Annotated in this window: 78 protein-coding genes and 8 pseudogenes (2 of these 86 cut by a window edge); 51 read left to right on the top strand and 35 right to left on the bottom strand. The window is 71.5% G+C overall.

What is annotated here, in order from left to right; genetic code table 11:
- Window positions 1-403, top strand: a pseudogene (locus QF034_RS36785) (MSCRAMM family protein) (its annotated part extends 28 nt beyond the left edge of the window); the annotation flags it as partial.
- A 109-nt stretch (window positions 404-512) separates the two neighbouring features.
- Here QF034_RS36785 and QF034_RS36780 read toward each other — a convergent pair.
- Together QF034_RS36780 and QF034_RS36775 are read right to left on the bottom strand one after the other, a co-directional pair.
- Complete coding sequence (locus QF034_RS36780; RefSeq protein ID WP_307178981.1) at window positions 513-818, bottom strand: hypothetical protein; 306 nt, start codon at window positions 816-818, stop codon at window positions 513-515.
- 18 nt (window positions 819-836) lie between these two features.
- A complete protein-coding gene (locus tag QF034_RS36775; RefSeq protein ID WP_307178980.1) occupies window positions 837-1,850 on the bottom strand; it encodes a LacI family DNA-binding transcriptional regulator in 1,014 nt (337 codons plus the stop codon).
- Between the two features lie 245 nt (window positions 1,851-2,095).
- Here QF034_RS36775 and QF034_RS36770 point away from each other — a divergent pair, with 245 nt between their 5' ends.
- The 5 genes from QF034_RS36770 (at window position 2,096) to QF034_RS36750 (ending at window position 6,934) form a co-directional block, all read left to right on the top strand.
- Window positions 2,096-3,061 (top strand): glycoside hydrolase family 6 protein, encoded by a 966-nt coding sequence (locus QF034_RS36770; RefSeq protein WP_307178979.1) that lies wholly within the window; start codon window positions 2,096-2,098, stop codon window positions 3,059-3,061.
- A 138-nt stretch (window positions 3,062-3,199) separates the two neighbouring features.
- Window positions 3,200-4,222 carry a DNA-directed RNA polymerase subunit alpha gene (locus QF034_RS36765; RefSeq protein ID WP_307178978.1) on the top strand — a complete coding sequence of 341 codons (1,023 nt, stop codon included), beginning with the start codon at window positions 3,200-3,202 and terminating at the stop codon, window positions 4,220-4,222.
- Between the two features lie 59 nt (window positions 4,223-4,281).
- Window positions 4,282-5,043: a ZIP family metal transporter gene (locus QF034_RS36760; protein WP_307178977.1), complete on the top strand. Its 762-nt coding sequence runs from the start codon at window positions 4,282-4,284 to the stop codon at window positions 5,041-5,043.
- 95 nt (window positions 5,044-5,138) lie between these two features.
- Window positions 5,139-6,146, top strand: coding sequence for an ATP-binding cassette domain-containing protein (locus tag QF034_RS36755; protein ID WP_307178976.1), 1,008 nt, complete (start codon window positions 5,139-5,141; stop codon window positions 6,144-6,146).
- The gene (locus tag QF034_RS36750) at window positions 6,143-6,934 is read left to right on the top strand and encodes an ABC transporter permease (protein WP_307178975.1); all 792 of its coding nucleotides are present in this window, start codon (window positions 6,143-6,145) and stop codon (window positions 6,932-6,934) included. The genes QF034_RS36755 and QF034_RS36750 overlap by 4 nt, the downstream gene beginning before the upstream one ends.
- Here the strand turns inward: QF034_RS36750 and QF034_RS36745 are convergent.
- Window positions 6,915-10,049, bottom strand: coding sequence for an ATP-binding protein (locus QF034_RS36745; RefSeq protein ID WP_307178974.1), 3,135 nt, complete (start codon window positions 10,047-10,049; stop codon window positions 6,915-6,917). The two genes, QF034_RS36750 and QF034_RS36745, sit on opposite strands and share 20 nt — an antisense overlap.
- Before the next feature lie 223 nt (window positions 10,050-10,272).
- On the opposite strand from QF034_RS36745, the pseudogene QF034_RS36740 reads away from it, so the two are divergent.
- Window positions 10,273-10,374 (top strand): annotated as a pseudogene (locus QF034_RS36740) (zinc-dependent alcohol dehydrogenase); the annotation flags it as partial.
- Window positions 10,375-10,501: 127 nt separating this feature from the next.
- Here the strand turns inward: QF034_RS36740 and QF034_RS36735 are convergent.
- Together QF034_RS36735 and QF034_RS36730 are read right to left on the bottom strand one after the other, a co-directional pair.
- Window positions 10,502-11,224 carry a dienelactone hydrolase family protein gene (locus QF034_RS36735; RefSeq protein WP_307178973.1) on the bottom strand — a complete coding sequence of 241 codons (723 nt, stop codon included), beginning with the start codon at window positions 11,222-11,224 and terminating at the stop codon, window positions 10,502-10,504.
- A 256-nt stretch (window positions 11,225-11,480) separates the two neighbouring features.
- Window positions 11,481-12,653 (bottom strand): epoxide hydrolase family protein, encoded by a 1,173-nt coding sequence (locus QF034_RS36730; protein ID WP_307178972.1) that lies wholly within the window; start codon window positions 12,651-12,653, stop codon window positions 11,481-11,483.
- Between the two features lie 103 nt (window positions 12,654-12,756).
- Between QF034_RS36730 and QF034_RS36725 the strand changes: the two genes are divergently transcribed.
- Window positions 12,757-13,332: a CGNR zinc finger domain-containing protein gene (locus QF034_RS36725; RefSeq protein ID WP_307178971.1), complete on the top strand. Its 576-nt coding sequence runs from the start codon at window positions 12,757-12,759 to the stop codon at window positions 13,330-13,332.
- 157 nt (window positions 13,333-13,489) lie between these two features.
- Here the strand turns inward: QF034_RS36725 and QF034_RS36720 are convergent, their stop codons facing one another.
- On the bottom strand, window positions 13,490-14,881 hold the full coding sequence (locus QF034_RS36720) for a glycoside hydrolase family 43 protein (RefSeq protein ID WP_307178970.1): 1,392 nt from the start codon (window positions 14,879-14,881) through the stop codon (window positions 13,490-13,492).
- Between the two features lie 240 nt (window positions 14,882-15,121).
- On the opposite strand from QF034_RS36720, the gene QF034_RS36715 reads away from it, so the two are divergent.
- Both QF034_RS36715 and QF034_RS36710 read left to right on the top strand, forming a co-directional pair.
- Complete coding sequence (locus QF034_RS36715; protein WP_307178969.1) at window positions 15,122-16,546, top strand: amidase; 1,425 nt, start codon at window positions 15,122-15,124, stop codon at window positions 16,544-16,546.
- A gap of 72 nt (window positions 16,547-16,618) precedes the next feature.
- Window positions 16,619-17,065, top strand: a complete 447-nt coding sequence (locus QF034_RS36710) for a type II toxin-antitoxin system PemK/MazF family toxin (RefSeq protein WP_307178968.1) — start codon at window positions 16,619-16,621, stop codon at window positions 17,063-17,065.
- Here QF034_RS36710 and QF034_RS36705 read toward each other — a convergent pair.
- Window positions 17,019-17,870 (bottom strand): TIGR02452 family protein, encoded by an 852-nt coding sequence (locus QF034_RS36705; RefSeq protein WP_307178967.1) that lies wholly within the window; start codon window positions 17,868-17,870, stop codon window positions 17,019-17,021. The genes QF034_RS36710 and QF034_RS36705 overlap by 47 nt on opposite strands.
- Before the next feature lie 291 nt (window positions 17,871-18,161).
- Here QF034_RS36705 and egtA point away from each other — a divergent pair, with 291 nt between their 5' ends.
- The 5 genes from egtA (at window position 18,162) to QF034_RS36680 (ending at window position 22,898) form a co-directional block, all read left to right on the top strand.
- The gene (gene egtA / locus QF034_RS36700; RefSeq protein WP_307178966.1) at window positions 18,162-19,475 is read left to right on the top strand and encodes an ergothioneine biosynthesis glutamate--cysteine ligase EgtA; all 1,314 of its coding nucleotides are present in this window, start codon (window positions 18,162-18,164) and stop codon (window positions 19,473-19,475) included.
- Window positions 19,472-20,809 (top strand): ergothioneine biosynthesis protein EgtB, encoded by a 1,338-nt coding sequence (egtB, locus tag QF034_RS36695; protein WP_307178965.1) that lies wholly within the window; start codon window positions 19,472-19,474, stop codon window positions 20,807-20,809. Before egtA ends, egtB begins: the two co-directional genes overlap by 4 nt.
- Entirely contained in the window at window positions 20,809-21,600 is a 792-nt protein-coding gene (gene egtC / locus QF034_RS36690) for an ergothioneine biosynthesis protein EgtC (RefSeq protein ID WP_307178964.1), read from the top strand. The genes egtB and egtC overlap by 1 nt, the downstream gene beginning before the upstream one ends.
- Window positions 21,597-22,559 carry an L-histidine N(alpha)-methyltransferase gene (egtD, locus tag QF034_RS36685; protein WP_307178963.1) on the top strand — a complete coding sequence of 321 codons (963 nt, stop codon included), beginning with the start codon at window positions 21,597-21,599 and terminating at the stop codon, window positions 22,557-22,559. The genes egtC and egtD overlap by 4 nt, the downstream gene beginning before the upstream one ends.
- Before the next feature lie 123 nt (window positions 22,560-22,682).
- A complete protein-coding gene (locus tag QF034_RS36680; RefSeq protein ID WP_307178962.1) occupies window positions 22,683-22,898 on the top strand; it encodes a dodecin in 216 nt (71 codons plus the stop codon).
- 24 nt (window positions 22,899-22,922) lie between these two features.
- Here QF034_RS36680 and QF034_RS36675 read toward each other — a convergent pair whose 3' ends face one another.
- Both QF034_RS36675 and QF034_RS36670 read right to left on the bottom strand, forming a co-directional pair.
- Window positions 22,923-23,168, bottom strand: coding sequence for a hypothetical protein (locus QF034_RS36675; RefSeq protein WP_307178961.1), 246 nt, complete (start codon window positions 23,166-23,168; stop codon window positions 22,923-22,925).
- Between the two features lie 76 nt (window positions 23,169-23,244).
- The gene (locus QF034_RS36670; RefSeq protein ID WP_307178960.1) at window positions 23,245-23,739 is read right to left on the bottom strand and encodes a phosphatase domain-containing protein; all 495 of its coding nucleotides are present in this window, start codon (window positions 23,737-23,739) and stop codon (window positions 23,245-23,247) included.
- A 783-nt stretch (window positions 23,740-24,522) separates the two neighbouring features.
- On the opposite strand from QF034_RS36670, the gene QF034_RS36665 reads away from it, so the two are divergent.
- From QF034_RS36665 to QF034_RS36645, 5 genes are all read left to right on the top strand, one after another.
- Window positions 24,523-25,731 (top strand): right-handed parallel beta-helix repeat-containing protein, encoded by a 1,209-nt coding sequence (locus QF034_RS36665; RefSeq protein WP_307178959.1) that lies wholly within the window; start codon window positions 24,523-24,525, stop codon window positions 25,729-25,731.
- 373 nt (window positions 25,732-26,104) lie between these two features.
- Complete coding sequence (locus QF034_RS36660) at window positions 26,105-26,551, top strand: DUF485 domain-containing protein (RefSeq protein ID WP_307178958.1); 447 nt, start codon at window positions 26,105-26,107, stop codon at window positions 26,549-26,551.
- Window positions 26,545-28,140 (top strand): sodium/solute symporter, encoded by a 1,596-nt coding sequence (locus QF034_RS36655; protein ID WP_307178957.1) that lies wholly within the window; start codon window positions 26,545-26,547, stop codon window positions 28,138-28,140. The genes QF034_RS36660 and QF034_RS36655 overlap by 7 nt, the downstream gene beginning before the upstream one ends.
- A gap of 112 nt (window positions 28,141-28,252) precedes the next feature.
- Complete coding sequence (gene rpmF, locus QF034_RS36650) at window positions 28,253-28,423, top strand: 50S ribosomal protein L32 (protein ID WP_010043581.1); 171 nt, start codon at window positions 28,253-28,255, stop codon at window positions 28,421-28,423.
- Window positions 28,424-28,427: 4 nt separating this feature from the next.
- Window positions 28,428-29,600 carry a GTP-binding protein gene (locus QF034_RS36645; protein ID WP_307178956.1) on the top strand — a complete coding sequence of 391 codons (1,173 nt, stop codon included), beginning with the start codon at window positions 28,428-28,430 and terminating at the stop codon, window positions 29,598-29,600.
- On the opposite strand, the gene QF034_RS36640 is transcribed toward QF034_RS36645, so the two are convergent.
- Entirely contained in the window at window positions 29,543-30,274 is a 732-nt protein-coding gene (locus tag QF034_RS36640; protein ID WP_307178955.1) for a nucleotidyltransferase domain-containing protein, read from the bottom strand. The genes QF034_RS36645 and QF034_RS36640 overlap by 58 nt on opposite strands.
- Window positions 30,275-30,418: 144 nt before the next feature.
- On the opposite strand from QF034_RS36640, the gene QF034_RS36635 reads away from it, so the two are divergent.
- Together QF034_RS36635 and QF034_RS36630 are read left to right on the top strand one after the other, a co-directional pair.
- Window positions 30,419-31,417: an LLM class flavin-dependent oxidoreductase gene (locus QF034_RS36635; RefSeq protein ID WP_307178954.1), complete on the top strand. Its 999-nt coding sequence runs from the start codon at window positions 30,419-30,421 to the stop codon at window positions 31,415-31,417.
- 11 nt (window positions 31,418-31,428) lie between these two features.
- Window positions 31,429-33,777: an ATP-binding cassette domain-containing protein gene (locus QF034_RS36630; RefSeq protein ID WP_307178953.1), complete on the top strand. Its 2,349-nt coding sequence runs from the start codon at window positions 31,429-31,431 to the stop codon at window positions 33,775-33,777.
- 14 nt (window positions 33,778-33,791) lie between these two features.
- Here the strand turns inward: QF034_RS36630 and QF034_RS36625 are convergent, their stop codons facing one another.
- The 5 genes from QF034_RS36625 to QF034_RS36605 all read right to left on the bottom strand — a co-directional run bounded on the left by QF034_RS36625 (window position 33,792) and on the right by QF034_RS36605 (window position 38,947).
- Window positions 33,792-34,607, bottom strand: coding sequence for a lysophospholipid acyltransferase family protein (locus QF034_RS36625; protein ID WP_307178952.1), 816 nt, complete (start codon window positions 34,605-34,607; stop codon window positions 33,792-33,794).
- The gene (locus QF034_RS36620) at window positions 34,607-35,374 is read right to left on the bottom strand and encodes a GNAT family N-acetyltransferase (RefSeq protein WP_307178951.1); all 768 of its coding nucleotides are present in this window, start codon (window positions 35,372-35,374) and stop codon (window positions 34,607-34,609) included. Before QF034_RS36620 ends, QF034_RS36625 begins: the two co-directional genes overlap by 1 nt.
- 207 nt (window positions 35,375-35,581) lie before the next feature.
- Window positions 35,582-36,331 carry a succinate dehydrogenase/fumarate reductase iron-sulfur subunit gene (locus QF034_RS36615; protein WP_307178950.1) on the bottom strand — a complete coding sequence of 250 codons (750 nt, stop codon included), beginning with the start codon at window positions 36,329-36,331 and terminating at the stop codon, window positions 35,582-35,584.
- Window positions 36,328-38,274, bottom strand: a complete 1,947-nt coding sequence (locus tag QF034_RS36610) for a fumarate reductase/succinate dehydrogenase flavoprotein subunit (protein ID WP_307178949.1) — start codon at window positions 38,272-38,274, stop codon at window positions 36,328-36,330. The genes QF034_RS36615 and QF034_RS36610 overlap by 4 nt, the downstream gene beginning before the upstream one ends.
- 1 nt (window position 38,275) lies before the next feature.
- Window positions 38,276-38,947, bottom strand: coding sequence for a succinate dehydrogenase (locus QF034_RS36605; RefSeq protein WP_307178948.1), 672 nt, complete (start codon window positions 38,945-38,947; stop codon window positions 38,276-38,278).
- A 119-nt stretch (window positions 38,948-39,066) separates the two neighbouring features.
- Between QF034_RS36605 and QF034_RS36600 the strand changes: the two genes are divergently transcribed.
- Together QF034_RS36600 and QF034_RS36595 are read left to right on the top strand one after the other, a co-directional pair.
- Window positions 39,067-39,951, top strand: coding sequence for a LysR family transcriptional regulator (locus QF034_RS36600; RefSeq protein WP_086558838.1), 885 nt, complete (start codon window positions 39,067-39,069; stop codon window positions 39,949-39,951).
- 60 nt (window positions 39,952-40,011) lie between these two features.
- Complete coding sequence (locus QF034_RS36595; protein WP_307178947.1) at window positions 40,012-40,332, top strand: hypothetical protein; 321 nt, start codon at window positions 40,012-40,014, stop codon at window positions 40,330-40,332.
- Between the two features lie 219 nt (window positions 40,333-40,551).
- Here QF034_RS36595 and QF034_RS36590 read toward each other — a convergent pair whose 3' ends face one another.
- The 3 genes from QF034_RS36590 to QF034_RS36580 all read right to left on the bottom strand — a co-directional run bounded on the left by QF034_RS36590 (window position 40,552) and on the right by QF034_RS36580 (window position 44,757).
- A complete protein-coding gene (locus QF034_RS36590; RefSeq protein ID WP_307178946.1) occupies window positions 40,552-42,696 on the bottom strand; it encodes a putative bifunctional diguanylate cyclase/phosphodiesterase in 2,145 nt (714 codons plus the stop codon).
- Window positions 42,693-43,505 (bottom strand): SAM-dependent methyltransferase, encoded by an 813-nt coding sequence (locus QF034_RS36585; protein WP_307178945.1) that lies wholly within the window; start codon window positions 43,503-43,505, stop codon window positions 42,693-42,695. Before QF034_RS36585 ends, QF034_RS36590 begins: the two co-directional genes overlap by 4 nt.
- A 277-nt stretch (window positions 43,506-43,782) precedes the next feature.
- Entirely contained in the window at window positions 43,783-44,757 is a 975-nt protein-coding gene (locus tag QF034_RS36580) for an SCO0930 family lipoprotein (RefSeq protein WP_307178944.1), read from the bottom strand.
- A gap of 336 nt (window positions 44,758-45,093) precedes the next feature.
- Here QF034_RS36580 and QF034_RS36575 point away from each other — a divergent pair, with 336 nt between their 5' ends.
- The 4 genes from QF034_RS36575 (at window position 45,094) to QF034_RS36560 (ending at window position 47,231) form a co-directional block, all read left to right on the top strand.
- Window positions 45,094-45,354 carry a hypothetical protein gene (locus QF034_RS36575; RefSeq protein WP_307178943.1) on the top strand — a complete coding sequence of 87 codons (261 nt, stop codon included), beginning with the start codon at window positions 45,094-45,096 and terminating at the stop codon, window positions 45,352-45,354.
- 178 nt (window positions 45,355-45,532) lie between these two features.
- Entirely contained in the window at window positions 45,533-45,661 is a 129-nt protein-coding gene (locus QF034_RS36570; protein ID WP_307178942.1) for a hypothetical protein, read from the top strand.
- Window positions 45,662-45,685: 24 nt separating this feature from the next.
- Window positions 45,686-46,450, top strand: coding sequence for a bestrophin-like domain (locus QF034_RS36565; RefSeq protein WP_307178941.1), 765 nt, complete (start codon window positions 45,686-45,688; stop codon window positions 46,448-46,450).
- Window positions 46,451-46,673: 223 nt separating this feature from the next.
- Window positions 46,674-47,231 (top strand): hypothetical protein, encoded by a 558-nt coding sequence (locus tag QF034_RS36560; protein ID WP_307178940.1) that lies wholly within the window; start codon window positions 46,674-46,676, stop codon window positions 47,229-47,231.
- A gap of 116 nt (window positions 47,232-47,347) precedes the next feature.
- Here the strand turns inward: QF034_RS36560 and QF034_RS36555 are convergent, their stop codons facing one another.
- Window positions 47,348-47,833 carry a hypothetical protein gene (locus QF034_RS36555; RefSeq protein WP_307178939.1) on the bottom strand — a complete coding sequence of 162 codons (486 nt, stop codon included), beginning with the start codon at window positions 47,831-47,833 and terminating at the stop codon, window positions 47,348-47,350.
- A 370-nt stretch (window positions 47,834-48,203) separates the two neighbouring features.
- Between QF034_RS36555 and QF034_RS36550 the strand changes: the two genes are divergently transcribed.
- Complete coding sequence (locus QF034_RS36550; RefSeq protein ID WP_307178938.1) at window positions 48,204-48,872, top strand: class F sortase; 669 nt, start codon at window positions 48,204-48,206, stop codon at window positions 48,870-48,872.
- 40 nt (window positions 48,873-48,912) lie between these two features.
- On the opposite strand, the gene QF034_RS36545 is transcribed toward QF034_RS36550, so the two are convergent.
- A complete protein-coding gene (locus tag QF034_RS36545) occupies window positions 48,913-49,746 on the bottom strand; it encodes a polysaccharide deacetylase family protein (RefSeq protein WP_307178937.1) in 834 nt (277 codons plus the stop codon).
- A gap of 438 nt (window positions 49,747-50,184) precedes the next feature.
- Between QF034_RS36545 and QF034_RS36540 the strand changes: the two genes are divergently transcribed.
- The 6 genes and pseudogenes from QF034_RS36540 (at window position 50,185) to QF034_RS36515 (ending at window position 54,787) form a co-directional block, all read left to right on the top strand.
- Entirely contained in the window at window positions 50,185-50,646 is a 462-nt protein-coding gene (locus QF034_RS36540) for a universal stress protein (RefSeq protein WP_307178936.1), read from the top strand.
- A 71-nt stretch (window positions 50,647-50,717) separates the two neighbouring features.
- Window positions 50,718-51,148: pseudogene (locus QF034_RS36535) on the top strand (pyridoxamine 5'-phosphate oxidase family protein).
- A 158-nt stretch (window positions 51,149-51,306) separates the two neighbouring features.
- Window positions 51,307-51,585, top strand: a pseudogene (locus QF034_RS36530) (amino acid permease); the annotation flags it as partial.
- A gap of 181 nt (window positions 51,586-51,766) precedes the next feature.
- Window positions 51,767-52,563, top strand: a protein-coding gene (locus QF034_RS36525) for an IS5 family transposase (RefSeq protein ID WP_370880984.1) whose coding sequence is annotated in 2 segments (ribosomal slippage) — window positions 51,767-52,097 and window positions 52,097-52,563 — 798 coding nt in all. Because the reading frame shifts where the segments join, the coding sequence is not laid out codon by codon here.
- Window positions 52,564-52,695: 132 nt separating this feature from the next.
- On the top strand, window positions 52,696-53,526 hold the full coding sequence (locus QF034_RS36520; protein ID WP_307178934.1) for a nucleotidyltransferase domain-containing protein: 831 nt from the start codon (window positions 52,696-52,698) through the stop codon (window positions 53,524-53,526).
- A gap of 298 nt (window positions 53,527-53,824) precedes the next feature.
- On the top strand, window positions 53,825-54,787 hold the full coding sequence (locus QF034_RS36515) for a pentapeptide repeat-containing protein (RefSeq protein WP_307178933.1): 963 nt from the start codon (window positions 53,825-53,827) through the stop codon (window positions 54,785-54,787).
- Here the strand turns inward: QF034_RS36515 and QF034_RS36510 are convergent.
- From QF034_RS36510 to QF034_RS36500, 3 genes and pseudogenes are all read right to left on the bottom strand, one after another.
- Window positions 54,784-55,786 (bottom strand): annotated as a pseudogene (locus tag QF034_RS36510) (IS481 family transposase). The gene QF034_RS36515 and the pseudogene QF034_RS36510 overlap by 4 nt on opposite strands.
- A gap of 8 nt (window positions 55,787-55,794) precedes the next feature.
- Window positions 55,795-56,811, bottom strand: a complete 1,017-nt coding sequence (locus QF034_RS36505; protein ID WP_307178932.1) for an NADPH:quinone oxidoreductase family protein — start codon at window positions 56,809-56,811, stop codon at window positions 55,795-55,797.
- Between the two features lie 46 nt (window positions 56,812-56,857).
- On the bottom strand, window positions 56,858-57,223 hold the full coding sequence (locus QF034_RS36500) for a MerR family transcriptional regulator (RefSeq protein ID WP_307178931.1): 366 nt from the start codon (window positions 57,221-57,223) through the stop codon (window positions 56,858-56,860).
- Between the two features lie 165 nt (window positions 57,224-57,388).
- Between QF034_RS36500 and QF034_RS36495 the strand changes: the two genes are divergently transcribed.
- A protein-coding gene (locus tag QF034_RS36495; protein WP_307178930.1) for an IS5 family transposase occupies window positions 57,389-58,347 on the top strand; the annotation gives its coding sequence in 2 pieces (ribosomal slippage) (window positions 57,389-57,787 and window positions 57,790-58,347; 957 coding nt in all).
- Here the strand turns inward: QF034_RS36495 and QF034_RS36490 are convergent.
- Window positions 58,344-58,658, bottom strand: coding sequence for a DUF1330 domain-containing protein (locus QF034_RS36490; RefSeq protein ID WP_307178929.1), 315 nt, complete (start codon window positions 58,656-58,658; stop codon window positions 58,344-58,346). The genes QF034_RS36495 and QF034_RS36490 overlap by 4 nt on opposite strands.
- Before the next feature lie 302 nt (window positions 58,659-58,960).
- Here QF034_RS36490 and QF034_RS36485 point away from each other — a divergent pair.
- Window positions 58,961-59,747, top strand: a pseudogene (locus QF034_RS36485) (helix-turn-helix domain-containing protein); the annotation flags it as partial.
- A gap of 8 nt (window positions 59,748-59,755) precedes the next feature.
- On the opposite strand, the gene QF034_RS36480 reads toward QF034_RS36485, so the two are convergent.
- Window positions 59,756-60,545 (bottom strand): IS5 family transposase gene (locus tag QF034_RS36480; protein WP_370880983.1). Its coding sequence is split into 2 segments (ribosomal slippage): window positions 59,756-60,209 and window positions 60,208-60,545, totalling 792 coding nucleotides; the frame shifts between segments, so codons are not numbered across the junction.
- 94 nt (window positions 60,546-60,639) lie between these two features.
- Between QF034_RS36480 and QF034_RS41755 the strand changes: the two are divergent.
- Both QF034_RS41755 and QF034_RS36470 read left to right on the top strand, forming a co-directional pair.
- Window positions 60,640-60,870: pseudogene (locus tag QF034_RS41755) on the top strand (IS630 family transposase); the annotation flags it as partial.
- Between the two features lie 31 nt (window positions 60,871-60,901).
- Window positions 60,902-61,921: a S66 peptidase family protein gene (locus tag QF034_RS36470; RefSeq protein WP_307178928.1), complete on the top strand. Its 1,020-nt coding sequence runs from the start codon at window positions 60,902-60,904 to the stop codon at window positions 61,919-61,921.
- A gap of 255 nt (window positions 61,922-62,176) precedes the next feature.
- Here QF034_RS36470 and QF034_RS36465 read toward each other — a convergent pair whose 3' ends face one another.
- From QF034_RS36465 to QF034_RS41640, 4 genes are all read right to left on the bottom strand, one after another.
- Entirely contained in the window at window positions 62,177-62,932 is a 756-nt protein-coding gene (locus tag QF034_RS36465; RefSeq protein WP_307178927.1) for a transposase family protein, read from the bottom strand.
- A gap of 365 nt (window positions 62,933-63,297) precedes the next feature.
- The gene (locus QF034_RS36460) at window positions 63,298-63,537 is read right to left on the bottom strand and encodes a hypothetical protein (RefSeq protein WP_307178926.1); all 240 of its coding nucleotides are present in this window, start codon (window positions 63,535-63,537) and stop codon (window positions 63,298-63,300) included.
- Window positions 63,538-63,598: 61 nt separating this feature from the next.
- The gene (locus QF034_RS36455) at window positions 63,599-64,231 is read right to left on the bottom strand and encodes an AAA family ATPase (RefSeq protein ID WP_307178925.1); all 633 of its coding nucleotides are present in this window, start codon (window positions 64,229-64,231) and stop codon (window positions 63,599-63,601) included.
- 45 nt (window positions 64,232-64,276) lie between these two features.
- On the bottom strand, window positions 64,277-64,693 hold the full coding sequence (locus tag QF034_RS41640; protein WP_370880910.1) for a CHC2 zinc finger domain-containing protein: 417 nt from the start codon (window positions 64,691-64,693) through the stop codon (window positions 64,277-64,279).
- Window positions 64,694-65,062: 369 nt separating this feature from the next.
- On the opposite strand from QF034_RS41640, the pseudogene QF034_RS36450 reads away from it, so the two are divergent.
- A pseudogene (locus QF034_RS36450) lies at window positions 65,063-65,488 on the top strand (APC family permease); the annotation flags it as partial.
- 19 nt (window positions 65,489-65,507) lie between these two features.
- Here QF034_RS36450 and QF034_RS36445 read toward each other — a convergent pair.
- Window positions 65,508-66,662, bottom strand: coding sequence for a CapA family protein (locus QF034_RS36445; protein WP_307178924.1), 1,155 nt, complete (start codon window positions 66,660-66,662; stop codon window positions 65,508-65,510).
- Window positions 66,663-66,884: 222 nt separating this feature from the next.
- Between QF034_RS36445 and QF034_RS36440 the strand changes: the two genes are divergently transcribed.
- The 11 genes from QF034_RS36440 (at window position 66,885) to QF034_RS36390 (ending at window position 77,997) form a co-directional block, all read left to right on the top strand.
- Window positions 66,885-67,430: a sigma-70 family RNA polymerase sigma factor gene (locus tag QF034_RS36440; RefSeq protein ID WP_306960889.1), complete on the top strand. Its 546-nt coding sequence runs from the start codon at window positions 66,885-66,887 to the stop codon at window positions 67,428-67,430.
- Between the two features lie 151 nt (window positions 67,431-67,581).
- Window positions 67,582-68,094 carry a hypothetical protein gene (locus tag QF034_RS36435; RefSeq protein ID WP_307178923.1) on the top strand — a complete coding sequence of 171 codons (513 nt, stop codon included), beginning with the start codon at window positions 67,582-67,584 and terminating at the stop codon, window positions 68,092-68,094.
- A gap of 151 nt (window positions 68,095-68,245) precedes the next feature.
- Window positions 68,246-68,899 carry a zf-HC2 domain-containing protein gene (locus QF034_RS36430; RefSeq protein ID WP_307178922.1) on the top strand — a complete coding sequence of 218 codons (654 nt, stop codon included), beginning with the start codon at window positions 68,246-68,248 and terminating at the stop codon, window positions 68,897-68,899.
- A gap of 436 nt (window positions 68,900-69,335) precedes the next feature.
- The gene (locus QF034_RS36425; RefSeq protein ID WP_307178921.1) at window positions 69,336-69,503 is read left to right on the top strand and encodes a hypothetical protein; all 168 of its coding nucleotides are present in this window, start codon (window positions 69,336-69,338) and stop codon (window positions 69,501-69,503) included.
- Between the two features lie 416 nt (window positions 69,504-69,919).
- Window positions 69,920-70,135 (top strand): MbtH family protein, encoded by a 216-nt coding sequence (locus tag QF034_RS36420; RefSeq protein ID WP_307178920.1) that lies wholly within the window; start codon window positions 69,920-69,922, stop codon window positions 70,133-70,135.
- 4 nt (window positions 70,136-70,139) lie between these two features.
- The gene (locus QF034_RS36415) at window positions 70,140-71,930 is read left to right on the top strand and encodes a fatty acyl-AMP ligase (RefSeq protein ID WP_307178919.1); all 1,791 of its coding nucleotides are present in this window, start codon (window positions 70,140-70,142) and stop codon (window positions 71,928-71,930) included.
- Window positions 71,927-73,714: an acyl-CoA dehydrogenase family protein gene (locus tag QF034_RS36410; protein WP_307178918.1), complete on the top strand. Its 1,788-nt coding sequence runs from the start codon at window positions 71,927-71,929 to the stop codon at window positions 73,712-73,714. The genes QF034_RS36415 and QF034_RS36410 overlap by 4 nt, the downstream gene beginning before the upstream one ends.
- Window positions 73,714-75,423, top strand: a complete 1,710-nt coding sequence (locus QF034_RS36405; RefSeq protein ID WP_307178917.1) for an acyl-CoA dehydrogenase family protein — start codon at window positions 73,714-73,716, stop codon at window positions 75,421-75,423. The genes QF034_RS36410 and QF034_RS36405 overlap by 1 nt, the downstream gene beginning before the upstream one ends.
- Window positions 75,424-75,522: 99 nt before the next feature.
- Window positions 75,523-76,068 carry a metal transporter gene (locus QF034_RS36400; protein ID WP_307178916.1) on the top strand — a complete coding sequence of 182 codons (546 nt, stop codon included), beginning with the start codon at window positions 75,523-75,525 and terminating at the stop codon, window positions 76,066-76,068.
- Window positions 76,069-76,090: 22 nt separating this feature from the next.
- Window positions 76,091-77,332 carry a sensor histidine kinase gene (locus QF034_RS36395; RefSeq protein WP_307178915.1) on the top strand — a complete coding sequence of 414 codons (1,242 nt, stop codon included), beginning with the start codon at window positions 76,091-76,093 and terminating at the stop codon, window positions 77,330-77,332.
- Window positions 77,329-77,997 carry a response regulator gene (locus QF034_RS36390; protein ID WP_307178914.1) on the top strand — a complete coding sequence of 223 codons (669 nt, stop codon included), beginning with the start codon at window positions 77,329-77,331 and terminating at the stop codon, window positions 77,995-77,997. The genes QF034_RS36395 and QF034_RS36390 overlap by 4 nt, the downstream gene beginning before the upstream one ends.
- A 5-nt stretch (window positions 77,998-78,002) precedes the next feature.
- Here QF034_RS36390 and QF034_RS36385 read toward each other — a convergent pair whose 3' ends face one another.
- The 5 genes in view from QF034_RS36385 to QF034_RS36365 are tightly spaced (at most 23 nt apart) and all read right to left on the bottom strand, a layout consistent with a single transcriptional unit that may run on beyond the window.
- Window positions 78,003-80,576: an amino acid adenylation domain-containing protein gene (locus QF034_RS36385; protein WP_307178913.1), complete on the bottom strand. Its 2,574-nt coding sequence runs from the start codon at window positions 80,574-80,576 to the stop codon at window positions 78,003-78,005.
- Between the two features lie 17 nt (window positions 80,577-80,593).
- Window positions 80,594-81,418: an SDR family oxidoreductase gene (locus QF034_RS36380; RefSeq protein ID WP_307178912.1), complete on the bottom strand. Its 825-nt coding sequence runs from the start codon at window positions 81,416-81,418 to the stop codon at window positions 80,594-80,596.
- 8 nt (window positions 81,419-81,426) lie between these two features.
- Window positions 81,427-82,128: a thioesterase II family protein gene (locus QF034_RS36375; protein ID WP_307178911.1), complete on the bottom strand. Its 702-nt coding sequence runs from the start codon at window positions 82,126-82,128 to the stop codon at window positions 81,427-81,429.
- Between the two features lie 23 nt (window positions 82,129-82,151).
- The gene (locus QF034_RS36370) at window positions 82,152-108,347 is read right to left on the bottom strand and encodes a non-ribosomal peptide synthetase (RefSeq protein ID WP_307178910.1); all 26,196 of its coding nucleotides are present in this window, start codon (window positions 108,345-108,347) and stop codon (window positions 82,152-82,154) included.
- Window positions 108,347-115,343, bottom strand: the end of a protein-coding gene (locus QF034_RS36365; RefSeq protein ID WP_307178909.1) for a non-ribosomal peptide synthase/polyketide synthase. The gene runs 13,820 nt beyond the window's last position; 6,997 of the gene's 20,817 nt are visible here — the last part of the coding sequence; its start codon lies beyond the right edge, outside the window — the gene reads right to left on this strand; the stop codon is at window positions 108,347-108,349. Before QF034_RS36365 ends, QF034_RS36370 begins: the two co-directional genes overlap by 1 nt.

Raw genomic sequence — 115,343 nt, 5'->3', positions numbered from 1 at the left:
CGACCGACACGGACGGCACCTTCGGCTTCACCGAGCTGGTGCCCGGCCGGCTGACCCTCGCGGTGACCGCGTCCGGCCACCGGCCGATCGCGCTGCCCGTCGAGATCGCCGCGCAGGGCGTCACCAGGACCGAGGTCGAACTCTCTCCCGGCCTGCAGGTGCAGGGCGTGGTCCAGGCCGCGGGCGGGCCGCTGAACGACGCGCGGGTCACGCTCGTCGACGCGGCCGGCAACGTGGTGGCCACCGCGACCACCGGCGAGGACGGGGGCTACGCCTTCACCGACCTGGGCGGCGGCGCGTACACGGTCACGGCGGCCGGCTACCCCCGAAGGCCACCCACCTGACGGTGCGCGGCTCGGGTGTGGAGAGCCACGGCATCGAGCTCTCCCACCCGGGCGAGTGACAGTCGCCGGGCCGGACGCGCCAAGAGCGCCGGCCCGGCGGTGAAGAATCCCGGCCCCGGTGGTCGATGGCGGCAGGGCACGGCCTGCCGCCACCGAGCCCCCTGCCGCTCAGCGGGACGCCGAACGCGAGCGGGCCTCGGCGAGCGTGTCCTGGGCGGCTGCCAAGGCGGCGAGAACATCCTGAGCGGCTGCGCGGAACGTGCCCTCGTCCGGTCCGGCGGAGGGCTCCAGGGCTGCTTCGATCGTGCGGCCGAGCAGGTCCGCCCGGTGTTCCGGGGGAACTCCTCGCCGGTCGGCGCCAGGCTCGGCAAGGCCCTGATCGGCCGGCACCTCACGGAACGCCGACATGCAATGACCCGGACGACCGAGACCGCGGTAGTCGGTCAGTCGGCCGAGCCCGTTCCACGCCGTCATGCTCGTCAGTCAGGCCCGTCAGGCGCTCGAACGGATGACCAGGCGCGTGGGCAGGATCAACGGGGTGGGGTCGTGTCCGTTGACGACCGTGACGAGCATGCGCGCCATCTCCCGCCCGAGAGCCGTTATGGGCTGATGGACGGTCGTGAGGGGCGGATCGGCGACCTGGGCGACGGTCAGGTCGTCGAAGCCGACCACAGCGATGTCGGCGGGGACCGCCCGGCCGGCCGAGCGCAAGGTGCGCAGCGCCCCGGCCGCCATGTTGTCGTTGGCGGCGAACACCCCGTCCACGTCGGGATGGTGCGCCAGCAGGACGGCCATGGCGGCGGCTCCGCTGGGCTCGGTGAAGTCCCCCTCCTGCGGTGGCAACGGATCGAGGCCGGCCGCCAGCATGGCGTCCCGGTAGCCGCGGTACCGGGCCCGTCCGGCCTCGGTGTCCAGACGCCCGCAGATCGCGGCCACGCGAGTCCGGCCGCGCGACACCAGGTACTCGGTCGCCTCGCGCGCTCCGCCGACGTTGTCGACGTCCACATACCACCGGGGAGTCGAACCGACCGGGCGCCCTCCGAACACGATGGGCATCTCCGCCTCCTCGGCCATACCGGCCAGCGGATCGTCCTCGCGCAGCGCCATCAGCATGACACCGTCGGCCCCCTTGGACCGGAAGAGCTCCTGCACCCGCTTGCGCCCCCGGTCGGAAGCGGCCAGGCACAGCATCAGATGCAGATCGGCCTCCTCCAGAGCGCTCGACGCCCCCACGATCACCTGGGCGTAGAACGGGTCCGCGAAGATCGACGGATCCTCTCCCGAGACGACCAGGGCGGCCGCTCCCGTCTGACGCGTGGCCAGAGCACGGGCGGTCGGGTTGGGCACGTAACCGAGTTGCCGGACCGCCCGTTCCACCGCCTCCCGTTTGGCACGGCTGACATGCGGAGCGTTGTTCAGGGCACGGGAGGCCACGGAACGGGAGACACCGGCGCGTTCGGCCACCTCGTCGAGCGTCGGCTGCCGACGCGGCGCAACTTCTGCCATGAAGCATGAGCCTTTCCCGGGACCTCGGCGTCCGCAAGTCTGGAACCGCTTCCAGACTTGCGGCCGTGGGGGTGTGTTCTCGCCATACAAATCGCGCTGGGTGTCGGCTCTTGACACCTCAACTACCCCGCAACACCATACCGAACACACCCCGACGATTTTCCCCTCCTGCTGGGAGCGCTTCCAGTGGGAGCGCTCCCAAGATCAGGTCAGACGCATCCCTGCCAGGAAATCGAGGTTCAGTCATGCGCAGCAGACTCCGCGCCTTGGCAGCAGCGCTCTTCGCCCTGCCACTGGCGTTGGCCGCCGCACCGTCCGCCCACGCGGCCGACCCCACCACCATGACCAGTGGGTTCTACGTGGACCCCGACTCCAGCGCGAAGAGGTGGGCCGCCGCCAATCCGGGCGACGGCCGGGCGGCCGCCATCAACGCGAACATCGCCAACACACCGATGGCCCGCTGGTTCGGCTCCTGGAGCGGCACCATCGGCACCGCCACGGGCGGGTTCGCGGGAGCGGCGGACCGCGTCGACAAGCTCCCCCTCCTCGTCGCCTACAACATCTACAACCGCGACTACTGCGGCGGGCACTCCGCGGGCGGCGCCGCCTCGCCGTCCGCCTACGCCGACTGGATCGCCCAGTTCGCCGGCGGGATCGCCAACCGCCCTGCCGTCGTCATCCTCGAACCGGACTCCCTCGGGGACTACGGCTGCATGACCCAGGCCCAGATCGACGAACGTGAGGGCATGCTCTCCGGCGCCCTCGCCCAGTTCAGCCGTCAGGCCCCCAACACCTGGGTCTACATGGACGCCGGCAATCCGCGCTGGGCCGACGCGGCGACCATGGCCCGGCGCCTCCACGAAGCCGGCCTGCGACAGGCTCACGGCTTCTCGCTCAACATCTCCAACTATGTCGCCACCGACGAGAACACCGCCTACGGCAACGCCGTCAACCGTGAACTGAGCGCCCGCTACGGCTACACCAAGCCGTTCGTCGTGGACACCAGCCGCAACGGCAACGGCTCCAACGGCCAGTGGTGCAACCCCTCGGGCCGCCGCATCGGCACCCCCACCCGGCTGGGCGGCGGCGCCGAGATGCTTTTGTGGATCAAGGTTCCGGGCGAGTCCGACGGCAACTGCGGAGTCGGAGGCGGCTCCTCGGCCGGGCAGTTCCTCCCCGAGGTCGCCTACAAGATGATCTACGGCTACTGATCCCGGACTCCCGTGGCCCGGTACGCGCTTCCCCACGACCGGGCCACGGTGCCGTCCACCAGACCCCGGCCGGACCCGTACCCTTCTGGTGTCTACGGCGTCACATAGCGGGCGCCAAACCACTGGAGGCAACACCCCGTGCTGATTGCTCAGCGTCCGTCCCTGACCGAAGAGGTCGTCGACGAGTTCCGCTCCCGGTTCGTGATCGAGCCGCTGGAGCCGGGCTTCGGTTACACCCTCGGCAACTCCCTCCGCCGCACCCTCCTGTCGTCGATCCCCGGCGCGGCTGTGACGTCCATCCGCGTCGACGGTGTCCTGCACGAGTTCACGACCGTGCCGGGCGTCAAGGAGGACGTCACCGACCTGATCCTCAACATCAAGCAGCTGGTCGTGAGCAGTGAGCAGGACGAGCCCGTCGTGATGTACCTGCGCAAGCAGGGCCCGGGTCTGGTCACCGCCGCCGACATCGCGCCGCCGGCCGGTGTCGAGGTGCACAACCCCGACCTCGTCCTCGCCACGCTCAACGGCAAGGGCAAGCTGGAGATGGAGCTGACGGTCGAGCGTGGCCGCGGTTACGTCTCCGCCGTGCAGAACAAGCAGGCCGGCCAGGAGATCGGCCGGATCCCGGTCGACTCGATCTACTCGCCGGTGCTCAAGGTCACGTACAAGGTCGAGGCCACGCGTGTCGAGCAGCGGACCGACTTCGACAAGCTGATCGTCGACGTCGAGACCAAGCAGGCCATGCGTCCGCGTGACGCCATGGCGTCGGCCGGCAAGACCCTGGTCGAGCTGTTCGGTCTCGCCCGCGAGCTCAACTTCGACGCCGAGGGCATCGACATGGGCCCGTCCCCCACGGACGCCGCCCTCGCCGCCGACCTGGTACTGCCCATCGAGGACCTCGACCTCACCGTCCGGTCGTACAACTGCCTCAAGCGCGAGGGCGTCCACTCCGTGGGTGAGCTCATCACCCGCTCCGAGGCGGACCTCCTGGACATCCGCAACTTCGGTGCGAAGTCCATCGACGAGGTCAAGGTAAAGCTCGCCGGCATGGGCCTGGCCCTGAAGGACAGCCCGCCCGGCTTCGACCCGACCGTCGCCGCCGACGCCCTGGGCGCGGACAGTCACGCGGACGGAGCGTTCATGGAGAACGAGCAATACTGAACCCGTCGCTCTGTCCTCTGACCCGTTGATCCACATCCTGAGCGGGTAGACGGGTCGGCATGGCTGAAGTGGTACAGGCTGGACTGTGGGGGCTGGTGGCGGGCTCGGCGCTGCTGCTGGGTGCCGCGCTGGGATACGGGCTGCGGGTGCCGCAGAAGGTGATCGCGATCGTGATGGCCTTCGGGGCCGGAGTGCTGATCTCAGCGGTCTCCTTCGAACTGGTCGGTGAGGCGTACGAGCAGGCGGGGCTCGCCCCCGCGGCCGTCGGCACCCTCGTCGGCGCCTTGGCCTACACCGGGGGCAACGTGTGGCTGGCCCGCCGGGGTGCGCGCCACCGCAAGCGCTCCGGTCGCGATCGGGCGCAGGCGCAGCCGTCGGAGGCCGAGCAGGGCGGGTCCGGGACGGCGCTCGCTCTCGGCGCCCTGCTCGACGGTGTGCCGGAGTCCGCGGTGATCGGCGTCAGCCTGCTCGACGGCGGTGCGGTCAGCCTCGTGACCGTGGCCGCGGTGTTCATCAGCAACGTCCCCGAGGGGCTGTCCAGTTCGGCGGGGATGAAGAAGGCCGGCCGCACCAAGGGGTACGTCTTCGGCGTCTGGGCGACGATCGCCGCGGCCAGCACGGTGTCGGCCGTCCTCGGTTACACGGTGGTCGGTTCCTTCTCCCCCGCCGTGATCGCCGCGGTGACCGCAGTGGCGGCCGGGGCGATCCTCGCCATGATCGCCGACACGATGATCCCTGAGGCGTTCGACGAGGCCCACCTGGCCATCGGGCTTGTCACCGTCAGCGGCTTCCTCGTCTCCTTCGCCCTCTCCCACACCTGACCGCCGCGTTGGTGCCCTGACGGCAACGCCCGGTTTCAGGGCGTTGAAAGCACCCTGAAACCGCGCTGAATGCGCCCTGCCGCACCCTCTGCGGCATGACGACAACGACATCCCGCTCACTCGCCATCGCGGCCGAGGGACTGCGCAAGGCGTACGGGGACAAGACGGTCCTCGACGGCATCGACCTGGCGGTGCCGACCGGCACCGTCTTCTCCCTGCTCGGCCCGAACGGCGCCGGCAAGACCACCGCCGTCAAGATCCTCTCCACCCTCATCACCGCCGACGCCGGCGAGTTGCACGTCGGCGGCCACGACCTGGCCACCGCGCCGCAGGCGGTGCGGGCCGCGATCGGTGTCACCGGGCAGTTCTCCGCCGTGGACGGGCTGATCACCGGGGAGGAGAACATGCTCCTCATGGCGGACCTGCACCACCTCTCCCGCGGCGAGGGCCGCCGCACCGCCGCCGAACTCCTTGAACGCCTGGACCTGGTGGAGGCGGCGAAGAAGCCCGTCTCCACCTACTCGGGCGGCATGAAGCGCCGCCTCGACATCGCCATGACGCTGGTCGGCGATCCGCGGATCATCTTCCTCGACGAGCCGACCACCGGCCTCGACCCGCGCTCCCGGCACAACATGTGGCAGATCATCCGCGAACTGGTCTCCGGCGGCGTCACCGTCTTCCTCACCACCCAGTACCTGGAGGAGGCCGACGAGCTCGCCGACCGCATCGCGGTGCTGAGCGACGGCAAGATCGCCGCCGAGGGAAGCGCCGACGAGCTGAAGCGGCTCGTCCCGGGCGGGCACGTGCGGCTGCGGTTCACCGACCCGGCCGCGTACCGGTCCGCCGCCGTCGCCCTGCGCGAGGCCACCCTCCCCCACTCTCGGCTTCGCTCGAGCGGGGGGACCCCCATCGACGAGGCGCTGTCGCTGCAGATCCCCAGCGACGGCAGCCAGCGGGAGCTGCGCGCCATCCTCGACTGGCTGGACTCGGCCGGCGTCGAGGCGGACGAGCTGACCGTGCACACCCCCGACCTCGACGACGTGTTCTTCGCCCTGACCGGCGGTGTCGGCGTCCCCAACCAGCGCAAGGAGACCGTCCGATGAGCGCTTTCTCCCTCGCCGTACGCGACTCGTCCACGATGCTGCGACGCAACCTGCTGCACGCACGGCGCTACCCGTCCATGACCCTGAACCTGCTGCTCACCCCGATCATGCTGCTGTTGCTCTTCGTCTACGTCTTCGGCGGCGTGATGAGCGCGGGCATCGGTGGCGGCGGCGCCGACCGCTCGGACTACATCGCCTATCTCGTCCCGGGCCTGCTGATCATGACCATCGGCTCCACCGTGATCGGGGCCGCGATCTCCGTCTCCATGGACATGACCGAAGGCCTCATCGCCCGCTTCCGGACGATGGCGGTCTACCGCGGGTCCGTGCTCGTCGGGCACGTCGTCGGCAGCGTGCTGCAGGTGCTCGCCAGTCTGGTCCTGGTCGGTGCCATCGCCGTGGCCATCGGCTTCCGGTCCAGGGACGCCACGGCCCTGGAGTGGCTGGCGGCGTTCGGACTGATCGCGCTGTTCACCCTGGCGCTCACCTGGATCGCGGTCGGTATGGGAATGGCCAGCCCGAACCCCGAGGCGGCGAGCAACATGGCGACGCCGCTGATCCTGCTGCCGCTCATCTCCAGCGCCTTCGTCCCCATCGACGCGATCCCGGGCTGGTTCCAGCCGATCGCCGAGTACCAGCCGTTCACGCCGGCCATCGAGACCCTGCGCGGCCTGCTGCTCGGCACCGAGATCGGCAACAACGGGTGGATCGCGATCGCCTGGTGCCTCGGTCTGACCGCGCTCGGCTACCGCTGGTCGACGGCACTGTTCAACCGCGACCCGAAGTAGCCGACATGACCGCGCGGGCCGCCTCCCGCAACTCGTCCCGCCCCAGGGCGGCGTACTCCGACACCGCGTCGGCGTACGCCGCCCGGTCGGCGTCCTCGGCCGCCTTCCGGGCGCGGTCCGCCGACATCGTCGGCTGGAAGTCGCGCAGCACCCGCAGCCGTTCGGCCAGCGCGATCATCCGTACGGCACCGGCGTCACCGGAGGCGAGCCCCGCCATACCGAGGGCGTGCAGCACCGTCCCGATCACGGGGAGCTCCATCGGGGAGCCGGGCGGACCGGAGAGCAGGATCCGCAGCCCCTGCCGCAGCCGGTCGACCGGCTCCGCTACCAGTTCGAGACGCCCGGCGTGCGCGTGCGCCGTCACCGCCACCGCCAGGACCTGCAGCACCCACCGGTCGAAGAAGGGGTCGCCGCCGTGCAGCGAGTCGGCTGCGGCCAGCGGCTGCACGGCGCTGCGCCACAAGCCGAGCCCGACCTCCGTCAGTCCGCGGGCGAGCGCGATCTCGGCGCGCCCGAGGAGGGCCATGCTGTAGTCCTCCTGCTGCGCGGTGTTGGCGCCCTCGGCCTGCCGCAGCCAGTACTCGGCCTCGTCGGGGTCGCCGCGCTGCAGGCAGGCGAGGACGAGGCCCCAGCGGACGCCGACGAGATCGTGGTCGTCGCCGAGCTGCGGCAGCGCCTGGAGCGCCGCCTTGAGGTGTCCGTACGCGGCCTCGCCCTGCTCCGTCTGCAAGCACAGCTCGCTCAGCCGGGCGTAACCCATGACCTGAAGGAACGGATTCTCGACCGGCGCCAGTACGGCGATCATCCGCCGAGCGGAGGCGAGCGCGCGGTCGATGTCGTGCTCCGACTCCCAGACGTAGGTGGCGACGCCCTCCGCGATGCCGGCGAGCAGCGGCTGCTCGCTCTCGCAGAGCCGGTGCAGCACGTCGTAGTCGGGCGGCAGCATCTCCGGGATCGCGCTCACCACCACCGCGACGGCCCGCAGCAGCGTGTCCGGCGGGGCCGGGGGCAGCCGCCGGAGGGTGACGAGCTGGCGTACGACGTGCGGGCCGAAGCCCATGAACAGGCTCGTCGTGGACAACACAGCAGCGGCGCGGGCGACTTCGACGTGTTCGGGCTCGGGGTGGTAGTGCGACAGCGGCGGGCCGGTGTCCGCGGCGAGGGCGGTGAGGCGGGCGTAATTGGAACCCGTGGACCACAGGGCGGCGAGGACGGCGGTGAGGGCGGCGGTGGTGGGGCCGTCCATACGGGCCAGGGCGTGCCGCAGGGCCAGCACGAGGTTGTCCTGCTCGGCCCTGACCCGCTCCCAGGCGGTCAGCGGTTCGGAGCGGAAGAGCCAGTCGTGGTACGCGACCCCGAAGTCCCGCGCCCAGGCGAGGAACCGGCCGACGGCCTCCGTTTCCTCGCCCGCCTCCGCACGCCGGGCCGCGCTGAACTCCCGTACGGTCTCCAACATCCGGAACCGCACGCCGGCCGGGGTGTCGGCGACGGTGAGCAGCGACTGGTCGGCCAACTCCTCCAGCAGGAACAGCGCGTCCTCGCCCAGCACCTGCTCCGCCGCCTCGCCCGAGAAGCCACCGGGGAAGACGGACAGCATGCGCATCGCCGCCCTGGCGTCCTCGTCGAGCAGGTTCCAGCTCCAGTCCACGACCGCGTGCAGGGTGCGGTGGCGCTCCGGCACGTCCCGTGCCCCGCCGCGCAGCAGCGCGAACCGGTCGCCGAGGCGGCGGGCGATCTCCGGCACCGACAGCACCCGCACCCGCGCCGCGGCCAACTCCACGGCGAGCGGCAGCCCGTCGAGGTGGCGGCACAGCTCGGACACCTCGTCCGGCGGCAGTTCCACGCCGGGCCGGGCGGCCCGGGCCCGCTGCGTGAACAGCTCGACCGAGGTGTCCAGAGGGAGTTCCGGCAACGCGTACACCGCCTCCGACGTGAGACCCAACGGGGCCCGGCTGGTGGCGAGCACCCGCAGGTCCTTCGAGGAGGAGACCAGGGCCCGTACGAGGCCGGCGGCACCCTCGATGACCTGCTCGCAGTTGTCCAGCACCAGCAGAGCGGGTCCGGAGCCGAGCACGCCGAGGATGCCGGACACCGGGTCGGCCGAGGCGTGGCCGCTCACGGCGCCGTGCCGTGCCTCGCCCGCGCCGAGCGCGGAAGCCACCTCCGCGGCCACGTCCGCGTCGGCGGTGACGCCGGCGAGCGGCACGACATACACCACGCGCTGCTCGGCCCGGCGGCTGACGGCGTGCGCGAGCCGGGTCTTGCCGAGGCCGCCGGGGCCGACGACGGTGACGGCACGCGAGGCGCGCAGCAGCCGCCTCACCGCCGCGATGTCGTCGTCCCGGCCGAGCAGCGGGTTCGGCTCGTGCGGCACGCCGTGCCTGGCCACGGGCGCCTCGCCGCTCAGCAGCTCCCGCTGGAGGGCCTTGAGCCCGGCGCCCGGATCCGTGCCGAGCGTCTCGCGCAGCTCACGGCGGTAGGCCTCGTACCGCGCCAGCGCGGCGGACGGGCCGGCCGTCGCCGCCTCGCAGCGCAGTAGCTCGACGAGCACCTCTTCGTCGCGCGGACGATCCGCGGCGGCCACGGCCAGCGGCCCGGCCGCCTCCGCGTGCCGTCCGAGGCGGGCGAGCGCGAGCGCCCGCGCGCGTATGAGAGTGCCACGGACGGGGGCGCGCTCGGCGCGCAGCGCGGCGACCGGGTCGTCGGTGTCGTACGCCTCGTCAGGGGCGCCCTCCCACAGGGCGAGCCCGGCCTCGGCCGCGGCCAGCGAACCCGCGTGGTCCCCGGCCCTGGCCCGGTCCGCGCTCGCGGCGGCGTGCAGCAGCAGGGCGGAGCTGTCGACCTGGTCCTCGGCGAGGGTGAGCCGGTATCCGGTCGGCGTGCCGGCGATGACGTCGGCGCCCAGCTGGGCCCGCGCCCTGGACACCAGGACCTGCACCGCCTTCGCCGGCCGCTCCGGCAACTCGTCCGGCCACAGCCCCGCCACCAGGCGCTCGGTGCTGCAGCCCGTGCGCAAGTCGCCGGCGAGCAGCGCGAGAAGGCCGCGGAGCCGGGGCGCGGTGATCTCCTGTCCGCGATGGGCGACACGCGGCAGGAGGGTGAGGTCGGTGGTCACGCGTGCAGGTTAGCCAAGGTGCCCGCCACCGCCTTCTCTTGAGCGTCCGCCTCCACGTCGGGTATGACGCCCGTTATAGAGCCGCCACGGAGCGGGAGCCGGGCCGAGCGGGTCCGGGCGGCGATCGGCGCCTGAGCCCGGTCCAGCTGTCAGCTCGAAGGACCGAGCGCCCCGGCGATCAGCCCTTCGAGCTGCTGCGCGACCTGGTCGAGCGGTTCCGGGCGTCGCCCGCGACAACGTCCGGGACCACATTCCCGACGCCCTCGACCTCGCCCGCTCCGGCAAGGTCGACCCCGCACGGGTCGTCTCCCGCGTACTCGACTGGGGCCACCGGGCGTGGAGGGGGTGGTTGTGCGTCTGCGGCCGCCGTCATCGAGGGCCGGGCCCTGTCCTCGATGACGGCATCCTGGCCGACCGTGCCTACCGTCTGCTGCCCGCCAGAGGGCCCGGCCTCACTTCAGGTGTCGGTCCAGGAACCGGCACGCGTCCTCCAGCTCGAACCACGGGGTGCCGGTGTGCCCGCCCGGATTGGCGTGCAGCGTCTTCTCCTTGCTGCCGAAGGCCTCGAACAGGTCCAGGGCCCGTTGCCGGGGGTTCCCTTCGTCGTCCCACTGGAGCAGGAACAGCAGCGGAATGGTGACCTGCCGGGCCTCCTCGCGCTGGGCGCGGGGCACGTACCCCCCGGCGAAGAAGCCTGCGGCCGCGATGCGCGGCTCGACCACCGCCAGCCGAATGCCGAGGGCGGTCCACCCCCCGGAGTACCCGACCGGGCCGCCGATCTCGGGCAGTTCAAGGAGGGCGTCCAGAGTGGTCCGCCATTCCGGGACCGCATTTTCGACCAGCGGGCCGATGAAGGACTCCAAGATCTCGTCGACCGGCTCGCCGGCCTGCATCGCCCGCCGGAGGTCGGCACGGGCCTGCTCGTCGGAGGCGGAACGGGGACGGTCACCGCACCCGGCGGCGTCGATGGTGGCCACCGTGTAGCCGCGCGCCGCGGTGTACCGGGCCCGGGCCACCAGCCGGGGTTCCGCCTTGGGCAGGCCGTTGTTGTGGGCCATCAGGACCAGCGGGGCAGGTGCGGATCCAGACGTCCACAGCGTGCCGGGGATCTCGCCGAGGGTGAATTCGCGCTCGAGGACGCCGTCATCGAGGCGCTGTTCGGAAGTGAAGTGCATGGTCGTGCCTTTCGGGAGGGCTCGTGATCGGCGCTCCCGGACGACCTATCGCCCGACCGTGACCCCGGAGGGGAGCACCCATGTCGATACTGCGTTCACGGGTACCACCTCCTCGTTCTCTCGCACGGCCCTCGGGACGTTAGCAGTGGTCGCCGTGGTCCGCCACGGGTTTTCGCGCAGGCTTTGCCGGCAGGGGGTCGGGCAACGCCTTGAGCCGGATCAGGCGGTGATCGAGTGCCCGATCGCCGAGCCGCGTTCACCGATGAGCGGCCAGCACTGCCGCGAGGCCTTCTTGCAGGTCCTTGACGAAATACTCGGGAACCTCCAGCGACGGGAAGTGTCCCCCGGCTTCGGGCGTACTCCATCGGACGATCTGCCGGTACCGCTCCTGCGCCCAGGGGCGCGGACACTTCTCGACGTCGCGGGGATACATGGTGAGTGCTGACGGGACGTCGACCCGAAGTTCGGGGTCCAGCGAGTTGTGGCTTTCGTAGTAGATGCGGGCCGCCGAAGCGCCGGTCCGGGTCAGCCAGTACAGGGTGACGTCGTCAAGAATGCGGTCTCTGGAAATCGTCTCGAACGGGCTGTCTTCGGTGTCTGACCACTCGGCGAACTTGTCGAGGATCCAGGCGAGAAGCCCGACCGGTGAGTCGACGAGCGAGTAGCCGATGGTCTGCGGCCGGGTCGCCTGCTGCTTCGCGTACGCCGCGCGGTGGCGCCAGAAATCGCGGGTTTCCTCGGTCCACTTGCGCTCGACCGCCGTCAGCCCGTCCGTTGTCAGCCCGGGCGGTCCCTCCGCGAACGTCGTGTGGATGCCGAGAACGTGCGCGGGGAACCTGCCGCCGAGGACGGTGGTGATATTGCCTCCCCAGTCGCCGCCGTGGGCTACGAACTTGCTGTAGCCGAGCCTTCCCATCAGTTCCACCCATGCGGCCGCGATCTTCTCGGTTCCCCACCCGGTGGTGGCCGGCTTGTCGCTGTAACCAAAGCCTGGCAGCGACGGCACCACGACGTGGAACGCCGGCGCGTCCGCATCTGCCGGATCCGCCAGCTCGTCCACTACATCGATGAACCGAGCAATGCTGTCCGGCCAGCCGTGCGTCAAGATCACAGGAGTGGCATCCGCGCGCGCGGATCGGCGGTGCAGGAAGTGGATTCCCAGACCATCGATGGTCGTACGGAACTGGCCGATCCGGTTGAGGCGCTCCTCGAACGGCCGCCAGTCGTACCCGGTGCGCCAGTAGTTCACGACATCGACGAGATCGGCGAGAGGAACGCCCTGTTCCCATCGGCGAGGGTCGGGCGCGGCGCGATGGACCGTCTCAGCCTCCGGTAGCCGCGCGGCGGCCAGTCGCGCGCGCAGATCGTCTAGGTCAGCGTCGGTTGCGTGGGCTTCAAAGGCTTGCACATCGCTGGTTGGACGGGACATGAGACCTCCTGGCCGTCGTGAAACCGGCCACGATCTACCGCGAACCGGCTAAGACGGTTCTAGCAGTTCTCCGTGCCACGCTGCAACCGGCTAAGGTGGTTCCATGCGTGCTGCCTTCCCTGACTTCCGCCTCGGCAACGTGCTGGCGACCAGCTTCACGGGGACTCTGTCGGAGCGTCACGGCAACGCTGTGGAGCGCATCCCCACGCCGCAGCGACTCATGGACTGGCTGGCAGTGAACGGCCTCGCCGTGGACTCCTGCACCACCGCCCAGCTCGACCTCGCTCGGGAACTGAGGGAGTCGATTCACGCCGCCGCGACAGCGGCCGCGCTCCAGGACGCTCTCCCGGCGTCTGCTGTCCACGTCATCAATGACCGCAGCGCTCAGGGCCGGTCCGCGGCGATCCTGACGCCCGAGGGTGAGCGGCGATGGCGGCTCAGCTCGGCTTCCCGCGTGGAAGATGCCCTCAGCGTGATCGCCGCCGACGCGATCAGCATCATCGCGGGCGAACGAGACGGGAAATTGGCCTTGTGCGCATCGCCGACCTGCCAAGCCGCCTTCTTCGACACCAGCCAAAGCCGCACCCGCAAATGGTGCGACATGAACACGTGTGGGAATCGCCAGAAGAAAGCACGCTTCAACGCCAACCGGCGCAAAAACCCCAGATCAGCGGAGTGACCGTCACCTCGGCACATCAGGACGACACGCGCGCCCAGCCGCTCACCCTTTGCCCCTGAGGCCGAACCGGGTCACCTTGCCGCCGCCCGAGCGCGGATTCATGACCAGGAACGGGCCTCGGGATGGCGGCGTGTGCCCAGGTCGGCAGCGGTGCAGATCACCCCCAGGCAGCCACCGGCACGAACGAACTGTCCTGCCGGAACTGGTCCGTCCCATCGGTGCGTTCCACGCGGAGCTGGTAGGCGTAGTGGCGCAGGTAGTACCCGGGGTAGTTGTACGACTCGAACCGGACCGAGCCCGATGCCGTGCCGGTCCGCAGGACGAACGTGGCGTCCTTGGCGAACGTGCTCGTGCCGTCGTTCGCGTCGAAGCGGGCGCGGAAGTCCCAGTGGCGCAGGTAGTTGCCGGCCGTGTCGCGGAAGGAGTAGCCGGTCGCGTCGGCCAGGCCGGCGACGACCGTGAAGGTGGCGGCCTGCTTCTCGGCGGTGGTGCTGGAGCCGCTGACCACGGGCAGGTTGAGGAGTGCGGACTGCTGCTGCCAGTAGCGGGTCGGGTAGTTGGCCGAGCGGAAGGAGCGGGTGGTGTTCCGGGCGAGGTTCGGGCCGCCGGAGACCGTCTCCTTGACGGCCGTGAAGTGCCGGGCCGTGCCGGAGATGCCGGGAAGTGCGGCCGGTGCCGTCCAGGTGGCGAAGGTGTCGTAGCTGTCGGAGTAGTAGTAGTTGCCGTCGCCGTAGCCGTCGAAGAAGATGCGCCAGCCGCCGTTGTCGAGCCGCACCAGCGCCGGGCCCTCGCGGTAGCTGCCCCAGCCCGCCCAGTCGCCCGTCCTGCGGATCGTGTACGGGCCGGTGAGGTTCGAGGCGGTGGCGTACTCGATGTACTTCGTCGTCTCGTTCTTCGGGAAGGCGTGGTAGGTGGATCCGGTCTTCACGATGAACGTGTCGATGTGGTTGGCGCCGATTCCCGCCAGTGTCACCGGCGAACTCCACGCCGTCAGGGCGGAGTTCGTGGCCCGCAGCAGATACGGCGTGAAGATCCACTCGTCGTTCGTGGTGGAGCAGGACACGATGACGCTGACGCTGCCGTCGCTGTCGACGAACCACTCGGGCGCCCAGGCGCGGGAGAGGTTCGCGACGGGGACGGTGTAGTCGTACAGGAACGTCCAGTTGACGCGGTCGGAGCTGCGGGCGAAGCCGATGGTCCTGCTGGTGTCCTGCCAGGTGTGCGTGGTGTAGGTGACGTAGTAGTAACCGTCGGTGTGTCTGATGACGCTCGCGTCGCGGATCCGGTTCGCGGGTGGCGTGTACGCGGAAGAGCGCAGCAGCCGGAAGTCGGTGGCGTCGTCCGACTGGTAGACGTTGACCGTGCCGTCGTTGCTGTTCAGGAACGGCACGATCGTGTAGCGCGTGGCCGAGCCGTTCGGGGGCGCTGCGGCCAGGGCGCTGCCGAGCAGTCCGGGCGCCTCGCCCAGCAGCACCGCCGAGGCGGGCAGGGCGGCCAGGGCGCGCAGCAGCGTACGGCGGGACGGGGCGGCGGCGGGGTGTGAGGTCACGGGCGGCTCTCCCTGAGACACAGGGATCGATATACCGAACAAGGTTCGGCAACTCGATCAGACGTGGGGGATCAGAAAGTAAGGGCGAGGCGCAGGGGCGTCAATGGTTTGAACAGGAGCGGATGAGCCCAGTGAGGTAGAGGTGGCCCGTGGGTGAACGTCCACTCCTGTCGTCGGCGTACCACCACCGGCCATCGGACGTTACCGTTCGGTAGAGAGGTTGCTTCCGGAGGTGTCCGTATGACGCTCGACCGTGCTGCAGGCCTGGCGGAGACCGCCCGTGCGCTGGCCGCCGGGGACGTGACGTCCCGGGCGCTGGTCGAGCGGACGCTGGCGCGGATCGAGGCGACGCAGGGCAGCATCAACGCCTTCCGGATCGTCCGGGCCGAGGCGGCCCTCGCCGAGGCCGAGGCCGCCGACCGGGAGCTCGCCGCGGGCGTGCGGGGGCCGCTGCTCGGGGTGCCCGTCGCCGTGAAGGACGACATGGACGTGGCCGGTGAGCCGACCGCCTTCGGCTGCTGCGGGGAGTTCCCGCCGGTCGCCGAGGACGGCGAGGCGGTGCGGCGGCTGCGCGCGGCCGGGGCCGTGATCGTCGGCAAGACCAACACCTGCGAGTTCGGGCAGTGGCCCTTCACCGAGGGGCCGGCCTTCGGGGCCACGCGCAATCCGTGGAGCACGGCCCATACGCCGGGTGGTTCCTCGGGCGGCTCGGCCGCCGCGGTCGCCGCCGGTCTGGTGCCCGCCGCGCTCGGCTCGGACGGCGCCGGCTCGGTGCGGATCCCGGCCGCGTGGACCCATCTGGTCGGCATCAAGCCACAGCGCGGCCGTATCTCCACCTGGCCGCGCGGGGAGTCCTTCCAGGGCATCACCGTCAACGGCACCCTGGCCCGTACGGTCGCCGACGCGGCCCTGCTGCTGGACGCGGCGAGCGGCAACCACCCGCTGGACCCGCACCGGCCCCCGGCCGTCGACGCGTCGGCGGCCGTCGGCCGCGACCCCGGGCGGCTGCGCGTCGCGCTCGCCCTCAAGCCGCCGTTCACGGCCGTTCCCGCCCGGCTCCTGCCTCAGGTACGGACCCGGGTCGTCGAACTCGCCGAGCAGCTGGCGGCGTTGGGGCACACCGTCGAAGAGGCGGACCCGCCGTACGGGCAGATCGGGCTGACCTTCGTGCCGCGCGCGACGGCCGGGATCGCCGAGCGGGTGGCCGAGGCGCCCTTCCCGGCGCTGCTGGACCGGCGCACCCGGGACGCGGCCCGGCTGGGCCGGCTGCTCGGCGGGGCACCGCTGCGGGCGGCCCGGCGTGCGGAAACCGTCCTGCACCGTCGTATCGGCGGGTTCTTCACCTCGTACGACGTAATCCTCGCGCCCACCACCGCCGCTCCCCCGCCCCGTATCGGCGCCCTGCTGGAACTCAGCGGTTTCGCCACCGACCGGGCGATGATCGCCGCCTGCCCGTACGCATGGCCGTGGAACGTGCTGGGCTGGCCGGGCGTCAACGTGCCCGCCGGTTTCACGGCGGACGGTCTGCCCGTCGGGGCCCAGTTGCTCGGCCCGGCGAACAGCGAACCGCTTCTGGTGCAGGTGGCCGCGCAGTTGGAGGCGGAGCTGCGCTGGCACGAGAAGTGGCCTGCGCCGCCGGTCGCGGAACGTTCCGCTGCCGCCTGAGCGACCGTACGCCGTTCGTGTGGCGGACCGGTCGGTGGCCGGGCTCACGGGAGCAGCGTCTAGGGTGCCCGGGTGACCGCGTTTACCGATGAGAACGTCCCGGGCCGCTCCGGCCCCTCCGCCACCACTCAGGCCGATCCGCGCGCGGTGGGCCGGGTGCGCACCGAGTACTCGCCCGCGCACGACGGCGATCCCGACCCCGGCGAGATCGTCTGGACGTGGGTGCCCTTCGAGGAGAACGACGGGCGCGGCAAGGACCGCCCGGTGCTCGTGGTCGCCCGCGAGCCGGCGGGAACGTTCCTCGCCGTGCAGTTGTCCAGCAAGCGGCACGACGGCGACCGGGAGTGGGTGCCGATCGGCAGCGGCCCGTGGGACCGGTCGGGCCGCGAGTCGTGGGTCGATGTCGACCGGGTCCTGCGTCTGCACGAGGACGGCATGCGCCGGGAGGCCTGCGCCCTGGACCGTATGCGGTTCAACCTCGTCCGGCACCGGCTGCGGGAGCGCTACGGCTGGAGCTGAAGGCCTGCTCGAACGCGCCCCGCACCCGGGCGTCCGGCGTCCGGTCCAGCACCCCGAACACCACGTGCTCGAAGGCCCCCGCGAAGCGCCCGCCGGGTTCCAGCAGTGTCCGGAACGCCCCGGCGACCTGCGCCGGGTCGTTGCGGAAGACGCCGCATCCCCACGCGCCCAGCACCAGATGCCGGTATCCGTGGGCGGCGGCCGTCTCCAGGACCCGTTCGGCGCGGACGGCCAGGGCCGTCGGCAGCTCCGGGGCCCGCTCGGGTGCCGTGCGGTGCACCACGCCCGCGTTGGGCGCTGCCGCGGTCAGGAAGCCGGCGGTGTACGGCTCGTTCAGCAGGCGGCCCCGGTCGTCGCGGAAGACGGGCACGGCGGGTGAGTGGATGACACGGTCCGTGTAGAACGGGTCGCGGTGGGCGCGGTGGTGGTCGTAGAACGCGCGGGCCCGGAGCAGGCAGGTGTACAGCGCGGAGGCCCGGCACAGGGCCTCTTCCTGGGCCTGGGCGCCGTTGAGGTAGCCGCCGCCGGGGTTGCGGGCCGAGGCGAAGTTCAGTACGGCCACGTGTCCGCCGAGCCGGCGGGCCGCCTCCAGGCTGCTCTCGCCCGTGACCTCGACCAGCGTCCGAGTCACCCGGATGGAGGGCATCCGCGCCGGCACCGGTTCCGGACCGTACATGCGCGTGCCCTCACGCGCGGCCCGCAGCTCGTCGGCGATCGACACCTCGCGCCCGTCCGGCGCCCGGTAGGCCCCCGCCGCCACGATCTGCTCGGTCTGCTGTGCGACACCGCGCAGGCGCGCGCTCACGGCGCCACCCCCGTGTGCGCCGTGACCGCGCGCCGCGCGGCCGGTCTTGTCGTGCTCACGCAGGCATCGTGGGTGACACCGGACGTGCGGTGCAACGGAGTTTTCGCCACGGGAGAACACCGGGGAAAGCGCCCGGAAACGCCCGGTCGAGCCCGATGAGCGCCCCGGAACGCCCCGGAACGCCCCCTTGTGCCGAGCGACGCGAGGGACTTGGGTGGGACGAGTGATCCCGGCTCGGGCCGCCGAAGTGCCCGAACCGGTGGCATGGTGGAATCTCAGGAGGATCCCGACATGTCCGATGCGCCCACTGCCCCGGCGGGTGGCTGTACCCAGCCGCACCCCGCCCTGTCCGAAGCCGAGGTCGAAGCTCTGGTCCGCGGCATCTGCTTCAAGACCGGCCCGCCGCGCCGCCTCGGCGTCGAGGTGGAATGGCTCGTCCACGAGCTGCGCGCACCGCAGCTCCCCGTCACACCCGAACGACTCGACGCGGCCTACGCCGCACTGCGGCCCCTGTCCCTGAGGTCGGCGCTCACCGTGGAGCCCGGCGGCCAGCTGGAGCTGAGCTCGCCCCCCGCCGCCTCGCTGACGGACGTCATCGCCACCGTCTCCGCCGACCTCGACGCCGTCCGCGCGGTCCTGCGCGAGAACGGCCTCACGCTGGTCGGCCTCGGCCATGATCCCTGGCACGAACCGCGCCGGTTCCTGCGCGAACCGCGCTACGACGCCATGGAGGCGTGCCTCGACCGCACCGGCCCCTTTGGCCGCGCCATGATGTGCGCCTCGGCCTCCGTGCAGGTGTGCGTGGACGCCGGCCACGAGGAGCCCGGGCCCCTCGGCCATGTGCGGCGCTGGTGGCTGGCCCATCACCTGGGCGCGGTCCTGGTGGCCGCCTTCGCCAACTCCCCGCTCGCCGGTCACCGGCCGACCGGCTGGCTGTCCACCCGGCAGCTGACGTGGACCCGGATCGGCCCCGGCCGGGCGGGCGGACCACCCCTGGACGCCGCCCCGCGCGACGCCTGGGCCCGGCACGTGCTGGACTCCCCCGTGATGTGCGTACGGCGCGACGGCGGGCCCTGGGACGTCCCGGAGGGGCTCACCTTCCGCGAGTGGATCCGCACGGGCGCCCCCCGGCCGCCCACGCGGGAGGACCTCGACTACCACGTCACGACGCTGTTCCCGCCGGTCAGGCCGCGCGGCCACCTCGAACTGCGCATGATCGACGCGCAGCCGGGTGACGACGGCTGGATCGTGCCGCTGGCCGTGACGGCGGCGCTGTTCGACGACCCGGAGGCCGCCGAGACCGCCTACCGGGCCGTGAAGCCGCTGGCCGAGCGCACACTGGGGCTGCCCGCGCCGCACAACCCGCTGTGGGTCGACGCGGCCCGGAGCGGGCTCGCCGACGCCGAACTGCGCGAGGTGGCCGTCACGTGCTTCACGGCCGCGCTGAACGCCCTGCCCCGGCTCGGCGCCGCACCCGAGGTCGTCGAGGCCGTCACGGCCCATCTGGACCGCTATGTCGTCCTGGGCCGCTGCCCCGCCGACGACCTGCTCGACCGACAGCGCGGCACGGACGGTCGCGCCCACGGGAAGGACCCGCGCTCATGACCGACACCAGCCCGGCTGTCGAGACCGACACCACCGACCCCGAGGTCCTGCGCGAGCGGGCGGTCGCCTCGCTGGTTCTCGCCCGCGACCGCACCACCCTGCTGACGAGCTGCGTCGAGGACCCCGACCTGACGGCACAGCACTCGCCGCTGATGTCACCGCTCGTGTGGGACCTGGCGCACATCGGAAACCAGGAGGAGCAGTGGCTGCTGCGGGCCGTCGCCGGACACGAGGCGATACGGCCCGAGATCGACGGCCTCTACGACGCGTTCGAGCATCCGCGGGCCGAGCGGCCGAAGCTGCCTCTGCTGTCGCCCGCCGAGGCCCGCACGTACGCGGCCGATGTGCGCGGCCGCGCGCTGGACGTGCTGGAGAAGGCCGCGTTCCACGGGACGCGGCTGACGGAGGCGGGGTTCGCCTTCGGGATGATCGCGCAGCACGAACAGCAGCACGACGAGACCATGCTGATCACCCATCAGCTGCGCCGGGGCCCGCAGGCGCTGACCGCGCCCGACCCGGAGCCGGTGCCGCTGTTCACCGGCCCGTCCGAAGTCCTCGTCCCGGGCGGCCCGTTCACGATGGGCACCTCCGACGAGCCCTGGGCCCTGGACAACGAACGGCCCGCGCACCGGCGCGAGGTGGCGCCCTTCCGGATCGACACCACGCCGGTGACCAACGGCGCGTACCAGGCGTTCATCGAGGACGGCGGCTACGACGACCCGCGCTGGTGGACGGCGGACGGCTGGGCCCACATCCGCCGGAACTCCCTTACGGCCCCGCTGTTCTGGCGGCGCGACGGCAGGCAGTGGCTGCGTCGGCGCTTCGGCGTCACCGAGGTCGTCCCGCCGGACGAGCCGGTGCTGCACGTGTGCTGGTACGAGGCCGACGCCTACGCCCGCTGGGCGGGACGCCGGCTGCCCACGGAGGCCGAGTGGGAGAAGGCGGCCCGCTACGACCCGGCCGGTGACCGTTCCATGCGCTACCCGTGGGGCGACGCCGACCCGGGGCCCGAGCACGCCAACCTCGGCCAGCGGCATCTGCGTCCGGCGCCCGCCGGGAGCTACCCGGCCGGCGAGTCGCCGCTCGGGGTACGGCAGTTGATCGGCGACGTGTGGGAGTGGACGGCGAGCGACTTCCTGCCGTACCCGGGGTTCAGGGCGTTCCCGTACAAGGAGTACTCGGAGGTCTTCTTCGGCTCCGACTACAAGGTGCTGCGCGGCGGTTCGTTCGCCGTGGACGCGGTGGCCTGCCGGGGCACGTTCCGCAACTGGGACCACCCGATCCGGCGGCAGATCTTCTCCGGGTTCCGCACGGCCCGCTCGGAGGACGTCTGATGTGCCGTCATGTGGCGTACGTGGGACCGGCGGAGCCGCTCGGCGGACTCCTCGTGGAGCCCCCTCACGGTCTGTACCGGCAGTCGTGGGCGCCCCGCCGGCAGCGGTACGGGACGGTCAACGCCGACGGTTTCGGCGTCGGCTGGTACGCCGAGGGCGATCCGGTGCCGGCGCGCTACCGCCGGGCGGGGCCGATCTGGGCGGACCTGTCGTTCGCCGATCTCGCCCGGGTCGTACGGTCCACGGCACTGCTCGCCGCGGTGCGGGACGCGACGCTGTCGGGTGCGGACGCGGAGGCCGCGGCGGCGCCGTTCGCTGCGGGGACCTGGCTGTTCAGCCACAACGGGGCGGTCAAGGGCTGGCCCGGCTCGCTCGCGCCGGTGTCCCGCACCCTGCCGCCACAGGACCTGCTGTCGCTGGAGGCCCGCAACGACTCGGCGCTCGTGTGGGCCCTGGTCCTGGCCCGGCTCAGGAGCGGCGACGAACAGGGCCAGGCGCTGGCCGACACGGTCCTGGAGGTCGCCGCCGCCGCGCCCGGTTCCCGGCTCAACCTCCTGCTCACCGACGGCCACACCATCACCGCCACCGCCTGGGGCGACACCCTCTGGTATCTCACCCGGCCCGGCGGCGGCACCGTCGTGGCCTCGGAGCCCTACGACGACGATCCGCACTGGCAGGAGGTGCCCGACCGCACGCTGCTCGCGGCGAGCCGCACGGACGTGCTGCTCACGCCGCTGAAGGAGCCGGCCGACACCTTCGTACCCGCCTCACCCAAGGAGCCCCGTACGTGAGCCCGTTCCACCTCACCCGCACGCTGCCCGAGGACGCCACGGACGCCGCGCTGCGCGCCGACGTCCACCGGGGTCTGACCGGCCGTCCCAAGACGCTGCCGCCGAAGTGGTTCTACGACGCCCACGGCAGCGACCTCTTCGAGAAGATCACCGAACTCCCCGAGTACTACCCGACGCGCGCCGAACGGGAGATCCTCCTCGCGCGGTCCGGTGACATCGCCGCGGCGACGCGGGCCCGCACCCTGGTCGAGCTCGGCTCCGGGTCCTCGGAGAAGACGCGGCATCTGCTCGACGCCCTGTCGGACCTGCACACCTACGTCCCCGTCGACGTCAGCGAGAGCGCCCTCACCCAGGCCGGGCAGGCGCTCGCCGCCGAGCGGCCGGGGCTCGACGTGCACGCGCTGATCGCCGACTTCACCGCGGAGCTGACGCTGCCGGAGACCCCGGGGCCGCGGCTGGTGGCGTTCCTCGGCGGCACGATCGGCAACCTGCTGCCCGTCGAGCGTGCCGCGTTCCTGGCGTCCGTGCGGGCCCTGCTCGCCCCGGGCGACGCGCTGCTGCTGGGCACGGACCTGGTCAAGGACGAGGAGGTGCTGGTCCGGGCGTACGACGACGCGGCCGGGGTGACGGCCGCGTTCAACAAGAACGTGCTCACCGTGATCAACCGTGAGCTCGGCGCCGACTTCGAGTTCGCCGCGTTCGACCATGTGGCGCTGTGGGACGCCGAGCACGAGTGGATCGAGATGCGGCTGCGCTCCCGCACGGCGCAGACCGTGAAGGTGCCGGCGCTCGACCTCGCCGTCGACTTCGCGGCGGGCGAGGAGCTGCGCACCGAGGTGTCGGCGAAGTTCCGGCAGGAGGGAGTGCGCGCCGAACTGTCCGCGGCGGGGCTGGACCTGGCCCACTGGTGGACGGACGAGGCGGGCCGGTTCGCGCTGTCGCTGAGCGTCGTGCGCTGACATCTGTGGCATTTCTGTGCCCCCTGGACGGCGGCGGGGCGGGAGACGACGTCTCGCGCTTCGCCGCCGTTTGGGGCACGGTGGAGTCACGTGTGACACCCGTCACTGAAGAGGAGCAGCGGCATGTCGAACCACACCTACCGGGTCACGGAGATCGTCGGCACCTCCCCCGACGGCGTCGACGAGGCCATCCGCAACGGCATCGACCGGGCCTCGCAGACGCTGCGCAACCTGGACTGGTTCGAGGTGACGCAGGTGCGCGGGCAGCTCGAGGACGGGCAGATCGCCCACTGGCAGGTGGGGCTGAAGGTGGGCTTCCGGCTGGAGGAGTCCGAGTAGCCCGCCGCGCTGCGAACGGCCGGCTCAGTCCGGCAGGGGTGCCGAGGGGGAGCGGCCCGGCTGCCTGCCCTCCGGCGGGTAGTCGCAGTCGATGCTGCTCACCTCGCGGTCGCCGTCCTCGGAGTCGACGATCGCCACGCCCGTGCAGGCCCGGCCGTGTTCGTCCGTCCAGGTGACGATCTCGCTCCGGTCGGGCTTCGCACAGCCGGTGAGCAGAACGGCCCCGACGAGCGCGGCTGCCGCGAGCGTGCCCCTACGACTTCCCTTCATGGCATCCCCCGTATGTCCGCTGTCCCCTGTGCCCGGAGATACCCGGCGGAGGTGAACACTCCGCCAACGCGAACTCTCAGGTGCGCCCTTCCCGCTCCTGCGCCACCTTCAGCTCGGCGGACCTGGCCGCCCAGTCGGCCCGTACGACGGTGAAGCCCGCGCGCCGGGCGTCCTCGCAGACCAGTTCGTCGTCGTCCACGAGGACGCGGATTTCCCGGGTGCGGGCGAGCCGCCGCAGGATCTCCAGCTTGGTGGACCGGGCGGGCCGGCGGTCGGCGTCGCGCCGCATGTACACCCGCCCCTCCGGCAGTTCCTGCGCGGCGAGCCAGTCGAGCGTGTCGCGCCGGCAGCGCTCGGGCCGCCCGGTGAGGTAGACGATCTCGCACTCCCGCGCGCTCTCCTTGACCAGGGCGATGCCCTCCGGGAGCGGCGGGTCCTCGGGCGCCGCCGAGAAGAACCCGTCCCAGTCCCGCGGCCGGCGCTCCAGGAACCGCTGCCGGTGCGCGGTGTCGGCGAGGGTGTTGTCCAGGTCGAACACGGCCAGCGGTGCCGCACGGCGATCGTCACTCACGCCGCCCACCCTAGGCCGTCCGGCGGTTCCAGTCGCCCGCCCAGGGCACGCCGACCGCGCGAACGCCGGGGCGGGCGGCGATGGTCCCCTGCCGGGTCCCGGCAGGCGGGCCCCCGGGCCGCCTCCCTCGGAGCCGGTGCGTGGCCCGGACCGTACCGGCAGTACTCGCCGACGTCCGCCCCGGCCGGGGGGGGAACGGGGCTGCGCCCACGGCCGACCGCCACCCGGGCGGCGGGCCCCTGCCCGGCCCCAGTCCGGCAGAACACGAGACCGCACCCGGAGCCCGTCCCTCGCCCCGCCCCGCCCCGCACCGCGCCCCAGCCCGCAGCCCGCAGCCCGCAGCCCGCAGCCCGCAGCCCGCAGGAACGGGAACCCGGCCACGGCCGAGACGAACACCCTGGCGGCATGCCCGCTGCGTGGCTCCCGTCCACGGGCTGGCGAGAGCCGTGCTGTGCCCACGCTCACACCCGGCCCCCGCGAAGGGCCCCGCCCACGGCCGACCCGACAACCGAGCAGCGAGCCCACTGCCCGGCTTCAGCCGGCGTGCCCGGCAGGCCCTGCGGACCACGGCGTGCCCCGCACCTGCACTCCCGCCGCCAGCCCCGAGGGCGGTGCCGCGCCCGTGCCCGCCCCCTCCCCCACCCCGCCGACCGGGTCCGGCAGCCTCGCCGCGAACTGCCTGCCCGCCCTCCCCGCCCCCGCCGCGTCCCGTGCCCCGGCAACCTTCACCCCCCGGGCGGCCACTGGTCTGCGACACCCATGCAAGTACAGGCAGGAGGACGTATGCGTAACGCAGCGATCTGGTCCGTGGCGACGGCGGGGGCCGCGGTGGCCATGGCGCTGGGCGGGCCGGCGGGGTCGGCAGCCGCGGCGGGGACGACCCTGGTCGTGGCGCCGGGCGGGGACGACTCCGGCCCGGGGACGCTCGACCGGCCGTTGAGGAGCATTCAGCGGGCCGTGGACCTGGCGAAGCCGGGCGACACCATCAGCGTGCGCGGCGGGACGTACGCCCTCACCGACAACATCACCATCACCGGCTCGGGAACCGCCTCCCAGCCCATCACCCTCGCGCCCCACCAGGGCGAGCGCGTGGTCGTCGACGGGGAGAAGCTGCCCGCCGGCCACACCCCGGTCGGCGGCAGCATCCCGCGTGCCGAGCGCGGGGCGATCCACATGGAGGCGTCGCACTGGCGGATCTCGGGCCTGGAGATCGTCAACGGCCCGTACGGCGTGTACTGCGACGGCTGCAACAGCAATGTCTTCGCACGCCTGAGCACGCACGACAACTACGAGTCCGGCTTCCAGCTCCAGGGCGCCTCCAGCAACAATCAAATCCTGAACCTGGACAGTTACGGCAACCGCGACCCCCGCAAGAACGGCGAGAGCGCCGACGGCCTGGCCGTCAAGGAGGGCAGCGGTTCGGGCAACGTGGTGCGCGGCGCCCGGCTGTGGAACAACGTCGACGACGGCTTCGACGCCTGGAAGTTCGACTCCCCGGTCACGATCGAGAACACCGTGGCGTACGGCAACGGCTTCAACCGCTGGAACTTCCCCGACTTCGCGGGCGACGGGAACGGTTTCAAACTCGGCGGCGGCAGCCCGGCCCCGGCCGTGTCCCACATCGTCCGGGGCAGCGTCGCGTTCAAGAACGCCAAGCACGGCTTCACCGACAACGGCAACCCCGGCTCCCTCGCCCTGAGCCGCAACTCCACGTACGCCAACGCCGGTACGGGCTTCGACGCCGACGTCTCGGGCGGAACCGCCAGGCTCACCGGCAACCTCTCCATCGCCGACCAGCGCCCGGCTGCCGTCGGGTCCAAAACCGTCGCCAGCGGCAACACATGGAACATCGGCGGCACTTGGGACGCCGCCTCGGTCCTGAGCGCCGACCCGGCCCCGCTCACCGGCCCCCGGGCGGCGGACGGCTCGCTGCCGAAGGCGCCGGCGTTCCTCGTCCCCCGGTCCGGCACCGCCGTCGGCGCCCGCTTCTGACCAGGCCGTCCGGAGAAATGGTCCGTACTACTCACCGGCGGCCTCCACTATCGCCAATCTTCGACCGTGGCGTGAATGAGCCATGCAGAGCCGTCAATTGACCCACACAGTTGATGGCTCAAGCGTCGCACTGACATACTCCGCATTCAGCCTCGCCACCACCCGTGGGCGGGGCTGGCCGGGGATCTCCACACAGAACCCCGAGGCAGTTCGCGTGAATCCGGACAGCGAGTTTTCCGGTTTCACGAGATCCCCACAGAGCCCGCACCCCCACAGTGCGCCCGGCATCCCTCCACCCTGCTCGAAAGCCGGACGAGACCACTGACTCGAAGGGGTCGAGTGCGGGGCACGAAGCAGCGAAGAAGGTGCGCCTGTGCCCGAATTTCCACCGCGACGGGATGACACTCCCACATTTCCGCTTCCGCACATCGAACACACTCCGCCCTCTCGTATATCCGATCATCCCGAATTCCACTCGCTGCGTCGCGCGCAGCGCCGGTTCGGCACCCGGGCGACGATCCTGTCCGTCGGCGGATTCCTGCTGTATGTGCTGTTGTCGAGTTTTGTGCCCGCGGTGATGAACCAGCCACTGTTCGGCCACCTCACGATCGGACTCACCCTCGGCCTCGGCCAGTTCGTCATCATGGGCGTGACCGCGTGGTGCTACGTCCGGCACATGCGCACCCGCGTCGATCCGCTCGCCCGCGGCCTGAGGTCCCGGCAGCACGAGAACGACAACCGCCGCGCCCGCTCGGCGGCGGCACCCCAAGGGGCCGGGCAGTCCCTCCAGCACGGGACGAGGGGGTTCCGCACGTGGTGACGCTCGCCGCCATCGACGACAGCAGCCTCCAGCTGACGTTCGTCCTGTTCCTGACCGTCGTCGTGATCACCCTGTTCACGGCACTGCTGACGGCGCCTCAGCGCGACGAGATCAGCGAGTTCTACCTCGGCAACCGCGCCATGTCGCCGTTGCGCAACGGCCTCGCCATGTGCGGCGACTACCTCTCCGCCGCCACCCTGCTGGGCAGCACCGGACTGGTCGCCCTGACCGGGTACGACGGGCTGATGTACCTCGGCGGCACGACCGTCGCCTGGATGATGGTGCTGCTGCTCATCGCCGAACCCCTGCACCGCACGGGCAGGTTCACCCTGGGCGACACGGTGGCGCTGCGTCTGCCCCGGCAGCAGCGGCCGGTGCGGGTCGCGCTGGCCGTCTGCATCCTGGCGATCGCGACCCTCTACCTGGTGGCCCAACTCGTGGGCAGCGTCACCCTGTTGACCCAGTTCACCGGCGTCCCGAGCGGCACCACCCGTACCCTGTGCGTGGTCGTGATCGGTACCTTCGTGATCCTCTACGCCTCGCTCGGCGGCATGCCCGGAGCGACGGTCGTCCAGATCATCAAGGCCGTGATGCTGGTCGCGGGCGTGCTGTTCACCGCGGGCTGGGTGCTCTACCGCTTCGACTGGAACCCCAACGCCCTGCTGGAAAGGGCGGCCGACCGCAGCGGAACGGGCCTGACCTTCCTCGAACCCGGGCTGCGCTACGGCGGCACCGTCAGCAACAAGCTGGACTTCCTCAGCCTCGAACTGGCCATCGTCCTCGGTCTCGCCGCCCTTCCGCACGTGCTGATGCGGCTGCTCGCCCCGCGCAGCAGCGGCGTCCTGCGCTCCTCCGTGCTGTGGGCCGTCGGCCTGGTCGGCGCGGTCTGCTTCGGGGCCGGCATCCTCGGCCTCGGTGCCACCGCGCTCCTCGGCCGGGAGGCCATCGAGAGCACGGACCGCACCGGCAACGCCTCCGTCCTGCTGCTCGCGCACGAGCTGGGCGGCAGTGTCCTCACCGCGCTGCTGACCTGCCTGGCGTACCTGACGCTGCTCGCCGTGGCGGTGGGCCTCACCCTGGCCGCGGCCTCGTCCCTGGCGCATGACCTGTACAGCGAGGTGATCCGCAAGGGCCGGGCGAGCGAGACGGAGGAGCTGACCGTCGCCCGGCTGTCCGGGGCCGTCATCGGCATCCTCGGCATCCTGCTCGCCCTCGTCGCCTGGGGGGCGAACACCGCGACGCTCGCGTTCCTCGCCTTCGCGATCGCGGCGTCCGCGATCCTGCCGACGATCATCTACACCCTCTTCTGGCGCCGCTTCACGGCGAAGGGAGCACTGCTCAGCCTCTACGGCGGCCTGCTCTGCTCCGTCCTGCTCGCGGTGTTCTCCCCCGTGGTCTCCTCCGCCCCGGCCTCGTTCTACCCCGAGGCCGACTTCGCCTGGTTCCCGCTCCAGAACCCCGGCATCGTCTCCATCCCCGTGGGCTTCCTGCTGGGCTGGCTCGGCACGGTTCTGGACAAGGACCCGGCCGAGGACGGCAGCGCTCACGAGGAGTTCGAGGTGCGGATGCTCGTGGGCGCCGACGACTGACGCACCGGACCGGGACACCGGACGACGGGCACGGGGCATCGAGGGCGCGAATTGTTAATGGGATCCATTTTCATGTAGCGTCCTCGATGCCTGCCCACCGAGGAGGAGTCCCATGGCTGTCCCGAAGCGGAAGATGTCCCGCAGCAACACCCGTCACCGCCGCGCCCAGTGGAAGGCCGCCACGCCGACGCTGGTCCCGGTCACCGTCGACGGCGTCCGTCACCTCGTACCGCAGAACCTGGTCAAGGCCTACGAGCGCGGCCTGCTGCGCCCCGAGGGCTGACACCGTGTCGTACGCACGACTGCCCGTCACCGTGCTCTCCGGATTCCTCGGGGCGGGCAAGACCACCCTGCTCAACCACGTCCTGGCCAATCGCCAGGGACTGCGCGTCGCCGTCATCGTCAACGACATGAGCGAGGTCAACATCGACGCGGCCCTGGTGCGTGGCGGCGATGCCGCCCTGTCGCGGACCGAGGAACGCCTGGTCGAGATGACCAACGGCTGCATCTGCTGCACGCTCCGCGACGACCTGCTGGACGAGGTGGACCGGCTGGCCCGCGAGGGCCGGTTCGACCATCTCCTCATCGAGAGCTCCGGCATATCGGAGCCGATGCCCGTCGCGGCCACCTTCGCCTTCGCCCGTGACGACGGCGCCACCCTCGACGACGTGGCCCTGCTCGACACCATGGTCACGGTCGTCGACGCGGCCAACTTCCTCGCCGAGCTGGAGAGCGGCGACGACCTCGCCGAGCGGGATCTCGCCCCGTACGAGGACGACGAGCGCACGGTCAGCGATCTGCTCGTCGACCAGGTCGAGTTCGCCGACGTCCTGGTCCTCAACAAGCTCGACCTGGTCGACGAGGAGGCCGCGGCCCGGCTGCGGGCGGCCCTGACCCGGCTGAACCCGCTCGCCCGGCTGGTCCCGGCGACGCACGGCCGGGTGGACCTCCGCCAGGTGCTCGGCACCCGCCTTTTCGACCTGGACCGCGCCCAGCAGGCGCCGGGCTGGGTCCGTGAACTCAACGGCGACCACGTCCCCGAGACGGAGGAGTACGGCATCTCCTCCACCGTCTTCCGCTCCGAACTCCCCTTCCACCCCCAGCGGTTGTGGACCTTCGTCACGGAGGAACCGGACACCGGCGGACACGGGCGGATCCTGCGCTCCAAGGGCTTCTTCACCCTGGCGAGCCGGCCGCACGTGACGGGCCTGTGGTCACAGGCCGGCTCCGTCGCCCGCTTCGAACCGTCCGTGGCCCGCGACGCCGGCGCCCCGCACGCGCAGGAGCTGGTGTTCATCGGGACGGGGCTGGACGCTCCGGCTCTGCACTCCGCCCTGACCGACTGCCTGATGGCACCCGGCGAGCCCGTGCCGGCGGACGACCCGTTCCCCGCCTGGGACACCTACGGCATCGACGAGGCCTGCGAGCACGAGCACGACGGGGCGGTCTCCGCGGTGTAGAAGAGGCCGCGGACCCGGCGCAGCCACGCCTCGACGGCCGCCTCGTCGGGCCGCTCGGGCAGCACGGTGGGCGTCTCGTCGAAGGCGGCCTCGTAGTGCCTGAGCAGGGGCAGCGCGGCCGCCGGGTCGGCGGCGACGCGCTCGCCGAAGGCGTGGTACTCCTCGGGGTCCTCGACGCGGATCTCCAGTCGGCCGGTGGTGTACAGCGACAGGCCCTGGTGACACAGCCGCTTCAGATGCCGGGCGTGCTTCGCGGTGCGCTTTCGGGTGTCCGCCGAGAACGAACCGTCCCCGCGGTTCTCGAGCCGGCGGAACTGCTGGGTGGCGTAGCCGAGATAGGCGTCCCGGACGCGCTTCGCGCACAGGAACGACGCACGTATGCCGATCAGTTCGTCGCCCAGCGGGGTACGCACCTCGTACAGCTCGTCCGGGAGCCACACCAGTTCCATGGCGGTCGGATTGCCGCCGAGGGCGAGTCGGCACCACTTGGCGGCCTCGTGCAGGGTGCGGTCCGGTGCCGTGGTGACGTGGGACTCCTTCGGCGTGTGGAGCCCGTGCAGAGCCTCCGTGGGCGCGGCGAACATGCCGAGGCGGTCTATGTCCGAGCCCTGGTGGGCCAGGCCGTACGCGGTCGAGCCGACGATGCCGGACAGCAGGATGTTCGCGACGGCCATGGCCGGTCCCCCTCTTCACGCGCTGTACCCGGCGGTGCCGGGCCGTGCCGCTCCATTGTCCTGACGTGCGGGGATGCGGTCACCGGGTTTTCGACGAGGCGGCACCGGCGGGAATGCCACGATCCGTCACGCGTTGAACCCGGTGTGAGTTCCTCGATCGCCTCCACCCGTTTCTCCGTCCTCGACCGCTCCCGCACCCGCGAGGGGCACACGCATCCCGAGGCGCTGCGTGACACCGTGCGGCTGGCCGGGGAGCTGGAGGGGCTCGGGTACCACCGGCTGTGGGTCTCGGAGCACCACGGCGTTCCCGGGGTCGCCGGTTCCGCGCCGACCGTGCTGGCGGCGGCCGTCGCCGCCGCGACGCGGACGATCCGGGTCGGTACCGGCGGGGTGATGCTGCCCAACCACCGGCCGCTGGTCGTGGCCGAGCAGTTCGGGGTGCTGGAGTCGCTGTTCCCGGGGCGGATCGACATGGGGCTGGGACGGTCCGTCGGCTTCACGGACGGGGTGCGCAGGGCGCTGGGCCGTGACAAGGAGGACGCCGAGGACTTCGAGGCCCAGCTGCGGGAGCTGCTCGGCTGGTTCCGGGGCACCTCCCCGACCGGGGTGCACGCCCGCCCCGCCGAGGGACTGGCCGTACCGCCGTTCGTCCTGGCCATGGGCGAGGGCGCCGGCATCGCGGCCCGCCTCGGGCTGCCCATGGTGATCGGCGACCTCCGCAACCGGGACAAGATGCGGCGCGGCATCGACCACTACCGCGACGCTTTCCGCCCCTCGGCCTGGGCGAGCGAGCCCTACGTCGTCATCTCCGGCACGATCGCCGTGGCCGACACCCCCGAGGAGGCCCGGCGGCTGCTGATCCCCGAGGCCTGGGCGATGGCGTACTCCCGCACCCACGGCACCTTCCCGCCCCTGCCGCCCGCGCAGCGCGTGGAGGCGCTCACCATGACCGCCAAGGAGCGCGGCTTCTACGAGTCCGGGCTGACCGGCCACATCGCCGGCACCGAGGAGCAGGTCGCACACGAACTGGAGACGGTGCTGAAGGAGTCGGGAGCGCAGGAGGTCCTGGTCACCACCAGCACGTACGACCGCGAGGCGCTGCGGGACTCCTACCGGCGGCTGGCCGCGATCGCCGCCGGTTAGAGTCGTTGCCCATGCACGACCCTCACGGCCCCCACGACCCGTACGTCCGCGTCCGCGGCGCCCGCGAGCACAATCTCAAGGGCGTCGACGTCGACATCCCCCGGGACGTGCTGGCCGTGTTCACCGGCGTGTCCGGCTCGGGCAAGTCGTCGCTGGCGTTCGGCACGATCTACGCGGAGGCGCAGCGGCGTTACTTCGAGTCGGTCGCGCCGTACGCGCGACGGCTGATCCACCAGGTCGGCGCGCCGAAGGTCGGGGAGATCACCGGTCTGCCCCCGGCCGTCTCGCTCCAGCAGCGCCGCGCGGCACCCACCTCGCGCTCCTCGGTCGGCACCGTCACCAACCTCTCGAACTCGCTGCGCATGCTGTTCTCCCGGGCCGGCACCTACCCGCCCGGTGCCGGGCGCCTGGACTCCGACGCCTTCTCGCCCAACACGGCGGCCGGGGCCTGCCCGGAGTGCCACGGGCTCGGCCGGGTGCACCGTACGAGCGAGGAGTTACTGGTCCCCGATCCGTCGCTGTCGATCCGCGAGGGCGCGATCGCCGCGTGGCCGGGCGCCTGGCAGGGCAAGAACCTGCGGGACGTCCTCGACGCGCTCGGGTACGACGTGGACCGGCCGTGGCGGGAGCTGCCCGCCGAGGCGCGTGAGTGGATCCTGTTCACGGACGAGCAGCCGGTGGTCACCGTGCACCCGGTGCGGGACGCGGACCGCATCCAGCGGCCGTACCAGGGCACGTACATGAGCGCCCGGCGGTACGTGATGAAGACGTTCTCGGACTCCAAGAGCCCGGCTCTGCGAGCGAAGGCCGAGCGGTTCCTGACCAGCGCGCCCTGCCCGGCCTGCGGTGGCAGCCGACTGCGGCCGGAGGCCCTGGCGGTGACGTTCGGCGGCCGGACCGTCGCCGAGCTGGCGGCGCTGCCGCTGGTGGAGCTGGCCGCCGCGCTCGACGCGACATCCCATACCGCCCGGGTCCTCACCGACGACCTCACCTCGCGCATCGCGCCGGTCGTCGAACTCGGCCTCGGCTACCTCAGCCTGGACCGGCCCACCCCCACCCTCTCCGCCGGCGAGCTGCAACGCCTGCGCCTGGCCACCCAGCTGCGTTCCGGCCTGTTCGGTGTCGTCTACGTCCTGGACGAGCCGTCGGCCGGGCTGCACCCGGCGGACACCGAGGCGCTGCTGGTCGTGCTGGAGCGGCTGAAGGCGGCCGGGAACTCGGTGTTCGTGGTCGAGCACCACCTCGATGTGGTGCGCGGTGCCGACTGGCTGGTGGACGTGGGTCCGCACGCGGGTGAGCACGGCGGGCGGGTGCTGCACAGCGGCCCGGTCGCCGGGCTGGCGGCCGTCGAGGAGTCGGCGACGGCCCGGTACCTGTTCGACCGCTCCCCCGTCCCGGCGCGCGAGGTCCGCGCACCGAGCGGGTGGCTGAAGACCGGGCCGATCACCCGGCACAACCTGCGCGGTGTGTCCGCCGCGTTCCCGCTCGGCGCGTTCACCGCGGTCACCGGGGTGTCCGGCTCCGGCAAGTCCACGCTCATCGGGGAGATCACGCAGGACACGGCCGGGGTGGGACGGCTGGTCTCGGTCGACCAGAAGCCGATCGGACGCACCCCCCGCTCGAACCTCGCGACGTACACCGGTCTCTTCGACGTCGTGCGCAAGGTGTTCGCGGCCACCGACGGGGCGCTGGAACGGGGCTACGGCGTCGGCCGGTTCTCCTTCAACGTGGCGGGCGGGCGCTGCGAGACCTGCCAGGGCGAAGGGTTCGTCAGCGTGGAGCTGCTGTTCCTGCCGAGCACGTACGCGCCCTGCCCGGCCTGCGGCGGGGCCCGGTACAACCCGGAGACGCTGGAGGTGACGTACCGGGGGCGGAACATCGCCCAGGTGCTGGATCTGACGGTGGAGAGCGCGGCGGAGTTCTTCGCCGACACCCCGGCCGTCGCCCGCAGCCTCGCCACCCTGCTCGACGTGGGCCTTGGCTACCTCCGCCTCGGCCAGCCCGCGACCGAGCTGTCCGGCGGCGAGGCCCAGCGCATCAAACTGGCGAGCGAACTGCAGCGCGGCCGGCGCGGCCACACCCTCTACCTCCTCGACGAGCCCACGACCGGCCTCCACCCGGCCGACGTGGACGTCCTGATGCGCCAGCTGCACGGCCTCGTCGACGCCGGGCACACCGTGATCGTCGTCGAGCACGACATGTCCGTCGTCGCGGGCGCGGACTGGGTCGTCGATCTCGGCCCGGGCGGCGGCGACGCGGGCGGCCGGATCGTGGCGGCGGGACCGCCGGCGGAGGTGGCACGCTCGGAGCAGAGCAGGACAGCGCCGTATCTCGCGCGCGTACTGTCCGGCTCTCGCTGAAACGTCCGCGGCCGCTACGCCACCAGCACCGTGTGCGTCCACGCCGGCATCGCCGTCTCCTGGGACTGTGCGGAGCGGGCGAGAGACCGGCGGTCGGGGCGGCTGCCCGGCGGGATGGCCGGCCGTACCTCGACCTCCGCGACCAGGCCGCGGGTCGTCGCGACCCGCCACAGGGAGGCGAGCAGGGTGTCGTCGCCGACGAACGCGGGAGCGGTGGTGGCGGTTCCGCCGGTGACCCGGTAGCCGATCCGGACCGGCTGGACCGGCACCCCGGCGTCCAGGGCGGCCTGGAAGACGGCACGGCGGAAGGTGCCCTGGGCCCGGCCGCACCAGGTGCTGCCCTCGGGGAAGGCCGCGACGGCGGCGCCCTCGCGCAGGGCCCGGGCGATACGGGCGACGGTGTCCGGGAGGGCCCGCAGCCGGTCCCGGTCGATGAACACGGTGCCGCCTCGGGCGGCCAGCGGGCCGGCGACGGGCCACCTCCGTACCTCGGTCTTGGCCAGCATCCGGGCGGGGCGTACGGCGGCGAGCAGCGGGATGTCCAGCCACGAGATGTGGTTGGCGACCAGCAGCAGCCCGCCGGCGGGGGCGGCGGCGCCGGTGACGCGGACCCGGACCCCCGCGGCCCGTACGATCCACCGGCACCACCGCCGGATCAGGGATGCCGGTATCCGTGCGCCGAGCGGCGACAGGGCGATCCCCGCGAGCAGCAGCAGGGCGACCCCGGTCAGCCGCAGCACGGCACGCGGCACGGCCCGCGCCGGCAGCCCCGCCGGCGCCTCGACGCAGGCCTGCGGTGTGCACGGCGCGGTGGGCAGCCAGGCACTCATCAGGCGGGCACGAGGGACAGGAAGTGCCGCAGGTAGCGCGGGTTGACCCGGCTCATCGGCAGCAGCACGTACAGGTCGGCGACGCCGAAGGCCGGGTCGTGGGCGGGTTCGCCGCACACCCAGGCGCCGAGGCGCAGATAGCCGCGCAGCAGGGCGGGCAGTTCGACGCGGGTGGCGGGCGCGGGGCCCGGGACCCACGGCAGCAGCGGCCGGACGCGGTACTCCTGCGGCGACAGGTGCTTGGCGCTCACCCGGTCCCAGGTGGCGGAGGCGAGGGTGCCGCCGTCGGCGAGCGGGACGGAGCAGCAGCCGGCGAGCCACTCGTGGCCCCGGTCGGTCATGTAGCGGGCGATCCCGGCCCAGATGAGGCTGATGACCGCGCCGTCGCGGTGGTCGGGGTGCACACAGGAGCGGCCGACCTCGACGAGCTCCGGCCGGATTCCGGCGAGGGAGCCCAGGTCGAACTCGCTCTCGGAGTACAGCCGCCCGGCGACCGCCGCGCGCTCCGGCGGCAGCAGCCGGTAGGTGCCGACGACCTGGCCGGTCGTCTCCTCGCGGACGAGCAGGTGGTCGCAGTACGCGTCGAACGGGTCGACGTCCAGGCCCGGTTGCGGGCCGGCCAGCAGGGCGCCGAGCTCCCCGGCGAAGACGTCGTGCCGCAGCCGCTGGGCGGCGCGCACGTCCTCCTCGGTGCGGGCGAGGGTGACGGTGTAGCGGGTGGGGGCCGTGGGCTGCGCGGGGCGGTCGACGGTCAGTACGCCGGTCATGGCTCTCTCCTGGTCACGGGCCGGGGGCGGCGAGCGGTGCCGCCGCCACTGTTGTGCCCGTGCCGCCTGACCTTCGCGTGACCAGTGCCGGGAGCGCGGATGCCGGGATGTTGAATGCCTGGAGCCCGGAAAGGCGAGACGGGGCCGGTGAGCACCAACCGGCCCCGCCCGTCCGCACCAGACGGCGAACGCTCTACCTGCCCGGACCTACCGCTTGCTCACCTTCCGCGTAGCCCGCAGCCACTCCTTGTTCATGCCGGTGATGGACATGAGCGGAATCCCCTTGGGACAGGCCGTGGCGCACTCCCCGGCGAGCGTGCACCCCCCGAACCCCTCCTCGTCCATCTGCGCCACCATGTCCAGCACCCGCGTCTCCCGCTCGGGCGCCCCCTGCGGCAGCACGTTGAGATGGTTGATCTTGGCGGACGTGAACAGCATCGCCGCCCCGTTCGGGCACGCCGCGACACACGCACCGCACCCGATGCACTCGGCGTGTTCGAAGGCGAAGTCGGCGTCCGGCTTCGGCACCGGCGTGGCGTGTGCTTCCGGAGCCGCACCCGTGGGCGCGGTGATGTACCCGCCGGCCTGGATGATCCGGTCGAACGCCGAACGGTCGACGACCAGGTCCTTGATCACCGGGAACGCGGACGCCCTCCACGGCTCGATGTCGATGGTGTCGCCGTCCGAGAACGACCTCATGTGCAGCTGGCACGTGGTCGTCCGCTCGGGCCCGTGCGCATCGCCGTTGATGACGAGCGAACACGCGCCGCAGATGCCCTCGCGGCAGTCGTGGTCGAAGGCGACCGGGTCCTCGCCCTTGAGGATGAGCTCCTCGTTGAGGGTGTCGAGCATCTCCAGGAAGGACATGTCGGGGGAGATCCCGTCCACCTCGTACGTGGACATGGCGCCTTCGGCGTCGGCGTTCTGCTGGCGCCAGACGCGCAGGGTGAGCTTCATGCGTAGCTCCGCTGGGTGGGGTGGACGTACTCGAAGACCAGGTCTTCCTTGTGCAGGGTCGGAGCCTCGCCGGTGCCGTTGAACTCCCAGGCGGCCGCGTACGCGAACTCCTCGTCCTTGCGGGCGGCCTCGCCGTCGGGCGTCTGGGAGTCCTCGCGGAAGTGGCCGCCGCAGGACTCGCCGCGGTGCAGCGCGTCGAGGCACATCAGCTCGGCCAGCTCCAGGTAGTCGACGACGCGGTTGGCCTTCTCCAGCGACTGGTTGAACTCCTCGCCGGTGCCGGGGACCTTGATGCGCCGCCAGAACTCCTCGCGGATCTGCGGGATGCGCTCCAGCGCCTTGCGCAGCCCCGAGTCGGTGCGGGCCATGCCGCAGAACTCCCACATGAGCTCGCCGACCTCGCGGTGGAAGGAGTCGGGCGTGCGGTCGCCGTCGACGGACAGCAGCAGGTGGAGCCGGTCCTCGGTCTCGGCCAGCACCTCCTGGACGACCGGGTGGGCGGCGTCGACCCGGTCCCCCAGCGGGTTGCGGGCGAGGTAGTCGTTGATGGTCGCCGGGAGCACGAAGTAGCCGTCGGCCAGGCCCTGCATCAGCGCGGAGGCGCCGAGCCGGTTGGCCCCGTGGTCGGAGAAGTTGGCCTCGCCGATAGCGAACAGGCCGGGGATGGTGGTCTGGAGGTCGTAGTCGACCCACAGGCCGCCCATCGTGTAGTGCACGGCGGGGTAGATCCGCATGGGGACCCGGTACGGATCCTCGTCGGTGATCCGCTGGTACATGTCGAAGAGGTTGCCGTACTTGGCCTCGACGGCCTTACGGCCCATGCGCTCGATGGCGTCGGCGAAGTCGAGGTAGACGCCCTGCCCACCGGGGCCGACGCCCCGCCCCTCGTCGCAGACGTTCTTCGCGGCGCGGGAGGCGATGTCACGCGGCACCAGGTTGCCGAAGGACGGGTAGATGCGCTCCAGGTAGTAGTCGCGCTCGTCCTCGGGGATCTCGTTCGGCGGGCGGTCGTCGCCCTTGGCCTTCGGCACCCAGATGCGGCCGTCGTTGCGCAGCGACTCGCTCATCAGCGTCAGCTTGGACTGGTGGTCGCCGGTGCGCGGGATGCAGGTGGGGTGGATCTGGGTGAAGCAGGGGTTGGCGAAGTAGGCGCCGCGCCGGTGCGCCCGCCAGATCGCGGTGGCGTTGGAGTTCATGGCGTTCGTCGACAGGTAGAAGACGTTGCCGTAGCCGCCGCTCGCCAGCACCACCGCGTCCGCGAAGTACGTGTCGATCTTGCCGGTGATGAGGTCGCGGGCGACGATCCCGCGCGCCCGCCCGTCGACGACGATCAGGTCGAGCATCTCGGTGCGCGGGTGCATCTCGACGTTCCCCGCGGCGATCTGCCGGCTGAGGGCCTGGTAGGCGCCGAGCAGCAGCTGCTGTCCCGTCTGTCCGCGGGCGTAGAAGGTCCGCGAGACCTGGACGCCGCCGAAGGAACGGGTGTCGAGCAGGCCGCCGTACTCGCGGGCGAACGGCACGCCCTGGGCCACGCACTGGTCGATGATCTCGACGGAGATCTGCGCGAGGCGGTGGACGTTGGACTCGCGGGCCCGGAAGTCGCCGCCCTTGACGGTGTCGTAGAACAGCCGGTGGACGGAGTCGCCGTCGTTGCGGTAGTTCTTCGCGGCGTTGATGCCGCCCTGCGCGGCGATGGAGTGGGCGCGGCGCGGGGAGTCCTGGTAGCAGAACTGGACGACGTGGTAGCCCTGTTCGGCGAGGGTGGCCCCGGCGGACCCGCCGGCGAGGCCGGTGCCGACGACGATGACGGTGTGCTTGCGCCGGTTGGCGGGGTTGACCAGCTTGGCCTCGAAGCGGCGCTTGTCCCAGCGCTCGTGGACGGGGCCCTGCGGGGCCTTGGTGTCGACGACCGGTGCACCGGTCGTGTAGTCGGTGTAGGTCATGTCAGCTCACCACTCCGGTCATGACGCCCACGGGTACGGCGATGAACCCGGCCGTGAGCAGCAGCGCGAGGACGTTGGCGACGATCTTGAGCGCACGGTCGCGGGTGCGGCTGCCGGCGCCGAGGGTCTGGGCGGCACTCCAGAAGCCGTGCCGGATGTGCAGGCCGAGCGCGAGCATCGCGACGATGTAGATGGCGTTGCCGTACCAGGTGGAGAAGGTGTCCACGACGTTCTGGTACGGGTGGCCCTCCTGGAAGCCTCCCGAGTGCACGGTGCCGGTGGTCAGGTCGAGGACGTGCCAGACGATGAACAGGCCGAGGATGATCCCGCCCCAGCGCATGGTGCGCGTCGCGTAACTGGCCCGCGGCCTCTTGTGCACGTACTTGCCGGGGCGCGCCCTGATGTCGCGGCGGCTGAGCTGGTACGCGGAGACGGCGTGCGCGACGACGGCGGCCACCAGCACGACGCGGATCAGCCACAGCGTCCACTCGTAGTGCATGAACGGCTCGCCGACGGTGCGCAGCCAGTGTCCGTACGCGTTGAACTCGCCGGCCCCGAAGTAGATCTTCAGGTTTCCGATCATGTGGGCGACCAGGTACAGCAGCATGATCAGGCCGCTGACCGCCATCACGGTCTTCTTGCCGAGGGTGGAGTCCCACACGGTGCGTGCCATGGACGGCCGTCGTTCCGTCCGCGTTGCCAGAGCCATGCCACAGCACGCTACGGACACGCGGCCGATCGGTCCAAGACATGGTGCGGCTTGATTCCATAGGCCGGGGCTATCGTACGAGTATGCAGTTCCATCAGCTCCAGTACTTCGTGGCCGTCGCCGAGACCCGGCACTTCACTCGGGCCGCCGATCTGGTCCATGTCGCGCAGCCCTCGCTGTCGCAGCAGATCAAGGCGCTGGAGCGGGAGCTGGGCGCGGACCTGTTCCTGCGGGCGCGCGGCAACATCACGCTCACGGACGCCGGTGAGGCCCTGCTCCCCCTGGCCCGGCGCATCCTGGCCGACGCGGACACCGCCCGGCACGAGGTGCTGGAGCTGGTGCAGCTGCGGCAGGGGCGGGTGCGGCTCGGTGCCACGCCCAGCCTGTGCACGGGCCTGCTGCCGGACGTGCTGCGCGCCTTCCACGACCGCTACCCGGGCATCCGGCTGCTGATCGAGGAGGGCGGTTCGCACGACCTGGTGCGGGAGCTGGCCCGCGGCGCGCTGGATCTCGCCCTGGTGGTGCTGCCCCTGCCGACGCCGTCCCCGGCGCTGACCACGGTGGAGCTGCTGCGCGAGGACCTCGTCGTGGTCTCCTCCCCCGAGGCGCCGAGACCCGGCCGGGGCCGGCGCACCGTTCGCGTCGCCGACCTGGAGGGCGAGCGCCTGGTGATGTTCCGGCACGGCTACGACCTGCGCGAACTGACCGTGGCGGCGTGCCGCGCGGAGGGGTTCGAGCCGGACTTCGCGGTGGAGGGCGGGGAGATGGACGCGGTGCTGGGGTTCGTGCGGGCGGGGCTGGGGGTGGCCGTCGTGCCGCGCATGGTGGCCGCGCGGTCCGGGCGCGGCCTGCGGGTCACGCCGCTGGCCCGGCCCGGCCTGCACCGCACGATCGCCCTCGCACACCGCAGCGATGTGGCTCCGCCACGGGCCGCGAGGGAGTTGCAGCGGATGCTGCTGGAGCGGTGAGCCCCCTGCAGGACACGGATATTCGCCGCAACCTGGAGCCTTCGTGCGTACGCTCGACCTGTGTGTGGTGAGCAGGACGCCAGGTATGGGGACGACACGAAGGTGCTGGCGGCGATCGGGACCCACGTCGCGACGCAGACCGACCGGGTCACGGTGCGGCTGCCGAGGGCACTGGCCGAGGCGGCGGTGGCCGCGTGGGAGCGCGAGGAGAACGACGCGCCGGCAGAGGAGACGCCCGAGCGATACGCGCTGCGTGACCGTGCCGCCGAGCTGGCGCTGATCGGTCTCGCGATCACGGAACGCGGCCGCTGGGAGGGCGAGGAGGTCGCCGTCGACCTGGACCTCGCCTCCGCGGGAGCGGCCGTCCGAGCCGCGCAGTGACCGGCCGGCCCCGCTCGGCCGCGTCACCCGGTGGCGGCCGCGGGTTCCCGCCCGGCGTGCGGCCGCTGCGGCCCGTATCCGCTCCGGCGAGGTCCGGGCCTGTTCGCACGACGTGGCCAGGTCGAAGCGGACCGCCTCGCCCGCCATCGAGCCGCCCCGGAAGGGGACCATGCCGGCGAAGGGCGCCTCGAAGGCGGTGTTGCCTGGGCGGGACCCCCGTCAGCCCGTTGCGTCCGCCAGTGCCAGCTCGTGCAACCTGTCCGGCGGGCCGGGGCGGGCGTAGTACCAGCCCTGGGCGGTGTCGCAGCCCAGGATGCGGAGCTGCTCGGCCTGCGCCCCTGTCTCGACGCCTTCCACGGTGACCGCGAGGTCCAGGCTGTGGGCCAGGGAGACGATCCCCTCGACGATCTTCAGGTCGACGGGGTCGGCCGGGAACTGCTGCATGCTCTGGGTGAAGGAGCGGTCCAGTTTCAGGATGCTGACCGGCAGGCGGCGCAGGTTGGCGAGGTTGGAGTAGCCGGTGCCGAAGTCGTCCAGGGCGATGTCGACGCCCATCTCCGCCAGGCGGCGCAACGGTTTCAGCAGGTCGTCGTCCGCGCCGATCAGCGCCGACTCCGTGACCTCCAGGCAGAGCGCGTCCGGTTCGATGCCCGTGCGTTCCAGGATGTCGACGGTGTCCTGGACCAGCCCGGGGTGGGTCAACTGGCAGGGCGAGAGGTTGACGTTGATCCGCAGCGGGCCCACCGCCTCGAGGCCGCCGTGCAGTTCACGCCACTCGCGGGCCTGCCGTACCGACTGTTCCAGGACCCACCGGCCCAGCGGCACGATCAGCCCGGTGTGTTCGGCGAGCGGGATGAACCGGTCCGGGCCGAGTACCCCGTGCTGCGGATGCAGCCAGCGCACCAGGGCCTCCGCACCGCGCACACTGCCGTCGCCGAGATGGACCAGCGGCTGGTACTCGATGAAGAACTCGCCCCGCTCCAGGGCCGTCGGCAGCGCCGTGGTCAGCCCGTGCCGGGTGATGGCGCGGGCGTCCGCCTCCGGGTCGGCTAGTTCGAAGCGGTTGCCGCCCGCCGACTTGGCCCGGTACATGGTGATGTCGGCGCTGCGCAGCACCTCCGCCGGGCTGCGCTCCCCGGCCGGGCCCTCGACGATGCCGATGCTGCCGCGCACGGTCAGTTCCCGGCCGTCGACGCTGATCGGGGCGAGCAGCGCGTTCATGATGCGCGTGGCGAGCTCGTCGACCTCGCGCTGGGTGTCGGGGCCCGTGGTGAGAGCCACGAACTCGTCGCCGCCGAGCCGGGCGACCATCTCTCCGGGCGCGGTGGCGCAGGACTGGAGCCGGTCGGCGACCTCCACCAGCAGCCGGTCGCCGGCCGCGTGGCCGAGGCTGTCGTTGATGGTCTTGAAGCCGTCGAGGTCGAGGTAGCACAGGCCGAACCGCTGGCCCTTCCCGGCGCCCAGTGCCTTCTCCAGGCGCTCGAAGAAGAAGGTGCGGTTCGGCAGCCCGGTCAGCGCGTCGTGCGTGGCCTCGTAGCGCAGCCTCAGGTTGAGCAGCCGGCGCTCGGTGGTGTCCTCCATCAGCGCGAGCTGGTACTGCGGGCTGCCGTCGGCGTCCCGCAGCAGGGAGACCGTCAGGTTGGTCCACAGGACCGTTCCGTCGGGGCGGTAGAACGCCTTCTCCACGTGGTAGTGCTCACGCTCGCCGCGCACGAGTTCGTCGTAGAGCCGCCAGGTCTGCGGCGCGTCGTCCGGGTGGGTCCACTCCCTGACGTTGCGGGTGCGCATCGTCTGCTCGGAGACCCCGAACATGCGCAGCAGCGCGCCGTTGACCTGGAGGATGTTGCCGTCGAGGTCGGCCATGCCGATGCCTATGGCCGCGCCCTCGAAGACCGCGCGGAAGCGGGCCTCGGTCGCGTGCAGGGCCTGCGCCACCACGCCCTGCGCCCGCAGGGCGGCCTGGGCGATGGCCTCCTGCTCGGCCAGCGTCCGTTCGCGCAGCGCCTGCGCGAAGCCGGCGGCCATCGCGTGCTGGAGCCGTGCGGAGCGCGCCCGCAGGTCCTCCTGGTCGCCGTCACCGCCGCAGTACAGGACCAGGTAGGCGTCCACACAGTCCAGCGTGCGGCTGAGCGCCTCCGGGTCGGTGCAGTGCGCGTCCACGAGGGCGGCGCCCACCGCCCTGCCCTCGTCGGCGTCGAAGGCCCGGGCCAGCAGTGCCCGGCTCAGCCTCCGGGCCAGCGGCAGCAGGTGTTCCTCGAACTCGGGCCGGGTCGACGACGTCGAGGTCACCGGGAAGACGGCCCGGCTCCAGATCGTCGCGAACCGGCGCAGTCTGTCCTCCGGCCCGTCCGGTTCCGCGATCACGCCGTACGCCCCACGCCCGCGAAACCGGAGAACGCATACGGATCCTCGTCCTCCGGTGCGGTGTCGGGCCGCCAGCGCGGCATCGCCACCAGTCCGGGTTCCACCATGTCGTACCCCTTGAAGAACCGCGCGATCTCCTCGCGCGAGCGCATGATCAGCGGGTTGCGGATGTCCTGGTACACGTTCACCGCGCCCCCGGCCCGCTCCGGCGGCAGCGGGATGCCCTCGTACGAGGCATGGGTGAGCACGAGCAGGCTGCCGGGCGCGAGTGCCTCGCCCAGCTCGGCCACCGCCCCGTACGGGTCGTCCTCGTCTTCCACGAAGTGCAGTATGGCAACGAGGAGCAGCGCCACTGGCTGATTCAGGTCGATCAGCCGCTCCACTTCGGGGCTGCGCAGGATCTCCTGGGGCTTGAGCAGGTCCGCGGCGACGACGGCCGCGTCGTCGTTGCCCTCCAGGACCACCTGGCTGTGCGCCACGGCCACCGGGTCGTGGTCGACGTACACCACGCGCGCGCCGGGGCGGGCGGCCTGGGCCACCTCGTGCACATTGCCGAAGGTGGGTATGCCGGAGCCGATGTCCAGGAACTGGCTGATGCCCTGGTCGGCCGCGTACCGCACGGCGCGGCGCATGAACGCCCGGTTCGCCTGCATGATCTTGGGGAGTCCCGGCATGAACTCCATGGCCCTGCGGGCCGCTTGCCGGTCGACCTCGAAGTTGTGCGATCCGCCCAGGTAGTAGTCGTACATCCGGGAGACGCTGGGCACCGAGATGTCGATGCTCCGTGGGGCCCAGGCGGGACGCTCCATCTATCTCTCCAAGGCGTAGGCGATCCGGTGTTCGAGCAGAGGCTACTGATCGCCCGCCAATGGAGCGACCCGAAACGGAAATTGACCATCCGTTCCCGGTCACTGCCTGCGGCACGTGCCGAATTGATACCCGTGCGCCCGCCCTTCGAACATGTGGCGAACATTCCATGACTTCCGGCGAAGCACGGCAAAACGGTCCGCCCCTCCGTGGGTACGGAGGGGCGGACCGGGTCGGTTCCGTCGGGTGGACGAGGTGATCAACCCTGGGGAGGTTTCTCTACTTCTCCGACGCGCCGACCAGCTTGCCGTCGGGGCGCACGGCGTACCAGGTGCCGCCGACGCCCTGGCCGTTGGTGTCGCCGGGGGCCTTGTCACCGGCGAAGGTGTAGATCGGCGAGCAGTTGATCGTCTGCTGCTTGCCCTTGCCGTCGGTCCGGTCGAAGACCATGTAGCCCTTCTCCTGGATGCCCTTGGTGTCGGCGTAGTCGACGGGCTCCACGAGCGGCCACTTCTCCAGGCACGCGCCGGTGCAGTTGGAGACGGGCTTGGGCCAGGCCTCGTCCTTCTTGAACCGGTAGACGGTCATGCCGTTCTTGTCGACGACGATCTCGCCGAGCTTGGGGTCGTTGCGGGTGGACAGCCCGGGCTGCGCCTCGGCCCCGGCGCCGCCGGCCCCGCCGCCCTGCGCCTTCTTGCCGTCGGGGGCCAGCGCGTACCACTTGCCGCCCACGCCCTGGCCCTTGACGTCACCGGCGTTGACGTCCTTGGCGTAGCGGTAGGCCGGCCAGCCGGCGACGGTGAGCTGCTTGGTGCCGTCGGCGCGGGTGACCGAGCCGAGCAGCGACTTGTCGATGCCCTCGCCGGCCTCGGCGTCGTCCGCGGGCACCGGCGGCCAGGTCTTGGCGCAGTCGCCGTCGCAGTTCGACTTGGGCGGCTGGTCGGTGTCCTGGTCGAATCGGTACAGGGTGAGGCCCAGGCTGTCGGTCACCACCTTGCCGACCTCCTCGGCGGTGGCGACGGAGAGCTTGCCCGCGGGGCTGGACGGGCTGGAAGGGCTCGGCGCGGCCTGCTGGCCGCCCGCGGTGCCACCCACCGAGTTCCCGGCGCCGATGCTTCCGTAGTCCCCGGGCGCTGCCGAGGCACCCACGTTCTGGCTGGCCGCCGGAGGGCTGTCCTGACCACACGCCGTCGTCAGCGCCAGGACCGCCGCGGCGCTCGCCACGAGTGAGGCGCTCCGCCAGGAGGTCTTCATCGTCAACTCCCCATAATCGCAAGGGTGTTGCAGCGCCCTACTGCGCCGCCGCACGGTCATGAGTACGCATGGCGGGCGTGATTGTGTTCAACGACCGGCCAAATTTCTTTCCGGAACCCGTGACCGCGCCGCCCGCCACCGCACACGGGTACGGGCCGATGGCTCCGCGGGCGACCGCGTGGCAAACCGGCGGCACCCGGATATCCCTCTTTCGGGGCAATCCCCTTGCGCTCCGGCACGTCCCGGCGGCAGAGGGCTCATGATCTTCGTCGTGCATGGACCCCTATCGACTCAATCCGCCCTCGCCGCAAAGGCCTTGGCGGCGGCGACGCTGACGTGGGCGCTCGTCGGCGCACCGTCAGGGGTGGCGGTGGCCGACGCCTGCGCGTACGCCTCGACGGGGCCGGACGGCACGGAGGCGGTGGCGGTCGCCGGAAGCAGGACCTGGCCGCAGCCGCCGTGCCCGCCACCCACACCGACCCCCACGCCCACGCCGACCCCGACCCCGACGCCCCCGCCACCGAAGCCGCCACCGCCGGTGCCGACTCCGAAGCCCCCGCCGCCACCGAAGCCGACTCCGAAGCCGCCGCCCCCTGAGCCCCCGCCCCCGAAACCGGCCCCCCCGGCCAGACCGGAGCCACCGCCTCCGCCTCCGCCGCCCCCGCCACGCCCGGCGCCACCACCCCGGCCGGCCCCCCGGCCGATCCCTCCCCCGCCCCCCGCCCCGGCACCGAAGCCGTCGGCGAAGCCCACTCCGCGTCCGTCCGCGGCACCCGTGCACTACCCGCGGTACCGCGCCGCGCCGCGGCCCCGGCCGGTGCGCCACTCCATGTCGCCGCTCACCTTCGTCCTGCTCGTCACGGTGCCCGCGGTGGTCGCCGTCGCCGCGCTGCGCGCGCGCTGATCCCTGAAGCTCTGGAGGCATCTCTTGCCGGAATGGCTTGTTCTCACCTTCGCGATGCTGGCCGCCGGTGTCGTGGTGGTCGTCGTCACCCTCGTACGCCACCGCACGGCGTCCGACGACGAGGACCCCAGCGAGACCCCGGACGTCATCGAGTACATGACGATGTGGATCGGCGTGGTGTACGCCATCGTCCTGGGTCTGGCGATCGCCGGTGTGTGGGAGGGACGCAGCGCCGCCCAGGACCACGTCCAGGCGGAGGCCACCGCGCTGCACGAGGTCTCGGAGCGGGTCCGGGTCTACCCGGACGACGTGCGCGACCGCATCCGGGGCGACATCCATACGTACGTGAGCCATGTCGTCACCACCGAGTGGGACACCATGGCCGACCGGGGCCAGGTCACCGAACGCGGCGGTGAGCTCTTCGAGCGCGTCCGGCACGACGTCACCGACTACGAACCGAAGACCGACTTCGAGGCGCAGGCCTACCAGCCGCTCGTCGACCAGGTGACCGCCGCCAGCCAGGCCCGGATCGCCCGGTCGGAGTCGACCGGGGAGACCATGCCGGGCGTGGTGTGGTTCGGGCTGATCGCCGGAGCCGTCGTCACCATCGGGATGATCTTCGTCCTCCAGATCCGCAGAACGACGCGTGAACTGATCCTCGCCGGGCTGTTCTCGGCACTGATCGCCTTCCTGCTGTTCCTGATCTGGGACTTCGACTCGCCCTACAGCAGGGGCGTGACCGCGTCGGCGGACCCGTTCCTGAACCTCTTCCCGGGTGCCGGGGACTGACCGCACCCGCACCACGGAACCGGGCCCGGGGGCGAGCGACACACCGTCGCCGCCCCCGGTCGCGTCAACGGGGTTCCCCCTGGCGGCCCACACGTGTGACCCATTCGCGCTACTGCGATCGCGCCGCCGCGTACACGTTCTTAGCGTTTCGGGCATCGAGGTGCATTTCCGGCGCGAGCGGAACAGGTCCGCGGCTGCTCCTCGGGGACCCGGAGGTTTCACCATGCGCGTGATACGCGTCGCTTCGGCCTCGGCCGTACTGCTGGGCGCCGGCGCCCTCACCTCCTGCATGCCGGCCGCCGACGCGGCCGACCGGACCGATTTCGCCTTCGACGTACAGCCCTCCACCGTCGCGGCGGACGGCCTGGTCACGCTGGTGGTGGAGCGCAACCAGGCGTGCGAGGGGGAGGCGGCGGTCTCCTCGCCGGTCTTCGACGTGGTCGCCCTTCCGCCGGAGAAGTCGGCGGCGACGGCCAGGGTCGCCGGGGACGCCAGGCCCGGCGCCGTGTACGACGTGGAGTTCATCTGTGACGGGTCGAGCGGCACCGCCCGCCTGACCATCGCCGGCGGCGATCCGGCGCATCCCCCGACGCACCACCACCGCCACCATCCCCCGACGCACCACCACCGCCACCCGTGGAAGGGCGTGCACGCCGGAGAGGGCGGCACCCTCGGCGGTTTCGACCTCAAGGAGATCGGCCTCGGCGCCGCGCTGATCACCGGCGCGCTGGGCACGGCGTACCACTTCGCCCGTCGCCGCACCGAGGAGGACGCCGGCTGACCGGCCCTTCGCACGCGCAGGTCTTCGCCCCGGATCCGTCGAGGGATCCGGGGCGAAGACCTGCGCGTGCGAGGCGGCTCGTACCGAAGGGGTCCAAAGCGGCGTGGAGCGAGGCGTCAGACGCGCCGCTCGGCGCGACGGCGCATCCAGAACACCCCGCCGCCGACGACCGCGGCGGTCACGAGCCCGCCGCCGATGGCCATGTCGGTCGGGGTCGCACCGGTGGTGCTGCCGCCGATACCACCGCGGACACCGCCGATGACGGTGAAGGCATGCGGCTTGGTCAGGGTCTTGCCGTCGCAGGTGACCGTGATGTCGTACGGCCCCGGGCGGGCGTTGTTCCTGATGGTGGCGGTTCCCCTCGCCGTCTCCCTGGGGCCGTGGATGGGCGAGAGCTTCGCCGGCATCGTGAACGCGTTGGAGGTAGCCGTGCCACCGTGGCGGCAGCCGTCGACCGTGATGGTCAGCTGGCCGCCGCGGGCGATCACGCTGGGCAGGGCGACGATGTTGCTGGGTGTGTCCCACGCGACGGCCGCGGGGGCGGAGAGGCCGAGGGCCGCGACCGCGGCGCCGGCGACCGCCAGGGCACGAGTGTTACGCATGTGAACCTCCGCGGAAGACGCCCCGGGACCCGTCCCCGGTCGATCGGCGAGAAAGCGCCTCCCAGAAAGACAGTCAGTTGCCTTGCGCGGACCCGCATTTCGGGAATGGTCCGTCCTGGTGAGAGAAGGCACCGCGGGAAAACCGCGCAATCGGATATCACCGCAGGTCACGGACCGTCAGAAATTTCCTCGCGGCGGCAACTCGGATGGCGCACCTCACGGCCGCGGGTCGCCCCGGACAGCCCGTGACCACCCCGGACAGCCCTGCGCCACCCGTTCGCTCCAGCCCCGTCGCCGGTTTCGCGCGCGGCACTTAGCGTTCTGATATGCGCGAACGACACGGCACGGCCGCGTCGAGAGGGGATGGCCCATGTCTGCGTCCGAGCTGGCCGAGGCGGAAGAGGAGGCGCGGCGGAAGAAGCGCGCCCCGTGGGGCGTGATCGCGCTGGTTCTGCTGACCGGCCTCGCGCTCATCCGAAATGGTTCGGGGGAATTCGACGAGGGCCCGCCGCAGCCGGCGACCGCGGCCGCGGCGGACAGCCGCCTGCCCGGGGCCACCTTCGCCGGGGCCGTCAAGCCCCTCCCCTACTCCCTCCCGGACCGGGTCCGGATCCCGGCGATCCAGGTCGACGCGCCGATGATTCCCGTGGGCCTGGACGCGGACGGCTGGGTCGGCGCGCCGCCCCCGGAGGACCCGAACCTGGCCGGCTGGTTCACCGGTGCCGTCGCCCCCGGCGAGAAGGGCACCGCGGTCGTCGTCGGCCATGTCGACAACCAGCAGGGCCCCGCCGTGTTCTACGCGCTCGGGGCCCTGAAGAAGGGAAACCGCGTCGAGATCGCCCGGCAGGACGGGAAGACCGCCGTGTTCGAGATCTACGGCATCGAGGTGTTCGCGAAGGACAACTTCCCCGGTGACCGTGTCTACGCCTCCAAGGGCGCGGCGGAACTGCGGGTCATCACCTGCGGCGGCGGCTTCTCCCAGCAGAACGGCTACGAGGGCAACGTCGTCGCCTTCGCCCGCCTGGTCGAGGTGCGCTGAGCGTTCCCCGGCCGGGCGGGCGAGAGCCCGACGGCAGGTCTCAGGCGTAGTCCCGCCGGGGCACCGTGACGTGATAGCCGGAGTCCAGCAGTTCGGGCAGGTAGCGCCGCAGGGCCCGCACGCTCTGCGAACGGTCGCCCCCGGCGTCGTGTGAGAGGACCACGACGCCGGGGGCGGCGCCGTTCTCGACCCGGTCGACGATGGACCGGGTACCGGGGGTGGACCAGTCGAGGGTGTCGACCGTCCAGGCGAGGGGTTCCATGCCGAGTTCGGCGCCCAGTTGGAAGGCGGCGCGGTTCCAGGCGCCGTAGGGGGCGCGGAACCACTCGGGGCGCTCGCCGTAGGCCTCCTCGATGACGTCACAGGTGCGTTCCATCTGGGAGCGGATCTGCCGGCGGGTGAGGCGGGTGAGCAGCGGGTGGGACCAGGTGTGGTTGCCGACGACATGGCCCTCGTCGGCCATCCGGGCCAGCAGCACCTTGTGGTCGGCGGCCATCTCCCCGCACACGAAGAACATGGCGCGCACGTCGTACTCGGCCAGGGTGTCGAGGATGGCCGGGGTGTAGCGGGGGTCGGGACCGTCGTCGAAGGTCAGCACCATGGTCCGGCCGCGTCCGGAGACGCGCAGCAGCGGTTCGCGGCGTACCAGGGTCCGGCGCGGCGCGGCCTGCGGCGGGCCGTATCCGGTCAGGGGCTGCAGACGGTACGCGGAGGCGCTGCGGGGGCGGCGGGGCTGGGCCCCCGCCGCCGGGACGGATCCGGCGGGGCCCTCCCCGGTGACCGCCGTGAGCACACCGGCCGTGGCGGCCGCTCCCACGGCGCCGGTGCCCGCGATCAACAGCCGGCGGCGGGTGAGCAACTGATCCTTCTTCATGACTCATCAGTCGCCCGGCGGAAGGCCGACGCACCTGAGCAACACCGGTGCGGCGGCACGTTTCCACCCGAACGGCCCACGCAGACGGGTCAGCGGCGGCGCGCAGCCGGTCGAGCTTGCGGTGCCGTTGGCGGACCTTGGCCGGGCAGGCCGGAGAGAGGGTCGGCGGGCTCGGTCCCGTCCCCTCCGGCGAGGCCGAGCGCCGCCAGTGACTGCAGCCCCCGCGTGGTGGCGGGCCGCTGTCCGCCCTTCGGGTGCCCTTTTCCCCAGAGCTTGTGCAGGGAACGTACGGCCAGAGGCGGAGCACCGGCCCGGCACGATGCGGGCGCCCTCTTCGAACACGGAGCGGAAGACGACGAAGTTCAGCACCCGCGTCGTCTCGCCCCGCGAAGGCTCCCGCCGCAGGACCGGAGCTGCGGCCTCCGATAACCTCGCGGCGTGACGGAACAGCACTCCCCTCAGTTCGAACGGGGCACGGACGGGCCGAAGGTGATCGTGGCCGGGGTGGACGGCTCCGACTCGTCCCTGCGGGCCGCGGCCTACGCCGCCGGTCTGGCCCGCCGCCAGCACGCGCTGCTCGCCGTGGTGTACGTGCAGCCGGTGCTGGCGGCGGGCGCGGCGCTCGGGGCGCCGGTGGCCGAGACGACCGACGAGATCGCCGAGGACCTGGTGGCGTACATCCGGGACGCGGCCGAGCGGCTCAAGGGGATATTCGAGGTCCGGTGGGAGTTCCACACGTTCCGCGGCGACCCGTACAGCGGCCTGGTGAAGGCGGCGGACGAACTCAAGGCGGACGCGGTGGTCGTGGGCGCGTCGGAGCAGGCGGGCCACCGGATCGTCGGATCGGTGGCGGTGCGTCTGGTGAAGGCCGGGCGGTGGCCGGTGACGGTGGTGCCGTAGGCCTTGACCGGCATACCGGAGACCTAGGTCCCCGGTCGGTGGCCGCGGGGGCACGGGGGCGCGGGGGCCCGATGACGGCGGTGACTTCCAACGCCTTCGACGTGGACGCCTTCCTGCGCCGGCCCCTCACCGCATGCCTCGCCACCAACGGGCCGACGGTCCGCCCCGTCTGGTTCCTGTGGGAGGAGGGCGCCTTCTGGGTGCTGACCGAGCCCTGGGCCCGCCTCTTCGGCCGGGTGCGGGCCGATCCCGAGGTCGCGCTGGTGGTGGACGAGTGCGATCTGGTCCGGCAGGTGATCGCGCGGGGCCGGGCCGAGCTGGTGCCCGTTCGGTGTCGAGCGCGGCAGGCGCAAGCTGGTCCGTTATCTGGGCGCGGACGAGGAGCGGTGGGACGAGCGCTTCATGCGCTGTCTGTACGACGACCCCGCGGGGGACGGTGTGGCTGCGGCTGGAGCCCGTGTCCCTCGTCGCGCACGACCTGAGCTACGCCGTGGCCCCGTGAGGCGGCGGGGCCTTGCGCGATGTCTTCCGTCGCGGGGGCGCCTGGGCCATCATGATCCGCCATCAGCCGCTTGCCGATCGCGAAGAGGTGAGGCGCATGGCCGGGCTCCGGATGGGACAAGGGATTCTCCGTCGCAAACCTATCGAGCAGATCGATGCTACGACGCCATGTCGACGGCGGCCGAGGAGTCCAAGGACGCGCAGCGGCACATGCCGAAGGCGATCGTCTACTCGCTCGTCATCTCGATGGTGCTGTACGTGGCGGCCTGCCTGGTGCTGACGGGCATGCAGGACTACAAGGACATCGACAAGGAGAGCGGCTTCTCGACGGCGTTCAAGTCGGTGGGGCTGAGCGGTCTCGCGGACGTCATCGCGGTCGGGGCGATCATCGGCATCCTCACGGTGATGTTCACGTTCATGCTGGGCGTGACCCGCATGCGGCAGAGTGAACATTGGTCTCCATCAGCAGTTCCGGGATGACCCAGGTCCGACTCCACGATCTCGGGGACCATGATCTGGTTGAAGCGCGGCATGCCGAATCAGTCACCGTCGGCGAGGGCGGTCAAGTGCTTGGCGCCGGTGGCCTGGCGTGATCGTTAGGTTGGGTGCCGTGATGGCGATGGTGGAGCGTCTGGTGCCGGACGCGTTGTGGGAGTTGTTCCAGCAGGTGGTGCCGGCCGCTCCGGTGAGGCCGCAGGGCGGGGGCCGACGTCGGTATGGGGACCGGCAGGTGCTGGCGGCCATAGTGTTCGTGGCCACGACAGGCTGTGCATGGCGGCAGCTGCCGCCGGGCTTCGGCCCGTCCGGGCCGACCGCGCACCGCCGCTTTACCGAGTGGAGCCAGGCCCGTGTGTGGGGCAAACTCCACCGCCTGGTCCTGGACGAGCTCGGCGCCAGAGGCGAACTGGACTGGTCGCGGTGCGCCATCGACTCGGTGAACATGCGCGCGACGAAAGGGGGGACCTGACAGGTCCGAATCCCGTAGATCGCGGCAAGAAAGGTTCAAAGATCCACTTGATCACCGAGCGGACCGGTCTGCCCCTCTCGATCGGTATCTCCGCGGCGAACACGCACGACAGCCAGGGACTTGAACCCCTGGTACGGGGCATACCTCCCATCCGTTCCCGGCGCGGGCCACGCCGACGGCGGCCCGCCAAGCTCCATGGAGACAAGGGCTACGACTACGACCACCTGCGGAAATGGCTCCGCTCGCGAAACATCACCCCGCGCCTCGCCCGCAGAAACATCGAGTCCTCCCAGAAGCTGGGCCGCCACCGGTGGACCGTGGAGCGGACAGTGGCGTGGCTGTCTGGGTGCCGTCGCCTGCACCGCCGCTACGAGCGCAAGGCCGAGCATTTCCTGGCCTTCGCCGGTATCGCGGTCAGCCTGATCTGCTTCCGCCGACTCGGCGGTTGAGCCATTCCCCTATGATCTCGATCATGGGCAACTTCTCCTGAGCGGGCCGCGACGGTCCACAGACATCCGCCCGGCAGGTGCCGGGCCCCGTCAGCGTGCCCGCACGCTCACCTCAGGAGACACGACCACACCATGTCCGTTCACTCTGCCCGTTCCGCCCTGGACGACCGCATCGCACGCCTGCGACAGCTCGCCCACGCCGACGCCCGGCTGGAGGGCGTACTGCTCTACGGCTCGTGGACCGTGGGCGAGGCCGACGCCCATTCCGACATCGAGGCATACCTCTACATCCAGGACGACCACCTTGCCGACTTCGACGGCCCCGGCTTCCTGGCGCAGCTCGCCCCGCTCAAGCTCTCCTACACCAACATGTACGGCATCCTCGCCGTCGTCTTCGACGACCTGATGCGCGGCGAGTTCCACCTCACCCCGGCCGGTCCCGGCATCGACGAAGTCCCCACCTGGCAAGGGATGGTGCACCTACCCCGCCCCGACGACGCCGTCCTGCTCGACCGCACCGGCCGGCTCACCCAGGCCGCCCGACAGCTGGCCACCTTCCAGCCGCCCGAGCCGGTGACCACCGCCCAGCAGCTCACCGACGAGCTGACCAACTGGACGCTCATGCTCGCCCACGTCCTCGCCCGCGGCGAGATCGCCCGCGCCCACGCCCTGTTGCACACCGTCATCGCACCCCAGCAACTCCAGCTCTGCCGCCTGTTGCGCAACAGCACAGCCCACTGGCTCACCCCCAGCCGCGCGCTCGAACAGGACCTGCCCGACACTGACCGCCATCGCTACGCCTCCACCACGGCTACCGCCCGCGACCAGGACGTGCGCACCGCGGCACGCAACAGCTGGCGCTGGAGCCGCGACCTGGCCGCCGAGGCCGCCGACCGCTGGACCATCCACCTGCCGCACGAACTCCACGAACAAATCAGCAACCGCCTGAACAACCCTCGCTGACCCCATCCGGCTGGGGCCACCGGACTCATCCAGTGGCCCCAGCCTGGCGGCCACGGCCGCCGCACAACGCCAATTGAGATCATCTCTTAGGGCGTTTCGTTTGGATCAGCGGGCGGACCTTGGTGGCAGTCCAGTTGGAGCAGTGAGAGTTGCGGACGCTTGGCCTGCAGGATGCGATGTGCAGGTGGCTGGGAAACTGAGCGCCGATGGGCTTCGCCGTATCGCTCGTCGCCGTCACGTCCGCCGGCGTCGACACTACGGCCGATCGACGGCGCCCAGATCTGTGGGACGGGACCGGATGCAATTGGTCACGCTGATCGCGATCAGCCTGCCGGGGCTCGCTGCTCTCGGCGCGTTGCTGTTCACCTGGATGCAGGTCGGACAGGCCAGCAGGGAACTACGGATCTCCGAGCACGGTCAGATCACCAGCCGGTTCAATAACGCGATCAACAATCTCGGATCGCAGTCGCTGGATGTTCGACTGGGTGGCATTTACGCCTTGGGGCGCATCATGCAGGACTCTGCCCGCGACCATCCGACGGTCGTCTCCGTGCTGACCGCCTTCGCGCAACGGCACGCCGGGTCGAGCGTGGACAGTCTGAAAAAACCGGTTGACCCCGAGGCAGTTCCCACCCCGGAGGCGGATGTACGGGCGGCGATCGCCACGCTGGCCCATCGCCGCCCCGACCGCGACAGGGGCACGCTCATCGACCTGAGCAAAACCGACCTGCGCGGCCTCCGCTTCACTGAAAGGGCACCCATCAAGCTCCCCGGGGTGGATCTGTCCGACGCGGACCTCCGCTGGGCCGAGCTGACCGGCGCGGATCTGTATAAGGCGACGTTGTACAAGGCGAACCTGGAATCTGCCGTCCTCGATGGGGCGAATCTGTGGGGTTCGTTTATGAAGGGGGCAAGCCTCCCCAGTGCGCAACTAAAGGGCGCGGATCTTCGACGGGCGGAGCTGACCTGTGCGGAGGAACTGCTCAGCCCGGAGACCGGCGAAGTGGTATTGCGAAACAACTGCGTGGACCTGCACTACGCCTGGCTTCCGGATGCGGATCTTCGAAACGCCAAGGTGAGCGACGTAAATCTCGAATTCGCGACCCTGTCAGGCGCAGATCTTCGGGGTGCAGACCTTGCTCGCTCGAACCTGAGCAACACGGACCTGACCAATGCGGACTTCCGTGGCGCCAAGCTAACCGATGCGAAACTGAACGGCGCCACACGGACCGGCGCGCGGGGGCTCCCGCCGGAGGGCTAGGTGTATGACGCCAGGACGTTGGTTACGCCTGCGCGTAGTCGCCGGGCTGGCGGTTGGCCCCCAGCTGCACCGTGAGGCCGGTGGTAGTTGCAGTGGATGTTCCAGACGTCAAGGGCATCTCGTCGCTGATCCTCCGAGGCCCAGCGACGGGCGTAGAGGAACTCTTCGGCGATGATTCGGTTGTAGCGCTCCACCTTGCCGTTGTGACGAGGCGTGTACGGCGTGATGCGCTGGTGTTGCGCCCCCAGCATGGCCCGGGCGAACGTGCCGGCGCGGTAGCAGGCGCCGTTGTCCGTGACGATGCGTTCGATTCGGACGATGCCGTGGGCTGCGAACCAGGCCCTGGCCCGGTGCAGAAACGCGATGGCGGTGACGGCCTTCTCGTCGGGCAGTGCTTCGGTGTAGGCAAGCCGACTAAATCCGTCGACGGCGGAATGCAGGTAGATGTAGCCGCCGCGTGCGCCCTTGTTCTTGCGCCGCTCGACAGTCTTGGCCTGGCGGCTTCCGCGCCCATGGACCCGCCAGCCACCGCCATCCGGGATCCGGCCGACCTTCTTCACGTCGATGTGGACCATGTGTCCTGGACGGCGAGCGGTGATCTTCCGCGGTTCCCGGTTGAGGTCGCCGCTGGGATCGATGAACCGGCGCCGGTTCAGGCCGAGGGCGAGCAGATGCCGCGACACGGTGCGGCGACTGAGCGAGATCCCTTCGGCCTGGAGCTCGAATGCGATCCGGGAGGCAGACCACTTCTCGGCACGGCGGAGTGCCTCGATCCTGGCGACAACGTCAGAGCTCGTCGCCGTTGGCTGGCGCCGAGGTGTGGAGGAGCGGTCCAGCAGCCCGAGTTCACCGTGCTGACGGTAGCGGTTGACCCATTTCGACGCGCAGGCACGGGAGATCCCCATCTCGGCTGCCACGTGGGCAATTGGGCGGTGCTGACAACGCTGCACGAGCCGAAGTCGGCCCTCGGGGGGACAGCGGAGCATTGTGGTGAAGCACAGGCGTTCCTAGCGCCAGGGATCGAGGGCCAGCTTGCCCCGGGTCTGGCCCGCTTCGAGTTGCTGGAGCACTGCCGGTCCTTCGGACAGGGGATGCACGTGGGGGGTGCCGGGCGGGTAGACGCCTTGGGCGATGAGTGCCTCGATCTCGACGAGCAACGAGTGGTATAGGGATGGGGCTGCGGCCGCCAGCGTGCCAATGTGCAGGCCCTTGATCTGAACCTGGTGGGTGAAGACCAGGTCGTGCGTGGTCAGAGTGGCGTCACCGGAGGCGGCTCCGAACACGACGATGCGTCCGGTAAAGGGCCTGGTAACCGACAGGCTGGCCTCGAACGTGGCCTGGCCCACCGATTCCAGGACCAGGTCGACCCCGCCGGTCAGGCGGGTGACCTCCTCAGCCAGATCGGGGCGTCGACTGTCCAGCACCTCGTCGGCCCCGAGGGCTTTGACGGTGTCGTGCTTCTCCGGCGAGGCCGTCGCGATCACGCGCGCACCGTAGTGGCGGGCGAGACGAACGGCAGCCTGCCCGACCCCGCCGGCCGCGGCGTGAACGAGCACCGCCTCACCCGTCTTGATCTCGCCCAACGGCTTCAGTGCCGCCAACGCGGTGGCCCAGTTCAGCACCAGACCGAGAGCCTGGGCATCGTTCCAGCCGGAAGGCACGGGAAGTACCCCCGCGGCCGGCATCGTCATGTACTGCGCGAAGGCGCCCGGGCCGACTCCGACGACATGGGTGCCGAGCGGCAGCGGCTTCTCAACGTCCGCGCCGACCCCCACGATCTCACCGGCCGCCTCAAAGCCCGCCACGTAGGGTGGCTTCGGGCCTCCTCCGTAGGCGCCATGGGTCTGCATGACATCGGCGAAGTTGACCCCGGCGGCGCCGACGCGGATCAGGTACTCGCCCGGCCCCGGGGCAGGGCGGCGGTGATCCGTCGCAAGAGTCAGGTCCTTCGGCCCACGGTGCGACCGCTGGACCAGTGCTCGAACGGTCTGCTCGGCGGCGTTCTGCTGCTCGTTGATCTCCATGAATCGAACGTAGGAACCTCACACTTGCGTCAAGGTCAAGCGGCCGTCAGAGATCAGTACGGCGGGCCTCTCTCAGGTAGGCGTCCAGTGCCGCCTGCTGATCGCTGAGAACGGCAATGCGAGCAGCGAGCCGATCGCGATAGCCCTGCACCTCGTGCAGGAACTCCGCACACACCACCTCGGTGCCGGCATTGGATCCGTCAGTGAGGCTGGGCAGGACTTCCCTGATCAACCTCACGGGCAACCCGGACTCCAGCAGCGACCGGATGACGAGTACCCGATCGATCGTGGACTGGCAGTAGTCACGGAACCCATTGCTGAAACGCCCAGGGACGATCAAGCCCTCGTCCTCGTAGTGCCGCAACGACCGCGCACTCACACCGCTGACTCTGGAAGCCTCGCTGATCTTCATACCTGCAGCCAACGTCCAGCCGCACCGCAATCTTCCGGCACTCGCTGCGACGAGTTGAAGACCTGATCAGGCGTCAACAACCTCATGTCCCGCAACAGCTAGGCCCCTTCTGATGGCTCTTGCTGGGGTGGGTGGATCAGTGCTCGGGCTGGGCACCTGCGCCTTATGGTGCGGCGACATGAGCTCACGGACGCGCAGTGGCAGAAGCTTGAGGCTTTACTGCCCGTCAACGGCAAGCCCGGCGGGCAGTGGGCCGATCATCGCAAAGTGATCAACGGGGTGCTGTTCCGGGCCCGTACCGGAGCGCCCTGGCCGGACCTGCCCGAACGATACGGCCCTTGGCAGACCGTTTACGAGCGGCACCGCCGCTGGTCAGCGGACGGCACCTGGCAGCAGATCCTGACCGAGTTACAGATCGAGGCTGACACCGCCGATCCGGATGGGGTATTGGCCGAGGCCGTCGAGAAGGAAAGCGTCCGGCAGCGGGAATGGGCGGTGAACATCGACTCCACGTCCTGCCGGGCCCATCAGCACGCAGCCGGTGCCCGCCGCCTGCCGCCGCGTGACTTCCCGCAAAAGGGGGCGGTTCGCGTGAGGAAAGCGATGGGCGTGAGGCGCTGGGACGCTCAAGAGGCAGACTGACCAGCAAAGTCCATCTATTGGCCGACGACCGGGCCCGCCCGCTGACCTGGCAGACCTCTCCAGGCCAGCGGGGCGATAGTCCCATGTTCGTCCCCGTGCTGGAGGGCCTGCGGATCCGGCGGCGCGGGCCGGGCCGACCACGCAGCCGACCGGATCGCGTTCGCGGTGACAAGGCGTACTCCAGCTCAGGCAACCGCGCTTATCTGCGGCGACGGGGGATCATGGCGACCATCGCCCAGCCCGATGACCAGCAGGCGAAGCGCCGGCGAAAGGGCCGGGCCGGCGGACGTCCTCCAGCCTTCGACAAGGCTCAGTACCGCCGCCGCAGTGCTGTCGAGCGGTGCGTCAGCAAGTGGAAGCAGTACCGTGCAGTGGCCAGCAGGTACGACAAACGTGACTACATCTTCAACGGCACCCTGGCCGTTGCAGCGATCGTCATCTGGCTCCGCGACACCGTCCAAGAGCCACCGCGGACAATCTAAACCGGGGGCGAGAAGCCCTCGGGCGCCGTGCCCTCAACGAACAGCATGCCCACACGAACCTTGCCCTCACGTATCGCCCGGGCACGCCGGTACTCCGGGGAGTCGTACCACTCCCGGATCCGGTCCATGTCGGGAAACTCGATGACCACGAACCGGGAGGAATCCCAGGTGCCTTCGGCGGGCTCAGGTGTCGGGCCTGCGACCAGGTAACGGCCGCCGTGGCTGAGGATGGACTCTTGGGCCACGGGTGCGTAGGCCAGGCCAGCCTCCTCGTCGAGCACATCGACGTTGACGATGACGTAAGCGGGCATGAGATCCCCGTCCTTAGGGCACGGCGTGTACTGATGTCAGGGGCGAGACTATTCGGGAGACGCATCAGAGGATCAGTGCTTGCTCGGAGCTCAGCTTTGAAGCCATGGATGGAAAGTGGCTCATCCGAGAGCTTCTGGCTCTTCAACGGCACCCGGGCCGTTTGCCGCGATCGTCATCAGGCTCTGCGGCACCGTCCAAGAGTCATCAGAAACGGCCTAGTGCTCTGAACGGGGTGGTTCGCCGGGTTGGTGGTCGTGGCGGTTGGATGTGCGGTGACGTCCGTCCGATCGTTGGGGGTGTGGTGGCAGAACCTGTCCGTGTGCGTAGGTTGACCGACCAGGAGGGGCAGAAGCTGCAGCAGATCGTGCGCCGCGGCAGCACCAGTTCGGTGCGCTACCGGCGCGCGATGATGCTGCTGGTCTCGGCCGGCGGTAACCGTGTGCCGGTGATCGCGCAGCTGGTCCAGGCCGACGAGGACACCGTCCGGGATGTGATCCACCGGTTCAACGAGATCGGGCTGGCCTGTCTGGACCCTCGTTGGGCGGGAGGCCGTCCCCGCCTTCTCAGCCCTGACGACGAGGACTTCGTCGTCCAGACGGCCACTACCCGCCCTACCAAGCTCGGCGAACCCTTCACCCGCTGGTCCATTCGCAAACTTGCCGCCTACCTGCGGAAAGTACACGGCCGCGTGATCAGGATCGGGCGTGAGGCGTTACGGTCACGTGCTGGAGCATCTCCCGGACCGCGTCTTCGCGTTCGACGAGTTCGGCCCGCTCGGCATCCGTCCCACGGCCGGATCGTGCTGGGCCCCTGCCGGTCACCCCGAGCGCCATCCCGCGACCTACCACCGCACCCACGGCGTCAGGTACTTCCACGGCTGCTATTCGGTCGGCGACGACACCCTGTGGGGTGTCAACCGCCGCAAGAAGGGCGCCGCGAACACCCTGGCCGCGCTGAAGTCGATCCGCGCTGCCCGCCCTGACGGCGCCCCGATCTACGTCATCTTGGACAACCTATCCGCCCACAAGGGCGACACGATCCGGCGCTGGGCGAGGAAGAACCGGGTCGAGCTGTGCTTCACCCCGACTTAGAGGTCCTAACAAAGGCGTTGGACGTGTCGGTGGGTGATCAGGCATGTGGCGAGGCCGAGGAAGGCTTCGTGGATGTCGTCGCGCCGTTCCCAGCGGATGCGTAGGCGGCGGAAGCCGTGTAGCCAGGCGATGGTGCGCTCAACCACCCAGCGGAAGACGCCCAAGCCGGAGCCGTGTTCCTGACCGCGTTCGGCGATCACCGGCGTGATGCCGCGAGCTCGCACAAGGCGCCGGTACTTGTCGTGGTCGTAGCCGCGGTCGGCGAGCAGTGCATCCGGGCGCCGGCGGGGTCGGCCGATGAGCCCGGCAACCGGCGGAACCTTGTCGAGCAGGGGCAGCAACTGCGTGACGTCGTTGCGGTTGCCGCTGGTCAGCGACACCGCGAGCGGGATGCCCTGGCCGTCGGTCAGGACGTGGTGCTTGCTGCCCGGCCGTGCACGATCGACCGGGCTGGGTCCGCTTTTGGGTCGCGCCGGGCCGCCCGGACGTGGGGGAATCGATCACCGCCCGCGACCAGTCCAGCCTCGTGGCCGACCGCAGCTTCCTGAGCAGCACGACGTGCAGCTCCTCCCACACGCCGGCCTCGTTCCAGGCTGCCAGACGCCGCCAGCAGGTCATGCCCGAGCCAAAGCCCAGCTCCTGCGGCAGGTACTCCCACTGGATGCCGGTGTGCAACACGAACAAGATCCCGCACAGTGCCTGCCGGTCCGGCACCCGCGGCCGCCCCTCCTTCAGCTTCGGACCCGGCTGCGGCAGCAACGGCTCGATCAGCGACCACAGTTCATCGGACACGATCCACGGCTGCGACTGACGCTTCCCCACGACCAGACCAACGAGCACACAAGCCGACAGTCACCCCCAACGTCAGTTTCTGTTAGGACCTCTTACGTCCTGGGCCAACCCGATCGAGGCCCATTTCGGGCCACTGCGGCAGTTCACCGTCGCCAACTCCCACCACCGCAACCACACCGTCCAGACTCGCGCTCTGAACGCCTACCTGCGCTGGCGCAACACCAACGCCCGCCATCCAGATGTCCTCGCGGCCCAGCGCCGCGAGCGAGCCCGCATCCGCAGCGAGAAGGGCCTGCGCTGGGGCGGACGACTGGCGAAAATCGCGTGACCCTACCAATGGGACCGGCGACACTGACGCCATGACCGGTTCTGCACTGCCTCAACTGCTTCGACCGCGTGCCCTGAGGCCCGGAGATCTCGTTGTCATCGCATCGCTGTCCGGTCCGCTGCCGGCCGCTTACGAGCCCAACGTCGAGCGGACGGTGGTTGTGCTCGAGCGGATGGGATTCCGCGTGCGTCGGGCTCCGCTACTCGAAGTAGGGCGGCGCCATTGGTGGAGCGCGGCTACGCCGGCGGAGATCGCCGGGGAGCTCAATGGTCTTCTGCGTGATCCTGAGGTGCGCGCGATCATCGCGAGTGACGGTGGCCAGACGGCGCTCGGCTACCTTGACCTGATCGACGTTGAGGCGATCGGGGCCGACCCCAAGCCGATCCTGGGCTACAGCGACATCTCACTGCTGCATCTGGTGCTCTATGCGCGCACGGGTCTGGTCGGGTTCCATGCCGACATGGCCGTCCCTGGCTTCGGCGGGCACTGGCAGTCTGCGCCCGTGGCGCGCCAAGCGGAACTCGAGAAGCTTTACTCCAGGTTGCTGACCGGTACCGCGGCGATCGGTGCGCTGCCTGCGAGCCCGTCGTGGGAGTGCTGGCGTCCTGGTCGTGTCGAAGGTCGGCTGATCGGCGGGGTGATCAATCGCATCGTGCTGGCGCAGGCGACGCGTTTCGCGCTGCCGCTCGAATGGTTCGATGGCGCGGTGCTGTTCTGGGAGGAGATGGGTGGCCTGGCATCGTACGTGTGGGGCTATCTGCAGGTGATGCGACACTGCGGCATCCTCGATCGGATCTCCGGCATGGTCGTTGGCGTTCCGCGCGAGGTCAGTGGACTCGAGCCCGGCGTGTCCCCGACCCTGCCCGAGATAGTCCTCGACGTCCTCGGCGACCGTGACATCCCGGTCCTGGGCAACGTCGAGTTCGGGCACGCTGGCCCGAATCTGCCGATGCCGGTCGGCATCCGCGTCGGTCTCGATGCGCAGCAGCGGACGTTGTCGCTGCTCGAACCGGCGGTAGGGCCGCACGCGATGACGGGACTGGTCGGCTGAGCGCCGCGGATCAGTGAACCGACGGCCCCCGGCAGCACCCCCTGGGGCCGACTCACGCTTTGGTGACCGCCGCCTTGCGTCGCTTGTTCGGCCTGTAGGAAGGGCCATGAACACATGGTGGCTCGTGTTGATCTAGAAGCTCGGCTCCTGACGTCAGGGATCACCGACCCGGTGAACGTATGCGGTCACAGCACTAGCTAACGAGCTCGTGCATAGTTGGCGGTGAGACGTCGAAGGCATCTGTGGGGCTCGGGTTCACATCTGCCGTGCAGATTTCAGGTCCGTGATCTGTTGGTGGGACAGCAGGCCGGCGACGGCTTGGAGAGTGTCGCTCATGTGCTCGCGGCGGCCGAGGTGGCGGGCCAGGGCCCGCCAATTCTTCAGGTGTGCGATGCCGTGCTCGACACGGATACGGCGTGAGGAGTGCGCTTTGCGCTGGCGCTCGTACATCTCCTCGTACCAGTCCGGGGCATTCTTCTTGAACTTGCGATGTGGTGGTGTCACCACGCGTCCGCCAGTCTGAGCGCCCAGACCCTGATAGCCGGCATCGGCAAGGATCTCGACCGCGGGCCCGTCGGCCAGGAGCTTGACCAGACCCAATTGGCGGGCGTGGGTGATGTCCGCGCAACTTCCGGGCTTGGTCGGGCTGCAGAACAGCACTCGGCCGTCCTCGTCCGTGACCACCATGGATTTGACGGCGTTCTGCTTGTTCTTGCCGGAGATGAACTTGTCCCGCTCCTTGCGTCCGGCAGCCGGGCGGCGGACCCGGATCTCGGTGCCGTCGATGATGCCGGTCTTCCCGGTCGCGCCGAGATGCTCCACGACCTCAGCCAGGCTTCGCAGCCGCACGTCGGGGCTGATCGTGCACCCACGCTCCGCGAGCAGGGGCCGCACCTCACCGACAGCCCGGGTGATGGTCGAGCGGTCCACTCCGAACCAGCAGGCCAGCACGTCGTGGGTGGCACCATGACGGAGGTGGACCAGGGTGGCCAGCAACCGGTCGACGAACACCAGCCGGTGCTTCACCGGCGCCCACTGCACGCTTCCGCTGCCTGGAGGAGAGCCGGGCCTGGTGGCGCTCGTGCCACAACGGGCCGATCTCAGCCACGAGTTCAGAGATCACATCGCCCGTCAGGCCCGTGATCCGCCGGTTGCCGATGATCACTGTACGAGTCGCGGTCCCCGCCATCCGACCATGATCAACGATCAAGGGCTCGACGTCTCACCGCCAACTATGCACGAGCTCGTTAGGCAGCAGAGCCGCTGCCGGGGCGGGTCTGAGACCCCTTGAGCTTTCCCCCCCGTCGCTCAAGGGGTCTCTCCATGTCCTGGCCCCACCGCCCGGAGGGCTGAGCCACCTCGGGGCGGCGGGTGGCTCAGTCGCCGTCGAGCGGGATGATTCCGCCGATCATCGACATGAGGACCTTGAGGGCGATCCATCCCTCCTTCGAGGTGACGATCCCCACCTTGTCGCCGAAGTCGGCGACGACCATGGGTATGGGCTGCGCCCCGTCAGGCAGGGCGGCATTCTCCGTCTCCGGGATCGCCTCGCCGTTGGCGAGTGCCTCCAGGGCCGCCACGCCGTGATCGACTTGGGCCTTGCAGTTGCTGCACATGGTTAACCCCCTCTCGGGGTGTAGAGCCCAGGGCCCGGCGGACGCCGGGCCCCGTGTCCGATCAGACGGGCAGCTCTTCGCGGTCGACCATCAGGCCGTCACCGGCGCCGATGCTGACTTCGTCGCCCTCGTCGTCGATGAACTTCACGTTGTCGATGACGTCGGAGACGACCTCGCGAAGGGCCTTGTCCAGGGACGGCGAGGTCTTCTCCTCGTCGGCCGCGTGCATCAGGTCCAGCTGCGGCTTCAGGGAGTTGGCCGCGCCCACGAAGTCCGACGTGGTGAGCATCGTGGGCTTGCCGCCCTCGCGGGCGATGGCGTAACGCTTCGCCCGGCTGATGGCCTCCTTGGCGAATGCGGGCGTGAACTCCTTGAAGGACTCGAAGACCTTGCCGTAGTCCATGACCCGCAGCATGTCCTCCGACACGTGCGCCTTGATCAGCTTCTCCACCCGCACCTGGTCCAGGTGGTTGATGGAGATCACGGTGTCCAGGCGGCCGGGCCTCAGCATGCCCTTGTCGATCTTGTCCTTGCGGTTGGTGGTCAGGATCGCCACCACCTCGGCACCCTTGGCGCCGATGCCGTCGAAGGAGTCGAGGAGCTTCGAGACCCGGGCCGGATCGCCGGCCTCGCCGATGACGTCGATGTCCTCGAAGAACACGACGGCCGGCGAGTAGAGCTGAGCCGTGCGCACGGGATGGCCAGTCGGCCCTGATACTGCTCGTGTCCCGTCAGTGGCCTACGTACGATGCCCAGGCGGAACGTAGCGGCTGCGGCGGGGTTGAGACCTCTCGTCGTCAGGTAGGCCTGGGCGGCGGTATCGGCCGCGAGATCGGCTTGGTACGTCGATACCGCCTGCTCGAAGTATCTCCTCTGCTCGTCGCTCAGCGGCCTCACGTGTCTTCGCCTTCTCGTCCATGAACATGATGAACTGCACCGCAGCACCGCCGCGCTGGCACCCGAAGCAGTGAAAGACCCCCTTCTCAAGATCAATCGAGAGAGAGGGGGTCCTGTCGTCGTGGTCGGGGAGCACGCAGCGGATGGTGCTGTGGCCCCAACGGGCCTCTTTCGGGTCTACGCCGTAGTACGCGAGTACAGGAGCGATCGGGAATTGAGCAGGAGCCTCACGGCGAACTGAAGATCCATACGCACCCATCCCACTGACTCCTCACGGCCGAAGCCGACCACCTGTGCCTGAGGCATGTAGGCGTCCCACTCCTGGACGCTCTTGTACGGCCGCTTGACCACCAACAGGCAGTACTGCGCCCTTGGCGTTCTCCTGCTCCGTCAGGGTCTCCCGATGCCACTTCGTCAGCTCTTGGCGCGTCGCGGCCTTGATCTCCACAACAACACCGGGGACCCCGGCGACGTCGCCCTTGTCCTTGCTGCCGGACAGGGCCCGCCGCTCCGCTGAGGGCCACCAGCTTTGGAGATACCGGACCACGTCCCGCTCCGCGGCGGTGCCCTTCTGTTTGGCGGCAGGCGGCCAGTTCCATCACGAACTTAAAGGTCACTTCGCCATACGCTTGCCGTGACCCGGGTGTGGTTCTCCATGTCCCGTGACGGGCTGCTGCCCAAGTGGTTCGCGAAGACGCACCCGACGCGGCACGTGCCCACGCGTGTCACCTGGATCGTGGGGGTCGCGTCGGCCGCCATCGCCGGTTTCCTGCCGATCGGCGAGGCGGCCGAGCTGACCAACATCGGCATCCTGCTGGCGTTCGTGGTGGTGTGCGCGGCGGTGATCGTGCTGCGCTACCGGCAGCCGGACCTGCCGCGCACGTTCCGTACGCCGTGGATGCCGGTGGTGCCGGCGTTGGGCATCGTCTTCTCGATCTGGCTGATCACCTTCCTCCAGTGGCAGACGTGGGTGCGGTTCGCCGTCTGGTTCGCGATCGGGCTCGTGATCTACTTCGCGTACTCCTACCGGCGCTCGGAGCTGGCGCGGCGCTGACCGGGCGGCTGCGCCGTGCCTACTCCCCCATCACCAGGCCGTCCTCGGCCGCGCCGCGGCTGAGCACGATGTCGCGGATGCGGTCGCGGACGGCCTGGACGCCGGCGCCCTGGGCGATCGCCCGGTTGAGGTTGACGACCCGGCCGGCGTCGACGTCGAACCACTGCGGGACGAACTCGGCCTTCGTCACCTCCCAGCGGCCGCCGGGCCGTGCGGGCGGGGCGAAGGTGAAGCGGCCGAGGGTGGACTGGTTGCCGCGCGGGTCCTTGGCGCCCTGGTGGTTGGTCATCTCGCCGGCGATCTGGTCCCCCATCCCGTAGATCACCCAGGTGCCGTTGACCTTCTCGTAGGCCTGCGGGACGTGGGCGTGGGTGCCGAGGATCAGGTCGATGTCGGGGCGGCCCCCGCTGAGCGCGGCGGTGAGACTGCGGGCCAGGGTCAGCTGCCGTTCGTCGGGGGCGTCCTGCCATTCGGTGCCCCAGTGCAGGGAGACCACGACCACGTCGGCGCCCGCCTCGCGCGCGGCCCGGGCGTCCGCGAGGATCTTGGCCTCGTCGATGAGGTTCACGGCCCAGGGCCGGCCGTCGGGGAGCGGGATGCCGTTGGTGTCGTAGGTGTAGGCGAGGTGGGCGACCTTCGCCGGCCCGGCCTGGAGGACCGTCACCGTGCGGGCCTCCTCCTCGTTACGTGCCGAGCCGGCGTGCCGGACGCCCGCGCGGTCGAGGGCGTCGAGGGTGCGGCCGATGCCGTCGGCGCCGTCGTCGAGGGTGTGGTTGGAGGCGGTGGAGCAGCCGTCGTAGCCGGTGGCGGCGAGGGCCGGGGCCACCTCGGGCGGGGACTTGAAGGCGGGGTAGCCGGTGTACTGGCCGTTCGCGCCGTACACGGTCTCCATGTGGCACAGGGCCACGTCGGCGCGGGAGACGACGGAGCGGATCCCGGAGAGCATCGGCCGGAAGTCGTAGCCGGTGCCTCCGGCGTCGAAGCGGGCCCGGTCGATGATCGAGCTGTGCGGGAGGACGTCGCCGGAGGCGACCAGTGTGAAGCCGCGTGGCGCGGCCACGGACGGTGCCGGGCGTCCGTGCCCGCCCGGTTCGTGACTGCGGGCCTGGCAGGCGGCTCCCGCGGCGAGGGCGGCGGTCAGGGCCAGGGCCACCTGTCGACTGCGTGCGATCATCCATTCACCCCACTGTGGGCGTTGTGGTCGTATTTACACACAAACAGGAAAGAAGGCACACGACGTCCCACGCGGCTCCGACACGCTCATCAGCCCGTCCGGCACCCGCATGGCCGGGCGCCGTGACCGTTCGTCGAACCGTTCGTCGACGCGATCGACCGTCCGCCGCACAAGCCGGTACGTGCCCTGTCCCCCGGCCGCACCCTGCGGTGGCATACGGCCATGACGGCCGGATCCACTCTCACGAACGGGACGACCGCCGAGCACGAGCTCGCCGCACTGCAGCGCGAGCACGGCCGGCCCCTCTTCGCGCTCCTGCTCCGGCTCTGCGACGGCGACCGGCAGCGCGCGGAGGACCTGGTACAGGAGACGCTGGTGCGTGCCTGGCAGCACCCCGAGGCCCTGCGCGCCGACGACTTCGACTCCGTACGGCCCTGGCTCATGACCGTCGGGCGGCGGCTCGCGATCGACGCCCGGCGGGCCCGGCAGGCGCGTCCGGCCGAGGTCGGCGACGCGGTGCTGGAGAACGCGCGGGTCATCTCCGACCACGCCGAGCGGGCCGCGGCGATGCTCGACGTCCGCCAGGCTGTGAAGACACTCACTCCGGAACACCGTGAAGTCCTGGTGCTCGTGTACTTCCAGGGGGCGAGTGTGGCGGAAGCAGCGGCGACCCTCGGCATCCCGCCCGGTACCGTGAAGTCCCGCGCGTACTACGCGCTGCGCGCCCTGCGCCGGGTGCTTCCGGGATACGCCGCCGACCTGCGCTGAAACCAATGGCCGAGTCAAGCCTCCGTAAAGCGCCTTGCTGAGGACCCCGGTTGAGTAATCGGCTGTTCCCATCCGTGTTCCGGATGGGGCATCCAGCGCCCCGGGGCCCGGTGTCGGGCAACGCGCACGTACCGGAGGAAGGCAGGAAGGGATGCTGCACAGAAGCGACGAGGGCACGGACGGCGCCGACGGTGAACTGACCGTCCCCATGGCGTGGTTGTATGCCGAGTACATCGCCGACGAGCTGCTGCGGACCGGCGATCTGATGCCGCCGACGTCCTTCGAGTTCCGCGCGGGGCGGGACGCACTGGCACTGACCATCTTCCTCTCCGACACCGAGGGAGAGCTGTCCGGCATCAGGGTCGTCACGCAGCTGGAGACGTGGCTGTCACTGACGGCCTACGACCAGCCGTGGCAGGAGTGGGTGCGCGAGCGGCTGGCCGAGCTCACCGCCGCGGCCGCGCAGTCGGGCCGGCCCGCGCCGGACCTGGACCTGGCGGACGAGGCCTGGCGCTGGCTCCAGGAGACCGAGCTGCTCGCGCCCGACCTGAACGCGGTGCCGGGCGGCGCTCCGGTGGTCGGGGAGGACGAGGGACCGAAGGTCTGGACGCCCGCCTGGCAGCTCGGGCTGCCACTGGGACACCTCGCCATCCACCTTTTCTAGATTTCTGCGGCCCCGGACCAATCCGCGGGCCGGAGGGCTCCGAATCCTTTGGTTGCGATTGTGTCACCGGCTTGAGTGATTCCGCTGCCTGGTCCGTACCGGTGGGAGCAAGGAGTAACCCCACCCGCACCCAACGGCACGAGGATTCGGCATGAGGTCCCTGGAAAGGCATCGCGACGTCGGCGCCTACGCGCTCGGCGTGCTGGACGAGGCGGAGGCCTTCCGCTTCGAGGACCACCTCATGGAGTGCCCTCGGTGCGCCGCAGAGGTGACGGAATTCGGCCCGACGACACGGCAGTTGATGCTCTACCGGCGGGCGACGCCACGGTTCGTGCACCCGATGGCGCAGCCCGGGCCGCGCATGCTGGACCGGTTGCTGGCCGAGGTGGCGACGCGGCGCCGGGCCGGACGCCGGCGCATGCTGTTCGGCCTGGCCGCGTCGGTGGTGATCGCCGTATCGGTACCCGGCGTCGCGATGATGGCGCGGGGCGGCGCCGAGGAGCCGGTGCGGATCGCGGCGACCGACGCGCGGTCGGGTGTCTGGGCCCAGGTCACGGTGGAGGACAAGGCCTCGGGCAGCCAGGTCGAGCTGAAGGTGAAGGACGCCGCCGGTCCCCGCCCCTGCCACCTGGTCATCATCGGCCGTGACGGCACCGAGGAGACCGCGACCAGCTGGCACGGGCCCGGACACGACGACCGGCCCAGCACGATGATGGCCAGCTCCTCCAAGCATCCCGACGAGACGGCCCGCTACGAGGTCCGCTCGGCGTCCGGAGAGGTCCTGGTCAGACTCCAGCCGCAGTAGCCCGGTCCGCCCAGGGGCTGTCGTCCGTCCGCCCCTGTCGCCGGGCACCCCGTGCACCCCGGTGTGAGACTGCTGGACGACACACCCGGCAGGCCCCGGGTGCCCGCGGTCCCGGCGCCCGCTGCACCGAGGCCCTGGGCCTGAAGCACTCCGTGGTCTCTCTCGCCGACATCCAGCAGCGCCGGCTCGTCCCGCTCGGCGACATCGCCCCGCCCCTGCTCGTCGACGACTCACTCGCGGGCTGGGCCTGCCGCACCCAGTCCCTGCGCGTGGCGGAGTCCGAGTCGGGCGGCATGACGGCCTGGGTCCCCCTCGTGGAGGGCGCGGAACGCCTCGGCGTCCTCGCCGTGCAGGCGCCGTCGCTGACGCCGGCCGTTCTGCGCCGCGGCCGGGCCCTCGCCACGCTGCCCGCCATGATGATCACGTCGGCCCGGGGGTGCCAGGACTCCTCGGCCGGCGCACGCGCACGAACCCGGTGGCCCTGCCGGCCGAGATGCTGCGGGCCTTCCTGCCGCCCCGCACGATCGGCACCGGGCGCGTCGTGTCCACGGCCGTGCTGGAGCCCGCCCACGAGATCGCGGCGACGCCTTCGACCACTCCCTGACGGAGACGACCCTGCTGATCGTCGACGCGATGCGGCGCGAGCCGGAACCGCCGATGGGGCTGCCGTCACTGTTCGCCGGAGGGCAGCGGCAGACGCACGAGATCGCGCTGAAGCCGGGCGATCGAGTGCGCCCGAGACGCTGCGGCGCCTCATCCACTCCATCCTCGACTCGTCCGCCGGCCGGCTGCGGGACGACGCGACCATCCTGATGTTCGAGTGGAACGGTATGTCCCGTCCCCCTCGTCCACCAGGGGCGCCCGGCCGCCGGATCCGTCCAAGTGACGACCGGGGTGCGGTTGGACACCGGGCCCCCCGGGGGCCGGGCCGGCGCATTGATGGTCAGCGAACCGCGGAGGCATAGTGAAGCGCGGTCAAGCCGCCGCGCACCCCTTCGTTCTTCGAGAGAGGGCAACGCTGTGCCGAATCCTTTTGAAGACCCCGACGCCACCTATCTCGTCCTGGTCAACGACGAGGGCCAGCACTCGCTCTGGCCTGTGTTCGCCACCGTTCCCGATGGCTGGAACACCGTTTTCGGGGAGGCCGGACGCCAGGAATGCCTCGACTACATCGAGAAGAACTGGACCGACATGCGGCCCAAGAGCCTCATCGAGGCGATGGAAAACCAGCGCTGACGCCATGACAGTCGACCTCACCGGATTCCGGAGCCTGGGCGATGCCTTCGCCGCGCGTGTCGCCGCTCATCCCGAACGGACCGCACTCACTCTCTATCACGGCTCCACCGGGGCGGACCCCGAAAGCATCACCTACGGGGAACTGGCCCGCCGGTCCCGGGCGCGCGCGCAGGAGCTGAGCAGCAGACTGGCCCCCGGCGAACGGGTGCTCATCGCCCTGCCGACCGGCATCGAGTTCGCGGAGGTCTACCTCGCCTGCCTGTCCGCCGGGCTGGTCGCCGTGCCCTCGCCGATGCCGGGTGGTTCGGCGAGCGCCGGTGAGCGGATCGCCGCGATCGCGGCCGACTGCTCGCCCGGCCTGGCCCTGACCACGCAAGCCGCCCAGGCGCAGGTCACCACGCACCTGCGCGACCACAGCCTGGACCGGCTCGGCGTCGAGGCCGTCCTGCCCACGGACGCGGAACCTGCCTCCGGGGCGAAGGCGGTCGGGCAGGAGACGGTCGGGCGGGTCGTCGCCCGCGACGCGGACGCGATCCTGCAATACAGCTCAGGATCCACCGGCTCGCCGAAGGGGGTGATCCTCACCCATGGCGCGGTCCTGGCCAACATCGAGGCGGTGTGCAGACACGTCGGGCTCGGTCCGCAGCACCGGTTCGGCAGTTGGCTGCCGCTGCACCACGACATGGGCCTGTTCACCCAGCTCACCGCGGCCCTGCTGTGCGGCGCGACCCTCACGCTGATGCAGCCGACCCTGTTCATCCGACGGCCGGTCGAGTGGTTCCGCATGATGGACCGGTTCCGGATCACCTTCACCTGCGCCCCCAACTTCGCGTACGACCTGTGCACCCGCCTCATCACCGACGAGATGGCGGAGGGACTCGATCTGTCGGCTCTCCGTTACGCCGGTAACGGCGCCGAGCCGATCCACGCACCGACCATGGAGGCATTCACCGAACGGTTCGCCCGGATCGGCCTGCGCGCTCTCGCCCACTCCCCCGGCTACGGCCTCGCCGAGTCCACGGCGTACGTGACATGCGTGCCCGAGGACGTCCGGCCGACCGTGCTCACGGTGGATCCGCGGCGTCTGGAATCACGTGGGCGGCCGGAGTTGCACCCGGCGTCCGGCGGCGCGGGCCGGCCGCTGACCGGCCTCGGCCGGCCGCACGCCTTCGACCTGCGGATCGTCGACCCGCAGACCCGCAGTCCGCTGCCCGAGGGCAGGGTCGGTGAGATCTGGTTGCGCGGGGAGAGCGTCGGCCGCGGTTACTGGGGCAAGCCGGAGTTGAGCGCGCGGGTCTTCGACGCTCGTCTGGCCGGCGCCGACCAGGGGCCCGGCTGGCTGCGCACCGGTGATCTGGGGGCGCTGGTGGAGGGCGAGTTGTTCGTCACGGGCCGCCTCAAGGAAATGCTGATCGTCCATGGCCGCAACTTCTTTCCGCAGGACATCGAGCACGAGGCACGGGGTGCGCACGAAGCGCTCAGCGGCCAGGTCGGGGCCGCGTTCGGGATCGGCTCGCCGGACGAGCGCGTCGTCCTCGTGCACGAGGTGCACCCGAAGACCCCGAAGGCCGAACTGCCGGAGGTCGTCACCGCGGTCAGCCGCCGGCTCAGCCGGTCGTTCGGCCTCCCCATGCGCAACATCGTGCTGGTGCGACGCGGCACCGTACGCCGCACGACCAGCGGCAAGATCCGGCGCACCGCCATGCGGGACCGGTTCCTCGCGGGCGACATGACCGTGCTGCACGCCGAGTTGGAGCCCGCGCTGCGGGCGACACCGACGGGGCCGGGGCGGTGACACCGGTCCGCGCCGGCGCGGGCACGGAGCTGGAGACGGCGCTCGACGCGGCCCTGGCCGAGGTCGCGCCCCGTGGTCCCGCGGGCCTCGGCCCGGACGGGGCCGGGTTCGGGACGGGCCGCCTGAGCGCCGAGCTGGACGCCGCCGAGGTGTTCCCCGCTCCGCTCGTCGAACGGCTCGACTCGTTCGGCCTGCCCGCGTACTACGTGCCGGCCGAGTGGGGTGGCGCCGACAGCGACCATGAACTGCTGCTGCGCCTGTGGCGTACGGTGGCCCGGCACGACCTGAGCGCCGCGATCGCGCACGGCAAGACCTATCTCGGCGCCGCGTCGGTCTGGTGCGCCGGCCACGCCGAACAGGCCACCACGGTGGCGGCGGCGATCCTGGCCGGCGAACCCGTCGCCTGGGCACTGTCCGAACCGCACCACGGCGCCGACCTGCTCAACGGGGACCTGACCGCGACCGTGCACGGCGGCGGATACCGGCTGGACGGTGTGAAGTGGCCCGTCAACAACGCCACCCGGGCCAGGTACCTGACCGTCCTGGCCCGCACCGGAACGCCCGGCACCGGGCGGGGCCAGAGCCTCTTCCTCGTGGACAAGACCGCGCTCGCTCCCGGCACCTGGCGTGCCCTGCCCAAGGAACCCACGCACGGCATCCGGGGCATCGACATCTCCGGCATCGCGTTCGAGGGGGCGAGCGTGCACCCCGGTGCCCTGCTCGGCCGCGAGGGCACGGGGGTCGAGACCGTGCTGCGGGCGCTTCAGCTCACCCGGACCATGTGCGCGGCTCTGTCGCTCGGTGCCGGCGAGCACGCGCTGCGGATCGCCGCGACGTTCGTCGCCGAGCGGATCGTCCAGCGGCGCCCGCTGCTGGACCGCGCCCACCCGCGGGCGATCCTCGGCCGGTGCGCGGCGCTGCTGGCCGCCACCGAGGCGGCGGCCCTGGTCGGCAGCCGCACCATCCACGCCCTGACGGGCGAGATGAGCGTGGTGTCCGCGGTGGTCAAGTCCCTCGCGCCGACCCTGACCGACTCGGTGATCCACGAGCTGGCCGAACTGCTCGGAGCACGGTCCTTCCTCACCGGCGTGTACGCGCACGGGGCCTTCCAGAAGACCTGGCGCGACCATCAGATCGTGTCGGTGTTCGACGGCAGCACTCCGGTGAACCGCGCCGCTCTCGTGCAGCAGTTCCCGCGCCTGGTGCGCGAGTACTCCGCCGGCGCGGCCGACCAGGAGGGGCTGGCGGAGGCGGCGTCGGCGGGCGAGCCGCTGCGGCCGCTGGACCGCGGGGCTCTGACACTGCTGTCCCGCAGGGGATGTTCCGTGGTGCAGTCCCTCCCCGCGCTGTCCGGGGCCCTCGCCACCGGAACGGCTCCCGAGGGGCTCGCGGAGCATGCCGCCGCTGTCGAAGCCGCCACCGCCGAAGTCCATCAGCTGATGGCGGCTGTGCCTCCGGCCGCCCACCCGCCGATGGCCGCCTACGAGATCGCCGCCGCCTACGAACTCTGTTACGCGGCGGCGGCGTGCCTGCACGCCTGGTCGGCCGGACGGCACCGGCAGGACGGCGAACCGTTGTGGGAGGACGGCCTGTGGGTGCGGGCCGCCCTGCGAGCCCTGCGCGCCAGGCTCGCCGCGACACTGCGGATCCCGGCACCGGTCGCGGCACCGGGAGACGACCGGATCGACGACCTGCTCGCACAGCGGGTGGCGCAGGCGGCGCGCTCCGGCGGTCCCGTGTCCCCGTTCGGAACGCCGGCGCACCGGCTCCGGGACGGCCGCTGATGAGCGCCGCGGAGCTGGACGTGCTGCTGGGCGACGTCTGGGACGACCGGAACCCGGTGGGTCAGCGGGCGGTTCTGGACGCCGACGAACGGCAGGAGATGCTCGCCGAGGGCGAGCGGGTGCTGGACGACTACCGTCTGAACGCCGAGTTCGTGCCGGTGGCGTACGGCGGCCGCCTGGAGCGCGCCGACCGGCTCGCCGAGGTGCTGCGGACCCTGTGGCGGCGCGACCCCTGTCTCGGTCTCGGATACGGCTTCAGCTCCCTCATCGCCTCCGTCAACATCTGGAGCAGCGGCAGCGAGGAGCAGCGGCGCCGGGCGGCGGACCTGTTGCTGGGGAACGGCCGGATCGCTGCGGCGTTCCACGAGCTGGCGCACGGCAACGACTTCGCGCACGCGGAGTGCGCCGCCCACCCGGAGGGAACGGGCTGGCGGCTGTCCGGGCGCAAGGAGATCGTGACGAACGTGCGGCGGGCGGAGGCCATGGTGCTGTTCGCCCGGACCGGGCCGGGCGCGGGCAGCCGCAGCCACAGCCAGTTCCTCCTCACGCGCGACGACCTGCCCGCCGGGACGATCCGGGACCTGCCGCGTTTCCACAGCTCCGGCATGCGCGGCGTCCAGCTCGGCGGCGTGGAGTTCGCCGGCTGTCCCCTCCCCGAGGACGCGCTGATCGGCTCGCCGGGGCAGGGCATCGAGGTGGCGCTGCGCTCGTACCAGCTGACCCGCTCGGTGGGCCCGGCGATGATCGTCGGGCCACTGGACACCGCGCTGCGCCTCGCGGTCCGGTCCTCCCTCGACCGCCGTCTGTACGGCGGCAGGGTCGCCGACCTGCCGTACGTGCGCGCGGTGATCGCCCGCGCCTACGCCGACCTTCTGGCCATGGACGTGTTCTCGGCGGTGATCGTGCGGGCGCTGCACCTGGAGCCGGAGTCGATGGCGGTCTACGCCCCGGCGGCGAAGTACCTCAACGCGCGGCTCCTGCTCGACGCGTTCGAGGACCTGCGGGCGGTCCTGGGCGCGAGATCCTACCTGCGGCAGGGCCCGTACGCGCTGTTCCAGAAGCTGGCCCGGGACGTCGCTCCCGCCACCTTCGCCCATGTGTCGCTCAGCGCCGCCCTGGTGACGCTGCTGCCGCAACTCCCCCGGCTGGCCCGCAGGTCCTGGTTGGACGGCCCGCCTGCCGCGCCGTCGCTGTTCGACCCGGTCGGCGACCTGCCCGCGTTGTCCCTGGAGCGGCTGAGCACCGGTATGCCACGCCACGACGGCATCGTCGGCGCGCTCACCGAGCTCGCGGACGGTGTGCCGGCCGACGACCCGGATCCGGTCCGCCGGTTCGCCGCCCGGTGCCGGGACGAGCTGCGGGCGGTGCGGGACGGGTGCGCGGCGCTCGGACCGGCGGACATCACGATCGACGCCTCGCCCGCCGCGTTCGCCCTCGCCGACCGGTACACGACGGTCCTCGCGGCCGCCTCCGCGCTGGCGGTGTGGCGCCGGTGCGGCACCCGCTACCCCGATGCCGCCCTGCTGGGCGCCCTGGACCGGCTGACCGGGAGGATGGGCGGTCCGCCGGTCCTCACCCCGGCCGAACGCGAGGACGTGGAGCGGCGTCTGTTCGACCTGGCCGTCGAGCGCTGTCTGGACAGCCGTCTGTTCGACCTGTCCGCGCGGCGCGTCCCGGATGCGTCGAGCCCGCACGCCCCGCGGACATGAGCCCGGCCCAGCCGGAACCGGTCCAAAGCACGGCTTCGTCCACGCTCTTCCGTACTTTCGGCCGGTCCGCGACGTGCGTCGGCTTCCTAGCCTGAGCGCATGACTTCAGCGGAGCAGCCGACAAGGCCACCGGGAAAGATGTTCAACGTCGGGCTGGGCGTCGTGCTCGCCCTGGGAATCCTTTTCACCGCATTCATGTTCATGACCAGCTGGGGCGGCGCCTCCTGGATGTTCGGGTGCGCCGTCTCGATCGTCATGACCGGCCTCGCGCTGTTGCGCGAGCGGCACAAATTGCTCATCTCGCTCGCGGGTCTGGTCGTGACGGCCGTCGCCATCGCGGTGTCCCTGAAGGTCGGGGACGATCTGCCGCAGGAGCCCGCGCCCGTCACGGCGTTCGCCCTGGCGGTGCTGGTCGGCTCCGCGCTCAGGACACTGCCGGCGGGGCCGGCCGCCGCGATCGCCCTGGGCGGCGTCGTGGTGACCGCGGTCCCCTGGAGCGACGGGTTGAGCGGGGTGACGGCCCTGGCCACGATGGCGATGATCATCGCTCTCGTGCTGGGTCCGGTGCTGCGCGGCCTCGACAGCCGGGCGCTGGCCACCGCCCGGACCTCACAGGACTCCTGGGCCAACCCGCCGCAGCCGTAGCATGCCAGGAGATCTGAACGCGATGAGCGCCGCCCAGCACACCGCCCGCACCGCGGAGCCACCCGGCACCCCGCCCGCGACCCCGCCGAACCGGGCGGACCGCGGGCCCGGATTCGGTAGCCTGATCAACGTGACCATTCCGAACCCATGGGCCAAGGGCGTGTCCACGGTCGGGCTCGGCGTCACGTTCCTCGCGGCGATCGCCATCCAGGCCGTCGCCCTCGCACAGACCTGGGGAGCCGCGTCCTGGGTACCGGGCGCGGCTGCCGCGGTGGTGGTGTGCGGGCTCGCTCTGATGCGTCATCGGGGGCGGACCTGGACGGCGGTCGCGGGCCTCGTCGTGGCCGCGGTGGCCTTCGTCGTCCCCCTGCTGCCGGACGTCCAACTGCCCGCCGGGCTCGGCCCGTCCATCGCCCTGGGCCTGGCGGTGCTCATCGGATCCGCGGTCCGGGTGCTGCCGACGGTGCGGGCCGGGGCCATCGCGGGCTGCGGACTCCTGCTGGTGGCCGCCCAGTTCGTGTCCCGGCCGGCGACGGCCGTCACGGCCATCGCCGCGGTGGCCTGGCTGGCCGCGCTCGGGGTGGGGTTGTCGCTGCGCAGGCTCGACGACCGGGCGAAGGCCAACGCCAAACGGGTCCGCCGGTCCGAACGGCTGGAGCTGGCCCGGGAGTTGCACGACATCGTGGCCCACCACATCACCGGGATGCTGATCCAGGCGCAGGCCGCTCAGGTCGTGGCCCGCCGGGACCCGGAGAACGTGGCGGACTCGCTGACCGAGATCGAGGCCGCCGGGTTCGAAGCCATGGCCGCGATGCGCCGGGTGGTCGGCCTGCTGCGCGACACCGACGACGCCGCGCCCGCCTCGCCCGGGCCGGAGGGGCTGAGCAGGCTGGTCGAACGCTTCAGCCGCCAGGGCCCGAAGGTGCGCCTGCACGCGCCGGAGGACGACACCGAGTGGCCGCCCGAGGTGACGAGCACGGTGTACCGCATCGTCCAGGAGGCCCTGACGAACGTCCTGCGGCACGCGCAGCACGCCCGCTCCATCGACGTCACCGTCAGCCGCGACACCGAGACCGTCACCGTCGAGGTCGCCGACGACGCCCCGCCGAACGCCCCCCGCCCCCACCACCGCGGCGGGTACGGTTTGATCGGCATGCGCGAACGCGTCGAGACGCTCGGCGGCTCACTGTGCGCCGGGCCCCGCCCAGGCGTCGGCTGGTCCGTGCGGGCGACCCTGCCCGTCCCCACCAGGGAGCCCGGATGACCATCAAGGTCCTGCTCGCCGACGACCAGGCGATGATCCGCCGCGGCCTGCGGCTGATCCTGGAGGATCAACCCGACATCTCCGTCCTCGGCGAGGCCGAGGACGGCGTCGAGGCGATCTCCATGGCCAGGCGGCTGCGGCCGGACGTCTGTCTGGTGGACATCAGGATGCCCAGGCTCGACGGCATCGAGGTCACCCGCGCGCTGGCCGGCCCGGGGGTGACCGATCCGATCCGGGTCATCGTGGTCACCACGTTCGACCTCGACGACTACGTGTACGGGGCACTGCGGGGCGGCGCGGCGGGGTTCGTCCTCAAGGACGCCGGTCCCGCCCTGCTCATCGAAGCCGTCCGCGCCGCCTACAACGGCGAGGCGCTGGTCTCGCCGTCGGTCACCCTGCGGCTGCTGAAGCACCTGAACGAGACCCAGGCGATGCCCCGGGGCCGCGCCAAGGACACTCCGCAGCTGTCCGGACGCGCGCTGGAGGTCGTCAAGGCCATCGCGCGCGGCCGCACCAACCAGGAGATCGCCGCCGAGCTGTTCATCTCGCTCAGCACGGTCAAGAGCCACCTGTCGGGCATCCAGACCAAGCTCGGGGTGCGCAACCGAACCGAGATCGCCGTCTGGGCCTGGGAGAACCGCGTCGTCGAGAGCACCTCCGAGTAAGCCGGTCACTCCCTCAGCACGACTGCCAGCTCCCGCACCGTCGGGTTGAGGTAGAGCACGCGTATGTGCAGGGGCGGCAGGCCCCGTTCGCGCATCATCGAGGCCATCCTGACGGCGAGCAGCGAGTTCCCGCCCAGTTCCCAGAAGCTGTCGGACAGGCTCACGGTGAAGCCGAAGAGCTGCTCCCACAGCGTCAGCAACTCGCCGGAGAGGTCGTCCTCGTCCACCGCCGGCTCTTCTCTCCCGCGGGAGGAGGACGCTGCCGGTTCGGGCAGGGCGGCGAGGTCGACCTTCCCGTTCGCCGTCATGGGAAGCGCCGGCACAGCCGTGACGGTCGAGGGCAGCATGTAGTCGGGGAGGATCCGGGCGGCCCGCTCCCGTACGCCCGCGGTGGAGCCCTCGGAGAGGACCACGTAGGCGTCGAGCCGGCCGGTCGCCGCGTCGTTCGGATCCACCTGACGCAGCATCACGGCGGCGGCGGTCACCCCGGGGCACTCGGCCAGCACCGAACGGATCTCGTCCAGCTCGATGCGGAACCCCCGCAACTTGACCTGGTTGTCGAGGCGTCCCAGATGCTCCAGCGCGCCGTCCGGCCGCAACCGCCCCCGGTCTCCGGTGCGGTACATCAGCCCGCCGCCGAACGGATCGGGGCGGAACCGCTCCCGTGTCAGCTCCGGGCGCCGCAGATAACCGAGCGCCACCCCGGCGCCGCCGACGTGGATCTCGCCGGCCACCCCGGGAGGCGCGAGTCGCCCCGCCGCGTCCAGGACGTACACCCGCCAGCCGGGGAGCGCCCTGCCCACGGACCGGGAGCCGGCCAGGGCGAGTCGTCGCGTGACGGTCTCGGCGGTGACGTGCACGGTGGTCTCGGTGATCCCGAACATGTTGACCAGGCGGCAGCGGGATTCGGGGTACCGGTCGAGCCACGGCAGCAGGCTCCGGGCGTCCAGCGGCTCGCCCCCGAAGATCACCAGCCGCACCCCGAGCCGCCTGCCCTTGGCGCGGTCGGCCTCCGCGAGTTGGGCGAAGGCGGACGGTGTCTGGCTGAGCACGGTGACCTTATGGACGGCGACGAGGTCGTGGAACTGCTCGGGCGACCGGGACACCCAGTACGGGACGACGACGAGACGGCCGCCGGTCATCAGACAGCCCCAGATCTCCCAGACCGAGAAGTCGAACGCCACGGAGTGGAAGAACGTCCACACGTCGGCGGCGCCGAGGGTGAAGTCGTCGCGGGTGGCGTCCATCAGGGCGACGACGTTGGCGTGCGGGACGAGCACCCCCTTGGGTCTGCCGGTGGACCCCGAGGTGTAGATCACGTACGCCGGGTCCTCGGGTCCGGTGCCGGTCACGGGCGGACCGTCCGCTCGGTCGTCGCTCAGCCCCAGCACCTGTGCGGGCGTGAGCACGTCGACGCCCGGGGAGCCGGGGAACCCCTCCGGCTCGGTGATTACGACCCGCAAGCGGGAGTCCGCGACCGTGTAGGCGAGACGTTCCGACGGATACGCCGGATCCAGCGGCACATAGACCGCCCCCGCCTTGAGCACGGCCAGCAGGACCGCCACGAGGTGCGCCGATCGCTCCAGGCAGACACCGACCAGGGTCCCGTCGCTCACCCCGGCCGCGCGCAGACCGTGCGCGAGCCGGTCGGACCACCGGTCGAGCTCGCGGTAGGTCACCGGGAGGTCCTCGTCGAGGAGCGCGACCGCGTCGGGACGCTCGGCGACCCTCTCGGCGATCACGTCCGGGATCCGTCGCGACGTGCCGCGCGGCGGCCGCGGCGCTCGCCCGAGCCGCAGGATCCGGTCGCGTTCCGCCGCGTCGAAGAGGTCGGACGGGCCGGTGAGCTGCCGATGCGCCTCGGCCAGATGGCGGACGAACTGTCTCGCGATCGGCTCGCTCACGCGGTCGAGTCTGTGGTCGCAGCGCAGGCCGTCCTCGCCGACTGTGACCGTCAACGGGAAGACGGGCGCCAGGCACGGCACGTACTCCCCCTCGCCGCCCAGGTCGAAGACCAGCCCGGCGCTCACGGCCCCGGCCGGCGGGAGGCCGCCCCGTTCACCGGTGTCCAGCGCGGCGACCACCGGCGATCGCTCCGGCTCGTACCGGGAGAGCACGACGGCGAGCGCCGCCTGCCAGCCCGCCGGATCACGGGACGTCCCCTCGGGCAGCGTGACCAGGTGGCCCGCCGAGGCTTCCCCCTGACTCCGGTCCCCCAGCCCCCAGGAGGGTGCGTGGTCGAAGTCTCCCGGCGGGTCTGCTCGTGCCGGCACGGGCTTCCCGCCGTCGCGCACCGCGGCCGCCAGGCGGCGTAACGCCCGCTGGTCGAACGCGGCCCGGTGCGCCACGACGACGAGGTCGGCCGGGCCGTCGGTGTAGCGGATCAGCACGGTGCGCGATCCACGGCCGGCGTCGACCGGCCGGTACAGCTCGCGCTCGCGGCGGCGCTCGGCGCCCGGCTCGTCGCTCGCGAAGGGCACCTGTTCCACCCAGGGCACGTCCACGCTGTCGGAGGCTTCGAGGCGGACGCGCAGCGCGTGGCACTGACCGGCGTCCTCGCCTGACTGGAAGGTGACCACGTCCCACTCCCTGCGGTTCAGCGGGCCGTGAACCCGCCGTCGACGGTGATGACCGATCCCGTGACCTGCCGGGACCCGTCGGAGGCGAGCCAGACCGCGGCCGAGGCGACATCGTCCGGCTCGATCAGGGCGTTCATGGGCTGCGCCTGGACGAACGCCTCCTCGTGCTCGGTGACCGGCACCTGAAGCGACCTGGCGATCTCCGACAGCATCCGGCCCTCCACCACCGCGTCGTCCCGGACCGAGCCCGGGCACAGGGCGTTGACCCTGACCTTCACCGGGGCGAAGTCGAGAGCCGCGGCCTTGGTGAGCCCGATGACGCCGTGCTTGGCCGCCACGTAACCCGCGAAGTTGCGGTATCCGACCTGCCCGGCCGTGGACGCGACGTTGACGATGCTGCCGGCCCGCTGGGCCTTAAGGATCTTGCCGACCGCCTTGATCGCGCGCCACGCGCCGGAGAGATCCACATCGATCATGAGCTGCCACTCGTCCTCGTCGATCTCGTCGGCGGGCTTGCCGGAAGGGGCGGCGATCCCGGCGTTGTTGAGCAGCACGTCGATGCGTCCGAACCGGCCGTGGGCGTCGTCCACGGCGTGCCGCAGAGCGGCGAGGTCGCGGACATCGGTCTGCCGGGCCAGGACGGCGGCGCCGTGCTCGCGGCACAGTTCGGCGGTGTGGTCGAGCTGACCCGCGTTGCCCAGCGGATACGGCACGCCGGGCAGGTCGGCGCAGAGGTCGAGGAGGACGAGATCGGCGCCCTCCCGGGCGAAGGCGACCGCGCAGGCACGTCCCAGGCCCCGCGCGGCACCGGTGACGATCGCGGTCTTGCCGGCAAGCTGCATGGCCGCTCCTAACGGGCGAGTGCGTCGTCGACCAGACGCAGCAGGCTGCCGGGGTCCTCGGCGATGTACATGTGCCCGCCCTCCACCTCGGCCTGGGTGAAATCGGCGCTGGTCGCCTTGGCCCATTCGCCGGTCTGCTCGGCCGTGACCAGGTCGTCCCCGGTGCCGCGCACGGCGGTGACGGGCAGCGGCAGCGGCCGGTCCGTGGAGGGGACGTAGTTCTCGTGCATCTCGACGTCGGCCCGCAGGGTCGGCAGGATCAGCTGGCGCATGTCCGGATCGGACAGCGCCTCGTGGTCGTAGCCGGCGAACTCCTTGACGCGCAGCAGGAACTCCTCGTCGGGCAGGCCGGTGGCCCGCCTGGTCCGCCGCGTCCAGGGGCCCGGTGAGCCGCTCACGAAGAGCCGCGCCACGTCGGCTTGGGTGCGGTCGGCCAGCAGGTGGGCGAGTTCGTACGCCAGCACCGCGCCGAGGCTGTGCCCGAAGATCGCGACCCGGTCGCCCGGGCTGATCTCCTCGGTCACGGCGGGGAACAGCCCGGCGGCGGCCTGCGCCACGTCCCGGTACGGGTTCTCGGAGAGCCGCCACTCCCGGCCCGGTAACTGGAGTGCCACGATCCGCGGGTTCCCGTCCGTCAGCGCCGCCCATGGGTGGAAGAACGAGGCGCCGGCACCCGCGAAGGGGACACACAGCAGGGATGTCCGTCGCATGTCTGCTCTCTCCGTTCCTTTGGTCATCGGGATTCCAGCCAGGCCGAGATCGCCTGCCACGCCAGGCCCATCATGTCGGGACGGACCATGTCCACGTGCCCGCACGGAATGGACACTTCCGTGATCTCGCCGGAGACGTAGGGCGCCCATTTCGCGGTGAGGGGTCCGTCTTCCGGCGCGTTGTCCGTCGAGGTGAGGATCAGCGTGTCGCCGTCGAAACGGCCGGTGGTGTGCGCGGCCCTGATCCGGGTGTTGTTCTGGAACGTCCGCGCGACGAAGGCGATCTCGTCGTCGGAGAATCCGCCGAGCAGGTGGCCGAACTCCGCGCGGATCGCATCCTCCCAGGACAGGTCGCCGCCGTCGGCGGTGGCGCCGTCCTGGGCGCCGGTGGCCGTGACCTCGTCGTCGATCGGGAACGAGTCCATGACGACCAGAGCGGCCACTTCCTCTCCCCGCGCCCGCAGCTGAACGGCGATCTCATGTGCGGGAGCCGCGCCGAAGGAGTATCCGACGATGTGGTAGGGGCCGGTCGGCTGCACCGCGCGCATCTGTTCGATGTAGTCGGCGGCCATGTCCGTCAGCGAGCCCGCGAAGGGCGCCTCGCCGTCGACGCCGCGGGCCTGCAGCCCGTAGACGGGCTGGTCTTCGGGCGCGTGCTGGGCGAAGGGCGTGTAGCACCAGCTCAGTCCGCCCGCGGGGTGGACGCAGAACAGGGGCGGTCGTTCACCGCCGCCGCGGATCGTCAGCAGTACGCCGAGCGAGTCCCGCATCGACGACAGGCTGAGCGTGTTCCGCAGGGCGGCCACGGTCGGGGCGGCCATCACGTCCCGGACGGAGACGGTGATGCCCCGGGCCTCCAGCCGGTGCACCAGCCTCACCGCCAGCAGCGAGTGGCCGCCGAGTGCGAAGAAGTCGTCGTCGACCCCGACGCCGGGCAGCCCCAGCACCTCGGCGAACGCCTGGCACATGGCCTGTTCGACCGCCGCCATCGGCCCGTGGGCCACCGCGTCGGCGGCCCCGTGCGCGAGCTGGGGGTCGGGCAGGGCTTTGCGGTCGAGCTTGCCGTTGGCCGTCAGTGGCAGGGTGTCCAGTTCCACGAAAGCCGTCGGCACCATGTACGACGGCAACAGCTCCCCGGCGTACTCCCGGACCGCGTCCGTAACCGGTGCTCCCGCCTCGGCGGGCACCAGATAGGCGATCAGCCGCTTGTCCCCCGGGGTGTCCTCGCGGACCACCACGGCCGCTTGGGAGAGCGCGGGATGGTCCGCCAGGACAGCCTCGATCTCGCCCGGCTCGACCCGGAAGCCACGGATCTTCACCTGCTCGTCCGCCCGGCCCACGAACACGAGCCGGCCCTCGGCATCCCAACGGGCCAGGTCCCCGGTGCGGTACATCCGCTCCCCGGCCGGCCCGAACGGGCAGGCCACGAACCGCTCGCCCGTCAGCCCCTGCCGGTTCAGGTAACCCCGCGCGACACCGGCTCCGGCCACGTACAGCTCCCCGGCCACACCCGCGGGCACCGGGTCGAGCTTGCCGTCCAGGACGTACACCCGCGTGTTGTCCAGCGGCCGCCCGATCGGCAGCACCCCGTCGAGGTCACCGGCGTCGCCGACCTCGTACCGGGTCGCGCACAAGGTCACCTCGGTCGGCCCGTAGAGGTGGCGTACCACCACACCCGGGTTGGCCTCCAGCACCCGCCGCACCGACCCGGCCGGCACCACGTCCCCGCCCGTCAGCACCTCACCCACACCGGCGAAACAGCCCGGGTCCTGATCGGCCAGCACCCGCAGCAGACCCGCCGTCACATGCACATGCGACAGACCCTGCTCAGCGATCAGGCGACGCAGGACCGCTCCGTCCACCGCCTCGTCCGGCGCCACCACCACCGTGCCACCCGACAGCAACGGCACCCACAACTCATACGACGACGCATCGAACGCGTGCGGGGCGTGGAACAGCACCCGCGGCGTCGCCCCCCAGGACCGGTCCCGGGCCAGTGCGACCACGTCCCGGTGCGTGGCCACCACGCCCTTGGGCACACCCGTCGAACCCGACGTGTACATCACGTACGCGGCCGCGTCCGCAGCCACCGGCGCGGGCAGCGGGGCCTCGGCATCCGCGTGCGCGTCGAGCGGCACCACCGTGGCTCCGAGCAGCTCATGTTCGGTCGCCTGCTCGCGCACCACCAGCACGGGGGCACTCGCGTCGTCGATCACCGCGCGCATCCGCGCCACCGGCCATCCGGGATCCAGCGGCAGATACGCACCGCCGGCCTTCAGCACCGCCAGCAGTGTCACCACCAGCTCGACGGACCGTTCCATCAGCACGGCGACGACCGTCTCCGGTCCCACGCCCGACGCGACCAGCACGCGCGCCAGCGCATCGGCCCGCGCGTCCAGTTGGCCGTACGTCACCTCGTCGCCGCCGGACACCAGCGCCACGGCGTCGCGGGCGGCCGCCGCTCGCTGCGCGAACACGTCCGGCACCGAGGCGTCCGCCATCGCGACCGCCGTGTCTTTGTGCCCCTCGACCAGCTCGGACCGCTCGGCCTCGCTCAGTACGTCCACTGCCGACAAGGGCGTCCCGGGTGCCTCGTCGAGGGCTGTGACCAGGTTCTCCAGGCAGGTGTGCAGGAGGGCGCAGACGTCGGCGGGATCGACGGGCGCCACCGCGTCCACGGCGATGGTGAAGCCGCCTCCTCCGACATCGACGGCCACGGCGAGCGGGTAGTCGGTGATGTCGCGGTCGGACAGCAGTTCCATGCCCTCCAGGGCTTCGGCGGCCTCCTCGGACACCTCCGGGTTGTGCCGGTAGTTGAAGAGGGAGGTGAACAGCGGGCTGCCGCCGGGCAGGCCACTGGCCGCCTGGGCCAGGGCCAGCGGCGCGTGCTCGTGGACCATCAGGTCGGCGAGCTGGTGCCGCAGGCCGGTCAGCGCCTCCCCGACTGCGAGGCCGGCCAGGCGCACCCGCACCGGCAGCGTGTTGATGAACAGGCCCGGTACGCGGTCGGAACCCGCCCCGGAGTTCATCCTGCCGAAGAGGATCGTGCCGAACACCACGTCGTCGCGGCTCGACAGGGCCGCGAGTACGCGCGCCCAGGCCAGGTGGAAGACCGTCGCCGGGCTCACGCCCAGCGACCGGGCGACGTCCTTCAGCCGCCCGGCCAGCTCGCCGGCGACCCGGAGGGCGGCCTGGGTCACCGCCGTGCCGTCGCCGTGTACCTCGGCCAGCCCGTACGGTGCGGTCGGTTCGGTCACGTCACCGAGGAGGCCGGCGAAGTAGCGCTGATACTCCTCGCGGGAAACCCCGAGGCGTGCCTGCGCCACGAAGTCCCGGAACGGCAGCGGCTTCGGCAGGTGCGCGGTCCGCCCTTGCAGGCGGGCCCGCAGCTCGTCGAGCATCACCTGCAGGCCGGTGTGGTCCTGCAACAGGTGGTGGACGCGGAGCAGGCACAGCCACCGGCCGCTTCGCGGGTCGGCGGCGATGTGCGTCGTCATCAGCGGTGCCCGGTCCAGCTCCATCCAGCCGCTGACGGCGGCGGTCAACTGCTCGGCCGCGTCCGGGCCCTCCGGGTTCAGGGCCACCTCCTCGACCGGCAGGTCGGCGTGGCGCAGCACCACCTGAACGGGCTCCGGAAGACCGTCGGACAGGAACGCGGTGCGGTAGACGTCGTGCCGGTCCAGCACCCACTGCATCGCGTCGAGGAAATCGTCCAGGCGTCGCCGTGAGTCGAACTCGATCACCGTGGGCGTCACGTACACGTCCGTGCCGTCCCGGCCGAGCATCAGGTGGTGGAAGAAGATGCCTTCCTGGAGCGGGGCCAGCGGGTACACGTCCTGGATGCCGGCCGCACCGCCCGGCACCTGCTCCACCATCCGTCCGACCTCGGCCTCGCTCAGATCGACGAGCGGGAGCATCTCCGGCGTGATCCTGGTGGCGTCGTCCGGGATCAGGTTGGGCGGCACCACCACGGTCTCCGGCCCCGCGGCCGCCGCCAGTCCGGCCGGCGTCGGCGTCGTGAACAGCGCCCGCACCGACACGGACACCCCGTGCTGCCGCAGCCATTCCACCAGCGACACCGCCAGCAGCGAATGGCCGCCCAGGGCGAAGAAGTCGTCGTCCACACCGACCGACGGGATGCCCAGGACCTCGGCGAACGCCTGGCAGAGCAGCTCTTCCCCGACCGTGGCCGCGGCCCGCCCGCCACGGGAGGTGAACGCCGGGGCCGGCAGGGCCTTGCGGTCGAGTTTCCCGTTCGCGGTCAGTGGCAGCGTGTCCACCGCCACCACCGCCGAGGGCACCATGTACGACGGCAGGTGCTCGGCCGCGTGGGCGTGCGCGGCTGCCGCCACATCGCCGGCGTCCGGGCCGCCGGCCACCACGTAGGCGACGAGCCGCTTGTCGCCCGGGACGTCCTCCCGCACGACGGCGGCGGCGTGCCCGACCGCCGGGTGGCCGCTCAGCACGGCCTCCACCTCACCCAGCTCGATCCGGAATCCCCGGATCTTCACCTGGTCGTCCGCCCGGCCGAGGAACTCCAGCTCGCCGCCCGTCCGCCGGCGCACCACGTCGCCGGTGCGGTACATGCGCTCCCCGGCGGGCCCGAACGGGCATGCCACGAAGCGCTCCGCCGACAGTCCCGGACGTTCCAGGTACCCGCGTGCGAGCTGCGCTCCGGCCAGATAAAGCTCACCGGACACGCCCGGCGGCACCGGCTGGAGCGCGCCGTCCAGCACATAGGCCCGCGTGTTGTCGACCGGGTGGCCGATCGGCACCTGGGACAGGTCCGCCCCCGCCGCGACATCGGCCAACGTCGCGTAGACCGTCGCCTCGGTCGGGCCGTACAGGTTGGTGACCGTGCTGCCGACCGCCGCCATACGGGCGGCGAGGGACCCGGACAGCGCCTCGCCCGCGACGAGCAGCCGCAGTCCCCGCGCGATCTCCGCGTTCGCGGTCAGCAGCGCGTGCCACAACGCCGGGGTGCCCTGCATCATGGTCACGCCGAACCGGTCGACGAGTTCGGCCACAGCCGCCGGGTCCCGCACGTCTCCGTCCGGGGCGACCACGACCCCGGCGCCCGCGAGGAGCGGGGCGTACAGCTCGAAGACGTGGATGTCGAAGGTCACCGTCGTCACGGCCAGCAGGCGGTCCGTGGTGTCCATCGGGAAGCGCCGGCCCATCGCCGTGACGAGGTTCGCCATGGCGCCGTGCGGGACCACGACTCCCTTGGGGCGCCCGGTGGAACCCGACGTGTAGATCACATAGGCCGGGTGGTCCGGGAGCAGCGGCGTGAGGCGTTCCGCGTCGGTGAGGGGGCCGTCGTCCATGCCGGACAGCTCCGCGACCGTACCGGGATCGTCCACGGCGAGCCGTTCCGGCCGGTTCTCCACTGCCGCGATACCGCCGCCGGTGAGGACCAACCCGGGCCGGGCGTCGTCGAGCATCAGCGCGATGCGCTCGGCCGGATGCCCCGGGTCGATCGGCAGATACGCGCCCCCGGCCCTCAGTACGGCCAGCAGAGCCACGAGCAGGTCCGCCGAACGCGCCATGCACACCGCGACGCGCGACTCCGGGCCGACACCGCGCCGTACGAGCAGCCGCGCCAGCCGGTTCACCCGGGCGTTCAGCTCGGCGTAGGTCAGCCGGGCTTCGCCGCACAGAACCGCCACCGCGTCCGGTGTCCTCAGCGCCTGGGCCTCGAACATCTCGGAGAGGGGCCGGGCGGGCAGCGGGGCCTGCGTGTCGTTCCACTCCTCGACGACCAGCCGCCGTTCGTCCGCGTCGAGCACGTCGACCGCGCTCAGGCGCACGTCGGTGTCCTCGGCGATCGCCTCCAGGACGCGCACCAGGCAGGCCGCGATCCGCTCGGCCGTCTCCCGGTCGAACAGGTCGGCGGCGGCGATCAGCATGCCTTGCAGCCCCGCCGGCGCGCCGGCGGCGTCGAACATCTCACCGACGGACACGTCCAGGTCGAACTTCGCCGCCGCACGTCCCATGGGCAGCGTGTCGGTCCGCAGACCCGGCAGTTCCGCGGCGGGGCCGCCACCGGGACCGGCCGTGTTCTGGAGGGTGAGCATGACCTGGAAGAGGGGGTGGCGGGCCAGTGAGCGGGCCGGGGCCAGTTCCTCGACCAGCCGCTCGAAGGGCACGTCCTGGTTCTCGTACGCCGACAGGCTCACCGCCCGGACCCGCGCGAGCAGTGCGCGAAACGTCGGGTCACCGGACAGGTCCGTGCGCAGGACGAGCGTGTTGACGAAGAAGCCGACCAGTTCGTTGAGGTTCTCGTCCGTCCGTCCCGCGACCGATGCCCCGATGGGGACGTCGCTGCCCGCGCCGAGGCGGTGCAACAGCGTCGCGAGTGCGGCCTGGAGCACCATGAAGACGGTGACGCCCTCGACGCGCGCCATCTCCACGAGCCGCTCGTGGAGATCGGCGGGCACCAGCACCGGCACGTCATGCCCCCGGGTGGAGGCCTCAGCGGGCCGGGGCCGGTCGGCGGGCAGTCGCAGTTCTTCCGGCGCACCGGCGAGCGCATCGCGCCAGTACGCCACCTGACGCGCCAGGACGCTGTCGGCGTCGTCCTCGTTTCCGAGCAACTCGCGCTGCCAGACGGCGTAGTCGACGTACTGCACGGGCAGCGGCGTCCAGGCGGGGGCGCGCTCCTCGCGGCGGGCCGCGTAGGCCTCCGCCATGTCGCGGGCCAGCGGCTCCATGGACCAGGCGTCACCGGCGATGTGGTGGACCACCAGGACCAGTACGTGCTCCCCGGGCGCCGTCGCGAACAGCCACGCCCGCAGCGGGATCTCCGTGGAGAGGTCGAACGCGTACCCGGCCGCCTCGGTCACCGCGGCCTCGAGCCGGTCCTCGGCGACGTCCACGACCGGCAGTGCGAACCCGGCGTCGTCGACCGGCAGCACCCGCTGGTACGGCTCCCCGTCCGTCAGGGAGAACACGGTTCGCAGGACCTCGTGCCGCTCGATCACGTCACGGAACGCTTCCGTCAGCGCCGCCCGGTCCAGCTCCCCGGTCAGCCGCAGGCTGAGGGGGATGTTGTACGTGGCGCTCGGTCCGTCCAGCTGCCCGAGGAACCACAACCGCCGTTGCGCGAACGACAGCGGCGCTCGCTCCGGCCGCTCCCGCGCCTCCAGCGCCTTGCGTCCCGGCCGGGCGTGAGCGAGCCCGCGCGCGAGGGCCGCCGGGGTCGGCGTGTCGAAGAGGGCCCGGATCGGCAGCTCGACGTCCAGCACCGCCCGCACCCGGCTCACCAGGCGCGTCGCCAGCAGCGAGTGGCCGCCCAGCGCGAAGAAGTCGTCGTCCACGCCGACGGCCGGCAGGCCGAGCACCTGGGCGAAGGCTCCGCACAGCAGTTCCTCGCGGGCGTCGGCCGCCGCCCTGCCCGCACCGGCCGCGTAGTCGGGGGCGGGCAGTGCCTTGCGGTCGAGCTTGCCGTTCGGCGTCAGCGGGAAGCCGTCCAGCTCCACGATCGCCGAGGGCACCATGTAGCCGGGCAGTTGCTCGGCGGCGTAGGAGCGCAGTGTCCCGGGCAGGGTGGCGGCGTCCACGCCGGCGGCGGCGACCACGTATCCGGTCAGTCGTTTGTCGCCGGGGATGTCCTCCCGTACCACCACCGCGGCCTGGGCCACAGCCGGATGCCCCGCCAGGACCGACTCCACCTCACCCGGCTCGATCCGGAACCCACGGATCTTCACCTGATCATCCGCACGCCCCGCGAACACCAACTCACCCCCGGCCGACCACCGCACCCGGTCCCCGGTCCGATACATCCGCTCACCCGGCACGAAGGGGCACGCCACAAACCGCTCCGCCGTCAGCCCCGCACGACCCAGATACCCACGCCCCAGCTGAGGACCCGCCACATACAACTCGCCGACCACACCCACCGGAACCGGCCGCAACCCGCCATCCAGCACGAACACCCGCGCATGAGCCACCGGACGCCCGATCGGCACCCCCCACCCCAGACCCACAGCCCCGGCACGCCACACCGTGACATTCACCGTCGCCTCACTGGGCCCATAACTGTTGAACAGCGTCCGCCCGGCAGCCACCCACCGCTCCACCAGACCAGGCGGACACACCTCACCACCCACATCCAGCACAAACCCCGGATCCAGCACACCCTCCGCCATCAACGCCGCCACCGCCGGCGGCAACGTCGCATGCGTCACCCCCCCATCCACCAGGAACCGCACCAACTCATCACCCAACCGCCGATCCGACGGCACCGTCACCAACGCCGCCCCCCGCAGCAACGCCAGCCACCACTCCTCACAGAACGCGTCAAAACCCACCGACGCGAACTGCGCCACCCGACTGCCCCCACCCACCCCATACCGCTCATGACTGACCACATAACTCACACACGCCTCATGCGGAATCACCACGCCCTTCGGACGCCCCGTCGACCCCGACGTGTAGATCACATACGCCGGATGAGACGCCAGCAACGGAGCCAGACGATCAGCATCCGACACCGCACCCTCATCAAACCCGTCCGTCTCCGCGAAGAACTCCGGCCCGTCCAGCACCAGCACCGGCGCCGCGTCCTCGATCACGAACCGGATGCGCTCCGCCGGCTGCCCCGGATCGATCGGCAGATACGCACCCCCCGCCTTCAGCACCGCCAGCACCGCCACCACCAACTCCGGCGACCGCTCCAGCACCAAAGCCACCACCGACTCCGGACCCACCCCCCGCGCGATCAACTTCCGCGCAAGCCGATTCGCCCGCTCCTCCACCTGCGCATACGACCACTCCACACCCTCACCCACCAACGCCACCGCACCCGGCGACCGCCCCACCTGCGCCGCAAACAAATCCGGCAACAGAGCAGCGGGCACCGGCCCCGCAGTGGCATTCCACTCGTGAAGGAGCCGGTGGTGTTCCTCCGTGTCCAGCACCTCCACCGCCGCCAGCCCGGTGCCGGGCGCCGTTTCGAGGACGGAGACCAGACGGTCCAGGCAGGTGTGCAGCAGCCGGCAGGCCTGTTCGGGATCGACCGGGGCTTGTGCCTCGGCGGTCAGCAGGAACCACTCACCGGCGTCGTCGACGGACATGGTCAGCGGGTAGTGGCTCTGTTCCCGGTAGGCCAGCAGGCTGATGCCGTCGGCGGAATCGGCCTGTTCCGCGGCGGGTCCGGCGTCCGGAGCCGCGGTGAACCGGTAGTTGAACAGCGAGGTGAACAGGGGGGTGCCGCCGGGTACGCCACTGGCCGCCTGGGCCAGTGTGAGCGGTGCGTGCTCGTGCACCATCAGCTCGGCGAGCTGGTTGCGCATGTCCGACAGCGCGGCATCCGCCGCGGTGCCGCCGAGGCGGACGCGCACCGGCAGCGTGTTCATGAACAGGCCCGGTACGCGGTCGGAACCGGTCCCCGAGTTCATCCGGCCGAAGACGATCGTGCCGAAGACCACGTCGTCGCGTCCCGACAGCGTGCCGAGCACCCGGGCCCAGGCCAGGTGGAAGACGGTCGCCGCGCTGACTCCCCTCGACCGGGCCAGCCCGCGCACCCGTTCGGCCAGCTCGTCGTCGATCCGGTGCTGCGCGCGGGCCTGGGGGCCGCCGTCACCGTGCACGTCCGACAGGCCGTACGGCGCGGTCGGCTCGGTCAGGTCGCCGAGCAGGCCGGAGAAGTAGGCCTCGTGCTCCTCGCGCGCGGTCCCGAGCCGCGCCTGCGCCACGTATCCGCGGAACGGCACCGGTTCGGGCAGTTCGTCGGCGTGTCCGGACAGGATCGCCCGCACCTCGTCCAGCAGCACGTCCAGGGCGGTGTGGTCCTGCACCAGGTGGTGGATGAGCAGCAGCGCCACCCATCGGCCGGTGCCCGGCTCGGCGGCGATCCGGACCCGCATCAGCGGTGCCCGGTCCAGCGCGTGCCAGGTTCCCGCCTCGGCCAGCAGGTGCTCGGCCGGGTCGGCGGCGGCGTCGAGGACGACCTCGTCCACCGGCAGCTCGGCGGTGCGCCACACGACCTGCACGGGCTCCCGCAGTCCTTCCCAGACGACCGCCGTCCGGTAGGTGTCGTGCCGGTCGACGACCTGCTGGAGCGCTGCCAGGAACCCGTCGAGGAGGTCGCGCGAGGCGAAGCCGAGCACCGTCGGGAGCACGTACACGTCACCGTCGTCGCCGCCCGCCATCAAGTGGTGGAAGAACATGCCCTCCTGGAGGGGGGCCAGCGGGTACACGTCCGCGACGTTGGCCGCGCCGCCGGGCACCGTGGCAACCACTGTGGCGATCTCCGCCTCGGTCAGGTCGGCCAGGGTCAGCATGTCCGGCGTGATCTCGTTCGCGCCCGGCGGGATGAGGTTCGGCGGCACCGTCACCTCCTCCGGACCGGCCGCGGCCGCGAGTCCGGCAGGGGTGGCGTTCTGGAACAGTGCCCGCACCGACACCGCGACCCCGCGCTCGCGCAGGTGCTCGACGAGGGAAACGGCCAGCAGCGAGTGCCCGCCCAGGGCGAAGAAGTCGTCGTCCACGCCGACGCGTTCGAGGCCCAGTACCTGTGCGAAGGCCAGGCACAGCAGTTCCTCGCGCGGACCCGCCGGGGCCCGGCCCGAGCCGGCCACCGCCGCGAAGTCCGGCGCGGGCAGCGCCCTGCGGTCGAGCTTGCCGTTCGCGGTCAGCGGCAGCGCGTCCAGCACCACGACCGCGGCGGGCACCATGTACGACGGCAGCCGCTCAGCTGCTTCGGCGCGCAGCGCTTCCGCCAGATCGTGCGGTGCGGGGGCGCCGGCCACCACGTAGGCGACGAGCCGTTTGCCGCCCGGGACGTCCTCGCGCACGGCCGCGGCGGCCCGTTCGACGGCCGGGTGGCGGCCCAGCACGGCCTCGACCTCACCGAGCTCGATCCGGAACCCGCGGATCTTCACCTGGTCGTCCGCGCGGCCCAGGAACTCCAGTTGACCGTCCGCGCGCCAGCGGACCACGTCACCGGTGCGGTACATGCGCTCGCCGGAGCCGAACGGGCAGGCCACGAACCGCTCCGCGGACAGCCCCGCTCGCCCCTGATACCCGCGCGCCAGCTGGACGCCGGCCAGGTAGAGCTCGCCCGAGGAGCCCGGCGGCACGGGCCGCAGGGCGTCGTCGAGCACGTACGCCCGGGTGTTGGCCACCGGGCGGCCGATCGGCACCTGGGCCGTCGTGGCATCCGCCTCGATGCCGGCCGTGGTCGCCCAGACCGTCACCTCGGTCGGGCCGTACAGGTTCGTGACGGTGTTCCCGACGGCCGCCAGGCGGGCGGCCAGGGCCCCCGGCAGCGCCTCGCCGCCGACGAGTATGCGCAGTCCCCTCGCGGCCTCGGCGTGCTCCGTCAGCAGCGCCTGCCACAGTGACGGGGTCGCCTGCATCACGGTCACGCCGGTTGCGCCGATGAGCGCGGCCAGCGCCGCCGGATCCCGTACGGCCGCGTCGTCCGCGAGCACGACCCCGGCGCCCGCGAGCAGCGGCACGTAGAGCTCCAGGACGTGGATGTCGAAGGAGACCGTCGTCACGGCCAGCAGACGGTCGGCCTCGCCCATGGGGAAGCGCTCCCCCATCGCCGCGACGAAGTTCGCCATGGCGCCGTGCGGGACGACGACCCCCTTGGGCCGTCCGGTGGATCCCGACGTGTAGATGACGTAGGCCGGGTGCTCGGGCAGGAGCGCACCGAGGCGCTCGGAGGCGGCCAGGTCGCGGCCGTCCAGCTTCCGGAGCCTGGCCGCCGTACGGGGAGCGTCCACGACGATTCGTTTCGCCCCGGCCACGGCGGCATCGGTCTCCCGGCTGGTGAGCAGCAGCTCGGGGCGACTGTCGTCGAGTATGTGCCCGATGCGCTCGGCGGGGTGGTCGGGGTCGATCGGCACGTAGGCGCCACCGGCCTTGAGCACCGCCAGCAGTGCCACGGGCAGGTCGGCCGAACGGCGCATGCACACCGCCACGGGCAGTTCCGGGCCGATGCCGTGCCGGACGAGCAGCCGGGCCAGCCGGTTGGCCCGGGCGTTCAGCTCGGCGTAGGTCAGCCGGGTGTCACCGGCCAGCACCGCGACGGCGTCGGGCGTTCTCGCCGCCCGGTCCTCGAACGACGCGGGCACGGGCAGAGCCGGCAGCGGGGCGTCGGTGGCGTTCCACTCCTCGACGACCCGTCGCCGCTCGCCCGCGTCGAGCAGGTCCACCGCGCTCAGGCGCACGTCCGTGGCCTCGGTGAGCAGGCTCAGGACCCGCACGAGGCAGCCCGCGATGCGATCGGCCGTCGCCTGGTCGAACAGGTCGGCGGAGGCGACGAGCGTGCCCTGGATTCCCGCGGGGGCGCCCGAGGCGTCGAAGGTCTCGCCCATGGACACGTCGAGGTCGAACTTGGCGGCCACGCCGTCGGTGGGCAGCGACTCGGTCCGCAGGCCGGGCAGCGCCGCGGCGGGGCCGCCGCGCGCCCCGCCCGCGTTCTGGAGGGTGAGCATGACCTGGAACAGGGGATGCCGGGCCAGCGACCGGGCCGGTGCCAGCTCCTCGACCAGCTTTTCGAACGGCACGTCCTGGTGGGTGAACGCCGCGAGCGAGGTGTCGCGCACCCTCCGCAGGACGTCGGCGACGGTGGGGTCGCCGCTGAGGTCGGTCCGCAGGACGATGGTGTTGACGAAGAACCCGATCAGGTCGTCCAGGGCCTGGTCGGTGCGTCCGGCGACCGCGGTGCCGACGGGGATGTCGGTGCCCGCGCCCAGCCGGGACAGAGCCACGGCCAGCGCGGTCTGCACGGTCATGAACAGGGTCACCTTGTGCTCGCGCGCCACCTCCTGGAGGCGTTCGTGCACCCCGGCGGGAATGTCGACGGAGGCGAGGTGTCCGCGGAAGGACGTCGTCGGCGGGCGCGGCCGGTCGGTCGGCAGGCGCAGTTCCTCCGGCGCGCCGTCCAGGGTGTCGCGCCAGTAGGCGACCTGCCGGCGGATCAGGCTGTCCGGGTCGTCCTCGTCCCCGAGCAACTCGCGCTGCCAGAGCGCGTAGTCGGCGTACTGCACGGGCAACGGTGTCCAGGCCGGCTCCTCGTCGGCGCACCGCGCCGCGTACGCCGTCGCGACATCGCGGATCAGAGGCGCCATGGACCAGGCGTCCGCCGCGATGTGGTGGACCACCAGGACCAGGACGTGCTCGTCGGGCGTCACCGCGAGCAGCGTCGCACGCACCGGGATCTCCCTGGCGAGGTCGAAGGGGTGTTGCGCCGCCCGGGCCACCGCGTCGGTCACGTCGCCGGGGCTCACCTCGACGACCGGCAGTGCGAAGCCGCAGGCGTCGAGGGGAAGGCTCCGCTGGCAGGGCTCGCTGCCGTCCATCGCGAAGACCGTGCGCAGGACTTCGTGCCGGTCGATCACGTCACGCAGCGCGGTCTCCAGCGCGGTCCGGTTCAGCGGGCCGGTGATCCGCGTCCCGAGGGGAATGTTGTACGTGGCGCTGGGGCCCTCCAGCTGTCCGAGGAACCACAGGCGGCGCTGGGCGAACGACAGCGGGACCCTCTCCGGCCGTTCCCGCACGGCCAGTTCGATCCGTCCGGGCCGGGCCTGGACGAGCCAGCGGGCGAGGCGCGCCGGGGTCGGCGCGTCGAACAGCGCGACGATGTTCAGCTCCACGTGGAACGTCGCCCGGATCCGGCTGACGAGGACGGTCGCCAGCAGTGAGTGCCCGCCCAGGGTGAAGAAGTCGTCGTCCACGCCGACCGCGGGCAGCCCGAGCACCTCGGCGAACGCCTGGCACAGCAGCTCCTCGCGGAGGTCGGCCGGCGCCCGGCCGGCACCCGCCGCATAGTCCGGCGCGGGCAACGCGGCCCGGTCCACCTTCCCGTTGGCGCTCAGCGGCAGGGCGTCCAACTCGACCATGGCCGACGGCAACATGTACTCCGGCAGCCGTTCGGCGGCGTACGAGCGGACGGTGACGCCGACGGCCGTGCCCGGGTCGGCGGGCACCAGATAGGCCACCAGCCTCTTGTCCCCGGGGATGTCCTCGCGGACGAGCACGGTCGCCTGCGCGACCGCCGGGTGTGCGGCGAGGGCGGCCTCGACCTCGCCGGGCTCCACCCGGAACCCGCGGATCTTCACCTGTTCGTCCGCACGCCCGACGAACACCAGCCGCCCGTCCGGGGTCCACCGGACCAGGTCGCCGGTGCGGTACATCCGCTCGCCGGAGCCGGTGAAGGGGCAGGCCACGAACCGCTCACCCGTCAGCACGGGCCGGTCGAGGTAACCGCGTGCGACCCCGGCTCCGGCGACGTACAGCTCTCCGGCCACGCCCACCGGCACCGGTTCGAGACCGGCGTCGAGGACGTACACGCGGGTGTTGTCGAGTGGGCGCCCGATCGGCAGGACGGAGTGCACCCGGCCGGCGTCGGCGACCTCGTGCTGAGTGGCGCACAGCGTCACCTCGGTCGGCCCGTACAACTGCCGCACGGTCACACCCGGGTTGGCCTCCAGCACCCGCCGTACCGACTCCGCCGGGACCATGTCACCGCCGGTCAGCACCTCACGGACACCGGTGAAGCAGCCGGGGTCCTCGTCCGCCAGCACCCTCAGCAGGCCGGCTGTCACATGCAGATGCGACAACTCGTGGTCGGTGACCAACCGCCGCACCACCGCCGCGTCCACACGCTCGTTCGGTGCGATGACGACCGTGCCGCCGGACAGCAGCGGGGCCCACAGCTCGTACGACGAGGCGTCGAACGCGTGCGGGGCGTGGAACAGCACCCGCGAGGGCCGGTCCCAGCACCGGTCGGTCGCCAGCCGCACGACGTCCCGGTGCGTGGCGACCACGCCCTTCGGGACACCGGTCGAGCCGGAGGTGTACATCACGTACGCCGCCTGCTGCGGAGACCACTGCCGGGGCAGCGCGCACTCCTCCGCTTCCGCCGTCACCGAGAGCGCGGGGATGTCGAGGGCGCGCAGGAACTCGTGGCCGGCCGTCGGCTCGTGCACCACCACGCACCGGGCGCCCGCGTCCTCCAGCACCGTCCGCATCCGTACGGCCGGCCAGCCCGCGTCCAGTGGCACGTACACGCCGCCGGCCTTCAGGACGGCCAGCAGCGTCACGACCAGCTCGACGGAACGCTCCATCACCACCGCGACGGTCGTCTCCGCGGCCACGCCCGCCTTCACCAGGGCTCGCGCCAGCCGGTCCGAGCGGGCGTCCAGCTCTGCGTAACCGATCTCGACGTCACCGCAGACCAGCGCCGTGGCCTGCGGAACACGTGCGGCCTGCGCGGCGAACGCGGCCGGAACGGTCAGGTCGGGCACGTCCACGGCCGTGTCGTTCCATTCGACGGACATCCGGTGCCGGGCCCGCGTGCCCAGGACGTCCACTTGGGTGAGCGGGGTGTCCGGGGCTTCCGCCAGGGCGGTGACCAGGTGGGTGAGGCAGGTGTGCATGAGTGCGCAGACCTGGTCGGGGTCTGCGGGCGCCATCACGTTCGCCGTGATGACGAAGCCGGGTCCGTCGTTGTCGATGGACATGTGCAGCGGGTAGTTGGTGTGCTCCCGGGTGAAGACCGTCCGGACGCCCTGGATGCCCTCGCCGGGCTCGGGCTCGTCCTGGTTGTGCCGGTAGTTGAAGAGCGAGGTGAACAGCGGGCTGCCGCCGGGCAGTCCGGCGGCGGCCTGGGCCAGCGTCAGCGGGGCCTGCTCGTGGACCATGAGGTCGGCGAGGTGCCGGCGCAGCTCGGTCAGGGCCTCTGCCACGCTCTTCCCGGCCATGGGTACGCGCACCGGCAGGGTGTTGAGGAACAGGCCCGGTGCCCGGTCGGAGCCCGCTCCCGCGCCCATCCGGCCGAACAGCAGCGTTCCGAACACCACGTCGTCGCGGCCCGACACCGCGCCGAGGACGCGCGCCCACGCCAGATGGAACAGGGACGCCGGGCTCACCCCGAGCGACCGCGCCACCTGCCGCATCCGCTCGGTCAGGGCGTCGTCGACCCGCAGTTGGGCATGCGCGGCCCCCTCACCGTCACCGTGCACGTCCGTCAGGCCGTAGGGGGCGGTGGTCTCCGTGACATCGCCGAGGAGCCCGGTGAAGTACCGCTCGTGCTCCTCCCGCGACGTCCCCAGCCGTGCCTGCGCGACGAACTCGCGGAACGGCACCGGCGCCGGGAGCCGGTCGCCCTCCCCGGCCAGGAACGCCCGCAGGTCCTCCAGCAGCACCTCCACGGAGGTGTGGTCCTGGACCAGGTGGTGGATGCGCAGCAGCATCAGCCAGCCCCGTCCGGGCGCGGCGGCGACGTGCGCCCGCAGCAGTGGCGCGCTGTCCAGCTCGATCCGGCCGCCCGCCGCCGTGCGCAGCTGCTCGATCGCGTCCGGGCCGTCGGGGTCGAGTTCCATCTCCTCGACGGGCAGTTCGGCATGGCGCCACACCACCTGGACCGGTTCGCGCAGTCCTTCCCACACGATCGCGGTGCGATAGATGTCGTGCCGGTCCAGCACCCGCTGCATCGCCGCGAGGAAGGCGTCGAGTCGCTCGCGGGAGTCGAAGTCGAGCACGGTCGGCGTCACGTAGACGTCCGTGCCGTCGGGGTCGGCCGCGAGGTGGTGGAAGAAGATTCCTTCCTGCAGGGGGGCCAGGGGGTACACGTCCGCGATGTTGGCCGCGCCGCCGGGTACCCGCTCCACCACCCGCGCGACCTCGGCCTCGGTCAGCTCGACCAGGGGCAGCATCTCCGGCGTGATCCCGGTGGCGCCCCGGGGGATCGCGCGGGGCGGCACCACCACCGGCTCCGGGCCTGCCACGGCGGCCAGCCCGGCCGGGGTCGGTGTCACGAACAAGGCCCGTACCGAGACGGACATGCCGCGCTGCCGCAGCCACTCGACCAGCGAAACCGCCAGGAGCGAGTGCCCGCCGAGTGCGAAGAAGTCGTCGTCGACCCCGACGGACGGCAGGCCCAGCACCTCGGCGAAGGCCTGACAGAGCAGTTCCTCCTCGGGGCCGTCCGGGGCACGGCCGCCGCCCGCGGTGTACGCCGGCGCCGGCAGGGCCCTGCGGTCCAGCTTGCCGTTGACCGTCAACGGCAGGACGCCCAGCACCACGAACGCCGAGGGCACCATGTACGACGGCAGCCGCTGCGCGGCGAACCCACGCACCAGCTCGGACAGCCCGCCGGCGTCCACTCCCTCACCAGGGGTCACGTAGCCGACCAGCCGCTTTCCGCCCAGGGGGTCGTCGCCCGCGACGACGGCGGCCTGCGCCACGTCCGGATGCGACGCCAGCACGGCCGACACCTCGCCCGGTTCGATCCGGAACCCGCGGATCTTCACCTGCTCGTCCGCACGGCCCTCGAACACCAGCCGGCCGTCCGGGGTCCACCGGGCCCGGTCACCCGACCGGTACATCCGCTGCCCGCCCGCACCGAACGGGCACGCCACGAACCGCTCACCGGTCAGTGCCGGGCGGCCCACGTAGCCACGGGCCACCTGGGGCCCGGCCACGTACAGCTCGCCCGTCACCCCCACAGGAGCCGGGCGCAGCCACTCGTCCAGCACATACACCGACAGCCCCTGAAGACCACGGCCGATCACACTGCCGTCCCCGGCATCGTCCGGCGACAGGTCGTGGTGGGTGACGTGCACGGTGGTCTCGGTGATGCCGTACATGTTCACCAGCCGCGGCCCGGACCCGCCGTACCGCTCCCACCAGCCGGCGAGCCGCGCGGGCTCCAGTGCCTCTCCGGCGAACACCACCGCCCGCAGGTCGCGCAGCGTGTCCGCGCGGTGCGACTCGGCCTCCATCAGCTGGTAGAACGCCGACGGCGTCTGGCTCAGCACCGTCACCCGCTCGCGCTCCAGCAGCTCCGCGAAGTCCGCCGGCGACCGCGACACGTCGAACGGCACCATCACGACGCGCCCGCCGTGCAGCAGCGCGCCCCACAGCTCCCACACCGAGACGTCGAACGCGGACGAGTGGAACAGGCTCCACACGTCGTCCGCGCCGAACTCGAACACGTTCCGGGCAGCCGTGAGCAGCGCGATCACGTTGCGGTGGGGCACCAGCACGCCCTTCGGCGTCCCGGTCGACCCCGATGTGTAGATCACGTACGCCGCCTGGTCGGGGCGCGCGGGCTCCAGCCGTTCCCCGCCGGCCGTCTCGTCGGACTCGGGAGCGTCCGCCGGCACCGCCGCCACGCCCTCCGGCAGGATCGGCGCGAAGTCGGCCGTCGTCACGGCGCACGCGGCTCCCGCGTCGGCCAGTACGAACGCGATGCGTTCGGCCGGGTAGTCCGGGTCGACGGGCAGATACGCGCCGCCCGCCTTCAGCACCGCCAGAACGGCCACCGCCAGGTCGGCGGAGCGGGGCAGGAGCACACCGACGACCGACTCCGGGCCGACCCCCAGCCCGGCCAGACGCCGCGCCAGCCGGTCGGCACGGGCGTCCAGCTCCGCATAGGACACGGCGGTATCGCCCGCCGTCACAGCCGTCGCGTCCGGCGTCCTCGCCGCCTGCGCCTCGAACAGCTCGGCCAGCGTCGCCTCCGGTACCGGGAGCGCCGGGTCGTTCCATTCCGCGACGAGGACGGAGAGTTCGGTCTCGTCCAGCACGTCGACGGCGCCGAGACGCACGTCCGTGCGGCGGGTCAGCGCCTCGAGTGCCCGGGCGAACCAGGTGACGATCCGGTCGGCCGTGTCCGGGTCGAACAGGTCGGTGGCCGCGACGAGCGTGCCGTGCATCCCGGTGGGTTCGCCGTCCGGGTCGAAGGTTTCGGCGAAGGCGAGGTCGAGGTCGAACTTGGCGGGCACCGCGCCTGTCGGCAGCACGGCGGTCTCCAGGCCGGGCAGCTCGGCGGACGCGCCGCCGGCGGCCCGAGCGGTGTTCTGCAGGGTGAGCATCACCTGGAACAACGGATGCCGCGTCAGCGACCGGGCCGGGGCCAGTTCCTCCACCAGCCGCTCGAACGGGACGTCCTGGTGGGCCAGGGCGGTCAGCAGGCCGTCGCGGACCCGCTCCAGCACCTCGGCGAAGGTCGGGTTGCCGGTCAGGTCGGTGCGCAGGACCAGGGTGTTGACGAAGAATCCGGCCAGGTCGTCCAGGGCCTGGTCGGTGCGTCCGGCGACCGCGGTGCCGACGGGGATGTCGGTGCCCGCGCCCAGCCGCGACAGCGTCACCGCCAGTGCGGCCTGAAGCACCATGAAGACCGTCACGCCCTCGGCGCGCGCCACCTCCCGCAGCCGCCGGTGCAGTTCGGCCGGAAGCTCGACCTCGGCGAGGTGGCCGCGGTAGGAGAACTCGGCAGGGCGCGGCCGGTCGGTCGGCAGGTCCAGCTCCTCCGGGGCGCCGTCCAGGGTGTCGCGCCAGTGGGCGACCTGCCGGCGGATCAGGCTGTCCGGGTCGTCCTCGTCCCCGAGCAACTCGCGCTGCCAGAGCGCGTAGTCGGCGTACTGCACGGGCAGCGGCTGCCACGCCGGGGCCTCGCCCCTCAGCCGCGCCGCGTACGCCGCCGCCACGTCCCGGGCCAGGGGGTCCATCGACCAGGCGTCACCCGCGATGTGATGCACCACCAGGACCAGCACGTGCTCGTCCGGTGCCACCGCGAACAGCGTGGCACGCACCGGGTTCTCCACGGCCAGGTCGAACGCGTACGCCGCCGCTCGCGCGATCGCGTCGGTCAGGCCGTCGGACGGCACCTGAACGACCTCGGGCGCGAACGCCGTCTCCGCCTCCGGCAGGACCCGCTGGTACGGCGTGCCGTCATCGGCCACCGCGAAGACGGTACGCAGCACCTCATGGCGTGCGACCGTGTCGCGCAGCGCGGCCACGAACGCCTCGCGGTCCAGCGGCCCGGTCAGGCGCAGTGCCAGCGGAAGGTTGTACGTCGGGCTCGGCCCCTCCAGTTGTGCCAGGAACCACAGGCGCTGCTGCGCGAAGGACAAGGGCGGCTGCTCCGGCCTCTCCCGCGACGCCAGCGCCCTGCGTCCCGGTCGGGCGGCTTCGGCGAGCCGGGCAGCCAGACGGCCGGGCGTCGGCGCATCGAACACCGTCCGGATCGACAGCTCCACGTCCAGGGTCGCGCGCACCCGGCTCACCAGGCGCGTCACCAGCAGCGAGTGGCCGCCGAGCGTGAAGAAGTCGTCGTCCACGGCGACCGCGGGCAGTCCCAGGACCTCGGCGAACGCCTGGCACAGCAGCTCTTCGCGGGCGTCGGCCGGCAACCGCCCGGCGCCCGTCGCGTAGCGGGGAGCGGGCAGCGCCGCCCGGTCCACCTTCCCGTTGACCGTCAGCGGGAAGGCGTCCAGCTCGACGAATGCCGCGGGAACCATGTACTCGGGCAGGCGATCGGCCGCGTACGCGCGCACCGCCGCGGCGACCGGGCCGTCCTGCCCGGCGGGCACCAGATAGGCGATCAGCCGCTTGTCCCCGGGGGTGTCCTCCCGTACGGCGACGGCCGCCTGGGCCACGGCCGGGTGCGTGGCGAGAACCGCCTCGATCTCGCCCGGCTCCACCCGGAAACCACGGATCTTCACCTGGTCGTCCGCCCGCCCGGCGAAGACCAGCCGGCCCTCGGGCGTCCACCTGGCCAGGTCTCCGGTGCGGTACATCCGCCCGCCCGACCCGAACGGGCAGGCCACGAACCGCTCCGCCGTCGTTCGCGCGCGGTTGACGTAGCCCCGGGCGACGCCGGCCCCGGCCACGTACAGTTCCCCGGCCACGCCCACCGGCACCACGTTCAGGCCGTTGTCCAGGACGTACACGCGGGTGTTGTCCAGCGGCCGTCCGATCGGCAGCGGTCCGTCGGCCTCGGCGACGTCGGCGACCTCGTACTGGGTGGCGCACAACGTCACCTCGGTCGGCCCGTACATGTGCCGCACGACGACCCGGGAGTTGGCTTCCAGGATTCTGCGGACCGCTTCGGCGGGGACCACGTCGCCGCCCGTCAGCACTTCCCGCACGCCGGTGAAGCAGCCGGGATCGTCCTCGGCGAGCACCCGCAGCAGACCTGCGGTGACATGGACGTGCGTCAGCTCGTGCTCAGCGGTCAGGCGCCGCATCAGGGCCGCGTCCATGCGCTCGCGGGGCGCTACCACGACGGTGCCCCCCGACAGCAGCGGCACCCACAGCTCGTAGGAGGAGGCGTCGAACGCGTGCGGGGCGTGGAACAGCACGCGCGGCGTCGCACCCCAGCACCGGTCCATGGCCAGCCGCACCACGTCCCGGTGGGTGGTCACCACGCCCTTCGGCTCCCCCGTCGAGCCCGACGTGTACATCACGTACGCGGCCCCGCCCGGCGGAACCGGCCCCGGCAGGTCCACCGCGGCCTCGGCCGTGGCGTCCACCGGGAGCAGCGCTACCCCGACTTCCAGCTCTGTCGTCGCCTCGCGCACCAGGACCAGGCAGGCGTCCGCGTCCTCGACCACCGCGCGCATCCGCGCCGCGGGCCATCCCATGTCCAACGGCACGAACACACCACCGGCCCTGGAGACGGCCAGCAGCGCCACGACGAGTTCGACGGACCGTTCCATCGCCACCGCGACGGTCGACTCCGGCCGCACTCCTGACGCCACCAGCGTCCGGGCCAGACGGTCCGATCGCGCGTCCAGTTCGCGGTAGGTGACCGCCACGTCGCCGCACACCAGCGCGACCGCGTCCGGATCGGCCGCCGCACGGGCCGTGAAGGCCTCCGGAAGCGACAGGTCCGGCACGGCGACCGTGGTGTCGTTCCACCCGTCCACCAGCGCGGACAGCTCGGTCCCGTCCAGCACGTCGACGGCGAGGAGCGGGGTGGCCGGTTCCTCCTGGAGGGCGGACGTGAGGGAGTCCAGGCACGTGGTCAGCAACGCGCCCACCTGTGCCGGATCGGCCGGCGCCACGGCGTCCACGGTGATCGAGTAGCCTGCCGCGTCGGCGTCGACCGCCACGGAGAGCGGGTAGTTGGTGAGGTCGCGGGCGGACAGGACCTGCATCCCGTCCAGCGCGGGACGCGTCGCGTTCGGCTCGGCCGCGTTGTGCCGGTAGTTCAGGATCGAGGTGAACAGCGGGCTGCCGCCGGGCAGGCCACTGGCCGCCTGGGCCAGGGTGAGCGGTGCGTGCTCGTGCACGAGCAGGTCGGCGAGCTGGTGCCGCAGGCCGGTCAGTGCCTCCCCCACCCCCTGCCGGTCGAGCCGCAGTCGGACCGGGAGCGTGTTGATGAACAGGCCCGGTACCCGGTCCGCGCCGTCGCCGGCGTTCATCCGCCCGAACAGGACGGTGCCGAACACGACGTCGTCACGTCCGGAGACGGCGCCCAGGACGCGCGCCCAGGCCAGGTGGAACAGCGTCGCCGGGCTCGCGCCGATCGACCTCGCCACCGCGCGTATGCGCTCGGCCAGGGCGTCGTCGACCCGCAGGCGGGCCTGTTCCGATCCCGTGCCGTCACCGTGCACATCGACCAGGCCGTACGGAGCGGTGGTCTCGGTGACGTCCCCGAGCAGCCCGGCGAAGTGCCGCTCGTGTTCCTCCTGCGGCGTCCCGAGCCGCGCCTGTGCCACGAAGTCCCGGAAGGGGATCGGCGCAGGCAACGCGTCGACCCGTCCGGAAAGGAAGGCCCACAGGTCGTCGAAGAGCACGTCCTGGGTGGTGTGGTCCTGCAACAGGTGGTGGATTCGGAGCAGGGCCAGCCACCGGTCGCCGCTCGGGTCGGCGGCGATGTGCGCGGACATCAGCGGGACCTGGTCCAGCTCCATCCGGCCGCCGGCCGCGGCCAGCATCTGCTCGACCGGATCCGGCCCGTCGGCGTCGAGGACGATTTCCTCGACCGGCAGTTCGGCCCGGCGGACCACGACCTGCACCGGTTCCCGAAGCCCTTCGGAGACGACCGCGGTGCGATAGATGTCGTGCCGGTCCACCATCCACCGCAGCGCGGCGAAGAAGTCGTCGAGGCGGCCGCGCGAGTCGAACTCGATGACCGCGGGCGTGATGTAGACGTCCGTGCCGTCCCGGTCCGCCATCAGGTGATGGAAGAGGAGACCTTCCTGCAAGGGGGCGAGCGGGTAGATGTCCGCGATGTTGGCCGCGCCGCCGGGCACCGCCGCCGCCACCCGGGAGATCTCCTGCTCGGTCAGGTCGACCAGGGTCAGCATCTCCGGTGTGATCTCACGCGCGTCCGCCGGGATGAGATTCGGCGGCACCTCCACCTGTTCCGGTCCGGCCGCGGCCGCCAGTGCGGCCGGGGTCGCCGACACGAACAGCGCCCGCACGGACACCGACACCCCGCGCTGTCGCAGCCACTCCACCAGGGACACCGCGAGCAGCGAGTGCCCACCGAGGGCGAAGAAATCGTCCTCCACCCCGACCGTGGAGTGATCCAGACCGAGAACCTCCGCGAACGCCTGGCAGACCAGCTCTTCCTGCGCGTTCGCCGGCGCACGCCCCGCACGCTCGCCCTTGTACTCGGGAACCGGCAGTGCCTCGCGGTCCAGTTTGCCGTTCGCCGTCATCGGGAGCGCGTCCAGCTCCACGATCGCCGAGGGCACCATGTAGCCCGGAAGCCGTTCCGCCGCATGGTCGCGGACAGCGGCGCTGATGGCCGTGCCGGGCTGCCGGGGCACGAGATATCCGGTCAGTCGTTTGTCGCCGGGGACGTCCTCCCGTACCACCACCGCGGCCTGGGCCACAGCCGGATGCCCCGCCAGGACCGACTCCACCTCACCCGGCTCGATCCGGAACCCACGGATCTTCACCTGATCATCCGCACGCCCCGCGAACACCAACTCACCCCCGGCCGACCACCGCACCCGGTCCCCGGTCCGATACATCCGCTCACCCGGCACGAAGGGGCACGCCACAAACCGCTCCGCCGTCAGCCCCGCACGACCCAGATACCCACGCCCCAGCTGAGGACCCGCCACATACAACTCACCGACCACACCCACCGGAACCGGCCGCAACCCGCCATCCAGCACAAACACCCGCGCATGAGCCACCGGACGCCCGATCGGCACCCCCCACCCCACACCCACAGCCCCGGCACGCCACACCGTGACATTCACCGTCGCCTCACTGGGCCCATAACTGTTGAACAGCGTCCGCCCGGCAGCCACCCACCGCTCCACCAGACCAGGCGGACACACCTCACCACCCACATCCAGCACAAACCCCGGATCCAGCACACCCTCCGCCATCAACGCCGCCACCGCCGGCGGCAACGTCGCATGCGTCACCCCCCCATCCACCAGGAACCGCACCAACTCATCACCCAACCGCCGATCCGACGGCACCGTCACCAACGCCGCCCCCCGCAGCAACGCCAGCCACCACTCCTCACAGAACGCGTCAAAACCCACCGACGCGAACTGCGCCACCCGACTGCCCCCACCCACCCCATACCGGTCATGACTGACCACATAACTCACACACGCCTCATGCGGAATCACCACGCCCTTCGGACGCCCCGTCGACCCCGACGTGTAGATCACATACGCCGGATGGGACGGCAGCAACGGAGCCAGACGATCAGCGTCCGACACCGCACCCGCATCAAACCCGCCCGTCTCCGCGAAGAACTCCGGCCCGTCCAGCACCAGCACCGGCGCCGCATCCTCGATCACGAACCGGATGCGCTCCGCCGGCTGCCCCGGATCGATCGGCAGATACGCACCCCCCGCCTTCAGCACCGCCAGCACCGCCACCACCAACTCCGGCGACCGCTCCAGCACCAAAGCCACCACCGACTCCGGACCCACCCCCCGCGCGATCAACTTCCGCGCAAGCCGATTCGCCCGCTCCTCCACCTGCGCATACGACCACTCCACACCCTCACCCACCAACGCCACCGCACCCGGCGACCGCCCCACCTGCGCCGCAAACACATCCGGCAACAGACCAGCGGGCACCGGCCCCGCAGTGGCATTCCATTCCTGGACGATCCGCCGGTACTCGTCCGGGCCGAGCACGTCCAGCGAGGCGACGGGGGCCGACGGGTCGGCGGCGGTCCTCTCCAGGACGCGCGCCATCATGTCCGCGATCCGCTGGACCGTTCCGGCGTCGAACAGGTCGGCGGAGCCGATGAGGGCGCCCCGCAGGCCCGCGGGCCGCCCGTCGTCGTCGAGCGTCTCGCGCAGCACCAGGTCGAGGTCGAGGTCGCGCGCCTGCTCTTCGCCGGCGATCATCTCGACCCGCAGACCGGGCAGTTCCAGGGCGGGCCCGCCGCGCCGCCCGGAGGACATCGGGTCCTCGGTCTCGACGGCCGCCATCACCTGGAAGAGGGGGTGCCTGGACAGCGACCGGGTCGGGGCCAGTTCCTCGACCAGTTTCTCGAACGGCACGTCCTGGTGCTCGTAGGCGTCCAGGGAAGCCTCACGTACCCGCCGAAGCACGTCGGTGAAGGTCGGGGCACCCGACAGGTCGGCGCGGATCACCAGGTTGTTGACGAAGAAGCCGACGAGGTCGTTGAGTCCTTCGTCGGTCCGTCCCGCGACCAGGGTGCCGATGGGGAGGTCTTCGCCCGCCCCCATCCGGGACAGCAGCACGGCCAGTGCGGAGTGCGCCACCATGAGCAGGGTCGCCCCGTGCTCCCCGGCCACCTCGAGCAGCCGTCGGTGGGCGTCAGCGGAGATCTCCAGCTCGGCGGTGTGACCGTGGGACGTGATCTGTGCCGGGCGCGGCCGGTCGGTGGGCAGTGCGAGTTCCTCCGGCGCGCCGGCGAGGGTGTCCCGCCAGTACGTCACCTGCTCGGACAGGATGCTGTCCGGGTCGTCCTGGGTACCGAGGACTTCGCGCTGCCACAGGGCGTAGTCCGCGTACTGCACCGGCAGCGGCTCCCACCGCGGCTCCTGGCCCGCCAGCCGCGCGGTGTAGGCGGTGGAGAGGTCGCGCAGCAGGGGTCCCATCGACCAGCCGTCGGCCGCGATGTGGTGCACCACCAGGACCAGCACGTGCTCGTCCGGGTTCACCGTGAACAGCTGGGCCCGTAACGGGATTTCACCGGCCAGGTCGAAGGCGTACTCGCTCGCGCGCCGCACCTCGTCCGCCACAGCCTCCGGCGACACCCGGGCGACCCGCAGCTCGAAGCCCGCCTCGTCGGTCGGCAGGATCCGCTGGTACGGCTCGCCGTCCGCGGCCGGGAGGACGGTGCGCAGCACCTCGTGGCGCTCGATGACGTCCCGCAGGGCGGCGGCGAGCGCGTCGCCGTCCAGCGGCCCGGTCAGCCGCAGGGCCAGCGGAATGTTGAACGTGTCGGCGGGGCCCTCCAGCTGCCACAGGAACCACAGGCGACGCTGCGCGAACGACAACGGAATCATCAGAACTCCTTCTTCTGCCTACGCATCGGCCGCAGCGTCGGCCTGGTCTTCTTCCGTGAGCCGGTCTGCGCCGTCAGCCACTCGGCGACACCGGCGGGTGTGGGGTTCGCGAACAGGACCCGGACGGGCACGTCGAGGCCCGTCACCGTCCGCACCCGGCTGAGCAGTCTGGTGGCCAGCAGGGAGTGCCCGCCGAGCGCGAAGAAGTCGTCGTCGGCCCCGACTCCGGGCAGGTCGAGGACGTCGGCGAACGCCCGGCAGACCAGTTCCTCCTGCGGGGTGGCGGGCGGACGTCCGGTGCCGGCCTTGCCGTAGTCGGGTGCGGGCAGCGCCTTTCGGTCCACCTTGCCGTTGACCGTCAGCGGCACGGTGTCCAGCACCACCACGGCCACCGGCACCATGTACGACGGCAGCCGCTCCGCCGCGAACTCGCGTACGGCCCGGGGCAGTTCCTCGGCGTCCGTGTCTTCGCCGGGGACGACGTAGCCGACGATCCGCAGTTCGCCGGGCGAGTCCTCCCGTACGATCACCGCGGCCTGGGCGACGGCCGGGTGCGCCGCGAGTACGGCCTCGACCTCGCCCGGTTCGATCCGGAAGCCGCGGATCTTCACCTGGTCGTCCGCACGGCCCGCGAAGACCAGCTGCCCGTCGGCGTTCCACTTCACGCGGTCGCCGGTGCGGTACATCCGCTGTCCCGGCCCGAACGGGCATGCCACGAAGCGCTGGGCCGTCAGCCCGGGACGATTCAGGTAGCCGCGTGCCAGGCCCGTGCCCGCGAGGTACAGCTCGCCCACCACCCCCGTCGGCACGGGCCGGAGCGCGGCGTCCAGCACGTACGCCCGGGTGTTGATGACGGGCCGGCCGATCGGTACCGCCGCCCCTGCCTCCAGGCCTGGGCTGCACCGCCACACTGTGGCGTCCACGGTCGTCTCGGTGGGCCCGTAGGTGTTGAACATGGTGCGGCCGTCCGCGGTCCAGCGTTCGACCAGCTCGGGCGGGCAGGCCTCGCCGCCGACGTCGAGCACGAACGCCGGGTCCAGAAGCCCGTCGGGGATCGTCGCCGCGACCGCGGGCGGCAGCGCCGCGTGCGTCACTCCTCGATCGACCAGGAACCGCCCCAGGTCGGCTCCCAGCCGACGATCCGCCGGTACGGTCACCAGCGCCGCGCCCCGCAGCAGTGCGAGCAGCCACTCCTCGCAGAACATGTCGAAGCCGACGGACGCGAACTGGGCCACCCTGCTCCCGGCCCGCACGCCGTACCAGTCATGGCTCGACGACAGGTTGACGCAGCTCTCATGCGTGACGACCACGCCCTTCGGGCGGCCGGTCGATCCCGACGTGTAGATCACATACGCCGGATGGGACGGCAGCAACGGAGCCAGACGATCAGCGTCCGCCACCGGACCCGCCTCGAACCCGTCCGTCTCCGCGAGGAACTCCGGCGCGTCCAGCACCAGCACGGGCGCCGCGTCCTCGATCACGAACCGGATGCGCTCCGCCGGCTGCCCCGGATCGATCGGCAGATACGCGCCCCCCGCCTTCAGCACCGCCAGCACCGCCACCACCAACTCCGGCGAACGCTCCAGCACCAAAGCCACCACCGACTCCGGACCCACCCCCCGCGCGATCAACTTCCGCGCAAGCCGATTCGCCCGCTCCTCCACCTCCCCGTAACTCAGCTGCCCCTCGACACCAACCAGCGCCACCGCCTCCGGCGCCCGCGCCGCCTGCACCGCGAACAGATCCGGCACCAGCGCCTCAGGCACCGCACGCGCCGTGTCGTTCCATTCGGTCACGATCCGTCGGTACTCGTCCGGGGAGAGCAACTCCACCGCGCTCAGGGGCACTTCCGCGTCGGCGGTGACCACCGTGAGCAGCCGGACCAGGTGGCCCGCGATCCGCTCGGCCGTCGCCCGGTCGAACATGTCGGCCGCCGTCGTGAGGGTGCCGTACATCCCGTCCGGGCCGCCCTGCCCGTCGCGGCGCTCCGACAGGCTCAGCGCGAGGTCGTACCTGGCGACACCGTGGGCGAGCGGTTCGCCGCTCACCTCCAGGCCGGGCAGTCGCAGCCCGGCTTCCGGGACGTTCTGCACATCCAGCGCCACCTGGAACAGCGGTTGCCGTGCCAGGGAGCGCTCGGGGACGAGCTCCTCCACCACGTGGTCGAAGGGCAGGTCCTGGTGCGCGTACGCCGCCAGGTCGGTGTCGCGCACCCGTCGCAGCAGCTCGGTGAAGCTCGGGTCGCCGGACACGTCGGTGCGCAGCACGAGCATGTTGACGAAGAAGCCGATCAGATCGTCGAGCGCGTCGTCGGTGCGGCCGGCCAAGGCGGTGCCGATCGGGATGTCGTGCCCCGCTCCCAGCCTGCTCAGCAGCGCCGCGAGGCCCGTCTGGAGCACCATGAACACGGTGACCTGCTCGGTGGCGGCCAGTTCCGTGATGCGCCGGTGCAGGTCCGCGGGGAGTTCCACGCGGATCTCGTCCCCCCGGCGCGTCGGCACCGCGGGACGGGGCCGGTCCGTGGGCAGCGCCATCTCGTCGGGGACCCCTGCGAGGGTGTCTCGCCAGAACGCCAGCTGCCGGGCCCGGACACTGTCCGGGTCGCCCGCGTCGCCCAGGATGTCCCGCTGCCACAGGGCGTAGTCGGCGTACTGCACCGACAGGGGCGTCCAGTCCGGTGCCCGGCCCTCCAGGCGCGCCGCGTACGCGGCCGACAGGTCCTGTGCCAGTGGCGCGATCGACCAGCCGTCGGTCGCGATGTGATGCACGGCCAGCACGAGGACGTGCTCGTCCGGCGCCAGGGTGAGCAGCCAGGCCCGGATGGGGATCTCCGTGGCGAGGTCGAAGGGGTGTCCCGCCACACGGCCGATCTCGGCCGCGACGTCCCCGGCGTCGACCTCTACGGCGGTCAGCTCGAAGTCGATCTCCTCGGTGCGCAGGATCCGCTGGTAGGGCTCGCCGTCCTCGGCCGGGAGCACCGTCCGCAGCACCTCGTGGCGGCCGATCACGTCCCGCAGCGCGGCGCTCAGCGCTTCCACGTCCAGGGTTCCGCGCAGCCGCAGGGCGGTGGTGTTGCTGTAGCTGGCGCTGGAGCCCTCCAGCTGTCCGATGAACCACAACCGGCGCTGCGCGAAGGACAGGGGCGGCCGCTCGGGGCGTTCCTGTGCGATGAGGGCCGTACGGCCGGGTGCGACCGGGCGCAGTCGCTCGGCCAGGCGGCCCGGTGTCAGCGATTCGAACAGCGCCCGTATCGACACCTCCATCCCGAGTGCCGACCGCATGCGGCTGACCAGCCGGGTCGCCAGCAGGGAGTTCCCGCCGAGCGTGAAGAAGTCGTCGTCGGGACCGACCCGTTCCCGGCCCAGCACGTGGGCGAAGGCTTGGCAGAGCAGTTCCTCGTGGGCGGTGGCGGGGGCGCGGCCGGTACCCGGCCGTGCCCCGTCCGCCTGCGGTACGAGCACGGCCCGCCCGCCGGCCGGGGCGGGGGCCTCGTCCTCGTGGATCCGTTCCGCGGCGCCGGGAACGTCCACCGACAGCAGGGGGAGGTCGGGAGTGTGCTCCAAGGCGGTGGTGAGGTGGGCGAGGGTCGTCTCCAGCAGTGCGGCGACCCGGTCGGCGTCCACGGGACGGGCTGCGTCCACGGTGACGCCGTACGTCTCGCCGTCGTCGTCGATCGAGACGCCCAGCGGGTAGTTGTTGCGCTCCTGTGTGAAGAGGGTCGTGACGTCCGCGAGCACGCCGTCCTGCTCGTGGGCGGGCGGCCTGCCGTGCCGGTAGTTGAACAGCGCGGTGAACAGGGGTGCCCCGGCGGGCAGGCCGCTGGCCGCCTGAGCCAGTGTCAGCGGCGCGTGCTCGTGCGCCAGCAGTTCGGCGAGCTGGTCGCGCAGGTCCGTCAGCGCCCGCCCCACCGGCTGCCCGGCCAGCTTGACCCTGACCGGCAGGGTGTTCATGAACAGTCCCGGAACCCGGTCGGCTCCGACGGTGGCCCGACCCAGCAGCACGGTCCCGAACACGAGGTCGTCGCGGCCCGACACCGCTGCCAGCATCCGGGCCCACGCCAGGTGGAAGACCGTGGCGGGACTGACCCCCCGCGAGCGTGCCAGGGCCTGGACGCGCTCTGTCAGTTCGTCGTCCACCTTCCGTCTGGCCTGCGTGAGGTCCGTGCCGTCGCCGCGGACGTCATGGAGTCCGTAGGGGGCGGTGGTGTCCGTGACATCCCCGAGGAGCCCGGAGAAGTACTCGCGGTGGGCTTCTTCGGACACGCCCAGCCTGGCCTGCGCGACGAAGTCGCGGAACGGCACCGGCGCCGGGAGCCGGTCGGCCTCTCCGGCCAGCAACGCCTTGACCTCGTCGAGGACCATGTCGAGCGCGGTGTGGTCCTGGACCAGGTGATGCATCCGGACGAGCGCCAGCCAGCCCTCGCCGCCCGGCTCGGCCGCGGTGTGCACCGTCAGCAACGGCGCGCGATCCAGCTCCATACGCCCGCCGGCCGCCGCCAGCAGCCGCCCGACCGCGTCCCCCTCACCGGCGCCGAGCTCCACCTCGGTGACCGGCAGCTCCGCCCGCCGCCACACCACCTGGACCGGCTCCGGCAGCCCCTCCCACACGATCGCCGTGCGGTACACGTCATGCCGGTCCACCACCTGCTGCAAGGCGGCCAGGAACGAGTCCAGACGCTCTCGCGCCCCGAAGCGCAGGGCGAAGGGCATGGCATAGACGTCCGTGCCCTCCCCGTCGGCCATGAGGTGGTGGAAGAAGATGCCCTCCTGCAACGGAGCCAGCGGATACACGTCCTGCACGTTGGCCGCACCACCCGGCACCGCCGCCACCACCCGCGCGACCTCCGCCTGCGACAACTCCACCAGCGGCAACATCTCCGGACCCAAAACCGAAGCACCCTCCGGAATCAGATTCGCCGGCACCTCCACCAACCCCGGCCCCGCCACCGCCGCAAGAGCAGCCGGCGTCGGCGTCACGAACAACGCCCGCACCGACACCGACACCCCACGCTGCCGCAACCACTCCACCAGCGACACCGCCAGCAACGAATGACCACCCAAAGCGAAGAAATCGTCATCCACCCCGACCGTGGGCAGCCCCAAGACCTCAGCGAACCCCCGACACAGCAGCTCCTCACGGACATTCGCAGGCGCCCGACCCGCACCCCCGACACGCTGGGGCGCGGGCAACGCCGCCCGGTCCACCTTCCCGTTGACCGTCAACGGCAGAGCGTCCAACTCCACGAACACCGCCGGCACCATGTACGACGGCAACCGCTCCCCGACGTACTCCCGCACCGCATCCGCAACCGGTGCCCCCGCCTCAGCAGGCACCAGATAGCCGACCAGCCGCTTGTCCCCCGGCACGTCCTCACGGACCACCACCGCAGCCTGAGCCACCGCCGGATGCGCGGCGAGGACAGCCTCGACCTCACCCGGCTCCACCCGGAACCCACGGATCTTCACCTGCTCATCCGCCCGCCCGGCGAACACCAGCCGACCGTCCCCGGCCCACCGGACCAGGTCGCCGGTGCGGTACATCCGCTGCCCACCGTCACCGAACGGGCAGGCCACGAACCGCTCCGCCGTCTGCTGCGGGCGATTCAGATAACCCCGCGCGACACCGGCCCCGGCCACATACAGCTCCCCGGCCACACCCACCGGCACCGGACTCAGCCTGTCGTCCAAGACGTAGACGCGCGTGTTGTCCAACGGCCGCCCGATCGGCAGTACCCCGTCGATCCCGTCCGGATCCACGACCCGATGCTGCGTCGCACACAAGGTCACCTCGGTCGGCCCGTACAACTGCCGCACCGCCACACCCGGGTTGGCCTCCAGCACCCGCCGCACCGACCCGGCCGGCACCACGTCCCCGCCCGTCAGCACCTCACCCACACCGGCGAAACAGCCCGGGTCCTGATCGGCCAGCACCCGCAGCAGACCCGCCGTCACATGCACGTGCGACAGACCCTGATCAGCGATCAGGCGACGCAGGACCTCTCCGTCCACCGCCTCGTCCGGCGCCACCACGACCGTGCCACCCGACAGCAACGGCACCCACAGTTCATACGACGACGCATCGAACGCGTGCGGGGCGTGGAACAGCACCCGCGGTGTCGCCCCCCAGGACCGGTCCCGAGCCAGTGCGACCACGTCCCGGTGCGTGGCCACCACACCCTTGGGCACACCCGTCGAACCCGACGTGTACATCACATACGCGGACGAGCCCGGCTCCACCCTGGGCAGGACCACCTCGGCGACCGCCTCCGCGGTGTCGTCGGCCGGCACCACGTCCAGTTCCGTCGTACGGACGAACTCGTGCCCGGTCGTCGCCCGATGGGTGACGACCCACCGCGCGCCGGCGTCCTCGACCACCGCACGCATCCGCGCCACCGGCCACGTCATGTCCAGCGGCAGATACGTACCACCGGCCTTCAGCACGGCCAGCAACGCCACCACCAGCTCCGCCGACCGCTCCATGACCACGGCGACGGCCGACTCCGGGCCCACTCCGGCGGCCACCAGGCGTCGTGCCAGCTCGTCGGCGCGCGCGTCCAGTTCGCCGTAGGCGAGCCGGACGTCACCGGAGCGCACCGCGAGCGCATCGGGATCGACCGCCGTCCGGCGGGCGAACGCCTCGGGCACCGAGACGTCGGGTACGGCCACCGACGTGTCGTTCCACTCCGTCAGCAACCGCCGGCGCTCTTCCCCACCGAGCACATCGACGTCGGTGATCCGGGTGGCGGGAGCCGCGCCCAACGTCCGCAGCACCCGTACCAGTCGTTCCGCCAGCCGTTCCGCGGTCTCCTGGTCGAACAGGTCGGCCGAGGCGATGAGCAGGCCGTTGATCCCGGCCGGGGCGCCGGCCTCGTCGAAGGTCTCGCCGAGATTCAGGTCGAGGTCGAACTTGAGGGCGGTGACGTCGGTGGCCAGTGCGGTGGTGCGCACCCCGGGCAGGGCCACAGCCGGGCCGCCCGCGACCCCGTGGGTGTTCTGA

It is taken from the genome of Streptomyces africanus (genome assembly GCF_030816955.1).
In the GTDB taxonomy this organism is placed as follows: domain Bacteria; phylum Actinomycetota; class Actinomycetes; order Streptomycetales; family Streptomycetaceae; genus Streptomyces; species Streptomyces africanus.
The sequence above is the reverse complement of the archived record's forward strand: the minus strand, read 5'-3'. Positions and strand labels throughout refer to the sequence as shown.

What these genes read in the sequence shown, in the direction of transcription:
- QF034_RS36755 (WP_307178976.1), top strand. Translation starts at nt 5,139, where the DNA reads ATGACGACAACGACATCCCGCTCACTCGCCATCGCGGCCGAGGGACTG.
- QF034_RS36610 (WP_307178949.1), bottom strand. Translation starts at nt 38,274, where the DNA reads ATGACCTACACCGACTACACGACCGGTGCACCGGTCGTCGACACCAAG.
- QF034_RS36770 (WP_307178979.1), top strand. Translation starts at nt 2,096, where the DNA reads ATGCGCAGCAGACTCCGCGCCTTGGCAGCAGCGCTCTTCGCCCTGCCA.
- QF034_RS36390 (WP_307178914.1), top strand. Translation starts at nt 77,329, where the DNA reads ATGACCATCAAGGTCCTGCTCGCCGACGACCAGGCGATGATCCGCCGC.
- QF034_RS36675 (WP_307178961.1), bottom strand. Translation starts at nt 23,168, where the DNA reads ATGAAGGGAAGTCGTAGGGGCACGCTCGCGGCAGCCGCGCTCGTCGGG.
- QF034_RS36460 (WP_307178926.1), bottom strand. Translation starts at nt 63,537, where the DNA reads ATGTGCAGCAACTGCAAGGCCCAAGTCGATCACGGCGTGGCGGCCCTG.
- QF034_RS36550 (WP_307178938.1), top strand. Translation starts at nt 48,204, where the DNA reads ATGTCTGCGTCCGAGCTGGCCGAGGCGGAAGAGGAGGCGCGGCGGAAG.
- QF034_RS36725 (WP_307178971.1), top strand. Translation starts at nt 12,757, where the DNA reads ATGCGTGCTGCCTTCCCTGACTTCCGCCTCGGCAACGTGCTGGCGACC.
- QF034_RS36555 (WP_307178939.1), bottom strand. Translation starts at nt 47,833, where the DNA reads ATGCGTAACACTCGTGCCCTGGCGGTCGCCGGCGCCGCGGTCGCGGCC.
- QF034_RS36750 (WP_307178975.1), top strand. Translation starts at nt 6,143, where the DNA reads ATGAGCGCTTTCTCCCTCGCCGTACGCGACTCGTCCACGATGCTGCGA.
- QF034_RS36400 (WP_307178916.1), top strand. Translation starts at nt 75,523, where the DNA reads ATGACTTCAGCGGAGCAGCCGACAAGGCCACCGGGAAAGATGTTCAAC.
- rpmF (WP_010043581.1), top strand. Translation starts at nt 28,253, where the DNA reads ATGGCTGTCCCGAAGCGGAAGATGTCCCGCAGCAACACCCGTCACCGC.
- QF034_RS36405 (WP_307178917.1), top strand. Translation starts at nt 73,714, where the DNA reads ATGAGCGCCGCGGAGCTGGACGTGCTGCTGGGCGACGTCTGGGACGAC.
- QF034_RS36545 (WP_307178937.1), bottom strand. Translation starts at nt 49,746, where the DNA reads ATGAAGAAGGATCAGTTGCTCACCCGCCGCCGGCTGTTGATCGCGGGC.
- QF034_RS41640 (WP_370880910.1), bottom strand. Translation starts at nt 64,693, where the DNA reads ATGGGTGCGTATGGATCTTCAGTTCGCCGTGAGGCTCCTGCTCAATTC.
- QF034_RS36620 (WP_307178951.1), bottom strand. Translation starts at nt 35,374, where the DNA reads ATGACCGGCGTACTGACCGTCGACCGCCCCGCGCAGCCCACGGCCCCC.
- QF034_RS36730 (WP_307178972.1), bottom strand. Translation starts at nt 12,653, where the DNA reads ATGTCCCGTCCAACCAGCGATGTGCAAGCCTTTGAAGCCCACGCAACC.
- QF034_RS36490 (WP_307178929.1), bottom strand. Translation starts at nt 58,658, where the DNA reads ATGCCCGCTTACGTCATCGTCAACGTCGATGTGCTCGACGAGGAGGCT.
- QF034_RS36445 (WP_307178924.1), bottom strand. Translation starts at nt 66,662, where the DNA reads ATGATCGCACGCAGTCGACAGGTGGCCCTGGCCCTGACCGCCGCCCTC.
- QF034_RS36680 (WP_307178962.1), top strand. Translation starts at nt 22,683, where the DNA reads ATGTCGAACCACACCTACCGGGTCACGGAGATCGTCGGCACCTCCCCC.
- QF034_RS36515 (WP_307178933.1), top strand. Translation starts at nt 53,825, where the DNA reads ATGCAATTGGTCACGCTGATCGCGATCAGCCTGCCGGGGCTCGCTGCT.
- egtB (WP_307178965.1), top strand. Translation starts at nt 19,472, where the DNA reads ATGACCGACACCAGCCCGGCTGTCGAGACCGACACCACCGACCCCGAG.
- QF034_RS36715 (WP_307178969.1), top strand. Translation starts at nt 15,122, where the DNA reads ATGACGCTCGACCGTGCTGCAGGCCTGGCGGAGACCGCCCGTGCGCTG.
- QF034_RS36665 (WP_307178959.1), top strand. Translation starts at nt 24,523, where the DNA reads ATGCGTAACGCAGCGATCTGGTCCGTGGCGACGGCGGGGGCCGCGGTG.
- QF034_RS36585 (WP_307178945.1), bottom strand. Translation starts at nt 43,505, where the DNA reads ATGGAGCGTCCCGCCTGGGCCCCACGGAGCATCGACATCTCGGTGCCC.
- egtC (WP_307178964.1), top strand. Translation starts at nt 20,809, where the DNA reads ATGTGCCGTCATGTGGCGTACGTGGGACCGGCGGAGCCGCTCGGCGGA.
- QF034_RS36380 (WP_307178912.1), bottom strand. Translation starts at nt 81,418, where the DNA reads ATGCAGCTTGCCGGCAAGACCGCGATCGTCACCGGTGCCGCGCGGGGC.
- QF034_RS36615 (WP_307178950.1), bottom strand. Translation starts at nt 36,331, where the DNA reads ATGAAGCTCACCCTGCGCGTCTGGCGCCAGCAGAACGCCGACGCCGAA.
- QF034_RS36375 (WP_307178911.1), bottom strand. Translation starts at nt 82,128, where the DNA reads ATGCGACGGACATCCCTGCTGTGTGTCCCCTTCGCGGGTGCCGGCGCC.
- QF034_RS36560 (WP_307178940.1), top strand. Translation starts at nt 46,674, where the DNA reads ATGCGCGTGATACGCGTCGCTTCGGCCTCGGCCGTACTGCTGGGCGCC.
- QF034_RS36780 (WP_307178981.1), bottom strand. Translation starts at nt 818, where the DNA reads ATGACGGCGTGGAACGGGCTCGGCCGACTGACCGACTACCGCGGTCTC.
- QF034_RS36580 (WP_307178944.1), bottom strand. Translation starts at nt 44,757, where the DNA reads ATGAAGACCTCCTGGCGGAGCGCCTCACTCGTGGCGAGCGCCGCGGCG.
- QF034_RS36625 (WP_307178952.1), bottom strand. Translation starts at nt 34,607, where the DNA reads ATGAGTGCCTGGCTGCCCACCGCGCCGTGCACACCGCAGGCCTGCGTC.
- QF034_RS36600 (WP_086558838.1), top strand. Translation starts at nt 39,067, where the DNA reads ATGCAGTTCCATCAGCTCCAGTACTTCGTGGCCGTCGCCGAGACCCGG.
- QF034_RS36370 (WP_307178910.1), bottom strand. Translation starts at nt 108,347, where the DNA reads ATGATTCCGTTGTCGTTCGCGCAGCGTCGCCTGTGGTTCCTGTGGCAG.
- QF034_RS36415 (WP_307178919.1), top strand. Translation starts at nt 70,140, where the DNA reads ATGACAGTCGACCTCACCGGATTCCGGAGCCTGGGCGATGCCTTCGCC.
- QF034_RS36605 (WP_307178948.1), bottom strand. Translation starts at nt 38,947, where the DNA reads ATGGCACGCACCGTGTGGGACTCCACCCTCGGCAAGAAGACCGTGATG.
- QF034_RS36775 (WP_307178980.1), bottom strand. Translation starts at nt 1,850, where the DNA reads ATGGCAGAAGTTGCGCCGCGTCGGCAGCCGACGCTCGACGAGGTGGCC.
- QF034_RS36435 (WP_307178923.1), top strand. Translation starts at nt 67,582, where the DNA reads ATGCTGCACAGAAGCGACGAGGGCACGGACGGCGCCGACGGTGAACTG.
- QF034_RS36440 (WP_306960889.1), top strand. Translation starts at nt 66,885, where the DNA reads ATGACGGCCGGATCCACTCTCACGAACGGGACGACCGCCGAGCACGAG.
- QF034_RS36760 (WP_307178977.1), top strand. Translation starts at nt 4,282, where the DNA reads ATGGCTGAAGTGGTACAGGCTGGACTGTGGGGGCTGGTGGCGGGCTCG.
- QF034_RS36640 (WP_307178955.1), bottom strand. Translation starts at nt 30,274, where the DNA reads ATGGCCGTCGCGAACATCCTGCTGTCCGGCATCGTCGGCTCGACCGCG.
- QF034_RS36430 (WP_307178922.1), top strand. Translation starts at nt 68,246, where the DNA reads ATGAGGTCCCTGGAAAGGCATCGCGACGTCGGCGCCTACGCGCTCGGC.
- QF034_RS36395 (WP_307178915.1), top strand. Translation starts at nt 76,091, where the DNA reads ATGAGCGCCGCCCAGCACACCGCCCGCACCGCGGAGCCACCCGGCACC.
- QF034_RS36630 (WP_307178953.1), top strand. Translation starts at nt 31,429, where the DNA reads ATGCACGACCCTCACGGCCCCCACGACCCGTACGTCCGCGTCCGCGGC.
- QF034_RS36520 (WP_307178934.1), top strand. Translation starts at nt 52,696, where the DNA reads ATGTCCGTTCACTCTGCCCGTTCCGCCCTGGACGACCGCATCGCACGC.
- QF034_RS36735 (WP_307178973.1), bottom strand. Translation starts at nt 11,224, where the DNA reads ATGCACTTCACTTCCGAACAGCGCCTCGATGACGGCGTCCTCGAGCGC.
- egtA (WP_307178966.1), top strand. Translation starts at nt 18,162, where the DNA reads ATGTCCGATGCGCCCACTGCCCCGGCGGGTGGCTGTACCCAGCCGCAC.
- QF034_RS36470 (WP_307178928.1), top strand. Translation starts at nt 60,902, where the DNA reads ATGACCGGTTCTGCACTGCCTCAACTGCTTCGACCGCGTGCCCTGAGG.
- QF034_RS36505 (WP_307178932.1), bottom strand. Translation starts at nt 56,811, where the DNA reads ATGGAGATCAACGAGCAGCAGAACGCCGCCGAGCAGACCGTTCGAGCA.
- QF034_RS36500 (WP_307178931.1), bottom strand. Translation starts at nt 57,223, where the DNA reads ATGAAGATCAGCGAGGCTTCCAGAGTCAGCGGTGTGAGTGCGCGGTCG.